General features: G+C 34.8%; 84 protein-coding genes and 1 tRNA gene (2 of these 85 cut by a window edge). 43 read left to right on the top strand and 42 right to left on the bottom strand.

What is annotated here, in order from left to right:
- Together ACM55K_RS00675 and ACM55K_RS00670 are read left to right on the top strand one after the other, a co-directional pair.
- Positions 1–2520, top strand: partial view of a T9SS sorting signal type C domain-containing protein gene (locus ACM55K_RS00675; protein ID WP_416848305.1) — the 3' portion only. The gene continues 870 nt to the left of window position 1, outside the view; 2520 of the gene's 3390 nt are visible here — the last part of the coding sequence; its start codon lies beyond the left edge, outside the window; its stop codon occupies positions 2518–2520.
- 394 nt (positions 2521–2914) lie between these two features.
- Positions 2915–6724 (top strand): T9SS sorting signal type C domain-containing protein, encoded by a 3810-nt coding sequence (locus ACM55K_RS00670; RefSeq protein ID WP_416848304.1) that lies wholly within the window; start codon positions 2915–2917, stop codon positions 6722–6724.
- Positions 6725–6780: 56 nt separating this feature from the next.
- On the opposite strand, the gene ACM55K_RS00665 is transcribed toward ACM55K_RS00670, so the two are convergent.
- From ACM55K_RS00665 to ACM55K_RS00645, 5 genes are all read right to left on the bottom strand, one after another.
- Complete coding sequence (locus ACM55K_RS00665; protein WP_416848303.1) at positions 6781–7674, bottom strand: cupin-like domain-containing protein; 894 nt, start codon at positions 7672–7674, stop codon at positions 6781–6783.
- 79 nt (positions 7675–7753) lie between these two features.
- Positions 7754–8839: a biotin synthase BioB gene (bioB, locus tag ACM55K_RS00660; RefSeq protein WP_416848302.1), complete on the bottom strand. Its 1086-nt coding sequence runs from the start codon at positions 8837–8839 to the stop codon at positions 7754–7756.
- A 99-nt stretch (positions 8840–8938) separates the two neighbouring features.
- Positions 8939–9376: a hypothetical protein gene (locus ACM55K_RS00655; RefSeq protein ID WP_416848301.1), complete on the bottom strand. Its 438-nt coding sequence runs from the start codon at positions 9374–9376 to the stop codon at positions 8939–8941.
- A 176-nt stretch (positions 9377–9552) separates the two neighbouring features.
- Positions 9553–9996, bottom strand: a complete 444-nt coding sequence (locus tag ACM55K_RS00650) for a hypothetical protein (protein WP_416848300.1) — start codon at positions 9994–9996, stop codon at positions 9553–9555.
- Between the two features lie 120 nt (positions 9997–10116).
- Entirely contained in the window at positions 10117–11046 is a 930-nt protein-coding gene (locus ACM55K_RS00645) for a bifunctional riboflavin kinase/FAD synthetase (RefSeq protein ID WP_416848968.1), read from the bottom strand.
- A gap of 206 nt (positions 11047–11252) precedes the next feature.
- On the opposite strand from ACM55K_RS00645, the gene ACM55K_RS00640 reads away from it, so the two are divergent.
- The gene (locus ACM55K_RS00640) at positions 11253–13934 is read left to right on the top strand and encodes a zinc-dependent metalloprotease (protein ID WP_416848299.1); all 2682 of its coding nucleotides are present in this window, start codon (positions 11253–11255) and stop codon (positions 13932–13934) included.
- Positions 13935–13988: 54 nt separating this feature from the next.
- Here ACM55K_RS00640 and pth read toward each other — a convergent pair whose 3' ends face one another.
- From pth to ACM55K_RS00625, 3 genes are all read right to left on the bottom strand, one after another.
- Complete coding sequence (gene pth / locus ACM55K_RS00635; RefSeq protein WP_416848298.1) at positions 13989–14663, bottom strand: aminoacyl-tRNA hydrolase; 675 nt, start codon at positions 14661–14663, stop codon at positions 13989–13991.
- A gap of 295 nt (positions 14664–14958) precedes the next feature.
- Positions 14959–15570 (bottom strand): 50S ribosomal protein L25/general stress protein Ctc, encoded by a 612-nt coding sequence (locus ACM55K_RS00630; RefSeq protein ID WP_066079356.1) that lies wholly within the window; start codon positions 15568–15570, stop codon positions 14959–14961.
- Between the two features lie 105 nt (positions 15571–15675).
- Positions 15676–16617 carry a ribose-phosphate pyrophosphokinase gene (locus tag ACM55K_RS00625; RefSeq protein ID WP_416848297.1) on the bottom strand — a complete coding sequence of 314 codons (942 nt, stop codon included), beginning with the start codon at positions 16615–16617 and terminating at the stop codon, positions 15676–15678.
- A gap of 221 nt (positions 16618–16838) precedes the next feature.
- Here ACM55K_RS00625 and ACM55K_RS00620 point away from each other — a divergent pair.
- Together ACM55K_RS00620 and ACM55K_RS00615 are read left to right on the top strand one after the other, a co-directional pair.
- Positions 16839–16918, top strand: a tRNA-Leu gene (locus ACM55K_RS00620).
- 146 nt (positions 16919–17064) lie between these two features.
- Entirely contained in the window at positions 17065–17460 is a 396-nt protein-coding gene (locus tag ACM55K_RS00615) for a hypothetical protein (protein WP_416848296.1), read from the top strand.
- Between the two features lie 508 nt (positions 17461–17968).
- On the opposite strand, the gene ACM55K_RS00610 is transcribed toward ACM55K_RS00615, so the two are convergent.
- From ACM55K_RS00610 to ACM55K_RS00555, 12 genes are all read right to left on the bottom strand, one after another.
- Positions 17969–18316: a hypothetical protein gene (locus ACM55K_RS00610; RefSeq protein WP_416848295.1), complete on the bottom strand. Its 348-nt coding sequence runs from the start codon at positions 18314–18316 to the stop codon at positions 17969–17971.
- A 511-nt stretch (positions 18317–18827) separates the two neighbouring features.
- On the bottom strand, positions 18828–20015 hold the full coding sequence (locus ACM55K_RS00605) for an aldose epimerase family protein (protein ID WP_416848294.1): 1188 nt from the start codon (positions 20013–20015) through the stop codon (positions 18828–18830).
- An 18-nt stretch (positions 20016–20033) separates the two neighbouring features.
- Positions 20034–21548, bottom strand: coding sequence for an L-arabinose isomerase (gene araA / locus ACM55K_RS00600; protein ID WP_416848293.1), 1515 nt, complete (start codon positions 21546–21548; stop codon positions 20034–20036).
- 57 nt (positions 21549–21605) lie between these two features.
- The gene (locus tag ACM55K_RS00595) at positions 21606–22298 is read right to left on the bottom strand and encodes an L-ribulose-5-phosphate 4-epimerase (RefSeq protein ID WP_416848292.1); all 693 of its coding nucleotides are present in this window, start codon (positions 22296–22298) and stop codon (positions 21606–21608) included.
- Positions 22291–23982, bottom strand: coding sequence for a ribulokinase (locus ACM55K_RS00590; RefSeq protein ID WP_416848291.1), 1692 nt, complete (start codon positions 23980–23982; stop codon positions 22291–22293). The genes ACM55K_RS00595 and ACM55K_RS00590 overlap by 8 nt, the downstream gene beginning before the upstream one ends.
- 168 nt (positions 23983–24150) lie before the next feature.
- A complete protein-coding gene (locus ACM55K_RS00585; RefSeq protein WP_416848290.1) occupies positions 24151–26136 on the bottom strand; it encodes an alpha-L-arabinofuranosidase C-terminal domain-containing protein in 1986 nt (661 codons plus the stop codon).
- 148 nt (positions 26137–26284) lie between these two features.
- Positions 26285–27268 carry an arabinan endo-1,5-alpha-L-arabinosidase gene (locus ACM55K_RS00580; protein WP_416848289.1) on the bottom strand — a complete coding sequence of 328 codons (984 nt, stop codon included), beginning with the start codon at positions 27266–27268 and terminating at the stop codon, positions 26285–26287.
- A 107-nt stretch (positions 27269–27375) separates the two neighbouring features.
- Positions 27376–28368 carry a glycoside hydrolase family 43 protein gene (locus ACM55K_RS00575; RefSeq protein WP_416848288.1) on the bottom strand — a complete coding sequence of 331 codons (993 nt, stop codon included), beginning with the start codon at positions 28366–28368 and terminating at the stop codon, positions 27376–27378.
- A gap of 113 nt (positions 28369–28481) precedes the next feature.
- Positions 28482–30101 carry an arabinan endo-1,5-alpha-L-arabinosidase gene (locus ACM55K_RS00570; protein ID WP_416848287.1) on the bottom strand — a complete coding sequence of 540 codons (1620 nt, stop codon included), beginning with the start codon at positions 30099–30101 and terminating at the stop codon, positions 28482–28484.
- Between the two features lie 11 nt (positions 30102–30112).
- Positions 30113–31660 (bottom strand): alpha-N-arabinofuranosidase, encoded by a 1548-nt coding sequence (locus tag ACM55K_RS00565; protein WP_416848286.1) that lies wholly within the window; start codon positions 31658–31660, stop codon positions 30113–30115.
- Between the two features lie 78 nt (positions 31661–31738).
- Positions 31739–33301: a RagB/SusD family nutrient uptake outer membrane protein gene (locus tag ACM55K_RS00560; protein WP_416848285.1), complete on the bottom strand. Its 1563-nt coding sequence runs from the start codon at positions 33299–33301 to the stop codon at positions 31739–31741.
- 30 nt (positions 33302–33331) lie between these two features.
- Entirely contained in the window at positions 33332–36376 is a 3045-nt protein-coding gene (locus ACM55K_RS00555; RefSeq protein WP_416848284.1) for a SusC/RagA family TonB-linked outer membrane protein, read from the bottom strand.
- 496 nt (positions 36377–36872) lie between these two features.
- Here ACM55K_RS00555 and ACM55K_RS00550 point away from each other — a divergent pair, with 496 nt between their 5' ends.
- Positions 36873–37562 carry an NUDIX hydrolase gene (locus tag ACM55K_RS00550; protein ID WP_416848283.1) on the top strand — a complete coding sequence of 230 codons (690 nt, stop codon included), beginning with the start codon at positions 36873–36875 and terminating at the stop codon, positions 37560–37562.
- A gap of 250 nt (positions 37563–37812) precedes the next feature.
- On the opposite strand, the gene fsa is transcribed toward ACM55K_RS00550, so the two are convergent.
- From fsa to ACM55K_RS00535, 3 genes are all read right to left on the bottom strand, one after another.
- A complete protein-coding gene (gene fsa / locus ACM55K_RS00545) occupies positions 37813–38469 on the bottom strand; it encodes a fructose-6-phosphate aldolase (RefSeq protein ID WP_143387200.1) in 657 nt (218 codons plus the stop codon).
- 33 nt (positions 38470–38502) lie between these two features.
- Positions 38503–40542, bottom strand: coding sequence for a transketolase family protein (locus tag ACM55K_RS00540; RefSeq protein ID WP_416848282.1), 2040 nt, complete (start codon positions 40540–40542; stop codon positions 38503–38505).
- A gap of 398 nt (positions 40543–40940) precedes the next feature.
- Entirely contained in the window at positions 40941–41939 is a 999-nt protein-coding gene (locus ACM55K_RS00535) for a GntR family transcriptional regulator (protein WP_416848281.1), read from the bottom strand.
- Positions 41940–42067: 128 nt separating this feature from the next.
- On the opposite strand from ACM55K_RS00535, the gene ACM55K_RS00530 reads away from it, so the two are divergent.
- The 6 genes from ACM55K_RS00530 to ACM55K_RS00505 all read left to right on the top strand — a co-directional run bounded on the left by ACM55K_RS00530 (position 42068) and on the right by ACM55K_RS00505 (position 49343).
- On the top strand, positions 42068–43093 hold the full coding sequence (locus ACM55K_RS00530) for an aldose epimerase family protein (RefSeq protein ID WP_416848280.1): 1026 nt from the start codon (positions 42068–42070) through the stop codon (positions 43091–43093).
- An 87-nt stretch (positions 43094–43180) separates the two neighbouring features.
- Complete coding sequence (galK, locus tag ACM55K_RS00525; RefSeq protein WP_416848279.1) at positions 43181–44350, top strand: galactokinase; 1170 nt, start codon at positions 43181–43183, stop codon at positions 44348–44350.
- A gap of 1 nt (position 44351) precedes the next feature.
- Positions 44352–45404, top strand: coding sequence for a UDP-glucose--hexose-1-phosphate uridylyltransferase (locus tag ACM55K_RS00520; protein WP_416848278.1), 1053 nt, complete (start codon positions 44352–44354; stop codon positions 45402–45404).
- Entirely contained in the window at positions 45401–46420 is a 1020-nt protein-coding gene (gene galE, locus ACM55K_RS00515) for a UDP-glucose 4-epimerase GalE (RefSeq protein ID WP_416848277.1), read from the top strand. The genes ACM55K_RS00520 and galE overlap by 4 nt, the downstream gene beginning before the upstream one ends.
- 383 nt (positions 46421–46803) lie before the next feature.
- Positions 46804–48489, top strand: a complete 1686-nt coding sequence (locus tag ACM55K_RS00510) for a sodium/sugar symporter (RefSeq protein ID WP_416848276.1) — start codon at positions 46804–46806, stop codon at positions 48487–48489.
- Between the two features lie 149 nt (positions 48490–48638).
- Positions 48639–49343, top strand: coding sequence for an NUDIX hydrolase (locus ACM55K_RS00505; protein WP_416848275.1), 705 nt, complete (start codon positions 48639–48641; stop codon positions 49341–49343).
- A 79-nt stretch (positions 49344–49422) separates the two neighbouring features.
- Here ACM55K_RS00505 and ACM55K_RS00500 read toward each other — a convergent pair whose 3' ends face one another.
- Entirely contained in the window at positions 49423–49788 is a 366-nt protein-coding gene (locus ACM55K_RS00500) for a toxin-antitoxin system YwqK family antitoxin (protein ID WP_416848274.1), read from the bottom strand.
- Positions 49789–50024: 236 nt separating this feature from the next.
- Here ACM55K_RS00500 and aspS point away from each other — a divergent pair, with 236 nt between their 5' ends.
- From aspS to ACM55K_RS00415, 17 genes are all read left to right on the top strand, one after another.
- The gene (gene aspS / locus ACM55K_RS00495; protein WP_416848273.1) at positions 50025–51776 is read left to right on the top strand and encodes an aspartate--tRNA ligase; all 1752 of its coding nucleotides are present in this window, start codon (positions 50025–50027) and stop codon (positions 51774–51776) included.
- Between the two features lie 126 nt (positions 51777–51902).
- Complete coding sequence (locus ACM55K_RS00490; RefSeq protein WP_007137066.1) at positions 51903–52097, top strand: cold-shock protein; 195 nt, start codon at positions 51903–51905, stop codon at positions 52095–52097.
- Between the two features lie 292 nt (positions 52098–52389).
- Entirely contained in the window at positions 52390–52755 is a 366-nt protein-coding gene (locus ACM55K_RS00485) for an NADH-quinone oxidoreductase subunit A (protein ID WP_416842472.1), read from the top strand.
- Positions 52756–52841: 86 nt separating this feature from the next.
- Entirely contained in the window at positions 52842–53390 is a 549-nt protein-coding gene (locus tag ACM55K_RS00480) for an NADH-quinone oxidoreductase subunit B (RefSeq protein WP_035668744.1), read from the top strand.
- 3 nt (positions 53391–53393) lie between these two features.
- Positions 53394–53915, top strand: a complete 522-nt coding sequence (locus ACM55K_RS00475) for an NADH-quinone oxidoreductase subunit C (protein WP_039110431.1) — start codon at positions 53394–53396, stop codon at positions 53913–53915.
- Positions 53916–53955: 40 nt separating this feature from the next.
- Positions 53956–55194, top strand: coding sequence for an NADH-quinone oxidoreductase subunit D (locus ACM55K_RS00470; protein WP_315211023.1), 1239 nt, complete (start codon positions 53956–53958; stop codon positions 55192–55194).
- An 82-nt stretch (positions 55195–55276) separates the two neighbouring features.
- Positions 55277–55807 carry a complex I 24 kDa subunit family protein gene (locus ACM55K_RS00465; protein WP_416848272.1) on the top strand — a complete coding sequence of 177 codons (531 nt, stop codon included), beginning with the start codon at positions 55277–55279 and terminating at the stop codon, positions 55805–55807.
- Between the two features lie 2 nt (positions 55808–55809).
- On the top strand, positions 55810–57177 hold the full coding sequence (nuoF, locus tag ACM55K_RS00460) for an NADH-quinone oxidoreductase subunit NuoF (RefSeq protein WP_416848271.1): 1368 nt from the start codon (positions 55810–55812) through the stop codon (positions 57175–57177).
- Between the two features lie 18 nt (positions 57178–57195).
- Positions 57196–58245, top strand: a complete 1050-nt coding sequence (locus ACM55K_RS00455) for an NADH-quinone oxidoreductase subunit G (protein WP_416848270.1) — start codon at positions 57196–57198, stop codon at positions 58243–58245.
- Entirely contained in the window at positions 58238–59290 is a 1053-nt protein-coding gene (gene nuoH / locus ACM55K_RS00450; protein ID WP_416848269.1) for an NADH-quinone oxidoreductase subunit NuoH, read from the top strand. Before ACM55K_RS00455 ends, nuoH begins: the two co-directional genes overlap by 8 nt.
- A gap of 132 nt (positions 59291–59422) precedes the next feature.
- Positions 59423–59968, top strand: coding sequence for a NuoI/complex I 23 kDa subunit family protein (locus ACM55K_RS00445; RefSeq protein WP_416848268.1), 546 nt, complete (start codon positions 59423–59425; stop codon positions 59966–59968).
- Positions 59968–60480, top strand: coding sequence for an NADH-quinone oxidoreductase subunit J family protein (locus ACM55K_RS00440; protein ID WP_416848267.1), 513 nt, complete (start codon positions 59968–59970; stop codon positions 60478–60480). Before ACM55K_RS00445 ends, ACM55K_RS00440 begins: the two co-directional genes overlap by 1 nt.
- A 1-nt stretch (position 60481) precedes the next feature.
- Positions 60482–60802, top strand: a complete 321-nt coding sequence (nuoK, locus tag ACM55K_RS00435; protein ID WP_035668725.1) for an NADH-quinone oxidoreductase subunit NuoK — start codon at positions 60482–60484, stop codon at positions 60800–60802.
- 6 nt (positions 60803–60808) lie between these two features.
- Positions 60809–62704 carry an NADH-quinone oxidoreductase subunit L gene (nuoL, locus tag ACM55K_RS00430; RefSeq protein ID WP_416848266.1) on the top strand — a complete coding sequence of 632 codons (1896 nt, stop codon included), beginning with the start codon at positions 60809–60811 and terminating at the stop codon, positions 62702–62704.
- 9 nt (positions 62705–62713) lie between these two features.
- On the top strand, positions 62714–64156 hold the full coding sequence (locus ACM55K_RS00425) for a complex I subunit 4 family protein (protein ID WP_416848265.1): 1443 nt from the start codon (positions 62714–62716) through the stop codon (positions 64154–64156).
- Between the two features lie 12 nt (positions 64157–64168).
- Positions 64169–65539: an NADH-quinone oxidoreductase subunit N gene (locus ACM55K_RS00420; RefSeq protein ID WP_416848264.1), complete on the top strand. Its 1371-nt coding sequence runs from the start codon at positions 64169–64171 to the stop codon at positions 65537–65539.
- Positions 65540–65742: 203 nt separating this feature from the next.
- Complete coding sequence (locus tag ACM55K_RS00415; protein WP_416848263.1) at positions 65743–66459, top strand: DsbA family oxidoreductase; 717 nt, start codon at positions 65743–65745, stop codon at positions 66457–66459.
- An 82-nt stretch (positions 66460–66541) separates the two neighbouring features.
- Here the strand turns inward: ACM55K_RS00415 and ACM55K_RS00410 are convergent, their stop codons facing one another.
- Both ACM55K_RS00410 and ACM55K_RS00405 read right to left on the bottom strand, forming a co-directional pair.
- A complete protein-coding gene (locus ACM55K_RS00410; RefSeq protein ID WP_416848262.1) occupies positions 66542–67249 on the bottom strand; it encodes a hypothetical protein in 708 nt (235 codons plus the stop codon).
- Between the two features lie 440 nt (positions 67250–67689).
- A complete protein-coding gene (locus ACM55K_RS00405) occupies positions 67690–68286 on the bottom strand; it encodes a hypothetical protein (protein WP_416848261.1) in 597 nt (198 codons plus the stop codon).
- Positions 68287–68477: 191 nt separating this feature from the next.
- Between ACM55K_RS00405 and ACM55K_RS00400 the strand changes: the two genes are divergently transcribed.
- The gene (locus ACM55K_RS00400) at positions 68478–69350 is read left to right on the top strand and encodes an AraC family transcriptional regulator (RefSeq protein ID WP_416848260.1); all 873 of its coding nucleotides are present in this window, start codon (positions 68478–68480) and stop codon (positions 69348–69350) included.
- Positions 69351–69501: 151 nt separating this feature from the next.
- Here ACM55K_RS00400 and ACM55K_RS00395 read toward each other — a convergent pair whose 3' ends face one another.
- The 8 genes from ACM55K_RS00395 to ACM55K_RS00360 form a co-directional block, all read right to left on the bottom strand.
- Positions 69502–71223, bottom strand: a complete 1722-nt coding sequence (locus tag ACM55K_RS00395; RefSeq protein WP_416848259.1) for a GH39 family glycosyl hydrolase — start codon at positions 71221–71223, stop codon at positions 69502–69504.
- 68 nt (positions 71224–71291) lie between these two features.
- Positions 71292–73664: a beta-L-arabinofuranosidase domain-containing protein gene (locus ACM55K_RS00390; RefSeq protein WP_416848258.1), complete on the bottom strand. Its 2373-nt coding sequence runs from the start codon at positions 73662–73664 to the stop codon at positions 71292–71294.
- A gap of 11 nt (positions 73665–73675) precedes the next feature.
- On the bottom strand, positions 73676–76297 hold the full coding sequence (locus ACM55K_RS00385) for an alpha-L-arabinofuranosidase C-terminal domain-containing protein (RefSeq protein ID WP_416848257.1): 2622 nt from the start codon (positions 76295–76297) through the stop codon (positions 73676–73678).
- Between the two features lie 4 nt (positions 76298–76301).
- Positions 76302–77333, bottom strand: a complete 1032-nt coding sequence (locus tag ACM55K_RS00380; protein ID WP_416848256.1) for a family 43 glycosylhydrolase — start codon at positions 77331–77333, stop codon at positions 76302–76304.
- A 10-nt stretch (positions 77334–77343) separates the two neighbouring features.
- Positions 77344–78405 (bottom strand): glycoside hydrolase family 43 protein, encoded by a 1062-nt coding sequence (locus ACM55K_RS00375; protein ID WP_416848255.1) that lies wholly within the window; start codon positions 78403–78405, stop codon positions 77344–77346.
- Between the two features lie 140 nt (positions 78406–78545).
- The gene (locus ACM55K_RS00370; RefSeq protein ID WP_416848254.1) at positions 78546–79535 is read right to left on the bottom strand and encodes a glycoside hydrolase family 43 protein; all 990 of its coding nucleotides are present in this window, start codon (positions 79533–79535) and stop codon (positions 78546–78548) included.
- A gap of 674 nt (positions 79536–80209) precedes the next feature.
- Positions 80210–82546 carry a beta-galactosidase gene (locus ACM55K_RS00365; RefSeq protein ID WP_416848253.1) on the bottom strand — a complete coding sequence of 779 codons (2337 nt, stop codon included), beginning with the start codon at positions 82544–82546 and terminating at the stop codon, positions 80210–80212.
- A gap of 285 nt (positions 82547–82831) precedes the next feature.
- Positions 82832–84676, bottom strand: a complete 1845-nt coding sequence (locus ACM55K_RS00360; RefSeq protein ID WP_416848252.1) for an NPCBM/NEW2 domain-containing protein — start codon at positions 84674–84676, stop codon at positions 82832–82834.
- 1407 nt (positions 84677–86083) lie between these two features.
- Here ACM55K_RS00360 and ACM55K_RS00355 point away from each other — a divergent pair.
- The 12 genes from ACM55K_RS00355 to ACM55K_RS00300 all read left to right on the top strand — a co-directional run bounded on the left by ACM55K_RS00355 (position 86084) and on the right by ACM55K_RS00300 (position 107418).
- Positions 86084–88237, top strand: a complete 2154-nt coding sequence (locus ACM55K_RS00355) for a fasciclin domain-containing protein (protein ID WP_416848251.1) — start codon at positions 86084–86086, stop codon at positions 88235–88237.
- A gap of 1 nt (position 88238) precedes the next feature.
- Entirely contained in the window at positions 88239–91517 is a 3279-nt protein-coding gene (locus ACM55K_RS00350; protein ID WP_416848250.1) for a SusC/RagA family TonB-linked outer membrane protein, read from the top strand.
- A gap of 18 nt (positions 91518–91535) precedes the next feature.
- Positions 91536–93047, top strand: a complete 1512-nt coding sequence (locus ACM55K_RS00345; RefSeq protein WP_416848249.1) for a RagB/SusD family nutrient uptake outer membrane protein — start codon at positions 91536–91538, stop codon at positions 93045–93047.
- 11 nt (positions 93048–93058) lie between these two features.
- Positions 93059–94855, top strand: a complete 1797-nt coding sequence (locus ACM55K_RS00340; RefSeq protein WP_416848248.1) for a fasciclin domain-containing protein — start codon at positions 93059–93061, stop codon at positions 94853–94855.
- 40 nt (positions 94856–94895) lie between these two features.
- Complete coding sequence (locus ACM55K_RS00335; RefSeq protein WP_416848247.1) at positions 94896–96368, top strand: fasciclin domain-containing protein; 1473 nt, start codon at positions 94896–94898, stop codon at positions 96366–96368.
- A 20-nt stretch (positions 96369–96388) separates the two neighbouring features.
- The gene (locus ACM55K_RS00330) at positions 96389–99580 is read left to right on the top strand and encodes a SusC/RagA family TonB-linked outer membrane protein (protein WP_416848246.1); all 3192 of its coding nucleotides are present in this window, start codon (positions 96389–96391) and stop codon (positions 99578–99580) included.
- Positions 99581–99609: 29 nt separating this feature from the next.
- Positions 99610–101367 carry a RagB/SusD family nutrient uptake outer membrane protein gene (locus ACM55K_RS00325; RefSeq protein WP_416848245.1) on the top strand — a complete coding sequence of 586 codons (1758 nt, stop codon included), beginning with the start codon at positions 99610–99612 and terminating at the stop codon, positions 101365–101367.
- Positions 101368–101678: 311 nt separating this feature from the next.
- Entirely contained in the window at positions 101679–102680 is a 1002-nt protein-coding gene (locus tag ACM55K_RS00320; protein ID WP_416848244.1) for a GntR family transcriptional regulator, read from the top strand.
- Positions 102681–102684: 4 nt separating this feature from the next.
- Entirely contained in the window at positions 102685–104172 is a 1488-nt protein-coding gene (locus ACM55K_RS00315; protein WP_416848243.1) for a xylulokinase, read from the top strand.
- A gap of 4 nt (positions 104173–104176) precedes the next feature.
- Positions 104177–105502, top strand: coding sequence for a xylose isomerase (xylA, locus tag ACM55K_RS00310; RefSeq protein WP_416848242.1), 1326 nt, complete (start codon positions 104177–104179; stop codon positions 105500–105502).
- A gap of 210 nt (positions 105503–105712) precedes the next feature.
- Positions 105713–106987: a Y-family DNA polymerase gene (locus ACM55K_RS00305; protein WP_416848241.1), complete on the top strand. Its 1275-nt coding sequence runs from the start codon at positions 105713–105715 to the stop codon at positions 106985–106987.
- Complete coding sequence (locus tag ACM55K_RS00300) at positions 106978–107418, top strand: LexA family protein (RefSeq protein WP_416848240.1); 441 nt, start codon at positions 106978–106980, stop codon at positions 107416–107418. Before ACM55K_RS00305 ends, ACM55K_RS00300 begins: the two co-directional genes overlap by 10 nt.
- 165 nt (positions 107419–107583) lie before the next feature.
- On the opposite strand, the gene frr is transcribed toward ACM55K_RS00300, so the two are convergent.
- The 3 genes from frr to ACM55K_RS00285 form a co-directional block, all read right to left on the bottom strand.
- A complete protein-coding gene (frr, locus tag ACM55K_RS00295; protein ID WP_416842508.1) occupies positions 107584–108147 on the bottom strand; it encodes a ribosome recycling factor in 564 nt (187 codons plus the stop codon).
- 81 nt (positions 108148–108228) lie between these two features.
- Entirely contained in the window at positions 108229–108936 is a 708-nt protein-coding gene (gene pyrH, locus ACM55K_RS00290) for a UMP kinase (RefSeq protein ID WP_416848239.1), read from the bottom strand.
- A gap of 68 nt (positions 108937–109004) precedes the next feature.
- Positions 109005–109784, bottom strand: a complete 780-nt coding sequence (locus ACM55K_RS00285) for a patatin-like phospholipase family protein (protein ID WP_416848238.1) — start codon at positions 109782–109784, stop codon at positions 109005–109007.
- 105 nt (positions 109785–109889) lie between these two features.
- On the opposite strand from ACM55K_RS00285, the gene ACM55K_RS00280 reads away from it, so the two are divergent.
- Complete coding sequence (locus tag ACM55K_RS00280; protein ID WP_416848237.1) at positions 109890–110492, top strand: thioredoxin family protein; 603 nt, start codon at positions 109890–109892, stop codon at positions 110490–110492.
- A 359-nt stretch (positions 110493–110851) separates the two neighbouring features.
- Here the strand turns inward: ACM55K_RS00280 and truB are convergent, their stop codons facing one another.
- The 5 genes from truB to ACM55K_RS00255 form a co-directional block, all read right to left on the bottom strand.
- Complete coding sequence (gene truB / locus ACM55K_RS00275) at positions 110852–111550, bottom strand: tRNA pseudouridine(55) synthase TruB (protein WP_416848236.1); 699 nt, start codon at positions 111548–111550, stop codon at positions 110852–110854.
- Positions 111550–112350 carry an undecaprenyl-diphosphate phosphatase gene (locus ACM55K_RS00270; RefSeq protein ID WP_416848235.1) on the bottom strand — a complete coding sequence of 267 codons (801 nt, stop codon included), beginning with the start codon at positions 112348–112350 and terminating at the stop codon, positions 111550–111552. The genes truB and ACM55K_RS00270 overlap by 1 nt, the downstream gene beginning before the upstream one ends.
- Entirely contained in the window at positions 112351–112593 is a 243-nt protein-coding gene (locus ACM55K_RS00265) for a DUF3098 domain-containing protein (protein ID WP_039108616.1), read from the bottom strand.
- A gap of 116 nt (positions 112594–112709) precedes the next feature.
- The gene (locus tag ACM55K_RS00260; protein WP_416848234.1) at positions 112710–113585 is read right to left on the bottom strand and encodes a cell division protein FtsX; all 876 of its coding nucleotides are present in this window, start codon (positions 113583–113585) and stop codon (positions 112710–112712) included.
- Positions 113586–113715: 130 nt separating this feature from the next.
- Positions 113716–115343 carry the 3' portion of a TonB-dependent receptor plug domain-containing protein gene (locus ACM55K_RS00255; protein ID WP_416848233.1) on the bottom strand. The gene runs 943 nt beyond the window's last position, so the window shows 1628 of its 2571 coding nt (coding positions 944–2571); its start codon lies beyond the right edge, outside the window; its stop codon occupies positions 113716–113718.

Here is a 115343-nt window from a genome sequence, read left to right as displayed (position 1 = left end):
TTGGTTTCGGGAACATATAATGTAACAGCCAGGAATTCATCTGGATGTATTTCTTCAGGAACTAGTGTAACTATAAACGTACAACCAGCAACACCAGTGCAGCCAATTTTAAGTATTGAAACACAGCCAACCTGCACCATCTCAACGGGAAGTTTTACAATAACTAATTATAATGCATCTTATACCTATGTTGTAAGTCCGTTAGCAGGAGTGACAATTTCTGGAAATACAGTAACTGCGCCAACTGGAAGTTATAGCTTAACGGCTACCTTAGGAACTTGTACCTCTATTGCATCATCTAGCAAAGTAATTAATGCACAACCTGTAACGCCAACTGCAGGGTTAACAAGCAATGATGCTGATAATACATTTTGTTTAGGGACATCGGTAACATTTACTGCTTCAGGCGGAACGAATTATAATTTTAGAGTAGCTGGAACAAGTGTTCAAAGTGGTGCAGCAGTTACATTTAACACAACTACATTAACTAATGGACAAGTAGTTGATGTGATAGTTACGAATGCATCAGGATGTACTGCAACAAGTTCAGGAATTACTAATACAGTAAACTCTTTGCCTACAGCTCCAACATTTACACCGGGAGATATTACACAGCCTAATTGTTCTACAGTAACTGGAAGTGTTGTTCTGAGCGGTTTGCCGGCAACAGGCGTTTGGAATTTATATCAAGATGGTAGTGTAACACCATTAATAACTGCAGGAGCAGGAATTAGTACAACTATTACTGGTCTTTCTACAGGAACTTACACTTATACGGTTTCAAATGGTACTTGTATGTCGGTTGTTTCTGCCAATGTAGTGATAGATCCAGTAATTACTGCAACTTGGAACGTTATTTCAGGTGTTGGATCTTGGACTAATGGACCTCCAACAAGTGCAAAATCCCTTATTTTTAATGGATTATACTCTTCAGTTTCTGACGTTGATGGTTGTTCTTGCCAAGTGAATTCAGGTAATTCGGTAACTATTTTATCAGGAGGAACTCTAAAAATAACTAACGGGGTTACTGTTTTAGGCACAGGGATATTAACATTCGAAAATACTGCCAGTTTGGTACAAATTAATGATAATGCAATAAATTCAGGAAACATAACTTATAGGAGAAGCAATTCCACAACTAGGGAGACAGATTACACCTATTGGTCTTCGCCAGTGGCAGGGCAAACATTGAAAAAGGTTTCTCCCAACACCCCATCGAATTTGTTTTATTCGTTTAATGCAGCTGTAAATAATTGGAACCAAGAGAATTCAGCTAATGTTATGACAATAGGTCTTGGCTACATCATTAGAGGACCGCATTATACATCAATACCACCTCCAGGGTTCTATGAAGCTCTTTTTCAAGGGGTACCAAACAATGGAAATATTTCTATTCCAATTCCATTTGCAGGAAAAGCAACTTCGAATCTTATAGGTAATCCTTATCCATCCGCTTTAAATGCAGATTTGTTTTTAACAACAAATAGTGCAGTATTGGACGGAACCCTTTATTTTTGGACACACAAAACAGAAATTGGCATTGGAGTTAGCAATCCAGGTACTGGAGTTTATGCCTACTCATCAGATGATTATGCGACTTATAATCTAACGGGAGGAACTGCAACAAGAACTGGTAACTTTGTAGGGCTTGTTGAGCAAATATCCAATAAACCTTCAGGTAAAATTGCTTCGGGACAAGGATTTTTTGCAACTGGTATAGCTGCTGGTAATGCGGTATTCAATAACAATATGCGTATTTCTGGCGGGGCTTCTGGTGTCAATAACTCTCAGTTTTTCAAGGTAACTAAAAATTCAAAAACAATAAATACTATTGAAAAACATCGCGTTTGGCTTAATTTAACCAACAATCAAGGCGCGTTTAAGCAAACCTTGGTTGGTTATATTACCAATGCCACTAATGGTTATGATGATGCTTTTGATGGGCAGAGTTTTGATGGGAATAAGTTTGTTGATTTTTATAGTGTTAACGAAAGTGAAAATTTAACAATACAAGGAAGAGCCTTACCTTTTGATGAAAATGATAAAGTTCCTTTGGGCTTTAGTTCTACTATTAAAGGTGTTTTTTCAATAGCTATTGATGAAGTAGATGGATTACTAGCGTCTAAGGATATTTTTATTGAAGATAAGAAAATTAATTGTGTCAAAAACCTAAAAGAGGGAGCATATAGCTTTTCAACAGAAGCAGGAGTTTTCAACGATCGTTTTATATTGCGATATACAAATACCAATACCAATAAAACTTTAGGAAAGGGTACTTTTAATACATTAGAAAATATAGTTTTGGTTTCTAAAGATAAAAATGAATTAAAAATAAAATCAGAACTTGAAAATATAAAACGAATTACCGTTTTCGATTTGCTTGGAAGAAAAGTGTTTGATAAAGGAGCAATAGAAAGCAATGAATTTAATATCTTAAATAGTACTTTAAATAAGCAAACTGTAATAGTAAAAATAACTTTAACTACTGGCCAGATAATTTCTAAAAAAGTTATTTATTAGAAACATTTGATCAATTTGACAACGATTAAAAAATCCCATTCTGAATATAAACAGAATGGGATTTTTTGATTTAATAAATAAAAATTAGGAACAGTTAATCTGTTTTCCGCTCATTCATGATAAGTCTATTGTGAATTTAAATTCCTTAAGACCTTCTATCGCTAACATGGCTTTCCCCAAAATCATATTTCTGTAAAAAACAAAATCAATCATTTTTGTAAGTAAATATCACTAAATGTGGGTATTGTGGAATAAAAACATAGTCTCTACTTTTATAGATGTTGTTGAGAGGAAAAACTGCGGATTATCTCACGATTCATATTGGAACCATAAATTCAATTTAAATTTGAAAGCAAAGCTATATTTTTTCGTTATTTTGTTTGGTCTTTTTTTTATGAGTCCAATTTATTCCCAACAAGGGAAAGTAGATTTAGCGTTTAATACCTTCGATGATGGACTTCAAGGGGATGGCTTTGATAATACAGTTAGAACTGTTTCTTTACAAACCGATGGAAAATTAATTGTAGGAGGGGATTTTTTGAATTTTAATGGTGCTGCAACCTCGTATTTATGTAGATTGTTTTCAGATGGATCTAAAGATATTTCCTTTGAATCAGGCTCCGGTTTTAACGGAAAAATATATTGTTCTCTACTGCTGCCAGATGGGAAAATAATTTTGGGTGGATCTTTTACCGCTTTTAATGGCTCAACTGTTGGACGATTAATACGATTGAATAGTGATGGTTCTTTTGATGTCACTTTTAATACTTCACTAGCCGCAAACACTGGTATAGTCCATAATGCTGCTTTGCAAACTGATGGGAGTATAATTATTGTAGGCAGTTTTACTAAATATAATGGGTTAAATGCGAATCATATAGCTCGTATATTGCCAAACGGAAATTTAGATGTTTCTTTTATTACGGGTTCTGGTGCTAGTGGTGCGGCAGAAGAAGTTCAGGTTCAAACTGACGGTAAAATAATTGTGGCAGGCTCTTTTATTTCATTTAGTGGCACTACTTGTAATAGAATAATCAGATTAAATGCTAACGGTAGTATTGATGCTACTTTTGGAATTGGAACAAGTTTTAATGGTGACATTGGGGCTCTTTTTTTACAGTCAGATGGTAAAATTTTAGTTGGAGGTGATTTTGGAATCTTTAATGGGACTTCAGCCAATAAGATAATTCGATTGAATACTAATGGTTCCATTGACGGAAGTTTTATTTCCGGATCAGGATTTGGCACTGGTGGAGTCGATATTATCAAAGTGAATTCTGTCGGTGCAATTATGGTTGCTGGTTCTTTTGCCAGTACTTATAATGGAACCGATGTGAACAGATTAGTTTTATTGGGACCTAATGGAGTTATTAGCTCAACTTTTGATATCGGATCTGGACCAGCAACAGCAACAGTATATGCCTTGGTAGGCGATTTAAATGGGTCGTGGTATGCAGGCGGTTCTTTTTCTATTTTCGATTCACAAAACCAGGGACGTCTTGCTAGAATTGATGCCATTGGAAGCTTAGATATTGGCTATCTTACCGCTGGTGTAGGTTTTGATAATTCGGTTTTAAAAGTCATTTCCTTACCGGATAATAAAACAATGGCTTTTGGAAGTTTTACTAAATTCAACGGAACGAGTGCTAATAGAATCGCTTGTTTGTTGGAAGATGGAGCTATCGATACCTCTTTTAATTCTTTAGGGGTTGGAGCAAATAATATAATTAAGAGCGCTGTTATACAAACAGATAATAAAATTATTTTAGTAGGTAGTTTTACAAATTATAATGGAGTTGCTGTTAACAGAATAACGAGAGTGTTATCCAATGGGGATTTAGATACTTCATTTACAATTGGTACAGGGGCTAACAATCAGGTCTATGCTGTAGCACTTCAGCCTGATGGGAAAATAATTATTACTGGAAATTTCACAATTTATAATGGTGTTTCTTCAAATAGAATCGCCAGATTATTACCTGATGGGACTCTTGATTTGGGCTTTAATATTGGTTTGGGTGCGGACGCCATAGTAGAAACTATTTTATTACAATTAGATGGGAAAATAGTTTTAGGTGGACGGTTTACAACTTTCAATGGGATTTCGTACAACCGAATGGTCCGCTTGAATAAGGATGGAAGTATCGATTCTAGTTTTTCTATTGGTGTTGGTTTTGATAAATACGTATATACAATTGCCCTGCAATCGGATAATAAACTAATTGTTGGAGGAACATTTTTAAATTATGGAAGTGCTTCTGCAAAAAGAATAGCCAGACTGAATAGTAATGGTAGTTTAGATACTTCTTTTCCTTCAGGAACAGGTTTTAGTAATGGAGAAATTAGAACAATTTTGATCCAACGTGACGACCGATTGCTGATAGGAGGAACTTTTTCTGGAACGTATAATGGAGTTTCTGTCAAACGTATGGTCCGATTGCTTGCGACCGGAGTTTATGACACTACTTTTTTAGTAAATTTAAACAGTACGTTGTATAGTATTTGCTTTACTCCAAATAACAAAGTGATGATTAGCGGAAATTTTAATTCTATTTCAGGAGTAACAAAACATCGTGTTGCTCGAATTAAATTATGTACCAATAGCTCTATTTGGGATGGTACTGCTTGGAGTAATGGTTTGCCTTCGGCTGAGAAAACAATTATATTCACTGGGAATTATCCTCTTTTTAATTCGATGAATGTCTGTTCTTGTTTAATAAGTGCGGGGAATACAGTTACAATTCCAAACGGAAATACTTTGGGATTAATTTTTGATTATTCAGGATTAGGGACATTAGTCTTTGAAAACAATGCTTCTCTTTATCAATCCGATGATCAAATCATTAACACAGGAAGTATTCGAATAAAAAGACAAACTACGCCAATTCTTAAAACGGATTATACTTATTGGTCTTCGCCAGTTTTAAATCAAAAGTTGATTGATGTATCTCCTAATACGCTTTCGGATAAGTTTTATTCTTTTGATGCTATCACAAATAAATGGCATAATGTAGTGCCAACAAGTGTAATGGGTCTAGGAACTGGTTATATCATTCGAGGTCCTGAAAGTTTTTCAACAATAAATCGGGCTACTTACGAAGCTGTTTTTACGGGAGTTCCTAACAATGGAATTGTTTCGGTTCCAATAACTTCAATTAGTACTTCAAATCTTATAGGAAATCCATATCCTTCAGCAATTGACGCAGATGTTTTTATAACAACAAATGCCGGAATCACAGATGGAACTATTTATTTATGGACACATAATACGGCTATTACAAATAATGTTTACACCTCTGATGATTATGCGGTTTATAACTTGTCAGGAGGAATTGGAACAAGCGCAGCATTAAAATTGGGAGTAAATAATACTAAACCGGATGGTAAAATAGCCTCTGGACAGGCTTTCTTCGTAACTAGTATAAATGGAAGTGGAGCTGCTGTATTTAATAATAGTATGCGTGTTATTGGGAATAATACGAATTTTTTCAAATCTAATTCAATAAAAAAATATAAAGGGTTGAATATAGAGAAAGACCGAATTTGGCTGAACCTTTCCAATAGTCGGGGAGCTTTCAAACAAACCTTAATCGGTTATATAGAAGGAGCTACTAACGATTATGATACCAGTTTTGATGGAGAAAGTTTCGATGGGAATGTATATATAGATTTTTATAGTATTAACCAGGATAAGAATTTAGTAATTCAGGGTAGAGCTTTGCCATTTAGGCAAACAGATATTGTTCCGTTAGGTTATAGTACCACTATTGAAGGTGTTTTTACAATAAATATAGATGCTGTCGATGGATTACTCTCCAGTCAGAGCATCTTTGTTGAAGACAAGTTAAATAATACAATCTTTGATTTAAAAAGCGGAAGTTATATGTTCAATACAAAAATAGGAACTTTTAATAATCGTTTTGTATTGCGCTATACGGATAAAACATTAGCTACAAATGAATTTGAAATAGTGAATAATTCAGTTTTAGTATCTAATAAAAATAAGCAGATACAGGTAAAATCTGCTTCGCAAATAATAGATAAAGTTATAATTTATGATTTGTCAGGAAGAAAAATATATCAAAAGAATAATGTGAATGATGTGGAGTTTTCTGTTTTTAATTTGGTTTCGAGTCAGCAAATTTTGTTGTTAAAAATTGTATTTAAAAATACTAAAACGGTAGTCAAGAAAATCATGAATTAAGATATGTGAATATTAAAAAATCAAAAAATGTATTTTATATAAAAAAACGACTTGCTTTAAGTGACTTTGGAGCTTATGTCTTGATTAATATTTAATTTTTTGTGAGTATGTATTATGGCTTCTTCATTTTTATAATCTATCCATTTCTGCCCTTTTAGTTTGCGCATAAAGTTGTCAAAATAACGCATAATCATTAGGTTGTAAGCAGCTTTTGATAGACTGGATATTTTTCGTGGGAAAGCTCGTAAACTCATTGAAAATCCAGGTTCGAGGTATTTCATATAATGCCAATATCCTTCAGGCATGTATAGCATTTCTCCATGATTTAGTTTGCAAATATATCCTTTTGCTTGTTTTAAAGCTGGCCATTTATCAAAATCAGGATTGTCAAAATCAATATCTTCTCTGCAGATTAATGAATGGGGAATTTTATATAAAAAAGGAGTCTGATGGGGATCAAATAAAACACATTGTTTTTGACCATCAAATTGAAAATGGAGTATATTCGAATAATCGATATCAAAGTGCATAAATACTTTGGAGTTTTTACCTCCAAAAAAAAGCATCGGTAATTGTTTTATTAAACGTAATCCAATATCAGGCCATTTAAAATCCTTGTGAAGAATGGGTAGTTCCTTCATTAAATCATAAAGAAATATTCTGTAATTAGTAGGTTTTGATTGTAATAAATCAATGTAGTTTGCCATCTTCATTTTGGCATGAGTCTCATTAAAACCATCTTTGTGTGAAACAGGTCGGTTATCATACAAAGAAACTACTTTTTCACCAGCTATAGATTTGATGTAGTTGAGGTTCCATTTTTTGTATGCGGGCCAATCTTGTGTCAATTTTTCAACAACTAAAGGCTTTTGTTTTTTGACATAATTAATATAAAAATCATCTTTTGAAATGGTATTAACGCGCTCTATTTCGGTAAGATCTATTTTCATGAATTAAAAATTAAAAAATGCTCTTAATTTTTAGGCTAAGAGCAAAATTAGAAAAGTTTAATTTATAGTAAAATCAATACTATTTTTCTTTCGTAGATGCTTCAAGATTTCTCTCTATTGTGTGTCCTGGTCTTGACCATTTTGGTTTTTCTCCAAGAGGTGCGAATTGTGAATCTGCCGCTTCAACCGTTTGAGGCTGAGAAACTTTTGTGAATGGTTTTTGAGGGTTCAAGCCTAGCATTTCAAACATTTTCATGTCTTCATTTACATCTGGATTCGGTGTAGTTAATAGTTTGTCTCCTGCAAAAATAGAATTAGCACCAGCAAAGAAACACATGGCTTGGCCTTCGCGGCTCATGTTCATTCTTCCAGCGGATAAACGCACTTGAGTTTCAGGCATAATAATTCGGGTAGTGGCTACCATTCTTATCATTTCCCAAATTTCTACTGGTTTTTCTTCTTCCATTGGCGTTCCTTCAACAGCAACCAAAGCGTTTATTGGCACGGATTCCGGTTGGGGATTTAGTGTAGAAAGTGCTACAAGCATTCCTGCTCTGTCTTCAATGCTTTCTCCCATTCCAATAATTCCACCACTACAAACAGTAACATTCGTTTTACGAACATTCTCTATAGTTTGCAAACGGTCTTCAAATCCGCGTGTTGAGATTACTTCTTTATAATATTCTTCTGAAGTGTCTAAATTGTGGTTATAGGCATATAAACCAGCTTCTGCCAAACGATGCGCTTGGTTTTCAGTAATCATTCCAAGTGTACAGCACACCTCCATGTCAAGTTTGTTTATGGTACGAACCATTTCCAGTACTTGATCAAATTCAGGACCATCTTTTACATTTCTCCAAGCTGCTCCCATGCATACACGGGAAGAACCGCTTGATTTTGCGCGCAAAGCTTGTGCTTTTACTTGACTAACCGACATTAAATCATTGCCTTCAACAGCGGTGTGATAACGGGCGGCCTGTGGACAGTATCCGCAATCTTCTGGGCAACCGCCTGTTTTTATGGATAATAAGGTCGAAACTTGAACGACGTTTGGATCATGATGTTCTCTATGAGTAGAAGCTGCTTCATAAAGCAAATCCATCATAGGTTTGTTATATATTGCGATAATTTCTTCTTTCGTCCAGTTATGTTTTGTAATGCTCATCGATACGATTTTTTGATGCACCAAAAGTAGTCAAATTGTTCTAAAGAAGCAATGGAATAGTATCTAAAAGCTGATTAGAGAATAATTTAACAGACAATGTTAATCTGTTGTAAGGCGGTTGTTCCAATATAGCATGAGCAACATAGTAACAATTACTGAAGATGCAATTCCTTCAAATAGCAAGCAAATAGAATAAGTGTTTACGGACGGGTTTCCGCCAAATAAAAATGTTTTTGATAAGGATTTCACATAGGAGTCTCCACCTTGCATGTAGCTGTAGACTACTAATCCGATGATACTTAAAAATACTCCTATGAGTGATGTGATCATTGCTGATATGGCATTGGTAATAAAGTTTTTTTTACCTTCAGCAACATTCATTTCGATGGTTTTATTAACGCCATAAAAAACAAAAAATACATTAATGATGCGTAAATAAAATAAATCAGCGTAGCCTAGTGCATTCATTAACAAAAAATAGATTGTAATTCCAGCAAAAATAATACCTCCGTTTACTAATTCTTTAGGTAGTTTCATTTGATTATTTTTTATAATTAAAAATAGAACACATATCTGAATTATCTAAAGAGTGTCTTTTTTGAACTAAATAAATTGAATAGAGCGAAAGAGAAAAACGTAATATAGTTATTGAAATTTGTTTTTTCTTAGCAATTGAACACAGAGGAAAACGTTCATTTCTAATTGATTTAATTTTAATGTTTGTCCGAAGAGTAACGGCTTTCCCAATATAGCAACAACATAAATGTTACAATTACGGCTGATACGATTCCTTCAAAAAGCAGAGAAATTGAATATGTCATCACGGATGGATTTCCGCCAAATAGAAAAGTTTTCGACAAAGATCCTACATAGGCATCGCCACCTTTTGAATAGCTGTAAATTATGAGTCCAATGATACTTAAAAAAACTCCTGTGAGCGATGTAATCAATGCTGAAACAGCATTGGAAACAAGAATAGTTTTTCCTTCTGTAAAATTTGTTTTTAAAGTTCGGTTGGTGCCGTAAAATACAAATAATACATTGAATAGGCGCAAGTAAAACAAATCAGCAAGGCCCAAAAGCTCCATTAACAAAAAGTAAAGTCCAATTCCCAGGAAAATTATAAATCCGTTGTAAAATTCTTTTGGCAGTTTCATAGGATTAATTTTTAGAAGAGTTAAAAATAATACGACGATGATAAATGATACATATATTCAAATTTACAGAAAATATGACAATATTGTACGAAATGTGTTAAAAAATAATCTTACAGAAAGCTAAATTTTATTAAGGTAGGTTAGTGCGGTTTCTTTGTCTTTTTCAAGTTGCTGTTTTAAAAGCGTAACAGACTCGAATTTTTGTTCTGAACGGATTCTGTGTAACATGGAAACCCTGATTTTTTGATTGTATAAATCTTCATTGAAATCAAAATAATGAATTTCTATAGATTGACTTTGCCCTTCAACGGTAGGATTGAATCCAATATTCATCATTCCAAAAACAGTTTTTTGATTGAGGGTACTTTTTACAATGTAAACCCCGTTTTGTGGAATAAGCTTGTAGTTTTCTTCAATTTTTAGGTTCGCGGTTGGGAAATTAATAGTTCTCCCTAATTGTTTTCCTTTGACAATAATTCCGGTCAGGAAATAATCATATCCTAAATATTCATTGGCCAAATCCATATCTCCATCTAGCAATGCTTTCCTAATTTTAGTAGAACTCACAGAAATATCATTTATTTCCTGAACTGATATTTGTTCTACTTCAAAATCGTATTGTTTTCCAAAATCAATAAGATCATCAATATTAGCAGTGCGATTTCTCCCAAATCGATGGTCGTAACCAATAATTATTTTTTGAATATGAAAACGATCTACAAGAACGGTTTTGACAAACTCTTCGGCAGTTAATCTCGAAAAAGTTTCGTCAAAAGGATGGATTACAAGATTTTCAATACCTATTTCTTCCAATAAATCTATTTTTTCGTCAATGGTATTAAGTAGTTTTATATCGGAATGCTCCTGTAAAACCATTCTGGGATGAGGAAAAAAAGTAAGAACTAAACTTTCATAATTCTCGTTTTTAGTTTTTTGTATTACTTTTTCCAGAATTTTTTTGTGACCAATATGAACTCCGTCAAAGGTGCCCAAAGTTAGGATTGTTTTTTTTGTGGAACTGAAATCGTTTATAGAATGAAAAATTTTCAAAGCAAATGTTTTATAATAGTGCAAATTTATACTATCTATTTTAAAAGTAACGGTATGAGGAATTGATTTTCGCATAGGTTTCTAAAAAAATGGCTTAAAAACAAAAAATAGACATTTAGAAACTAAGAATTCATTCAATATATTAGGGATTGCGCTGATACATTAATATAAATACTTTAATTTTGATGCTAAAATGTTTTCAAATCATGAAAAAAATTATACTATTTTTTATTGTTATTCTCTCGAGTTCAATAGCGCATGCGCAAAATGGTTCTCCTTGGAAAAGAATAGATCAAAATAAGGTTGCTTTTTCAGATAAGATTAGCCCTAAGCTGAGTGCTGATAATGAATTGTTGTTTAAATTAGACGAAGTTGCGATTAAACAATTTTTGGAGCCACTTCAGAATAATACAGCAAAGGAAAATAGAGTTGAAATTTCTATTCCGAATATGAATGGTATTTTAGAAAAGTTTTCAGTTTGGGAATCCTCTAATTTTGAGCATGAGTTGCAGGTAAAATATCCAGATATCAGAGCTTATAACGGTATTGGAATTACAGATCGAAATGCATCACTTTATTTCAGTTTTTCACCACAGGGAATTCAAACCATGATTCTAAGGGGAGATAGTGGGTCGGAATTTATTGAACAAGATTCTAATGACAAAACAGTATATGTTCTTTTTAATTCCAAAAACAGAACCAGAGGAAGTTTGCCTTTTTCCTGTAAAACTGAAGATGTAGCTTTAAACAAACAATTATTAAAACAAACCAGTAAAATTGCAGCGAGTAACAGAGTCTTTAAAACTTTAAGACTGGCTTTGTCTTGTACGGGAGAATATACTGCCTATTTTGGAGGAACTTCAGCAGGAGCATTGGCGGGTATGAATGCTACTATGACACGAGTGAATGGTATTTTTAATAAAGATTTAGCCGTAGAATTGAAGATTATCGCTAACAATACTGCTATTATTTATACTAATGCCACAACAGATCCTTATTCTGATGCCACTGCAGGAGCTGGAGGAGCTTGGAGTCAAGAGTTACAGAGTACTTTAACGAGTACTGTAACTGATGGAGGATATGATATAGGACATTTATTTGGAGCTACAGGTAATGGGGGTAATTCAGGTTGTATAGGTTGTGTGTGTGTAAGTCCTACAGGTGCTGCTCCATTAGCCAAAGGGAGTGCTTTTACGTCACCAGCTGATGCAAAACCGCAAGGCGATACATTTGACATTGATTTTGTAGCTCATGAGATGGGGCATCAACTAGGAGCAAACCATACCTTTTCTTATGCGCTTGAAGGGACTGGAGTGTGCGTTGAGCCGGGAAGCGGATCAACCATTATGGGATATGCTGGGATTACGGATTATGATGTTCAAGCTAATTCGGATGATTACTTTGCTTATGCAAGCATTAAGCAAATACAAGATAATCTACTAACAAAAAACTGTCCTGTCAGTACAGCAGTAAGTAATAGTCCACCAACAATTAGTGCTGGTTTAGATTATATAATACCTAATGGTACGGCTTTTAAGTTGACCGGTACTGGTTCTGATGTTAATGGCGATACTATTTCTTATTGCTGGGAACAAAATGACACGGCAACAACTACAAGTGGAGCAAACAGTATCGCTTTACCTACCAAAGCTGATGGTCCTCTTTTTCGATCGATGTATCCAACTAGTTCGCCTATACGATATATGCCAGCTTACAATACTGTATTGTCCAGTAAATTAACTACAGCTTGGGAGTCAGTTTCCACAATAGCCAGAACACTTCATTTTACTTTAACAGGCAGGGATAATGTTAATGCTACAATTGGAACCGCTCAAACGAGTACAGATGAAATGATTGTAAATGTAAGCGGAACAGTTGGTCCATTTGCTGTTACATCACAAAATACAGATAATTCAAGTTGGTTGCAAGGAACAACACAAACAGTAACCTGGAGTGTAAGTGGCTCAAATGCTTTAGCTGGATCTGCAAATGTAAATATCAAGCTTTCTACAGATGGTGGATTGACATTTTCCACAATTTTAGCTTCGGCTACTCCAAACGATGGTTCTCAAGTAATTACAGTTCCAAATGTTACTGCAAAAAAATGTAGGATTTTAATTGAGCCAACCGCAAATATTTATTATGCCATAAATAGTAAACCCTTTGCTATTGGATATACGGTTGCTTCATCTTGCAATACGTATGCTTTTGCAACCCCTTTTCCCATAACGGATTCACCTACTTATACTTCTAAAATAGTTAATGTGCCTAGTTCGACTGGAACTGTCTCAGATGTAAATTTTGCAGTAGGTTTTACTCATTCGTATTTGTCAGATGTACAAATAGAGGTGGTAAGCCCGCAAGGTACTACTGTGAAATTATTTGAAAGAAGCTGTGGGGATACTAATAATAGTTTAATATTGAATTATGATGATTTGGGAGGTATACTTGCTTGCGGAACTACTGCTGCTCAAATTGTAGCTCCATTTGAGCCATTGTCCGCTTTTAATGGGCAAAATCAACAGGGAGTTTGGACATTGAGAGTTCGGGATGCTTATCAGGCTAATGTGGGGACGTTAAATTCGGCATCGATAACCATTTGTGCGGAAACCTTTACTTTAGCAGCTCCTGATTTTCAGATAAATAATTTAGTCTTCTATCCAAATCCAAACAAAGGAAATTTTAACTTGAAATTTACCAGTGATTCAACTAGTACAATTAAAGTACTAGTACACGATTTGTTAGGTAGAAAAATTTTCGAAAAAGAATATGGAATTCAACAAAATTTCAATGAAAATATCCAATTAAAAAATGTTCAGTCGGGACTTTATTTATTGACGGTAATTGATGGAGATAAAAAAGAGGTAAGAAAAATAGTGATCGAATAATCAAAATAGAATTTACTAAAAAAGGGAAACGGTTTTAAAACGTTTCCCTTTTTTTTATTTTCCATTAAATGCCGTCATGGTAATTTCTAATCCAGCAGTTCCAAATGATTTTATAATCTCGGAAGCTAATTCTAATCGTTCAGGAAGCGCTGCTTTTTCAGCATCGTCCCAGTCTCCAAGGACATAATCAATTTGTTTCCCTTTTTTGAATTCATCGCTAATTCCAAAACGGAATCTCGTGTAATTCTGCGTGTTCAAAACAAGATTGATATTCTTTAATCCATTGTGTCCACCGTCGCTTCCTTTTGGTTTGATGCGAATCGCTCCAAAGGAAAGGTTCAAATCATCCGTAATGACTAAAATATTTTCCAAAGGAATGTTTGCTGCCGTCATCCAGTATTGTACCGCTTTCCCGCTCAAATTCATGTATGTGTTGGGTTTCAAAAGTAAAAAAGTTCTTCCCTTGAATTTATATTCGGCGAGGGAACCCAGTTTTACGGTTTCGAAGTTGACTCCTTCTTTTCTGGCAAAGAAATCGACTATTTTAAAACCGATGTTGTGTCTTGTGTTTACATATTCGGCACCAATGTTGCCGAGTCCAACTATTAAAAATTTATTACTCACGCTTTTTATATTGTTTTTTTTGTGTTCGTGAACCTCCGGTTTCATACAATCCGTATTGTCGTCTATTTTTGGTGATGTGAATAAATTTGAAATCCATTTTATCATGCTGCAAAAATAGACTTAATTAGAGTATTGGACTATTAGATTTTTAGAAAATCGTTATTGGAGACAAAATATTTCTAGATAGCCCTGATGGGAGTGGCATCCTTTTTTTTATTTATCTTGTTTGGGTTTTGAACCCTGATAGGGTAAATGAAAAAAAAGATAGAACGGACAGCAGGAGAAGTGTTGTTCTGAAAACGGATAGCTGTGCTCCTAAATAGAATCTGAAACAAGTTCAGATTAAATAAAAAAAGCACCAGTTTTACAACTGATGCTTTCTTGAATGATTGAAAAAATATTATTTTTTCTTTCCTTTTACAGGAGCTTTTGCTGCTTTTGCTGCTTCTTGAGCTGCTTTCATAGCCGCACGAGAGATTCTTACTTGAGCAACAACAGTGTTTTCAGGGTGAATCAATTTGTAGTTGTCGTTAGCTAATTTAGTAACGTACAATTTGTTTCCCATTTCAAGTGGAGTAATGTCAGCTTCAATAAAATCTGGAAGATTTTTTGGTAAAGCTTTTACTTTAAGTTTACGTGTATTCAAACGTAAAACACCACCAGCAAGAACTCCTTTAGAAGTTCCAACCACTTTTACAGGAACTTCCATAGTGATTTCTTTGTCATCAAATAATTGAAAGAAGTCAATATGTAAAATCTTGTCAGACACTGGGTGAACCTGAATGTCTTGTAAAATGGCGTTAAATGATTTTCCTTTTCCAAGATCGATCTCAACTGTGTGAGCGTTTGGAGTGTAAACCAAGTTTTTGAAAGCCATAACTTCTGCTGAGAAATGAACTGCCTGATTTCCTCCGTATAATACGCAAGGAACCAATCCAGCATTACGTAAGGCTTTAGTCGCAACTTTGCCCACGCTTTCTCTTTCTGATCCTTTAATTGTAATCGATTTCATTGTAAAAAAAATATAGTTATTAAATAATATTACTTGTTTGGCTTCTAGCTTTTGGCTATCAGCATGACTTTATAACTTTAAGACATTTGACTTTACGACTTATGTCTACATTATAAACTTTCCACTAATGGAATTGTTGTGGTGTACCATGTGCATAACTTCGGCAAAAAGTGGTGCACAACTCAACACTTTTATTTTGTTTGATTCTTTCTTTAATGGAATAGAATCGGTAACTATTAATTCGCTCAATTGCGAGTTTTCTATTTTTTCGTAAGCACCACCTGATAAAATGGCGTGTGTACAAATGGCTCTTACACTTAAGGCTCCTTTTTCGATCATTAAATCTGCGGCTTTCGCCAAAGTGCCTCCGGTGTCAATCATGTCATCTATTAAGATTACATTTCGGCCTTTTACCTCACCAATTAATTCCATGGTGTCGATAATGTTTGCTTCTTTTCTTTGTTTGTAGCAAATAACTACATCGGAGTTTAAAAATTTAGAATACGCATAGGCTCTTTTAGAGCCTCCCATATCTGGTGAAGCAATCGTCAAATTGTCTAAGCCTAAACTTTCTATATACGGTATGAAAATAGTCGATGCAAAAAGGTGATCTACTGGTTTTTCAAAGAATCCTTGAATTTGATCGGCATGCAAATCCATTGTCATTACTCTTGTTGCTCCCGCAGCATCTAATAAATTAGCTACTAATTTAGCCCCTATCGGAACTCTTGGCTTATCTTTTCTATCTTGTCTTGCCCAACCAAAGTAAGGAATTACTGCTGTAATGTGTCTTGCCGAAGCACGTTTTGCAGCGTCAATCATCAGTAACAATTCCATTAAATTATCGGCAGTAGGAAAAGTAGAACAAACAATAAAAACGCGTAAACCTCTGATAGACTCTTCGTAAGAAGGTTGAAATTCACCATCGCTGTACTTTGATACGGTGATTTTCCCTAACGGAATTCCGTATTGTTCTGCTATTTTTTCTGCAAGATAGACACTTTGTGAACAAGCAAAAATTTTAGCTTCTGGTTCTAGGTGTGACATTTAATTTGTTGTTTTGTAGTTAGTTGTGTGTTCCGTTTTTAGCGAGGTGCAAATTTATAAAATTTATTCAACTCTGAAAGAAAAATTTTAAGTATTTTTAGTTGAACATTTAATATTATTTTTTACATTTGCACCGTGTTAAAGGAATTGATGGTTGATTTAAATACAATCACATCTTTTATTGCGTTTGAAGTAACTGTCGTTATTTCATGTCTAGCTAAGCCCGGATGGCGGAATTGGTAGACGCGCTGGTCTCAAACACCTGTGGGAAACCGTGCCGGTTCGACTCCGGCTCCGGGTACAAAAACCGCTTCGAAAGAAGCGGTTTTTTTGGTTTTATACTTTACTTACTTTATCTCATTTCTCTAAGCGCTTCTGCTTGTGCTATTTTTCTTTATATTTGTTCTATATTAATGTTGGTATTTAATTTATTTAAAAGTTCAATAAATGATGAAATTAACCGAAGATAGAAAGACTATAATATTAAAATTAATTAATGAGTTTAAGAAAAATGAAAACTCATTGTTAAAAAGCGATTTTAATATTATTATCAACAATCCGAAAGAATTAAATGAAATAACGGCGATTTTAAAAGACCAATTAGAATTAATCTTTTCTCCGAATAAAGAAATGTTTAGATTAACTAAAAGAGGGAGACAATTTACTTCATTTAAATATATCGAAGATGAACATGAATCAAAAAGGAATAGTAAAGAAATAGAGCTATTAACTTTGCGAAAACTAAAATTTGAGCAATTTCCAGCTAAATTCTGGTGGTTAATCATAATAATAACATCGATAATTTCTATTTTGACAACTTTGTTAAATAATCAAATTAATTAAAAATTTTATTTACCACTATTCATTTTCTTTGAAGATAAATTATACCTCAATTTAAAATTTTGATTGAGGTTTTAAGCAATGTCTGCGTGATACTTGAGCCAAAAGTCAATAAACTTGACTCTGTTCTAAGTTCAATTTTAGACGTGCTGTCAAAAATTCAATCAGATGCAAATGACAACTTCAGTACATTAGAAAGTAAAATAGACGAACTACGTGGGCATACAGGAAAAGAGTTTAACCTGTGGAAATTGAATTAGAAAAGATTCAAAACGTTACAGGCTATGAAGCATTATACGCAAACATTCTTCCAAGATCTGCAAAGCCAGAAGCGTAAAAAAATAATAAATATACAAAGAAAGGCGTTCCGTTTTATGTTCGCCTTTTTATGTTAATTACCTGTCCAGTTTAAACCGGAACAGGTGTAACCGGAATAAGCATTAATTATTTTTTATCTCCCGTCCTTTAGATAGCGATATAGTTATAATATCGTTTTGGAAGAATACTCAAATTAATATTTTTTCAAATATGCTCTCACTACATCGTCAAAATACTTATTTAATTTATTGTTCTTTTGAGTGTTATTCCAAACCATATCGGGTCTAATGGATTTAATTTTCGACAATGTTAAGACACCATTTTTATAGGTATAAGAAGCAAATATTTTTACCATTATTTCCTCATCCTCATCATTACTCCCTAATTCAATGGTACTTTTTGTCTTATCTAGTGAATTAAAGATTTTAAGAGGTATTTTAATCTTATAAATTTGATTTCCTGTTTCTCCATAAAAGTTATTTTTTTGCCCTATTACCATAACCGAAGTTAAAAGAAGTAATACAAAGATTATTTTTTTCATTTTTTACGATTTAGATTAATAAAACTCAAATTTAACCTATTAAAAATTATCTTCTTTGAGGTTTTCCGTAAAACCAACAATATTTTGATGATTTATTATGTTTGAAGTATGCAGGCTAAAAATTAACTAGTACTCTGATACTATTTTAACTACATCGTTTTTTATATAAATTTATTTTCGTATTCCTGTAAGTGGAAATTAAAAACTTAATTATAAAAAAGTAGTTTTGTTAGCTTTATTTGCTTCATATGCGGGAAAATTTAATTTAACTTGAACAAGACACCACTCTACGAAGAGTTCTTTGAAAATGGGAATGGGCTGCGAATATTTCCGACTTTGTGGCTCATATGCTATGTGAGAAGTCTCGTATCTTCACAAGATAAAGCATAAAAAAGCCCGAAAGTATTACTTTCGGGCTTGCTAACTAATTCCATATGATAAACCAAACCATTCAACTTATTAATTATGGTATAGAAAAATAATCTATAATAGTTAGTGTCTTTTTTTAAATTTATTTTACTGAAAACTTAAATGTTGTTTTTGTTTTGTAATTCTCCCCTGGGCTTAAAACCGTAGATGGAAAATCTTTTTGATTTGGAGAATCCGGATAATGTTGCGTTTCTAAACATAAACCAGTTCTGTGCGCATACGTCCCACCATTTCTCATTGGTAAAGTTCCGTCTAAAAAGTTTCCGGTATATAATTGTATTCCTGGTTGATCAGTGTATACTTCAAGAAATCTTCCGCTTCCTGCATCATAAGCTGAAGCTGCAAAACGTTCGCCTTTACCTTGATTGTTCAATACCCAACAATGATCATAACCCAATCCTTTTTTCAACTGATCGTCTTTAGCTTCTATGTCTTTTCCAACCACTTTTGGTTTTCTAAAGTCGAAAGGGGTATTCGTTACATCGGTCAATTTACCTGTAGGTATTAAGGTCGCATCTACTGGAACTAATTTGTCAGCATCGATAGTTATTTCATCATTTAAAATAGGTTTTGTAAAATCAGCTGACAGGTTGAAATACGAATGTTGTGTCAAATTCACGATTGTTTTCTTGTCTGTAGTCGCTTCATAAAGCACATCTAGGGAATTGTCATTTTTTAACGTGTAGGTTACAAAAACAGTTAAGTTTCCTGGATATCCTTCTTCCATGTCTTTACTCACATACTTCAATTTTAAAGAAGCGCTGTCTCCACCTTTTGCTTCAGTGGCAGTCCAAACGACTCTGTGGAATCCTTCTGGCCCACCATGTAAGGCATTTGGTTCGTTATTGATGGCTAAAGAATATTCTTTTCCGTCCAAAGTAAATTTACCTTTTGCAATTCGGTTACCATATCTTCCAATAAGGGCTCCAAAATACGGATTGGGTTTCATGTATTGTTCCAAAGAATTAAAACCAATAACAACTTCTTCTGAAACTCCAGCTTTGTTAGGAACTTTCAGAGAAGAAATAATACCACCATAGGTAATAATATTTACTTCCATTCCTTTTTGGTTTTTCAGGGTGTAGCGATCGACTTGTTCTCCTTTATCCGTTTTACCATATGCCGCTTTTGCTATAGATACTGAATCTGTAGCTTTAGCGTCTAAAGTAGTTTCGTCGGCTCCAGCCTTTTTATCTCCTTTACATTGAATATTCATACTTGCTAAACTCATAATGGAAATTCCATAAATACAACGTTTTACTATATTCATAATTTTAAATTTTTGGTGTTACATGCCATGTTGAAAAAGATGGTAATACGCTTCGTTAGCATTGATTTTATCCTTGAAGTCTCTAATCGTTGTTTTCTCATCGATAACAAGCAATTCTATTCCTGCAATATCGGCAAAATCTTCCATATATTCCGTCGTTATCACTTGGCTGTAAACCGTATGATGCGCACCACCTGCTAATATCCATGATGTTGCTGCTATATCTAAGTTAGGTTTGCAATCCCATAAAACACGTGCGACAGGAAGTTTAGGCAAATCAGCCATAGGCGCTACTGCTTCTACTTCGTTTACAATCAATCTGAAACGGTTACCCATATCAACTAATGAAGCATTAATTGCATTTCCTGCAGCTACATTAAATACTAAACGAACTGGATCTTCTTTTCCTCCAATTCCTAATTGGTGCACTTCACAAGAAGGTTTTGCATCAGCAATAGAAGAACAGATTTCTAACATGTGAGAACCTAAAACATATGATTTTTCAGGTGTAAAATGATACGTATAATCTTCCATGAATGAAGTTCCGCCTTGGTTTTCAAGACCTACATTCATTACTTTCATCGCTCTAAGCATCGCTGCAGTTTTCCAGTCACCTTCACCACCAAAACCGTAACCATCAGCCATAAGGCGTTGTACTGCAATTCCAGGAAGTTGTTTTAACGAACCAAGATTTTCGAAAGTATCTGTAAATGCTTTAAAACCACCTTCTTCAAGGAAAGCTCTAAGTCCTATTTCTATTTTAGCAGCTTCTACTAATGAGTCTCTTTGAGCACCACCTTTTTGAAGCGCTGGAGCTAATGTATAAGATGCTTCATATACTTCAACTAGTTTGTTTATGTCGGCATCAGAAACCGTGTCAATATGTTTTGTAACATCCGAAGAGTCGAAACCATTTACCGAAAAACCAAAACGGATTTGGGCTTCGACTTTATCTCCTTCGGTTACTGCAACTTCACGCATATTGTCTCCAATTCTGGCAACTTTTAAGTTTTGGAATTCATCCCAACCTAAAACCACTCTGGACCAAATAGCTAATTTTTTTTGAACACGTTCGTCTTCCCAGTGTCCTACAACCACTTTGCGTTTTTTACGCATTCTGGACATGATGAAACCAAATTCTCTATCTCCGTGAGCCGATTGATTTAAGTTCATAAAGTCCATATCCATAGAAGCCCATGGAATTTCAGCGTTGAATTGTGTATGTAAGTGACACAATGGTTTTTTAAGAATACTTAAACCGCCAATCCACATTTTAGCAGGCGAAAAAGTATGCATCCAAGCCACAATACCAATACAGTTTTTGTTCGAATTAGCTTCTAAACATACATTAGTAATTTGAGATGGAGATTTTACTACATCTTTATACACAATTTTTACGGGTATGTGTGATGAAGCATCTAATCCTTTTGCAATGTGTTGTGAATGTTCCGCTACTTTTCTAAGTGTCTCTTCACCGTATAATTCTTGGCTTCCTACTACAAACCAAATTTCTTTTTGAGATATATCGATCATATTTTTTGTTTAATCGTTTATTTGTTTAATCGTTTAACTGTTCAATGTGTTGGATAATTACTGTCCGTAATAGGAATCTTTTCCGTGCTTACGTTCGTAATGTTTTTTTATTAAGGAATCTTTTAGTCTTGGTGCATTTGGGTTAATTAGTAATGTCAAGTGAGCCATTTCAGCGACTACTTCTAAAACTTTACTGTTATAAACCGCTTTCGCAGCGTTTTTTCCCCAAGCAAAAGGACCGTGATTTCCGATTAGAATCATTTCGACTTCTTCGTATGAAAGATTTTTTTCTTTGAAACAATCTAAAATTTGGATTCCGGTATTGTGTTCGTAATTTCCCTCGATAAGCGCGTCACTCATTGGAGCTGCACAAGGAATATCGGATGTTAAGTGATCGGCATGTGTTGTTCCAAAGATTGGAATGTCTCTTTGTGATTGCGCCCAAGCCACAGAATATGTAGCATGAGTGTGTGCCACACCACCAATGTTTGGCCAGTTTTTGTATAAATAGGCATGCGTTTTTGTATCCGATGAAGGACGCATGTTGCCTTCGACAATGTTGTTGTCAAAATCCACAATAACAATATCTTCCGGTTTTAAATCTTCGTAAGGAACGCCACTCGGTTTTATGGCAAAAACGCCATTTTTTCGATCTACGGCACTTACATTTCCAAAAGTATATACTACTAAATTCAATGCGTTCAATTGCATGTTTGCTTCGTAGCATTCTTGTTTTAAATCTTTATACATAGTGTTCCTGTTGTAATTTTTTAAGAGATGGATCTGCAAAAGAGCTTAATTGGTCATAGGCTAACAACAATTTGTTGTAGGCTGCAACTTTATCTAATTGAGGGAAATATTCTCCGTCAAAATCGCTTCCCATTTTTTGACTGGCTTCAATTACGTTAGGATAAATTCCTGCGGCAACTGCTGCATAAATGGCTGCGCCCAATGCTGGTGTTTGATCCGAAGCTGCAATTTTAATAGGCTTGTTCAAAACATTAGCCAAGGTTTGCATGATATAAGGTGATTTTCTCGCAACACCACCAATCCCGATGACACTGTTTATTTTTACACCTTCTTCTTCAAAACGGTCTACGATTTTCTTAGAACCAAAACAGATTGCGTTAACGAGTGATTTGAATAAATGAGGTGCTTTTGTACCTAACGATAAATTAGAAATAGCACTTTTTATTTCCTGATTGGCATCTGGAGTTCTTCTTCCGTTAATCCAATCTAAGGCGATTGGAACACTTTCCGATAATGGGATTTTTTCTGCCTCTGCCGTTAATTTTATAATTAAATTATCGCTCATTTCTTCTTTTAGTTGCTCTTTTTGAGTATCAGTCAAAAGGGTAGAAGTAGCTAATAAATGATCTGTTGGCCACAGTAGTAATTCTTTATACCAAGCCAATAAATCTCCAAAAGCGGATTGACCAGCTTCTAAACCAATGAAACCGGGAATTACTGATCCATCAACTTGTCCGCAGATTCCACGTACTGATTTAGTTCCTATGGCCTCTTCCGAAGCAACAATAATATCACAAGTTGAGGTTCCCATAACACGAACCAAGGTATGTTCTTCTATTTTTGCTCCAACAGCACCTGAGTGCGCATCAAATGTTCCAACAGCGATAACTGTACTTGTGGTAAGTCCCAATCGGGTAGCCCATTCTTGGCTTAAATTTCCTGCTACAAGATCTGATGTATAGGTTTCATCGTACAATCTTCCGCGAAGTGCTGCAAGATAAGGATGTAGTTTCCCCAGAAATTCTTCTGAAGGTAAACCGTTCCAGTCTTCGTGCCACATCGCTTTATGACCTGCCGCGCAGCGGCTTCTTTTAAACGATTTTAAATCTTTATTGTCAATTAATAAATACGTCATTAGATCACAATGTTCCATCCAAGTGTAAGCGGCATTTTTAACAGCTTCGTCTTGTTTTGCTATATGTAAAATTTTTGCCCAAAACCATTCTGAAGAATAAATTCCTCCCACGTATTTTGTGAAATTTACTCCGCCCCAATTAGCGGCAAGCTCATTGATTTCGTTTGCTTCATTTATGGAAGTATGATCTTTCCACAACACCATCATGGCATTAGGGTTGTTCTCGAAACCTTTTGTCAAAGCTAATGGTGTTCCGTCTTCAGTAACTGGTACAGGTGAAGAACCGGTTGTGTCAATGCAAATGCTTCGTATAAGGGAAGGATCTACATTACTGTTTTCAACAACATATTTTATGGTGGCTTCTAATCCTTCGATATGATCTAAAGGGTGTTGACGAAACTGATTTATAGAAGCGTCACAATATTCTTTATTTTTCCAACGCTTGTAGTGGCAAACATTCGATGCCAATTCTTGCCCGTTTTCTGTGTCTATTAAAATTGCTCGAACAGAATCTGTTCCATAGTCTAATCCTATAACGTAATTTTTCATTCTAAAATCTTTTTAAGAGAGATGCAAATATAAATATATTTATTTTATAAGTGTATAAAAAACACTTAATTTAATTTAATTAGATCATTTTTATCAAAACATCAATAAAATAGTTGTTTATGAGTGAAATGAAAAATAAATGTCAATAATACAATTATTATGTTGTGATTATTTCAACATTATCTTCAAAACGGTTACCGAATAGGCTGGAAGACTCATTTTTGCGGTCTCTCCTTTCAACTTTAATTCGCTTTGTGTCGGGCTTATTTTTTTGGGATTAGCAAAAGAGTTTTCATCTTGTAAATTTGGACTTGTAAGTGTTATAACAGTTCCCTTTGATGCTAATTTGCTTCCTTTTAAGTCTACATTTACTTCTTGTGCCGTTGCAGCCGTGTTTACTAATTTTACGATTACTTCTTTGGTATTTACATCTTTAACCGCTGAAGCAAAAAGGTTATTTTGTCCAGTTATTGGTTTTCCGTCTTTTGTGATGGCTATTAAATCAGTTCCTTTATTAGTTGAAAATAATTTTTGTACATAATAATTTGCTGAACCATAGGCTTCTAAATTGTTGAACCAAAGTAAATCCGGTGTCCATTGCCAAGCTTCTTCATGCGCCATCAATGGGGCATAGGAAGTTAGGTTCACTACCTCGGCGTTTCTTTCTAAACCAGTCATGAAAGCAGCTTCAGAGAACGCACATTCCCAGTTGTTTTTATTATCAGGGCTTGCAATAGCGACACTTTGAGCGGCATATTCTCCTGCAAAAACTTTAGGTCCTTTTCTGTCGTATTTGTCATAACGAGTTGCATTTTCTCTAAACCATAGTGGGTTTTTATAATAATGTTCATCAACGATTTCGGCATTTAATTTTTTAAGTTCCTGCATGCCATAATCAAAATAATCACCTTCTGGAAATGGACCTGCACCTGAAACGATAGTCATTTTTGGATATTTTGATTTTATTGCTTTTTCAAATACTTTAAATCTTTCGATGTATTGAGGCCCCCATTGCTCATTTCCAACACCAATAAGTTTTAAATTAAAAGGTTTTGGATGTCCCATTTCAGAACGGATTCTTCCCCAAGGAGTTTCAACGCCACCATTTGCAAATTCAATTAAATCCAAAGCATCTTGCACGTAAGGATCTAACTCATCCATTGGAACTAATTCTCCAGTATTGAATTGACATGCCATTCCGCAACTTAAAATTGGTAATGGCTGCGCACCAAGATCTTCGGAAAGCTGGAAATATTCAAAAAATCCTAGACCAAAAGTTTGAAAATAATCAGGAGCTGGTTTATGGTCAAACTCGGTATTCCATCGGTTGATTAATGTTTCTCTTTTATCTACATCGCCTACGGTTTTTTTCCATTGGTAACGCTGTGCCAAAGTTCTTCCTTCAACAATACAACCTCCGGGGAATCTCAAAAATCCGGGTTTCATATCATAAAGTAATTGTACGATATCTTTACGCAAACCATTTTTTCTATTTTTCCAAGTGTCTTCTGGGAATAGGGAAATCATATCTAGATCGATTGTTCCTGTTCCTTCGAAAGTGATTTTTAACTGCGCTTTTGCTTCTGTTTGAGTAGCTGTAAATTGTGCAGAATAGGATTGCCAATCAGAAGCTGTTGGGACAATGATGGTTTCGCCTAAAACCTTTTTATTTCTGTCGATAAATTGGATGATGATTTTTTTAATGGCTCCGTTGTGATTAGCCGCTTTTAGAGAAAGATTATAACGAGCATCTTTTTTTATTCCCATTCCTCTAAACCCTTCATTAATTATTTCAAATCCTTTGTCGTCATTTACAAGAACTCTGCAAAAATTTGGATTGGTTTTATTTTCCAATACTTTGATGGTTGTTGCAATACCCGATTGTTCATTGAAAGAATGTTTGTCACTATTCGGCTGTTTCCAACCCATTAGTGGCGTTTCAAATTCGAAAGAACGGTTTTTAATCATTTCAGCATATAATCCACCATCCGCGGCAAAATTGATGTCTTCAAAAAAGGCACCATACATCGTAGGTTGAATTTTAGTAATTGTATTGGCAATATTAACTTCGAGATTCGTTTTTTGGGCATTGACATATATACCATTCAGTAATAGGCCACAAAGGGTGATTTTAGTGATTAAATTCGGTTTCATTTTTTTAATTTTTTTTAAAGTTAAGGTTTGAAGTTTCTTGAATTGAACTCTAAACTTTAATTATTTTTACTATTTGGTCTTTATCTCTTTATAATCAATCCAATTTTTATTTTTTTGATGAAGGTCATTTCATCTGTTTTCAATTGCGTTATTGAACAATAGGCCATAAATTGGCATCCCATTTCAATTCTTTAATTTCTAATTTTGGTCTTCCATTGTTCTTGATTTCATAGGCATGGAAAACAATATAATCTTTCCCGTCGAAAGTGTAGGTGCTGTTGTGACCGGCTCCGTACCAGTTTTTATTTCCTTGAATAAGTAACGTTCCACCGCCTTCAGTTAATAATTTTCCGTCTTTGTCAACGTAAGGGCCAGTTATGTTTTTTGATCTTCCCACAACTACTTTATAGGTGCTTTTTTCGCCTCGGCAACACAAATCCCATGAAAGAAATTGATAATAATAACCGTTCTTTTTGAATATAAAAGGAGCTTCGAGTGCGCCATCTCCGGGATTGGTGTCGGCTAGTTCAAAGGTTCTTTTGCGTTTTGCAATCGTGTGCCATTCTTGGGGTTGCGCAATAGATTTTAAATCAGGATTTAATTTGACCATTTTCAAACCTTCCCAAAAAGAGCCGAAAGCCAGCCAAGGCATGTTGTTTTCGTCGAATGTCAAGTTGGGATCAATGGCATTCCAAAGGTCGCGATTGGGTATGGATTGAATGACGATTCCTTGATCGACCCATTTGTAAGCGGGGTCTTTCGGGTCTAAAGTAGAATTGGTTGTTACTCCAATCGCCGAAGTATTTTTGGCGAAAGCCGAAACCGAATAATACAAATAATAAGTATTGTTGTGGAAAGAAATGTCTGGTGCCCAAATGTGATTTTTGAAATCAGGCACGACTGAATCTACCCAAACCGGTTTCTCTTTAAATATAGCAGGTTCCGGATTCCAGTTTTTCATGTCTTTAGAACTAAAAACACTAATTCCTTGTCCCGTACAATACAAATAATACGTGTCTTTTTGTTTAATCATCACGGGATCATGAACGGTAATGTCTTGCGCCCATGACGAAGTCGTTATTACTAGTATAAATAGGAGGAGTAGAGGATGTATTTTTTTATATAATTTCATGTTTTACTTTTTTTAAACCATAAGTCATTTAAGAAAATGTAAGTTTAAATGGTTTTATTAATCGTTTATGTTTAAAGCAATTCCTGAAAACTGCGACTGAAAACTGCTTAATGTGTTATCCCTTCCGAAGTCATAATTACTCGTTTCATAGTTCCATCTTCATTGTAATACAAACGGTCTACACAAACGGATCTTCTAAAACTGCTACCGTTAGGCTGAGAACCCCCGTTGTGATAAATAAAATAAGAACCTCCTTTGAAATCAATTATAGCTTGATGATTTGTATTCGAGTTTCCGGCAAGTTCATTTAAAATTCCTTTGTATTCCCATGGTCCATTGATAGACTTGCTCATGGCATAGACAATTTTCTCAGGAAATTGATAGGCGTATGATAAATAATACCAATTCTTATGTTTGTGAATCCAAGGTGCCTCTGTATAATTTGGCAAACTGATGGTCTGTATTGGGCCGTCAAGTTCCATCATGTTAGCTTTCAATTTTGCATAATGGCAAACAGTATTTCCCCAAAAAAGATAGGCTTGGCCATCATCATCAATTAGAACAGTTGGGTCAATATCATCCCAATCGATCTTGGTTTGTGTGGTCATATCATTGGTAATAAGAGCCTTTCCTAAAGCATCTTTAAAAGGACCTGTTGGACTGTCGGAAACACCAACACCGATAGCTTTTCCATTGATAGTTCCGTGTGAAACGGTCACATACCAATAAAATTTTCCGTTGCGTTCAATAACTTGAGAAGCCCAAGCATCGGATTTTGCCCATTTAAAATCAGTCACTTTTAGCGGTACGGGATGTTCTTGCCAATGCACCATGTCGGATGAGGAATACACCAACCATTCATTCATTTTATAAAAATTGAAATCATTTGGCGCTTCATCATGACCGGCATAGAGATATACTTTGTCTTTGTATACCAAAGCTGCAGGATCTCCCGTGTATTTGTCTTTGATAATGGGATTATTCATTGTCAAAGTTTGATTTGCATTTCCATTGGCGGAAGCCGTAACCTCATCTGGCTTTATGGTTTTGCAAGATGCAATAAGTGCCAAAAGCGATAGGATGGAGAGTGTTTTTTTCATTTCTTTAAAGACTTTACAGCTCTTTACTGTGTTTGTTTTATCCAAATGCGCCCTCCTGTAAAGAAACAAGAGGCGCATTTTTTACTAACTAATCTAAATATTAAAAGAATCTATCAATCTATTTTTTTACCCCAAACCGGAATTCCCGCAGCGGTAAGTCCAGAATAAGAAATGGTTACTTTACGAGTGCTTTTTTCCCAGTCCCAAGCATCACTAACTTTACATTTTATGCCATTGACGGTTAGTGTTTTGTTAGTGCTGTCATACGACCAAGTTCCAGTAACTCCACCGCTTACTTTCTTGTCAGCGGTTAAATATATTGTAGTTGATTTTTGAATAACTCCATATTGATAATTCATTGTAATTTGCTCCCATGTTCCAATGAATGACGCGTCGCTAATGGTAGTTTCTGGTACTGCAGCATATCTTTCGGGATCAACTACAGGCCAGCCGTCTTCTGTCCATTTTATGGCGCGAACGTGTCCCATCATGAGGGCATTTGATGCATTGATACCTGGTACATCCTTTGGCAAGCGAGCCTGAGAAGCATAGAACCATTGTTTTGTATCTGGATTTTGAAAAACGGAACAATGTGCAAATCCAACCCATCCGGTATGGTTGTTAAATCCATAAGGATGCGTAAGCATTGGCCAAGCATCAGCTCCATTGGTTACATTGGCACCGTTGATTCCTAGATAAGGACCTGTAATACTTCTGGAACGGCAAACTCTGGTGTTGTAAGGAACATCTAAACCATCATAAGCCAAGAAAAGATAATAATATTGAGTGTCCGGATTGTAAATAATCTCTGGACCTTCGGAGCCTTGCCAGCGACTAGTGGCACTTCGGGAAGCAATACGTGTTCCATAATCACTTAACGTTTTTAATTGATCTGGTTTTCCTGTAGTTGGATTCAGTTTAAGTGCTGCAATACCGGAATGCCATGAACCGTAAATTAAATAATGTTCGCCCTCTGGAGTAACGGTAAAAGTAGGGTCGATGGCATTAAATTTGAAATAAGCATTTTCCCAATTTCTGGTGCCTGTAAAAGAATACGGTTTTAATCCGTCTGGTTCAGAGCATACTACCATTCCTTTGTCAACCCAAACATTAGTGGCTAAATCGTCCGATTCTGCCAATCCAATAAAGGCTCTTTCTGACCACGAAGTGTCAAAATTAGTACCTGTAATCGGTTCATCTACCACAATGCTGTAATACATTCGGTATTTGCTACCTACTTTTTTGATGTAAGGCGCCCAATAACCATATCTAGGATTTGCAATTGGTGGTAAAGCCGGAACCATACGAGCCCTTTTATTATTCAATGAATCTTTTACCCAAGCTGGAGCTGTTGTCATTGAAGGTCCCATATATTCCCAATTTACAAGATCTTTAGAACGTCTGTAATGAAAATGACCGTGTCCATCATGTGCGTTTCCATAAGAAGCATCTGTTTGGTACATATAATAATAATCGCCACATTTTTCGACAGAAGGGTCGTGTACGTTGGCTAAATTCCATTGCGAATTAGAACCCCATGCAGCAATGGAGGAATAATTATCTGCATAAATAGGTCCTGCAAATGTTGGTGTAGGAGTCGGTGTAGGCGTTGGTGTCGGTGTTGGAGCAGGGCTCGGACTGTCATCGCTACTGGAACAACTACTCACGGATAGTATCAATAAAAAAAGTACTAAATAGGGTACTAACTTTATAATGGAATTTGATTTTTTCATTTTCGTGTTTTTTATTTCCCTTCTAGAGTTACAACAGAAAAAGGAGGAATTGTTATTTCAAGTTTGCCTTTTTTAATTTCAAATCCTTTAAAAATTACGGGTTGAATTTTTGTTGGATTGTCAAATGTATTGTGGTTTTGCAATTTTGTTGAAGTGATTATAGTTCCTGTAACATTTTTAATTCCAAGTTCTTTTATGTCAATCTCTATTTTATTTTCTTTTTTGGCGTCAATATTTACCAATGAAACATGAGTTAAGCCTTTGGCGTCTTTTGAAGCCGAAATATTTATGGCTGGTAAATTTTTGTCATTGAGTGTGTATAGAGGCGACTCAAATGTTAGGGGTATTAAAGTAGCGTCTTGGTGTACGCTATACATTTTCATTACGTGATAGGTTGGCGTTAACAACATTTTTGTTTTATCGGTAAGAATTACCGCTTGTAGTACATTGACGCATTGAGCCAAATTAGCCATACGAACTCTGTCTGCATGATTGTTGAAAATATTCAGGGTAGTTCCCGCCAAAACGGCATCTCTCATGGTGTTTTGTTGGTATAAAAAGCCAGCATTGCTGCCTTTTTCAACCTCATACCAACCGCCCCATTCATCAACTACCAAGGCTATTTTTTTCTTTGGATCGTATTTGTCCATAATGGCGGAATGTTTAGTAACGAGTTCCTCCATTTTTAATGCTTCTGTCATAGTTCTGAAATAGATGTCTTCGGTAAAATCGACACCATCTCCTTTTTTGCTCCAATCAATTACGGAATAATGATGTAAAGCTACTCCGCCAAGCATATTACCTGGGATGTTTTTCATTAAGGTTTCAGTCCAGTTATAATCGGCACTGTTCGCCCCAGAAGCTACACGCATCAAGCCTCCTGTGTTGGACCAATCTGACATAAAGGTGGCATATTTGCGGTATTCACCTGCGTAATAATCGGGTGTCATGTTGCCGCCACAACCCCAAGCTTCGTTACCAACTCCCCATATTTTTACTTTCCAAGGTTCTTTTCTACCATTTTTAATACGCAAATCACTCATTGGGCTTTTTCCACTAAAATTCACGTATTGTACCCAGTCTGCTAATTCTTGAACCGTGCCACTGCCCATGTTTCCGGCCAAATAAGGCTCGGTACCCAGTAGTTCGCATAGGTTTAAGAAATCGTGGGTTCCAAAACTATTGTCTTCGGTAACGCCTCCCCACCATTGGTTTACAATTGTTGGTCGTTCTTCTTTTGGTCCAATACCATCTTTCCAGTGGTAGGTATCGGCAAAACAACCACCCGGCCAACGTAAATTTGGTATTTTTAAGTCTTTTAAAGCGGCTACAACATCATTTCGAACGCCAGCTGTATTGGGTATTTTTGATGTATCCCCAACAAAGAAGCCACCATAGATTGATCTTCCTAAATGTTCTGCAAAATGTCCGTAGATATTTTTATTGATAGTAGGTGCATTTGCAGTATTCTTTATAGAAAGTACTGTGGTTTCTTTTTGTGCAACCATAATTTGATTGCAAAAAGTAAAAACAAGTAATAGTAATGATGCTTTTTTCATGTTGTCTTTAAGTTATAATATCACATGGTAAATTTTACCATGTGATATTAAAGTTTTAACTAATTCAAATAAATAATATTAATATCCGGTATTTTGAATCGTACCTGGATTGTTATCCATTTCTAATTGTGGTATAGGGAAGTATTCTCTTCCTGTTGCATAAGAATTAAATTCAACATCTCTTGATTTTAACCATGCTAATTTTACTGGATCTTGCAACCAACCCCAACGACGAATGTCATCAAAACGGTGTCCTTCTAATGGGAATTCCAAGAATCTTTCGTGTCCAATTTGGTCTCTCATGGTTGCTTGTGTCAATCCTGGTTTTGCAGTAGCTAAATTAGGTAAACCTACACGAGTTCTAACCATTTGAATATATGTATAAGCTCCTGGAGTATCGCCAGTTTCGTTTAAGCATTCAGCGTACATTAACAATACATCAGCATAACGTAATAAACGCTCGTTTATACCAGAACGCCAGTCAAATTCATTCGCATAAGCCCCATCTGAATTTTCATATTTTCTGCAAAATAAATCATTTAAATCTGCTGAGTTTCCTGCATAAACAGTAGCGAAATTCTGTCCGTAAAGTTGCATTCCACCTGGTTTGTTATAGAACATAGTGGCATCTAAACGTGGATCCACTGTATTCGTCGTAGTTTTTTCTTGTTGGAACTCATTAAATAATGTTCTTGTTGGTTGTACGTCTGTCCATCCAAAAGCCCTAGGTCCATAAGTAATAGCTCTTGCTGATGTTTTTCCCCATCCTGTAGCTGGAGCACCACCCCAACCTAAATCAACACCACCTGCACTTCTACTAAATTGTACTTCGAATAGTGATTCTGAATTATTTTCGTTAGTGTCAGTAAAGTTATCACGGTAATTAGATACTAAAGAGTAAACCCCTAAATCTATGACTTGTTTGAATGCAACTTTCGCATTTGTGAAATCTTTGGTAAACAAGTACGCTTTTCCTAAATATCCTAAAGCTGCTCCTTTTGTGGCACGTCCTTTTTGACCTGCATCTAAACCAGTAACATTGCTGTACGAAGCAGGAAGCAAATCAGCTGCAGCTTTAAAATCTGCAATAACTTGTTTCCAACCTTCTGCTTCTGTTTTTTGAGGATAGAAAGCAGCAATTTCTGTCGGTAGAGGTACGTTTTTAAACATATTTACCGCATGAAATAAATACAATCCTCTCAAGAAATAGGCTTGACCCAAGATTCTGCTTTTAAGCGCTGTATCGGTCATATTGATGGTAGCTACATTGGTCAAAACTTGATTAGCACGGTAAATACCTTGATAATACGTTTCATAAGCCCACCCATAAATTGCTGCGTCCGATACATTTGAATTAAAACGGCCGACGTTTTGCATGGCTCCCCATGGACTGTTACTTCTGGTATCATCCCCTTTTAAGTCTAATAATAATGGAGTACTTCGCATGTAAGTACCATCAGTTAACAAACTACCATAAGCGGCATTTACACCTTCTATAGCGTCTTGGTCATTTTTCCAGAATGAATCTGCAGCATCATTATTAGGGTCAAGCTGAATTAAATCTTCATTGTTGACACAACTTGTTGTTATAACTGCCAGTGAAAAGAAACTAGCTAGATAATTAAATATTTTATATTTCATTTTGATTCGTTTTAATTGGTTTGGTTATTTTTAAAAATTCACTTCAAGTCCTAAAGAAACAGTTCTAGGATTTGGGAATGAACCACCATCATATCCTCTTGAGAATGATCCGTCGTTGCTATTAAAATCAGGGTCGCTTCCTTTATATTTACTAATAGTCAATAAGTTTTGCCCATTTACATACACTTTTGCTTTTTGAATAAAACTTTTAGAAGAAACCGGAATTTGATATCCAATTTCCATAGTCTGTAGTCTTAGGTAGTCTCCATTTTCTATAAATCGATTAGAGTCTCTACCGTTTGCATTAGGGTCACCAATAATTGGGCGAGGAACGTTTGTATTGGTATTTGTAGGAGTCCAATAATTAAGTTCATCTGTACTGTGGTTTCCATATTGTCCTGCCATTAAATTGCGGTATATACTATTGAAAACTTTGTTTCCACCAGCACCTTGCCAAAACATCGCGATGTCCCAGTTTTTGTAAGAACCACTAAAATTAAAACCATAGCTATATTTAGGAACCGTAACTCCTTGAAATGTTCTGTCTAGATCACTAATCATACCGTCGCCGTTGATATCTTTGAATTTAATGTCACCCACTCCAGCATTCGTCTGTGTTGGTGATGCAGCAAGATCGGCAGCGTTTTGAAAAATACCAGCGGTTTCATAAGCAAAAATTTCGCCTATAGACCTGCCTACTACTGTTTTTGAAGCAGCACCATAGATTGGATTCCCATTGATACCAATTTGCAATACTTCATTTTTCAACGTTCCTATATTGGCAGATATGCTGTATTTGAAAGCATTGTCGTTGTTGTTGTACGTTGTAGAAAATTCAAAGCCTTTGTTTCTCATTGCACCGGCATTTGTTCTAATAGATGCAGGGAAAGCACCTGTAGAAAACGGTAACGGAACATCAACCAATAAATTTGTAGAATTTTTCACAAAATACTCTGCCGTAAATTGCAAGTCATTGTTGAACAATCCAAGTTCAAGGGCTACATCGGTCGTTTTTACATCCTCCCATCGAACATTTGGATCTAAAGATGCTACAACTGTTGTACCGGGAGCCAATTGATTATTAAAATCATAGCCCGCAAAACTATTGATTGTTGTGGCGAAAAAATACGGAGGAATAGTATTATTTCCTAATTTACCATAACTACCTCTTAATTTGATAGTGTTTACCCATTCTGGTAAGTGAATAAATTTTTCGTTACTTAATTTCCAAGCTCCAGAGAAGGAGTAGTTATTAGCGGTATTGTTTTTTTCGCTAAAAAGAGATGTTTTGTCTTGTCTAAAGTTAGCTTGCAACAAATAGCGATCGTCATAAGAATAATTGATTCTGCTTATATATGATTTACCAGTTATGGTTACATTACTTTCTCCCGTACTAGTATCATCTGCATATTGTAGTTTACTTATTTCACCTGAATCATAGCCTACGCCTCTTGACCAGTGATTGTAAGAATCGTTGCGTTCTTGTACCCAACCAGCCAAAATATCAAATTTATGTTTTTCGATATCTAATGAGTAGGTTAATGTGTTGTTAAAAAATGTTTTGTCATTGCTACCTGTTGATACATCTAATGAAGCTTCTTCTTTGGTAGTAATATAATACCATCCTAAATCACTTTGTGGAATGTACCTTCTGTTTTCATAATCCAATCGGTCAAAACTGGCGTCAATTTTATATTTTAATCCTTTTACAATTTCATATTCTCCCCAAACATCCCCAATAAAGCGGTTTCTTTTCCCATTGTTTTCGATTAAGTTGTTGAATCCTATGACATTAAGTGATATGGCTCTTTGTGTTAAGTTGGTTGTACCTCCGTAACCACCTAATCGGTTTGCATCATAAACCGGCATTGTAGGAATTGCACCAACTAAAGCCCCAACTGCATTTTCTCCTACATAACTGTTGAAGTTTTCTTTGTCAGATTGTGTATATCCTATTTTTGTACCGTACTTGAATTTTCCTTTTTTTCCATTCAAATTCATATTCATAGACAATCTTTCATAGTCTTGAGGAGATTTGATATAACTGCTGTTTTTGAAATAATCCATATTCATATTATAGGCTAATTCTTCAGCACCGCCATTAAACGCTAACGAGTGGTTTTCTATAACTCCAGTTTCATATGCGGCATTTTGCCAATTAGTATCAACATTATTAATATAAAGTGGATTTGTTGGGTCATTTCCTGGAGCTACACTTAATCCTGCATTTTTTTCTGCAGCACTGGTAATCGTTTGATAACCTACTCTGTCAGTTACTGACCATTTTTTGGATACATTTTGAAAACCAACAAGAGATTTATATTTGATGTTTAGTTTCCCTGCTTTTCCTTTTTTGGTTGTAATAATTACAACACCATTAGCTCCACGAACTCCGTAAATAGCTGCCGATGAAGCGTCTTTAAGTACTTGCATCGATTCGATATCTCCTGGGGCGAAATCAAACGGAGAATCTACAATCATTCCATCAATTACAAAAAGAGGATTGTTGTTAGTAAACGAGTTAAGCCCTCTAATTTTAATATTTACAAATCCCCCTGGTTCACCAGAAGATTGTACCGTTACACCAGCTACTTGTCCCTGAAGCATTTTTGCGGCATCATAGGTTACTGTTTTTTTTGCAGATTCCATATTTACAATACCAACTGATCCAGAAAGGTCTGATTTCTTTTGTGTACCGTACCCAATAACAACTACTTCATCGAGTTTATTCAAATCATCATTTAATACTATGTTTATTTGAGATTTGTTTCCAACAGTAATTTCTTGATTTGAAAATCCTATGTAAGAAAAAACAAGAACATCTTTTGGGGTGGCTTTTATTGAATATTCTCCATTAAAGCCAGTAACTGTTACTGTATTAGTACCTTTTATTGAAACATTTACACCAGGTAAAGACATTGCATCTTTTGTAGACGTAACGGTTCCCTGAATGACCTTAGCTTCTTGAGCAGAAAGATTATAAGTAGAAAATAGCATAACTACTATTGCTAGCAGCCATTCTTTTCTTGGCAATAAAAAATTGCAATAAAAAAAGGATCGTTGGTTTGTTTTCATTCTGTTTTGTTTTGGTTAGTTTATAAGTGTGTATTTTACATTTGTAAATTTAATTAAAAAAATTCTATAAAAACAAATTAATCTGGTAAAAAAAGTAGCGAAAAAAAATACATATCGTAATTTAAGTGTAAAAAGAACACTTAAAAGTTGTGATTTTTTTAAAAAAAAGCAAATTTTCACAATTACTTTGTGTAAAATTTACGCTTTGTTTCAAAAAACCAACAATTATATAAAAAATCACCTTTCTTAATTATTTTAAAAAAAGGGGGAAATAGTCAACTTTTAGATTGTTTACGTCTTGTCTTTTTTAATAAAAGGGTCAAATTCTACAACAATAAATCGTTAATAATCATCTTAATCGATCGAAATTGGAAAAAGTCGGATTACAAATCTGGGTTTTCTGTTTTGATTTTTGGAATCACTAAGTGTAAAATCTACATTAATAAAATTATGAAACCTAAAAGGAAGTTTATATATTTACCCTAAAAAGCGTAGTATGTTAAATAGTTATAGTTCTGCTGACAAGGTTTTATTAGCAGTAGATTGTATCATTTTCGGATTTGATCATGAAGGATTAAAAATACTTTTGATTAAAAGAGATTTTGAACCTGAAAAAGGGAAGTGGTCTTTAATGGGGGGATTTCTTAGAAAAGATGAGGTATTGGATAGTGCAGCTATTAGAATACTTGATAACTATACTGGACTTCAAGATATATACATGGAACAATTGTATACGTATAGTGAAATAAATCGGGATCCGGTAGAAAGAACCATTTCTGTCGCCTATTATGCTTTGATTAATATTGAAAATCATAATGCTGAACTGACTCAAAATTATCATGCACAATGGTTTAGTGTTGCTCAAGCTCCTAAACTAATTTTTGACCATGATTCTATGGTAGAACACGCCATTAGAAGATTGCGTTATAGAACTTCTATTAAGCCTGTTGGATTTGAGCTTTTACCGGAGAAATTTACGATGCGTCAATTGTTGGAATTATACGAAGCTATTTTAAGCAAAGAACTGGATAAGAGAAATTTTATCAGTAAAATAAACTCGTTGGATATTCTTGTGAAATTAGAGGAGAAGGATATGATGTCTTCCAGAAAAGGGTCTTACCTATATACGTTTGACAAAGAGAAGTATGATGCAAAATTATTGAATGATTTTGTTTTGAACTTATAAATAGTTTTAAATTTTTAATTTGAAATCAACTTTTTGAAAGAAGAAGTTTCATTATTTCAGGAAATAAAAAAGGAAGTTTCATTATGAGACTTCCTTTTTTTGTGTAATTAAGTAAAAAATGGACGGAAATAATCTTATTTTCTTTGATTTACTACAATTTCAAGATTTTAGTTTATTTCTTATGAATTAAAACTACCATACTATATAAAATGGCTAAAATAGGGTAGTTCTAAAAGATTAAAGGTTAGTATTAACTATTCCCTTTGTTGTAATCTGCTAAAAAAGTAGCTAAGCCGCTGTCTGTAAGTGGGTGTTTTAATAGACCTTCAATGGCGCTCAAAGGACCTGTTATTACATCAGCTCCAATTTTTGCACAATTCAAAATATGCATGACGTGACGTACTGAAGCCGCCAAAATTTGTGTTTCATAACCGTAATTGTCGTAAATCAATTTGATTTCAGCAATTAAAGCCATTCCATCAGTAGAAATATCATCTAATCTACCAATGAAAGGGGATACATAAGTGGCCCCAGCTTTAGCAGCAAGTAAGGCTTGACCTGCTGAAAATACTAAAGTACAGTTGGTTCTGATTCCTTTGTCCGAAAAGTATTTTATCGCTTTTATACCTTCTTTAATCATTGGAATTTTCACCACGATTTGAGGGTGCAAAGCGGCTAATCTTTCTCCTTCGGCAATCATTCCTGCTAAATCAGTTGAAATCACTTCGGCACTAACATCACCATCAACTAATTCACATATTTTCACATAATGGGCAATAATATTTTCAGCTCCCGTAATTCCTTCCTTTGCCATCAGCGATGGGTTGGTGGTTACGCCGTCTAGGATTCCTAAATCATTGGCTTCTTTTATGTCTTTTAAATTTGCGGTATCGATAAAAAATTTCATGTCTTTTATTATTTAGTTTTTCTGGTTGTTGATTTATTTACTTTCTTCAATATATTTAAGGATTGCTGCGCAAGCGTGTTCACTTGTAAATCCGAATTTTTCATCTAATACACTGGCCGGAGCTGAATAGCCAAAATGATCCAATCCAATCACTTTTCCACTATCGCCAATCAAGCCTTCAAGATTTACCGGAAGTCCGGCTGTAAGTCCAAATACCAATTTTCCTTTTGGAATAATACTGTCTTGGTATGCTTTTGATTGTTGTTTGAATAAGCCTTCGGATATAATGGAAGCTACATTTATTTTTAAATTTTTATCTTTTTCTAATACAATGGCTGCTTCTAAAAGTGTGGCAACTTCTGATCCATTTGCGATTAAAGTAATGTCAGGATTTTGCGTGGATTTCACTAAATAACCTCCTTTTGTAGCTTCAGTTGCCTCTTCGTATCTTGACGTTCCTTGCGCAGGAATGTCTTTAATGTTTTGTCTGGAAAGAATTAGGCCTGTTGGTGTTTTGGTATTGTTTAATGCCATGTTCCAAGCTACCGAAGTTTCTATTGCATCGGCTGGACGCAGCGCCAATAAACTTTGTTCTCCAGAATGGTTTTTTATTTTTTCCATTAAACGGATTTGTGCTTCCTGTTCAATAGGTTGGTGCGTTGGTCCGTCTTCACCCACGCGGAAAGAATCGTGTGTCCAAACATATTTTACCGGTATTTCTTGAATGGCTGCTAATCTAATGGCAGGTTTCATATAATCGGAAAACACAAAAAACGTTGCCACTACAGGAATAACGCCTCCATGAAGTGCGATTCCATTGGCAATGGCTGTCATGGTCAGTTCTGCAACTCCTGCTTGCAAGAAGGCTCCACTGAAATCATTTTTTTGTAATATGGATGATTTTTTTAGAAATCCATCTGTTTTATCACTGTTAGACAAATCTGCCGAGGAAACAATTATGTTTTCCACGTTTTCTGCTAAATACGCAAGTACTGCTGAAGAAGCATCTCTTGTTGCCGCATTGGGTTTTTGGATAACACTGCTTAAATCTAATTCGGGGAGTTTTCCAGATAAAAACAAATCCATCTTTTGAGATAGTTCCTTATTTTCTTTTCTCCAAGTTGTAATTTGCAATTTTTTATAGGCTGATTTCTCCCCTTTTATTGCTAGTATTTTTGCATAATGCGTTTCAACTTCTTCAAAAATGGCAAATGGATTTTCAGGATTAGCATTTAGATTGACAAGTGTTTTTGTATAATCTGCTTTGGTTTCACCAATTGGTTTTCCGTGTAATTCACATTCACCTTCATACATGTCGCCCGTTGCAGTAACAGTACCTTTTCCCATAATTGTTTTTCCAATTATCAAAGTGGGTTTTTCTGATTCTTCATGAGCCTCGTGCAGCGCTTTCCTGATTTGCTCATGGTCATGTCCGTCAATAGTTATTACATTCCATCCCCAAGCTTCGTACTTCATTCCTGTATCTTCGGAGGTAACTTCATCCGTCATGGAAGAAAGCTGCACATCATTAGAATCATAAAACATAATAAAATTATTCAATCCTAAATGTCCTGCGATTCTTCCTGCTCCCTGAGAAATTTCTTCCTGTACGCCACCATCAGTAATGAAACCGTATATTTTATGATTGAAAAGTCCTTTAAATCTTGCGTCCAGAAATTTGGCTGCAATTGCCGCTCCCACACCCATCGCATGCCCTTGTCCAAGAGGACCTGAAGTATTCTCAATGCCTCTAAGTACATCTACTTCCGGGTGGCCAGGTGTAACAGAACCCCATTGTCTGAAATTTTGAAGGTCTTCTTTTTTATAATTACCCAATAAATGATATTGAGAATACATTAATGCCGATAAATGTCCGGCATCCATAAAGAAACGATCTCTAAAAGTCCAATCCATTTCTGTAGGATCAAAATTCAGATATTCAGTGTACAAAATATGCATGAAATCGGCACCGCCCATGGCACCTCCTGGATGTCCTGACTTTGCTTTTTCTACCATTGAAATGGCAAGTGCTCTTATATTATCGGCTGCTAATTGATCAATTTTTTTATTCATAATTTAATTATAATAGTTTTCTTGTAATTAGAAAAAAGACATGATTCGTTTTTATTGTAGTTATTCCAACATAGAGATTCTAAAGTTTCTAAATGGTTTGGCTCTGAAATGGTTGGTTTAATATTAAACATGCTAATAGCTTTAAAAGTATTGTTGTGTTTGATTATTTGTCACCAGTCATTTTTAAGTTGGTCAAATAAAATGCTGTTTTTTAGGGTTTAACGTAGGAATTAATAATAAGTGTAAAAAATACATTTGCAAATATATATAAATTTATTCTACAATAACAAATAAATTATTTTTCTTGCTTTTTTTAATGAGAACCATATTTTCTTTGCCAATAAAAAATAGTATTTGTATTTTTTTAAAATTATGAATGTAAATAAGGGAATTGTTTTTTATAAAGAATTCCTAATAATCAAGGCACTCTTGTTTTCTATTTGTTCTTTTTTTCCTTTCAGAATCATCTCAGCTAGAATTTTCCCCATAGCTACAAAATTTGTTGAAATTGTGGTTATACCATTTTCTACAATTTTTTTTAATGGGCTTTCATTATAGGAAATAATACCAAAATCACTACCTATTTTTAGGTTTTGAAGTTTTGCTTTTTCGATTACAAGGACTAAATCTCTATCACTTGGAATAATATAGACTTCGCCTTTTTTTATTTCCCGATTCTGGAATTCAGTGATAACTTCATAGTTAAAAACGTAGTCTTTGCAAAAATTTTCGAAGCCTATTTTCATGCCTAATGGTTCCCTGAATCCTGGAAAAATCAGAATCAGTTTTTCGTATTTACTTAATTTAGATTTTCCTTTTAGTAGTCCGTTATAAATATCTTTTTTATGATTTTGGTAAATGGCGGGATAGTCTTTTAATTCAGAATTGGTTTGGTCTAATATGATTACTTCATTTACTGGTAGGGTTTCTATAATTGAAGCTGCTTCAACTAGGTTTGTAGGCATTATAATATATTTTGTGTAGTTACCATTACTGTCATTTATTAGTTTTCGGAAAACTTGAATGTTAAAATGGTGAAAGAAAATATCTACTTGAACGTCTTTTCCAATGTTTTCTAAAAAGGAATTGTAAAGGTCTTCCTTGAAAATATTTAGTTCTTCAAAAAGTAAAAATATTCGTTGTTTTATTCTGACTTCCGTGCTTTTTATATAGTATCCTTTCCCAAGAATAGCGTAGATTATCCCTCTTTTTTTCAACTCGTCATAGGCTTGTAAAACAGTATCTCTGGATAATGAAAATTCGAGACATACTTTGTTTATTGAGGGCAATTTTTCATCCTTTTTTAAATAACCTTCTTCTATGGTCTTCTCAACAGAAGAAATGATTTGTTTGTATTTTGGTACACCCTGATTATTTTGAACGGTTATGATTTTCATAAAGAAATGGTTTTTGCAAATATATTAAAAACTGGTAGGTACTGGTATGTTTATGAGAGTAATTATTTTAATTTTGGTTTTTCATATTTCATAAAAAAATAATCAAAATAAAATAAATATCACATTTTATGACTGAATCTGTAATGGAATTGTTTGGCTTGATGGTTGATGGCGAAGCTGTTGATTCTTATGAATTAACTAATAAAAATGGAATGCAATTGAAGGTTGTCACATATGGTGCTACTATTACATCATTGAAAATGCCATTAAAAAACGGTGAAATTGTGGATGTAGTTTTAGGCTTTGATACTTTGGAGGCGTATATAAAATCATTTGATTTAGAAAGTGCTCCTTATCTTGGTGCAACAGTTGGTAGGTTTGCCGGAAGAATAAAGGATGGTGCTTTTAGTTTGAAAGGAAAAAAAATCCATTTAAATAGAAACAATAATAATCATTCGTTGCATGGTGGAAATACAGGGTTTAGCCAAAAAATTTGGAAGGCAGAAAATGTAAATGAAGGTAGAAACCCATCAATAACCTTATCGTATTTCAGTTCTAATAATGAAGAGAATTATCCGGGAGATTTATCAATTACTGTAACGTATACATTATCTGAGGAAAACGAATTGATTATAGCATACAAAGCAACTACTACTCAGGATACAATTGTGAATTTAACGCATCACAATTATTTTAATCTTGATGGTCACGAATCCGATATTTCAGAACAGGAATTGATTGTAAATTCCGAAAAAATGTTGGAGACAACAAATGAAAATATTCCAACTGGAGGGTTCATAAACACTGCTAATTCTTCTTTTGATTTTAGTAAACCAAAAAAATGTCCTTCGAAAATTGACACTACGTTTGTTCTGGAAAGAGAAAATGAATTTGCAGCTTCGCTTTTCAATAAGAAGAATAATCTAAAAATGGCGGTTTATACGAATCAACCAGGAGTTCACATTTACGTTGGCGGTAATTGTTTCAATACTATAAAAGGGAAAGAAAATGTGGATTATCATTCGTTAAGCGGGATTTGTTTTGAAACACAAAATTTTCCTGATGCACCAAATCACGAACATTTTCCCAGTTCAGTTTTGAAAAAAGAGGAGACCTATAATCACAAAACGATTTATAAGTTTCAATCCTTTTGATAAAAAAATAATTATAATAATTGCTTTTTTTATTTGTTTAAGAATTTTTTATCGCATCCCAACAATAACACTTACAATTTCTAAATAATGAATGATATTTTAATTAAAAAAACGACCGCTTTTTTTGAAGAGACATTTGGTGCTGAGCCACAAAAAATAGTGCTTTCTCCAGGGAGAATTAATATAATTGGGGAACATATAGATTACAACGACGGATATGTTTTGCCAGCAGCGATTGACAAAATTATTTGTTTTGCTTTCGAAAAAAGTAATTCAAATACATCGAGAATAATTGCGATGGATCTTGATGATGAATTTGAAATAGACGTCACTGCTCCAATGGAATTGACGGATAATGTTTGGACTAATTACATTCGTGGTGTAGTTAATCAATTGAAAAAAAATGATTTTGAGTTCGAAGGCTTTAACTGTGTTTTTAGCAGTAATATCCCTGTGGGTTCTGGTTTGTCATCTTCTGCAGCTTTAGAATGTGGTTTTCTGTTTGGAATTAATGAGCTTTTTAATTTGAATATAAAGCCAATTGATATCGCACTAATGGGGCAAAAAGCGGAGCATTGGGTTGGTATTAATTGTGGGATAATGGATCAGTTTTCGAGTGTCATGGGACAAGAAAATAAAGTGATAAAAATTGATTGCAGAACCTTGGAATATGAATACCATGATGCTAATTTCAGTGATTATTCTTTGATTTTATTCGATTCGAATGTAAAACATTCATTAATGACATCGGCTTATAATGAAAGAAGACAGCAATGTGAAGAAGGTATCGCTATTATAAAAAAGAATTATCCAAAAATCAATAGTTTTAGAGATTGCACCGAAAATAAAGTGAATAGTTTGAAAGACAAAATGAGTGCGGCGGTGTTCAAGCGAAGCCTTTTTGTTGTAAAAGAAATCAATCGTGTTGTCCAAGCATGTAAAGCCTTAGATAACGGTAATATCGAAACTTTAGGCCGATTAATGTTCGAAACTCACGAAGGATTATCAGTTGATTATGAAGTAAGTTGCGCCGAATTAGATATGATTGTTGATACGCTTAAAAAAGAAGAAGCTGTAGTCGGTTCCCGATTAATGGGTGGTGGTTTTGGTGGTTGTACAATCAACTTAATAAAAAAGGGGCATGAAGAGGGTGTTAAAAAGAAACTTTCGGCACTTTATTTTGATACTTTTGGAATAGAATTAAAAATTTATGATGTTAAAATCGGTAACGGAACATCACTTTATAACAATAACTAGAATGAAAAATTTTGACATCAACGAAGATCCGCACAGACGCTATAATCCGTTAATCAATGAATGGGTTTTGGTTTCTCCGCACCGTTCAAAAAGACCTTGGCAAGGTCAAAACGAAACCGTTACATCAGACGCACTTCCAGAATATGACCCGACTTGTTATTTATGTCCAGGAAATGTTCGAGCGAATGGTGAGGTAAATCCAACGTATGAAAACGCTTTTGTTTTTGAAAATGATTTTGCCGCTTTAAAGCAAGAAGAAATTGCATTTGAAGAAAATAAAAATGAAACTTTTTTCAAAGCACAACCAGAAAGAGGAATCTCCAGAGTGGTTTGTTTTTCTCCAAAACACAATTTGACCTTGCCGGAAATGCCAGTTGTTGCCATTGAAGATATCATTCGTACTTGGCAAAAAGAATATACAGATTTAGGTAATGTTGATTACATTAATCACGTTCAGATTTTTGAAAACAAAGGGAGTGTGATGGGTTGTAGTAATCCCCATCCTCATGGACAAATTTGGGCACAATCGTCCTTGCCAACCGAAGTGGAGAAAACACAAAATAATCTCAAAGCTTATTACGATAAACATCAAAGCAATCTTTTACAGGATTATTTGAAAGAAGAATTAAAACTGAACGAACGTATTGTAAGTGAAAATGATTATTTTGTGGCATTAGTTCCTTTTTGGGCAATCTGGCCTTATGAAACAATGGTAATCAGCAAGCGTCATTTTGGAAAAATAACTGATTTTACTGAAGCGGAAACAACTGCTTTTGCGACAATTCTAAAGCAATTGACAACCAAGTATGACAATCTTTTTGAAACATCATTTCCATATTCGTCAGGAATTCATCAATCACCAACCGATGGGGAATCTCATCCGGAATGGCAATTTCACATGCATTTTTATCCGCCATTGTTGCGTTCTGCAACCGTTAAGAAATTTATGGTAGGGTACGAAATGATGGGAGAGTCACAAAGAGATATTACTCCAGAAAAGAGTGCCTCAATATTAAAAGAACAGTCAGAAGTTCATTATAAAAACAAATCATGAAAATAGTAGTTACAGGTGGTTTAGGGTTTATTGGGTCTCATACTGTTGTTGAATTACAAAATGAAGGCTTTGAAGTTGTAATTATTGATAATCTTTCAAATTCGTCTGAAGAGGTTTTGAAAGGAATAGTTGCTATAACAGGCAAAACACCTGTTTTTGAAAAGCTAGATTTGAGAGAGAAAACATCAGTTCAGGATTTTTTTAAAAGACATTCTGATGTTGGTGGTGTAATTCATTTTGCTGCTTCTAAAGCAGTGGGTGAAAGTGTAGAAAATCCTTTATTGTATTATGAAAATAACATTAATACTTTAATCTATTTGCTTCAGGAATTGCAACAAAAACCGGAGGCTTATTTTATTTTTAGTTCGTCTTGTACTGTTTATGGTCAAGCCGAGACTATGCCTATTAACGAAAATGCATCAGTTAAACCAGCAATGTCTCCTTATGGAAATACGAAACAAATAGGCGAAGAAATCATTACTGATGTTACAAAAGTAAGTGGTGTAAATGCTATTTTATTACGTTATTTTAATCCTATTGGCTCACATCCATCAACAGAAATTGGGGAATTGCCTATTGGAACTCCGCAAAATTTGGTGCCATTTATTACCCAAACAGGAATTGGATTGCGAAAAGAATTATCCGTTTACGGAGATGATTACCCAACACCTGATGGAACTTGTGTACGGGATTATATTCATGTTGTTGATTTAGCAAAAGCGCATGTTATTGCTTTGCAAAGGTTAATTGACAAAAAGAATTTAGATAAAATAGAAACTTTTAATCTTGGAACCGGTACTGGAAGTTCTGTTTTGGAAGTGATTAATGCTTTCGAAAAAGTAAGCGGACAAAAATTGCCATACAAAATTGTTGCTAGAAGGGAAGGTGATGTGATTTCGGCTTACGCCAATACTGATAAAGCAAACAGTATTCTTGGTTGGAAAACACAATCAACTCTGGAAGAAGGGATGGCAAGTGCCTGGAAATGGGAACAAAAAGTTAGGAATAACAATTAGTTTATAATAAAAAGCTATTAGTAGCTGATAAAATCGATTGATAAATAAAAAATAGTTGCGAAAGAGCGCTATAAATTAGCGAGTTAATTACATTGTTTTTAGGATTTAACTTATTTAACAATAATAAATGTAAAAAACACATTTGTAAATGATGTAAATAAAATTTTTTATTTTACTTTTGACTTTCGTAATTCATAAAAAAATTATGAAATTAAAACATATATCATAATTTATAATCAATTATTTAATTTATAATAATTGTACGCATAGGATGTTGAACAGCGGTAAATATAAAAACTGTTCAATTATTCATTAAAAAAAAGAAATAACCCATAACAATAATCTTATTTATTTATATTAATTTTCTAAAAAACAAATTACTCATGAACCAGAACCTTGCTTTTGCGGATTACGCAGTTTTTATTATCTATTTTATTGTGGTATCCACTTATGGATATACCATTTATCGCAAACGTGAAAAAAATGAACACGATGCCAAAGCTTATTTTTTGGCAGAAGGAACGTTGACATGGTGGGCGATTGGAGCATCTTTGATTGCTTCTAATATTTCCGCAGAACAGTTTATTGGGATGAGTGGTGAAGGATTCTTTTTAGGAATTGCTGTTGCTGCTTACGAATGGGTTGCTGCTATTGCTTTGATTATTGTGGCCGTTTGGTTTATCCCTGTTTATTTAAAAAACAAGATTTACACGATGCCTCAATTTTTAAAAACAAGGTATAATGAATCAACTGCTTTAATTATGGCTGTTTTTTGGTTATTCCTATATGTATTTGTAAACTTGACTTCTATTTTATATCTAGGAGCTGTAGCCATTAACGGATTGGCCGGAGGTGAGTATTTACACGTTATTATGATTGGCCTTGCCGTTTTTGCCTTGTTGATCTCTTTAGGAGGAATGAAAGTTGTTGCTTATACTGATGTAATTCAGGTTGCAGTTTTAATAATAGGTGGACTGGTTACTTCTTATATCGCTTTGACTACGGTTGGACACTATTTTGGAGTGGGCGAAAATGCTATTGCAGGTTTCAAAGTATTGATGAGAGAAGCACCAGAGCATTTCAAAATGATTATTCCTAAACCAACTGCAACTTCATCTCAAAACGATATCAATAAATACCTTACTTTCCCTGGAATGTTATCTTATTTAGCGGGTATTTGGATTATCAATCTTAATTATTGGGGTTGTAACCAATACATTACTCAAAGAGCATTGGGGGCTGATTTACAAACTGCCCGTACAGGTATTTTGTTTGCAGGTATATTAAAATTATTAATGCCGCTTATAGTTATGTTGCCTGGTATTGCTGCTTACGTTTTATACGAAAATGGACATTTACCTCAGTTAGTAGGAGGGAAAGATGGTGCTTACTCAGCAGTGTTAACTTTCTTGCCAACTGGTCTAAAAGGGTTGTCTGTAGCAGCTTTAACTGCAGCTATTGTAGCTTCTTTGGCTGGTAAAGTAAACAGTATTTCAACTATTTATACGTTGGATGTCCATAAAAAATACATTCAAAAAGATGCGACTGATAGAGCTCAGGTAAACATAGGAAGATATGCTATTTTTGGAGCAATGGTTCTCGCAGTTCTATTTACTTGGAATGATTTATTAGGTATTGGTGGTGTGGGTGGTTTTACTTACATTCAAAAATATACAGGTTTTATTAGTCCAGGTGTATTTGCCATGTTTTTCCTTGGTATGTTCTGGAAAAGAACTACTGGTACTGCAGCAATAGTAGGCGTTATAGCCGGTTTCCTATTATCTGTTTTATTTAATGAATTTGCGCCAGCTTTATTTGGTAACGAAACATTGCTTTATACAGCTTACACTAATGGTAAAGGTGGATTTGAAATACCGTTTCACATCTGTATGGGATTGTCATTTATGTTTACAATGCTTCTTATGATTGGAATAAGTTTTGCTGGTCCGAAAGTAAATCCTAAAGCATTTGAATTAGATGCCGAAATGTTTAAGGTAAAGCCTCAAACAACAGTATTGATAGTAATCACATTATTGATTATTTTTGCTTTGTATGCTAAATTTTGGTAGCATCGTTTTTAAATAACTAGTTTTTTGATTACTATTGTAATCAGATTAAAATGCCGTTTAGTTAAGTTTTTCAGTTTGTGATTAATCAATTGAAATGTTTAACTAAAGGGCTTTTGATTTTAAAGGGGTTTATATAAAATTTAATTGGTATGAAGGGGCTTTTAAAAGAAAAAAATTTCTCATTTGCGGTTGATTGTATCATATTCGGATATGATGGTCAGGATTTAAAATTGTTAGTTATAAAGAGAAGTTTTGAACCATTTAAAGGGAAGTGGAGTTTAGTAGGAGGTTTTTTAGAAGATGATGAAAGTGCTGAAGAAGCAGCGGTTCGCGTACTTAAAGGACTTACCGGCTTAGATGGCTTGTATATGGAACAGTTGCATTGTTTTTCGGAACCCAAAAGAGGGGGTGCGGAGAGAATCATTTCTGTAGCCTTCTTTGCTTTAATTGATATTCAAAAATACAATCAACAAATCAATGAAGACTATCATCCTGCTTGGTTTTCTATTAATCAATTACCCGAATTAATTTTTGACCACTCTACTATTGTCGAGCTAGCCAAGGAAAAATTGCGTTATAAGGCTGCGCTACATCCACTATTGTTTGAATTGTTGCCGGATAAATTTACCATGCCACAATTACAGAGCCTTTATGAGGCTGTTTATAACATGGAATTTGATAAAGGAAATTTCAACAGGAAGTTGTTGTCTACAAAATTGTTGGAAAAGTTGGAAGATAAAGATATGCTCAATTCCAAAAAAGGAGCATTTTATTACACTGTAAATTTAAAAAAATATAGTGCTGGTTTTAAAACCTTTTTAAATTTTGTTTCCAGCCAATATATTAATAAATAATATTTTTCTGGAAACAGAATAAAGCTAAAAAAGCTTTCGTTTTAGGCGAAAGCTTTTTTATAAAGTAAAGAATTAGTCTTTAGTCTATGTTAACTATTGCTTCTTGTTTCCAGTTTTTAACAGAAGCTATTCTGTTGTTGGAATAATCAACTTCACTTAAATTGCTAAAGCCATTGTCCCCTTTTTCAGACCAAAAAAACCATTTGCCGGTTTTAATGCCATTTCTATATTCACCAGACGAAGTTTTGTTTCCTTTTTCATCAAAAGAAACCCAAACACCTTCTAATTTTCCATTTTCAAAAAAACCTTCTTGTTGCACTTGTCCATTTTCAAAAAAGTAAGTTGCTCTAACCTTTTTGCCAAAAGGTTCCAATACTGGTTTTGATTCTTGTGCAAAAATCATCCCTGAGAACAACATTGCAACTAAAATAATACAATTTTTCATATCTATAGTTTTTAATATTTTATATTTCTTTATCAAAATTAACGAATACTTTACATTAAAAAAACTTTTTGATAACAATTTAGTAACATTAGACAAAAGCTTAACATTGGAAAATAAATTGCAGTAAAAAACAATAGTGTAAAAAATCACTATTCTCAATTCATTATTCATAATTAGTCCTAAATTTGCACCCGAGCCGACAGGGCGAACAGATGAAATAATCTAAAATTTGGATCATGTATAGAAGTCATAATTGCGGCGAATTGAACGCCTCACATATTAATACAGAAGTTACGCTTGCCGGTTGGGTTCAGAAATCTCGTGATAAAGGATTTATGAATTGGGTTGATTTACGTGACCGTTATGGAATTACGCAATTAATTTTCGACGAAGGTCGTTCTGATAAAAAAGTATTTGAATTAGCAAAAACCTTAGGGCGTGAATTTGTGGTTCAGGTAAAAGGAACTGTTATTGAGCGTGAAGCAAAAAATAAAAATATTCCTACAGGTGAAATAGAAATTTTAGTTACTGAACTGAATATTCTTAATGCTTCGTTGACGCCTCCTTTTACTATTGAAGATGAAACGGATGGTGGAGAAGACATTAGAATGAAATATCGTTACCTTGACATTAGAAGGAATCCGGTGAAAAACAGTTTGCTTTTTCGTCATAAAGTAGCGATGGAAGTGCGCAAGTATCTTTCAGATCTGGATTTTTGTGAAGTAGAAACGCCTTATTTGATCAAGTCTACTCCGGAAGGAGCAAGAGATTTTGTTGTTCCTTCTCGAATGAATGAAGGACAGTTTTACGCTTTGCCACAATCGCCTCAAACCTTTAAACAGTTGCTGATGGTGGGTGGTATGGATAAATATTTCCAAATCGTAAAATGTTTTCGTGATGAAGATTTACGTGCTGACAGACAACCGGAATTTACGCAGATTGACTGTGAAATGGCTTTTGTGGAACAGGAAGATATTTTAAATATTTTCGAAGGACTGACAAGACATTTGTTGAAAGAAATTAAAGGTGTAGAAGTGGAGAAATTCCCTAGAATGACCTACGAACATGCCATGAAAACATACGGAAATGACAAACCGGACATTCGTTTCGGAATGGAATTTGGCGAGCTGAATGAAGTTGCAAAAAGCAAAGAATTTCCAGTTTTTAATGCTGCGGAATTAGTAGTAGGAATTGCTGTTCCTGGAGTTGGCAATTATACCCGTAAGGAAATAGATGGATTAATTGACTGGGTAAAACGTCCTCAAGTTGGTGCGTCAGGGATGGTATATGTAAAATGCAATGAAGATGGAACTTATAAATCATCAGTAGATAAATTCTACGATCAAAATGATTTAAGTAATTGGGCAAAAACAACAGGGGCACAATCTGGAGATATGATTTTTGTACTTTCCGGACCTGCTGATAAAACACGCGGACAGTTAAGTGCGTTGCGTATGGAATTAGCAACACGATTAGGTTTGAGAAAGCCAGCTGAATTTGCACCGCTTTGGGTTGTTGATTTTCCATTATTGGAATTTGATGAAGCAAGCGGTCGTTACCATGCTATGCACCATCCTTTTACTTCTCCTAAACCGGAAGACATGCATTTATTAGAAACTAACCCAGGAAAAGTTCGTGCCAATGCGTATGATATGGTTTTGAATGGAAATGAAATTGGAGGAGGGTCGATTCGTATTCACGATAAAGCGACACAACAATTGATGTTTAAATATTTAGGTTTCACTGAAGAGGAAGCGAAAGCGCAATTTGGATTCTTAATGGATGCGTTCCAGTTTGGTGCGCCACCACACGGAGGTTTAGCTTTTGGATTGGATAGATTAGTGGCGATTTTAGGTGGGCAAGAAACTATTAGGGACTTTATTGCTTTTCCAAAAAATAATTCAGGTAGAGATGTTATGATTGACGCACCGTCTACAATTGATGAATCACAATTAAAAGAGTTGCATATTAAAATTGACTTAGTGTAGTTTATCGTTTAAATTTGTTTGAAAACGTTGAATATCAATATTTTTACAAAATAAAAAGCGAAGAATGTCTTTCGTATTATATTAAATATTACATTTGCTCCATTATAAATTATTATTACTATTACAATGCGTACAGGTACAGTTAAATTTTTCAATGAATCTAAAGGTTACGGATTCATTACAGACGAAGAAACAGGAAAAGACATTTTTGTTCATGCATCAGGAATCAACGCGGAAGAATTACGCGAAGGTGACAGAGTTAGCTATGAAGAAGAAGAAGGAAGAAAAGGAAAAGTTGCTGCGAAAGTAGCAGTGATCTAAGCATAAAAAAATTAATTTTTTTTGCCTACGAATGTTTAAAACGTTCCGATTATTCGGAACGTTTTTTTTTGTCTTATACTTTTTTGACTATTGAAATAACACACCTTTGTTTAAGTTTGTTAAAATTTAAAACGTTAAACACTTCTTAATATAATTTTTTTGTTATTTATAATTAATAAAAACTGTAAATTTACAACGATATAGTGCAGATGTATTTTTAAATTTTCATTGTTATTTAATAATTTGAAAGTTATCTTTGTGCCTTATTTTTACTTAAAAAACAACTATAAATATGCAATCCGACCAATCAAGTTATATTCCAATTTTAATGCAGTTTATTTTAGCTGTAGGTTTTGTAGTAGGGACGATATTCATTTCGGGAAAATTAGGGCCTAAACGTAACTCTGAAATCAAAGATAAAAACTTCGAATGCGGTATCGAATCAGTAGGTAACGCAAGAATTCCGTTTTCAGTTAAATATTTTCTTGTTGCTATATTATTTGTTTTGTTTGACGTTGAGGTAATTTTTCTTTATCCGTGGGCAATCAATTTCAAAGAATTAGGAATGGAAGGAATGGTTAAAATGGTAATTTTTATGCTTTTACTTTTGGTAGGTTTTTTCTACATTATCAAAAAGAAAGCGTTAGAGTGGGAATAAAGATTTATTTTAAAAGCTGGATTCTAAATTTTAAATGGTGTCATTGTAATTTATAATCCAAATTTTATAATTCAAAATAATAAAAAATGAGCGATTCTAAAATAAATATGGTTGAACCACCTGAAGGTGTTGTTGGGGAAGGTTTCTTCGCTACAAAACTGAATGATGTTGTAGGAATGGCTCGCGCTAATTCATTATGGCCTTTGCCTTTTGCAACTTCTTGTTGTGGGATTGAATTTATGGCTACAATGGCTTCGCATTATGATTTAGCCCGTTTTGGTTCAGAGCGAGTGAGTTTTTCTCCTCGTCAAGCGGATATGCTTATGGTGATGGGAACAATTTCCAAAAAAATGGCGCCTATTTTACGTCAGGTTTATGAGCAAATGTCAGAACCTCGTTGGGTAATTGCTGTTGGTGCTTGTGCTTGTTCAGGCGGGATTTTTGATACCTATTCTGTTTTACAAGGGATTGATAAAGTGATTCCGGTTGATGTCTATGTTCCGGGTTGTCCGCCAAGACCAGAACAAATTGTTGATGGTGTTATGAAATTGCAGGAATTAGTAAGAAACGAATCTGTAAGAAGAAGAAGTTCTCCGGAATACCAAGAATTATTGGCTTCTTATAATATCAAATAAATAATGGCGCTAGAAACAATACAAATCCAAGAAAAATTAGTTGAAACATTTGATTCGGCTGTTTTTGAATTTAAACAGGAAAAAGATATATTTTCATTTGAAGTCGCTGCCGATAAAATTACGGCGGTGATTCTTTTTTTGAAAAATGACCCAACATTACGTTTTCATTTTTTAACTGACTTGTGTGGGATTCACTATCCTGATAATGATGTGGATCATCAATTTGCAGTTGTTTATCATTTGCATAATTGGTACGAAAACAAAAGAATTAAAATCAAGGCATTTATCAACGGTGAAAACCCAGAAATAAAAACAATATCAAATATTTTCTTAAGTTCAAATTGGATGGAAAGAGAAACGTTTGATTTTTATGGGATAAACTTCATTGGTCATCCACAATTAAAACGTATTTTGAATATGGATGAAATGATTTCCTTTCCAATGCGAAAAGAATTTCCAATGGAAGACAGCGGAAGAACGGATAAGGATGACCGTTTCTTTGGAAGAACAACCGACAATTATTAAAAAAAAAATACTCACTATTATAATTTTTCACATTAACTAAATGTCAGAACTATTATTACCACCCGAGCATCGCTATGCTAAAAGAATTGCAGCCCAACTAAATGAAGATGGAAGCGAGCTTTCTATCCTGAATTTAGGGCCTACTCACCCAGCAACACACGGTATTTTTCAAAATATCTTGTTGATGGATGGGGAACGAATTCTAGAAGCGGAACCAACTATTGGTTACATTCACAGAGCTTTTGAAAAAATTGCTGAAAACCGTCCTTTTTACCAAATCACCCCTCTAACTGATAGAATGAACTATTGTTCATCGCCTATAAATAATATGGGTTGGTGGATGACATTAGAAAAATTATTAGATATTGAAGTTCCTAAAAGAGCGCAATATTTAAGAGTAATTGTAATGGAATTGGCAAGAATCACGGATCATATCATCTGTAATTCGATTCTTGGTGTGGATACCGGAGCGTATACTGGATTTTTATATGTGTTCCAATTTAGAGAAAAAGTGTACGAAATCTACGAAGAAATTTGTGGAGCTCGTTTGACTACGAATATGGGAAGAATTGGTGGCTTCGAAAGAGATTGGTCGCCAGAAGCTTTTAGAAAATTAGATGTGTTTTTAGAAGAATTTCCAGCAGCTTGGAAAGAATTTGAAAACTTATTTGAAAGAAATAGAATTTTTATCGACAGAACTGTAAATGTTGGCGCTATAACGGCGGAACAAGCTATGGCTTATGGATTTACAGGTCCAAATTTACGTGCTGCGGGAGTTGATTATGATGTTCGTGTAGCGCAACCCTATTCTTCTTACGAAGATTTTGATTTTATTATTCCTGTTGGAAAATCAGGAGATACGTACGATCGTTTTTGTGTTCGTAATGCCGAAGTTTGGGAAAGTTTGAGTATTATTCGTCAGGCTTTAGCAAAAATGCCGGAAGGAAATGACTTCCATGCTGATGTTCCGGATTATTACCTTCCTCCAAAAGAAGATGTTTACACGAGTATGGAATCTTTGATTTACCATTTCAAAATTGTGATGGGTGAAGTTCCTGTTCCAGTTGCCGAAATATATCATCCAGTTGAAGGTGGAAATGGAGAACTAGGTTTCTATTTAGTTACTGACGGAAGTAGAACGCCTTATAGATTGCATTTCCGCAGACCTTGTTTTATTTACTATCAGGCGTATCCAGAAATGATTAAAGGTTCATTACTATCGGATGCAATTGTTATTTTATCAAGTTTAAATGTTATTGCCGGAGAATTAGACGCATAAATGAATTGTAAATTTTGAATTATAAATTATAAGTGTTTCAAAACATTTAAAATTTAAAATTTAAAATTCAAAATATTAAAAAATGGAACGTACGTATCACAAACAAGAAATAAATATGACGGAAGCATTGATGACTCGCATCAATGAATTGATAAGTCATTATCCTGAAGACAAAAGAAAATCGGCTTTATTACCAGTTTTACATGAAGTTCAAGATGCTCACGAGAATTGGTTGAGTATTGAATTAATGAATACCGTTGCTGAAATCCTTTTGATCAAACCAATCGAGGTTTACGAAGTAGTTTCGTTTTATACGATGTACAACCAAAGACCAATTGGAAAATACATGTTCGAATTTTGCCAAACTTCTCCATGTTGCTTGAATGGGGTAGAAGATTTAATGGATTATACCTGTGAGAAATTAGGTGTAAAAGTGGGTGAGCCAACTCCAGATGGTTTATTCGAAGTTAGAGGCGTAGAATGTTTGGGTGCTTGTGGTTACGCTCCAATGATGCAATTAGGCGATTTTTACAAAGAACATTTGAACGAAGAGAAAATCGACCAATTAATTGCTGATTGCAAAAACGATAAAATAATATTACACGATAAATAAATATGTCACAAAAAATATTATTAGATAAAATAAATATTCCAGGAATAAAAACGTACGAAGTATACCGTCAGAACGGGGGTTATGCTTCAGTAGAAAAAGCCCTAAAAACATTAACACCGGACGAAGTTGTTGAAGAAGTAAAAACTTCAGGATTGCGTGGTCGTGGTGGAGCAGGATTTCCGGCAGGAATGAAATGGAGTTTTATTGATAAAAAATCAGGAAAACCAAGACATTTAGTTTGTAATGCAGATGAATCGGAGCCAGGAACTTTCAAAGACCGTTATTTGATGGAATTTATTCCTCATTTATTGATTGAAGGAATGATTACTTCCAGTTATGCTTTGGGTGCCAACCTTTCTTATATCTACATTCGTGGAGAATATATGTGGGTTTATAAAATATTAGAGAGAGCCATTAACGAAGCAAAAGCTGCCGGATTTTTGGGTAAAAATATATTAGGTTCGGGATACGATTTAGAACTTTATGTTCATTGTGGTGCCGGAGCTTACATCTGTGGTGAAGAAACTGCATTGATTGAATCATTGGAAGGAAAAAGAGGAAATCCTCGCATCAAACCACCATTTCCTGCTATTTCAGGGCTTTGGGCAAATCCAACGGTTGTAAATAATGTAGAAACGATTGCCGCTGTGCCTTGGATTATCAACAATACAGGCGCGGAATATGCTAAAATTGGTATTGGACGTTCTACAGGAACCAAATTAATTTCGGCTTCAGGACATATTAAAAATCCTGGTGTTTATGAAATTGAATTGGGATTAAGTGTTTACGAATTCATGAATTCTGATGAATATTTAGGCGGAATGAGTTCTGACAGACCTTTAAAAGCTTTTGTACCGGGAGGAAGTTCTGTTCCCGTTTTACCTGCCCATTTAATTTATAAAACTGCCGCTGGCGAAGATCGTTTGATGTCATACGAATCGTTAAGTGACGGTGGATTTGCAACTGGTTCTATGTTAGGATCAGGTGGATTTATCGTTTACAATGATACGTCTTGCATCGTTCGTAATACTTGGAATTTCTCTCGTTTTTATCACCATGAAAGTTGTGGGCAATGTTCCCCTTGTCGTGAAGGAACAGGATGGATGGAAAAAGTATTGCACCGAATAGAAAATGGTCACGGTCGTGAAGAAGATATCGATTTGCTTTTGAGCATTCAAAGTAAAATTGAAGGAAATACCATTTGTCCATTAGGTGATGCGGCGGCTTGGCCAGTGGCAGCAGCAATTCGTCACTTTAGAGATGAGTTTGAATATCATATTCGTTTCCCGGAAAAAATAAAAAATAGAGATCATTTTGTTGCGGAACCTTTTGAAAAAGTAAAGCATTTAGTTTCTAAAGTAATCGTATAAAGTCAAGAATTTCAGAAAATGAAAGTAACCATAGACGGTCAAAGCATAGAAGTAGAACCAGGAACAACAATCCTGCAAGCGGCACGTATGATAGGTGGAGAAGTAGTTCCGCCGGCAATGTGCTATTATTCTAAACTAAAAGGAAGCGGTGGAAAATGCCGTTGTTGTTTAGTGGAAGTTGCAAAAGGAAGTGAAGCTGATCCAAGACCAATGCCTAAATTAATGGCATCTTGTGTAACAGGTTGTATGGACGGAATGGAAGTGAATAGTAAATCTTCACCGAGAGTTCAAGAAGCAAGAAAATCAGTAACAGAGTTTTTATTGATCAATCACCCATTAGATTGTCCGGTTTGTGACCAGGCAGGAGAATGTGATTTGCAAAATTTAAGCTTTGAGCACGGTAAATCAGAAAGTCGTTTTATCGAAGAAAAAAGAACATTTGAACCAGAAAATATTGGTCCAAATATTCAGTTACACATGAACCGTTGTATTCTATGTTACCGTTGTGTAATGGTTGCTGATCAATTGACTGACGATCGTGTTCACGGAGTAATGGATAGAGGAGATCATTCGAATATATCGACTTGTATCTCAAAAGCGGTTGATAATGAGTTCTCCGGAAATATGATTGATGTTTGTCCGGTAGGCGCATTGACGGATAAAACATTCAGATTTAAATCTAGAGTTTGGTTCAGTAAACCTTATGATGCACACAGAGATTGTCCTACCTGCTCCGGAAAAACTACGGTTTGGATGTTTGGTGACGAAATTCAAAGGGTTACCGGAAGAAAAGACGAGTACCATGAAGTAGACGAATTTATTTGTAATGGATGCCGTTTTGACCATAAAGACATAAAAGATTGGATTATCGAAGGGCCAAGAGCTTTCGAAAAAGATTCGGTTATCAATCAAAATAAATACAACAGAAAATTACAAAAAGTGGAAATCGCTACCGAAGATCATATCCTTTTAGGTAGAGAAGAAGACCGTAAGAAAATAAGCATGGTGGAAATTCCATTGACTGAAGAAGACATTATTAATCAAAAAAGTTTGGGAAATAATGAATAGTACACTGATCATAGATAAAAGCGTAATTATTGTTGTAGTTTTTGCTATTACAATGCTTATGGCGATGTATTCCACTTGGGCTGAACGTAAAGTTGCGGCTTGGCTTCAAGATAGAATTGGTCCGAACAGAGCAGGTCCAATGGGTTTGTTTCAACCGCTTGCCGATGGTTTAAAATTATTTTCGAAAGAAGAGTTTGAACCCAATACCCCAAACAGATTTTTATTTTTTGTAGGTCCTGCAATTGCAATGAGTACCGCATTAATGACCAGTGCCGTTATTCCTTGGGGAGATCGTTTTCATTTATTTGGAAGAGATATTTTACTTCAGGCAGCTGATATCGATGTGGCATTATTGTACTTTTTTGGAGTAGTATCTGTTGGAGTTTACGGAATTATGATTGGTGGTTGGGCATCTAATAATAAGTTCTCTTTGATGGGTGCGGTTCGTGCCGCTTCACAAATGGTTTCTTATGAAGTTGCGATGGGACTTTCAATGATTGCTTTGTTGATGATGACCGGAACGTTGAGTTTAAGAGAAATTTCAGCGCAGCAAGCAGGAATGAATTGGAATGTTTTTTATCAGCCATTGTCATTTTTAATCTTTTTGATTTGTGCTTTTGCAGAAACGAACAGAACTCCATTTGACTTAGCGGAATGCGAAAGTGAATTGATTGGAGGGTACCATACCGAATATTCATCAATGAAAATGGGATTTTATTTATTTGCAGAATATGCGAATATGTTTATCTCTTCTACTATTTTATCGGTTTTGTTCTTTGGAGGTTATAACTATCCTGGAATGAGTTGGGCTGTTGAAAATTGGGGTGTTAATATTGCCAATGTTATTGGGATTATTGCTCTTTTTATAAAGATATGTAGTTTCATTTTCTTCTACATGTGGGTGAGATGGACTATTCCAAGATTTAGATACGATCAATTGATGCATTTGGGTTGGAGAGTATTAATTCCATTGTCGATCATCAATATTATAATTACTGGTATTGTAATTTTGAGAAGTGAAATTGCAACTTATTTAGGATTTTAATTGTACCGAAAAGCCCTAGCCCTGATAGCAGTGGAAATCCTTTTATCCTGAACTTGTTTCAGGATCCTGAAACAAGTTCAGGATAAAAGATTGAAACGAATAGCAGGATTAAGCTTCAAATAAAAATAAAAAATGTCAATAGAAAATATATCCTTATCGGGAAGAAAAAAAATGGTCTCTAATAAAGAGATGACTTTTTGGGAAAATATGTATCTGATTGCGATAATCAAAGGTTTGATTATTACTATTAGACACTTGTTCACTCGAAAAGTTACGATTCAATATCCAGAGCAAGTACGTGAAATGAGTCCCGTTTATCGAGGTCAACACATGTTGAAACGCGATGAAGAAGGGCGCGAGAATTGTACAGCTTGTGGTTTGTGTGCGTTGTCTTGTCCTGCTGAAGCAATCACTATGAAAGCGGAAGAGCGCAGAGCTGATGAAAAACATTTGTATAGAGAAGAAAAATATGCTTCGATTTACGAGATTAATATGTTGCGTTGTATTTTTTGTGGGTTGTGTGAAGAGGCTTGTCCGAAAGATGCAATTTATCTAACGACTTCAAAAGTGCTGGTTCCTTCCAGTTATGAAAGAGAAGATTTTATCTTTGGAAAAGATAAATTGGTCATGCCTCTAGATGTGGCAATGAAAAACGCTCAACTTAAAAACGCTAACTAATGTCTACGATACTTATTATTTTTTGTGTTTTATCAGCGATAACTTTGTCAACAGCATTTTTGACAATTTTTAGTAGAAATCCAATACACAGTGCTATTTATTTAGTGATTTGTTTCTTTTCGGTTGCAGGTCATTATTTATTATTGAATGCGCAGTTTCTGGCAATTGTTCACATTATCGTTTATTCTGGAGCGATTATGATTTTATTTTTATTCACCATCATGTTGATGAATTTAAATGAGCAAAAAGAAGTTCATAGACCCAGGATTACTAGATTAGGTGCTATTGTTTCTTTTTGTTTGATATGCATCGTTCTTATTTTAATTTTTATAAACTCAAAACCTATTGTTGGAGAGTATGTTTCCACAGGAGAAGATTTTCAGTCTATAAAAGTATTAGGTAGAATACTACTAAATGAGTACATGGTTCCTTTTGAATTTGCATCGATATTACTTTTGGTTGCGATGATTGGGACTGTTTTATTGTCTAAAAAAGAAAAACTGAAAAAATAAGATGAACAATATTTTAAATCAAATAGGGATAGAAAATTATATATTCCTTTGCGTGATACTTTTTTGTATTGGCGTTTTTGGAGTGTTATACAGACGAAATGCCATTATCGTATTTATGTCAATTGAAATAATGCTGAATGCAGTAAATTTATTGTTTGTAGCATTTTCTACCTATCATCAAGATGCGCAAGGACAAGTTTTTGTGTTTTTCTCGATGGCTGTTGCAGCTGCAGAAGTTGCGGTAGGATTGGCAATTCTAGTTTCAATATTTAGAAACTTAGGCTCAATTACTATCGATAATTTAAAAAACTTAAAAGGATAAATGGAAATGAATACCAATATAGCTTTAGTTTTAGTTCTTGCTCCTTTTTTAGGATTTTTAATCAATGTTTTCTTTGGAAAAAGTCTGGGAAAACCGCTTTCTGGAATAATTGGAACCGGTTCTGTTGTGGTTTCTTTTATTGCGACCGCTTATTTTTTCAGTGGAATTTCAGCGCAATCGGAGGGAATTCATATTTCACTTTTTGACTGGATTCAAATCAGTAATTTCAAGGTTGATTTCGGATTTCAATTAGACCAATTATCAATTTTATGGTTGCTTTTCGTAACCGGGATTGGATCTTTGATTCATTTATATTCTATCAGTTACATGCACGATGATGAAAATATGCACAAGTTCTTTGCATATTTGAATCTGTTTATATTCTTCATGATCACTTTAGTAATAGGAAGTAACTTATTAGTAATGTTCATCGGATGGGAAGGCGTAGGTCTTTGTTCTTATTTGCTGATTGGATTTTGGCATAAAAACCAAGATTTTAATGATGCAGCTAAGAAAGCATTCATCATGAACCGAATTGGAGATTTAGGTTTGTTAGTTGGGATTTTCATTCTTGGAAGCTTATTCTCCACATTGGATTTTGCTACATTAAAAACGGCTATTGCTACGGCTACAAATTTAAATAGCTATTGGATTGGTGTTGCCGCTTTTGCTCTATTCATTGGAGCTTGTGGGAAATCAGCACAAATACCATTATACACTTGGTTGCCGGATGCGATGGCTGGACCAACACCGGTTTCGGCATTGATTCACGCTGCGACAATGGTTACTGCAGGTATTTTTATGATAACTAGATTAAATTTTTTATACAGTCTTGATTTGCCAAGTATGCATTTGGTAAATGATATTATTGCGATTGTTGGAGCAGTTACTGCTTTAGTGGCCGCAACAATTGGTTTGGTTCAAAATGATATTAAGAAAGTATTGGCCTATTCAACTGTTTCTCAATTGGGATTAATGTTCTTGGCTTTAGGTTTAGGGGCTTATGAAGTAGCTGTTTTCCACGTAATCACACATGCTTTTTTCAAAGCTTGTTTGTTCTTGGGTTCAGGTTCTGTAATTCACGCTTTACACGGAGAACAAGACATGCGTAAAATGGGTGGATTGAAAAAAGCGATGCCAATTACTTTTATCACCATGTTAATAGCTTCCTTAGCGATTTCCGGAGTTCCATTATTTTCAGGGTTTTTCTCTAAAGATGAAATATTATTAGTGGCATTCGAACATACAATTCCATTATGGGTTGTTGCTTCGGTTGCGTCTATAATGACTGCTTTTTATATGTTCAGGTTGATGTTTTTAACTTTCTTCCAAGAATTTAGAGGTACTGAGGAGCAAAAGCATCATTTACATGAAAGTCCTTCTTTGATTACTTTTCCTTTAATTGTTTTAGCAATATTGGCAACAATAGGTGGGTTAATCAGTTTGCCAGGAAATAGTTGGTTGAATGGGTATTTAACTCCTATTCTACCGGAATTATTGAATGCTGAGCACCATTTAGGAACTACCGAATACATGTTGATGGCTATTGCGGTTGTGGGCGGATTAGTTGGAATTGGTTTGGCTTATGCCAAATACATTAAACAAAATACAGTTCCGACAGTAGATACGGAAATCACAGGGTTTTCTAAAGTGCTTTACAATAAATATTATGTTGATGAATTTTATGATGCTATTTTTGTTAAACCAATTAATGTCTTGTCTCGTTTTTTCAGAGATAATGTTGAAACGGCTTTATCAGCTTTAGTTTTTGGATTCGGAAAAGTAACTAACGAAATAAGTTATCAAGGAAAAAAAATACAAAATGGAAGTATTGGACTTTATCTTTTCGTTTTCGTATTAGGGCTTTGTGCCATTGTTTCCTATTTATTTTTAGCTCAATAATCTTATACTATGAATGTATCTCTAATATTAATTATACTTTTAGTTGGTGCGTTTGCAACTTTCCTTGCAGGCGATAAACTAGCTTCAAAAGTAGCTTTGTTCTTTGGGTTAGCTGCTGCAGGCTGTTCTGTTGTATTACTAAATCACTATAATTTAGGTGAAAATATCAGTTTCATCAAACAGTGGATTACAAAACCTAATATTTATTTTGCCTTAAAAGCGGACGGACTTTCGTTAGCAATGCTTTTATTGACTACAGTTTTGACTCCAATTATTATTTTCTCTTCTTTTGGAAATGAATATAAAAATTCAAAATCATTTTATGCGTTAATCTTGTTTATGTCATTTGCAATGGCAGGAACATTCTTAGCATCAGACGGTCTTTTATATTATATATTCTGGGAGTTATCATTAATTCCTATTTACTTCATTGCATTAATATGGGGTAACGGAGACACAGAAGAACGTAAAAAAGCAGTAGTTAAATTCTTTATCTACACACTTGCAGGTTCATTATTTATGCTAGTGGCTTTTGTTTATATATATCAAAAAGCAGGTAGTCTTTTATTGGAAGATTTATACAAATTGAATTTGTCGGCAACCGAGCAATTGTGGATATTCCTGGCTTTCTTCTTGGCGTATGCCATTAAGATTCCATTGATTCCTTTCCACACTTGGCAGGCTAGCGTATATCAAAAGGCACCAACTGTTGGGACGATGCTTTTGTCGGGTATTATGCTAAAAATGGGATTGTACAGCGTTATCCGTTGGCAATTACCGCTAGCACCACTTGCTGCTAAAGAATACATGTTTATATTTATTGGACTTGGACTTGCAGGTGTAATTTACGGTTCAATTGTAGCCTTGAGACAAAAAGACTTGAAGAAATTATTAGCGTACTCTTCTTTGGCGCACGTAGGATTAATAGCAGCGGGAACCTACACGTTGACATTAGATGGACTGCGTGGGGCAGTTTTGCAAATGATAGCGCACGGTTTTGTGGTTGTTGGATTGTTTTTTGTAGCTGAGATTATTTTCAGAAGATATCAGACAAGAGCAATTACTGAAATGGGAGGGATTCGTGCTCAAACACCAAAATTCACCTCCATGTTTTTAATTTTGGTTTTGGCTTCTGTAGCATTGCCAACTACTTTTAACTTTGTTGGAGAATTCACTGTTTTATACAGTCTTTCACAAATAAATATTTGGTTTGCCATTTTAGGAGGATCAACTATAATTTTAGGAGCGTATTATATGTTGAAAATGTTTCAACACGCTATGTTAGGCGAAACCAATTCAAAACTTTTTGCTGATGTAACGATCAATGAAGGAATAACTTTGGTAATTGTAATTGCTGTCCTATTCTTTTTTGGAATGTATCCAAAACCAATCATTGATTTGATCACACCAAGTCTGGAAGAAATTTTAACTCAATTAAACCGAATTAACTAAGTCAAATAAAAAATGAATACATTAATAGCTATAATAGGATTAGGTGTTTTATGCCTTTTATTTGAAATTTTTAATTTAAGGAAAGCCATTGTTCCAATAACGATTATTGGATTATTGGCGGTTCTGGGTTTAACCATATCTGAATTTAATTCTACACAGAGTTACTATAACAATATGATTATTGTTAGTAAATTTTCAACTGTGTTTTCTTCTTTGTTTATTGTGCTTACTATTTTTTTAGTGGCTTTAGGACATAATTTTTATGAAAATCATCAATCTAAAATTTCTGATTTTATTGCCATAAAAGTGTTTTTATTGGCGGGAGCAGTGGCGATGGTTTCTTTTGGGAACTTAGCGATGTTCTTTTTGGGAATCGAAGTGTTATCCATATCACTTTATATTCTTGCGGCAAGTGACCGTATGAATTTAAAAAGTAACGAAGCGGGAATGAAGTATTTCTTAATGGGATCTTTTGCTTCGGGAATCATTCTTTTTGGTATCTGTTTAATTTACGGAGCGATGGGAAGTTTTGACGTTACTGAAATCAGTGAATTATCACAATCGGCTGAATTGCCAATTTGGTTTCCAATTGGAATTGTATTGTTAACGATTGGTATGTTATTCAAAGTTGCTGCAGTTCCTTTTCATTTTTGGGCACCGGATGTTTACGAAGGTTCTCCTGCATTGACAACTGCATTGATGAGCACTTTGGCAAAAGTAGTTGCTATGGCGACTTTATACAAATTGCTTTACGTTATGAATGCTGATATTTCAGAGTCATTCAAAATTATTGTGGTGGTGATTTCTATGGCTTCCATGACTGTTGGTAATATTATGGCATTAAGACAAACAAACGTGAAACGTATGTTGGCTTTTTCAGGGATTTCCCATGCTGGATTCATGTTGATGACTTTATTGAGTTTGTCCACTTCAGCAGGTAGTCTGTTGTATTATGCATCAGCGTATTCTTTATCAGGAATCGCAGCTTTTAGTGTGATTTTATATGTTTGTAAAAATAGAGATAACGAAGATGTCGTTAATTTTCACGGTTTAGGAAAAACAAATCCTTTGTTAGCTGCGATTCTTACAGCTGCTTTACTTTCAATGGCTGGTATTCCAATTTTCGCTGGATTTTTCGCAAAGTTGGTTTTATTTAATCAAACTATTCAAGCAGGTTATTTGGCTTTAGTAATCGTTGCAGTTGTGAATTCTATTATAAGCGTTGGGTACTACTTCAAATTGATTTTGGCGATGTATACCAAAGAGCCAAATGAAGAAAGAAAAGGAACTCCGATTATTATTTATGCCGTTGCCGTTATAGCGATTGTCTTGAATATAGCATTAGGTTTGTTTCCGTCTTTTGTTTTGGATTTATTGGGATAAGCCAAAGCTTTAAAAATATACAAAAACCATCAAGAGCAATTTTGATGGTTTTTTGGTTTCAAGAGTTTCCTGTTTCTTTGATTGTGATAAATATTTACTATTCGGGGATCTATAATAAAATCCTAAAATGCAAAAAGCTCAAAACCGAATTGATTAATTTTGCCTTATAGAATCAATTTTGAATTTCAATTAAATAGATGAAGATGGAAAATAAATTAAAAATACAAATCTGGTCGGATATCATGTGTCCGTTTTGTTATATAGGAAAAAGAAGGATTGAAGAAGCTTTACAGCTTTTTGAGTATAAAGATGCTGTTGCCATTGAATGGAAAAGCTTTCAACTAGACGCTGGTTTTATTGCTTCTCCGGATGATACTATGGTGGAACATTTAGCAGAAAAATACAGAAAAGATACGGATTGGGCTCAAAATATGCTCGATAACATGACTCAAAATGCAAAGACGGCAGGATTGGATTTCCATTTTGAAAAAGCAGTTCTGGCGAATTCATGGAATGCACATCGTCTGTTGCATTTGGCTAAAAAGTACAATCTGGCAAATGATTTAGAAGAATTACTATTCAAAGCGTATTTGACCGAAGGTAAGAACGTCAACGATTTAAATACATTAGCCGAATTGGGGCTTGAAGTTGGACTAGAAGCGGAAGAAATTAAACAAGTGTTATATTCTGATGCTTTTGCATATGAAGTACAGGAAGATATTGCATCGGCAAATTCAATTGGTGTGCAAGGTGTTCCCTTTTTTGTTTTCGATAGTAAATATGCAATTTCCGGAGCGCAACCCGCAGCAGCTTTTTTACAAACATTAGAAAAAGTATGGGAAGAAGGTAAATTTGAATCTAAAGTAACTTTGTTGAATACAACAACCGAGAATAGTTGCGACATCAATGGTTGTGACTAAAATGGAGAATAGCTTTAAACAAAAGTCCCGTTGATACGAATACCAACGGGACTTTTTTAACTAACCATTTTAAACAAACTAATTATCTTTTATCTACTCTAATATCTAAACTTCCCGTTACTCTAGTGTCTTTCTGGTTTTTTGCACCATCATTTTTATAGTAGTATTGATCCTGATCATTTGAATTTTGATTGTTTCCATAATCACGATTGTTATTATAATCGTTATTTTGATTATTTCTATAATCACGATCATTATTGTCATAGTTATTTTGGCTGTATTCATTCGCTCTACGTCCATTCACACTTCCAACAATATCAACAATTTGACCACGACGGTTGTAGATAATTTGCAATCCACCTACTTGTTCTAAGGCATAACGGTTGTACGTCATGTATACTGAACCAACTCGTTTAATTCTATTATTTGAATCATAGTTGATAAATACATTTCCAATACGTCTTACTTTACCAGAATTATCATGTTCCACTTTTACACCGTAATTTTGGTTTCTAAAATTTGTGGGCGTACCATACGTTTTATTTACAGCACTTGTTCTTTTTGATTTGTAATACATATCGCTACCATTTGATGGGCGTGTATTGAAATCAAATTGTCCGTCAGGAAATACAAAAAATTCGATTCCTCTTTCGGTGAACACAATTGGTTCCGCATTTCTAAAATCAACAGGTGATCTTCTCTCAATAGAGAAATTCGTTTTTTCTGTTGCATTCGCTACACCACCTCCAATAAGAAAGATACTAGCTACTAAAAGGGTAATTTTTTTCATAATCAATATAATTTGGGTTTTGCCTACTCTCGAGCTTTTCGGCTTACGCTTTTTTACTTATTTGATTAGGTATATCCAAGTAGCGTGCCAGAAATTATAATCTTGATTACGTGTTTTAGGCTATTGTTTGATTTTTTAATTTTAAACACATGAAAGTCAATACTTTAAAATTTAAAAATGAAGTGATAATAATTTATTCAAGAGCGGTGATTCAGTGTTTTTTTTATTGCAATTCCTTTGTTAGGATTTTTTTTATTGCCCTTTTCCGGAATAGAACAGTCAAAATTAGTTGCTACTTCAACGGTAATAACTAAAACTAGATGCTTTTTTTTCAAATAGTTGTCAAATTACCTTGATGAATATTTTAGCTTCATTAGTTTTGAAACAAAAAAAAGGCTATCCCAAAAGACAGCCTCCTCAATTAGACATTTATTTAATGATTATTTGGCATCAACTGTTTCGACAAAAGTTTTTCCATTAGAAGTTATTACAAACGTATATCTGTCTCCTAGCGTCTTACTTACGTCAAATATTTTACCCACATTCAATTCAGAAGGCAAGGTTTCATTATATAACTCGGTATCATTTGAGCTATAAATTTTAACGGTAACAGGAGTTTTGTCTAAGTTTAGTATATTAAGTGTTACTATTCCGTTTTTGTTTACCAAAACTGGTTTGTAAACTTCAGAAATGGCATCAGCAGATAATTTGGCTACTTTACCAACAACCTCAATTTTATACTTTGAGATTTTAAGGTCACTTTCCGCTTGTAAGTAATATACTCCGTCAGGGAAAGCTGTCAAATCGTATGTTCTGTTAATGTTATCGTCAGACGTAACATTCTCTTGGTAAATTAAATTGTCACTGGTGTCATAAATCGACAAGTCGATTTTCTTGGTCTCTCTTAAAGTAAAACTTACAGTCTTTCCTTCTTCTTTTTTTAAATCTAATGAGAAATTAGCGTTCCCTGCATGTGCTTCTACGGTAGTTAATGCTGCTGCGGCTAGCATTAAACTAAATTTTACAATCTTTTTCATAATAGTAAATGTTTTAGATTTATAATTGATTATTTATCTGATGCTAAATTATTCTAACAGATTCATTAAGAATAGTACAGGATTTTCTAATATATGTGCTATTTTATCTTTTACGAAATCGATAAAGGTTAAAAAAAGGTATAGTATTCGCATTTTAGGTATTTTTACATTAATTCTAAAATTCATGGAACATGAGACCTATACTGCCCAACTTGGAAATCATTACGCCTTCTTTTGGAAGTTCATTTTTTTTCTCTAATTATGAAGAAAATGCTAACAATAATGCGAATCACTGGCATTATCATCCTGAAATCGAATTGGTCTATATTAATGGAGGATCTGGAAAACGACAAGTAGGAAGTCATATCTCCTATTATAATGACGGGGATTTGATATTAATAGGAAGCAATTTACCGCATTGCGGATTTACGAATGAAGAAACGGGGAACAAAAAAGAAACGGTTATACAAATGAAGCCTGACTTTCTTGGAAATGACTTTTTTGATATTTCCGAAATGAAAAATATTAGAAATTTATTTAACCAAGCCAAATCAGGGATTTCATTTTTGGGAGAAACTAAGAAAGCAATAGGTACTAAAATTGAAGCAATGGAGGAACAGTCTCAATTAGAGCGGTTATTAAGTATGTTGTCAATTTTAAATGAACTCGAACAATCCAAAGAAAGTATTGTTTTAAATGCAAAAGGCTTCTCTATGGAAATGCAGATGCAAGATAATGACCGTATCAATGCTGTTTTTAATTATGTAAAAGATAATTTTCAGGAGCATATTGCTCTCGAAGAAGTGGCTGTATTGGTTAGTATGACTGTGCCTTCTTTTTGTCGGTATTTTAAAAAAATAGCCAATAAAACATTTACGAAGTTTGTAAATGATTACCGTTTGGTTCATGCATCTAAGTTATTAGCCGAAAAACCGATAAGTATTACTGAAATATGTTACGAAAGTGGATTCAATAATTTCAGTTATTTCAATAAATCGTTCAAAGAGTTTACAGGTAAAAGTGCTTCAGAATACCGTCAGGAACTTAGATCAGTGCTTAAGTAATGTGATTTTTTAGCGGTAATAGTTGTTGGGGTAGGATCTTTAAAAATTACAATACCCCAGATAATGTGGGGCATTGTAAATAAATAATCAAATAAGACCGATAGATGATCATGAATTACAGTTCAAACGACGCAAATGTCAACTGGATAGCTTACCAGTCTAGTTTCAAAAGCGATACCGCTTGTCTGGGCAAAACGATATCAACTACCAAACTGCCTGCTTTCACGTCTAGTTTTTGTGGATTTCCAACGGTTTCTAATTGGCCGGCTTTTTCGAGTGTTATTATTTGCGCAGTCGTAGGGTTTTGTGGTGAGCCCATTTTTTTCCAAACCTCGTATGAATTACTGTGTTGGCTATCGATGGTGTAGTGGGTGAGTGTTACTTTTCTGGCTTTAATACCACTGATGCTTACCCTAACTGGTTCTGCAGCTCCCAATTGGTCGAGGTCGTGGTAGTTCCACAACATGATGCCGGCTGTTTTTCTATCAACACTCGCAAGTGCACCTATTTCAGACTGCTCACCACGTACGCTGTTCTCGACAATGGATTCCAATGGCGTCATCCGGTCGCTTTGCACAGTTACGCGTTTACCGCTCATTTTTCCGAACATACGGAATACATTCAGTACCGGCTTGTCTACCCCATTTGTAGCTAAATCACGGAAGCCATAGAACCAGGGCTGGTTTTCGAATTCGAACGACCAAGAAACAGCACCCAGGAAATTGACATTATATTTATCGGCCAAAAGATATTTTCTGGCAAACGATGCAGCGGTATAACTACTGTACATAGTTCCGTTACGGTAAGCATTTTGCGGGTTAGTAGCCATGCCACATGCTGCACATCCTTCGGGATCGCTTTCCCCAATGATGATAGGTAGATTCTTAACTTCCGGATAAGATGATGCAATCCTAAATCCGGTAGAAATATCCTTTAATTGCGGCGACATATCCATACGTACTACGCCATCTATTAGTTTTGGGTTTCCTTTTGCATGAAAAAGAAAAGCATCCAGAGGTGCCCCTTTTTTGCCCGTTGCGTAATTAGTACCGCTGATGCAATGCTGCAAAAAAGCGTTCGTCCACTTTTGGGAGTTCTCGCTCCTTGTACCGGCGATATTAAGACCTCCTATCTTAGCTGTTGGAAGTGCTCTTTTCACGGCATCTGCTGAATAATCGTATAGTTTAAAGTATTCGTCCATAGTGCCTTTCCAGTAGCCGTTAGGTTCATTCCACACTTCCCAATACCAACTTTCTACCTCCTTTTTGCCATAACGTTCCACACTATGTTTTACCCATTGGTACACCAGTTCTCCCCATTTATTGTAGTCTTTTGGCGGATAAGCCCAGCCCGTCAGAATATCGCTGTAAGGATCGCCTGGTTTCCAGGAATGTTTATAGGGCTCCGGATGTGTACTCAGTGCCTGCGGCATAAATCCAATCTGGGCAAGTGGTTTCATACCGCGCTTGATATAGGTATCAAAAATGCTGTCGATAATACGCCAGTTGTATATTGGGTTGCCCTTGGCGTCCTCCGTATAAGCATTCGTGCTCCCCCATTTAAGAGCGGCAACGCCATCCCCGCTTACCAACAAACTGTGCGCCCGAACATATACCGGCGTAGGCGAAAGTGCTGCGAGTTCGGTTAGTAGCTTCTTGCCATCTTTCATGTATGTATAATTCGGTTCATCGTACCCGAACCATGCCCACATTGGATACATGTCACCGACTGGTTTGTCCAGCATTATTTTTACTTCGACGGGTTTCTCTGTAGTTTGCGAAAAAGCATTTATACAGTTAAATAGAAATGGGACTACAAAGGCAAGTACTGCCACTTTACTTTTTACGATCATTTTATTTTCTTTGTTAATCATTTGGTCTCAATTTGAATTACATTAATAGTATAGGTATCAAAACTTTATTATGGAGTTGGGCAGTTGTTCTATTTTAATATCCGAACCTCGTAAATACCGGTAATGGTCGAATTGGGTTTTGCTTTAAATTGTACTTGCAAAATTTTAGGTTTAGCATTCAGGATTGCAGCAGGAAGTTCAATTATCTTATCTATGAATTGATTTCCTTCTGTTCCATCCATATTCATCGATGCTACCAAAATAGCATTAACATAAACATCAAAATTTCTATTTTTGTCGGCTCCAAAATAGGTGATGCGCAATTTATGGGCTTGTAAAAGTGGATTTTTCAAATCATAACTGAACGAACCTTGCCCGTTTCGGTAATGACGTTCTTTAAAAATTCCGGTATCTGTTTTTTCTCCTTTGAAATTATGGTCGGATTCTGGTTGTTGTTCTCCTGCTGTAACTACATCAACGGTAATTGCCTCTAATTTCATTTGCGATTCCTCTCGTTCTTTCATCGCTCTTTGTATTTCTGGCAATTTTTCTTTGGTCGTATAAGGCCAATATAACATATATCTGGCATCGTGAATCTGGAAGAACGGAACGAGTTGCAGGTTCTTGTATTTTTCCTGATAAATAAGATCCGAAGCGCTGAAAGTAAACGGTTTGTTGGCTACGGCTTTCAATGAAGCGGCTAAATCAGTGCTGTTGGAAACAAGCAAAGGTGCATCTTCTATAGGGTAAATAGGTCCATTGGCAATATGTCCCATACGACTGTCATCTGCATGAAGGCCGACTAAATCTGTTGTGTCTGTTACTGCAGCAAGTACAATAGGACCGTGTACAAAAGAAACCCAGGCTGATTTATCCGGAAGTTGCTCGGTTTTATTTTGCATTGGCAGAATTATCGAAATCACGTCACCTGTTTTCCATTTTCGTGCAATCGAAATGTATGAATTTTGGTCTTTTGTAATGCTTATTTCTTGGTTGTTGACCGTAATTTTCATTTTGCCGTTTTCTACCCAGGATGGATAACGGAACTTAATCGCAAACTGCTGTGATTTTTTCAACGTTAGCGTGATGGACGATTGTTCTTCAAACGGGAATTTGGTGTTTTGCGTAAGCGTAATTCCTTTCTCTTTCCAATTTAGGGTAGAAGGAATAAAAAGGTTCACATAGAGATTTTGCTTGTCGTGCGCATAAATGAGTTCCCCATATTTTCCGTGATTTTCTAAACCAGAACCTACACAACACCAAAAAGATTGTTGGGATTCTGAATAAACTCGGTAATGACGAGGTCGGATAGGGGTGAAATACACAAAACCACCATCAGGATGCTGTGACGACAAGATATGGTTGTAGGTCGTGCGTTCGTAATAATCCATATATTTTGAAGAAGGATTGGCAAGAAATAAATGCTTACTCAATTTAAGCATATTATAGCTGTTGCATGTTTCAGGCCCTTCTCTGGATTCCAGCATAGAGGAAAAATCGGTGGCGAGATTAAAATGTTCTCTAACGCTGTTTCCTCCAATAGAAATGGTGCGGTTATTTACCACCGTATTCCAAAAAAAGTTAGCGGCATTTGTCCATTCTTTATCACCCGAAACTTCGGCAACACGCATAAAACCTATTACTTTAGGAATCTGGGTATTCGCATGAAGTCCGTTTAAGGCATCTGTATTGTTCAAAAGTGGATCAAGAATTGCTTTGTGGGAGAATTTTCGAGCCAAAACCAAATATTTTTTATCGCCCGTGATAGCTGCAACATCGGCAAAAATTTCATTCATTCCGCCGTGTTCGCTTTTTAATAGCAACTGTATTTGATTATCCGAAAGGTTTGCAACCAATTTTAAACACCAATCCGAAAGTTGGATGAGCATTTTTTTAGCTTTTTCATTTCCAGTCAAAGTGTAAGCATCCACCAATCCGGCATATACTTTATGGATGTTATACCACGGTACCCATTTATTATTCAACGAAAAACTTCCGGCGTCAATTTTTCCTTTGGCAATCTCCTCCCATAAGGCTTTGCTTCCGGGAACACCTCCAATGTATCCGTTTCCATTTTTCTGCTGACATTTTTCGAGACCGTTGATCATATAATCGAGTCTTTCCTTTATTTGCTGATTTCCAGTTGCGGCATACATCTCTGACAAAGCCGAAAGATAGTGTCCGCCAATATGACCATCAAGACCGGTATTTTCCCAATTAGGATAATTTATTGCCTTGGATTCCAATCCAGCCTCTTTGAAATAAGGAGCCAAAAGTCTATCTGCATCAAGGGCCAAAATATATTTCATGTCGGTTTCTTGAGCTGCTTTAAAAGGACTCTCCAGTAAACGAACCGAGAATAACGGAAAACTTTGAAGTTGAGACGACTGTCCGTAAACAAAAGCTGTTGAAACCAGTACAAGTCCGAGCCAAAATGATTTTTTAATACTATTTGGTATCATCTTTTTGAATTTTATTTATTTAAGCCAACAGTTTTAATGCGATATACGGTGAATGAGTATGCCGGTAATTCAGCATTCATCAACTCTGAAACAGGACGAGTGGAAACTATCGGTTTCGCTTTTTTGTCGCTTGGATCACCTTTCAATACGGTTTTTAGAGCCTCGTTGCTTCCTAGATTGCCATTTTTCAAGTCAACGGATGCAGTAACGGCAACAGGTAGGAGGTTGACCAGTTTTACGATTATGTCGTTACTTTTAGTGTCCTGAACGACAGATATGGCGATACGGGTTTTTACATTTTCCTGATTGTTGGAAAGGCTAATCTCGCTCGGGATATAGTGGTCACCAGCGTTTTCGCCATAGAGTTTCTGTACTTCATAGCCTACCGTTGGTCTCACTTCCGTATTGTTGAAATAAATCAGATTGGGATTCCATTGCGTATGTTTGTCTTTTGCCAATAAGGGCGCATAAGAAGTCATGCTGACTACATCTCCATTGCGTTCCAAAGAAGTTAAATATAAGGCTTCTGCCAAGGCTGTTTCGATATTATTGGGTTTTCCAGGCAAGTGAGCGGCATATTCGCCAAGATATACTTTGGGTTTTGTACGGTCATATTGATCATAATAATCCTGATTATAGATGAACCAGCCTGGAGATTGATAGTAGTGTTCGTCAACCATTGGCACACCCAATTTTGAAGCGATATCCCAGCCTTCTTGATAATCAGTGCCTTCAAAGGATGGACCTACGGTTCCAATGACCGTTATTTCAGGGTGCTTTTCCTTCATTGCTTTGAAGATCATCGTAAAACGTTCTTCAAAAATATCGGTGATAAGATCTTCATTGCCAATGCCAACATATTTCAGGTTAAAAGGTTTCGGATGTCCAGCTTCGGCACGTCTTTTACCCCATTTGGTCGTTATATCCCCATTAGCATATTCGACCAAATCCAAAATGTCTTGCACGTAATTTTCCATATCGCACATAGGAACTCCGCCTTGTTGCCCAGCACCTCCTGTTGACGAGTTTTGACAAGGGACACCGGCAGCTATGACCGGTAATGGTTCAGCTCCCGCATCTTCGCAAAATTGGAAATATTCGAAATACCCTAAACCAACTGTTTGATGGTATCCCCAAAGGTTGCGCATTGGTTTTCGTGTTTCGAGCGGGCCAATGGTGTTTTTCCAATTATAAATGTTTGCTATTCCGTCGCCGTGCGCAACACAGCCTCCGGGAAAACGCATAAATTTAGGTTTTAAGTCCGCCAATGTTTGGGCCAAGTCTCCACGTAATCCATTTTTATGTCCTTTAAACGTTTTTTGCGGGAAAAGCGAAATCAGGTCTAAGTCCAATGAGCCCGTCATTTGTGGAATGATTTCCAGACTGGCATCGGCTATGGTTATTTTTGCAGTAAGAGTTGCATTGTGTTTTTTCCAAACTGTGGCAATTGTTTGGGTTGATGTTTCTGCTACGATTTCACCATTTTTACTCACCAAGCGTATAAGAAGTTTTGCTGATTTGGCATCAGTAGCACGGGCAAATACTGAAAAATCATATTTTTCGCCCGCTTTTACTGCAATGCCATCAAAACCTTCATTTGCCAATGCCACTCCCGTTTTTTTAATTGCAAGTTTTGCGTAATGTTTGTTGTTGGGATGGATTGGGTTTATCGAATCAATAGTATAACTGGCGGTTTCGCCTTTCAAACTCCATGCTTTGGTGCTGTTCCAAGTGGCATCTCGGCCTTTCGTGTCGCTTATAGTATATTCAAAATCCCTATTTTGAACCAGTTCAGCGTATAGACCACCATCGGCAGCGTAATTGATGTCTTCAAAAAAGATTCCCAACAAGGTGTTACTGATTTTTTTGCTTTTTGTTACGTCCAAAGTGAACTTCGCTTCTACAGGTTTTAAGTCGGCAAAACGTTCTGTGTCGGTTTTTGTGGTTTCTGACCAAAGTTGGGTTTTATAAGCCGATAATTGTTGGGTTTTAATCAAGCCATCAACAACACTCCAAGCCACTTTATTGATGGACCCAGTTTCTTGTTTTCCAGCGATAAGGATAGTGCTGCGGGAGTTTTTGTATTCTGTTACCGGGATGTTTTTGGTTTCCGAATATTTTTTAAAATCTTTGGTTGTCGTGCACCAAGCTTTGGTTTCGGTTTGATCTTTACTTAACCATGAAATCGTGTATTCGCTTTTTTCTTTGGTGTAAGTAACTTCGGGTGTCCAGCAGTTTTTGTCGGTCATAACAACAGGATAAGACTGACGACCCCAATAAAGAAGGTCTTTTGACGAAGCGTGGGCAAAAGTTCCGTCCTTTTCATTCAAACTCCAAAGGCAATGCCACAGTCCATCAGCCCCAGGAAATAATAGAGGTGAAACCATTCTTTTTTCCGATCCCCATCTTCCATAATCGGAATGGATATAATGGTATTCCGGCCCTATGGGATGCCAATTGATTTTATCGATACTCCAAGCAAAATGGAGTCCGTCGAAACTTTTTCCTGAAGTGTAGGAGAATATATAGGCTGAATCTGGATTATTACCATAAGTAGACAAAGTAGAAAAACATACAAGCAGCAATCCTAAAAAGTGCTTTTTTTGCTTTTGAAATTTGAAAATATTTATCATGATTCTATTTTTTAAATTTGACTTTTTTAATTCCCCGATGGGTTGGTATCACCTGTTTTATACTGCCATCAGTGTTGAATTCCAGTTTGTCGATACATACTTCTCTATTATATCCTGCCGATCTTCCCATGGTGATTCCATTTGGATAATTGAAGCGATGGTAAACAATATACCATTCGTCTTTACCCGGAATTTGAATTACTGAATTATGACCCGTTGCATATATACCGGCTTGTGCGTCTTTTGCAATGACAAGATTATTTTGTGGGATATTTATTTTCCCCATTGGAGAATCCGAAGTTCCGTAACGCACTTTATAGTTTTCGCTTCGTGTATCATCTTCTGACCAAAGGAAATAATAGTTGCCATTTCTAAAAAAAACAGTAGCGCCTTCACGGAAGCTCTTGTCAGGAGTCATTATTTTGATGGTTTCTTGTTTGATGGAAACCATGTCGTCATTAAGTTCGGCGCAAGCCATATAAGAATTTCCCCAGTACAAATAGTTTTTCCCTGTTTTAGGATCTGTGAATACGTCCGGATCAATTTGTTGCCCTTTTGTAATGCCTTCAGGATATTTGTCGATTAAAGGTTTTCCTGAATCAACAAAGGGTCCCTTAGGATTGTCTGACACAGCAACACCAATCTTTTGCGCAGCACAGAAATAGAAAAAATAGTTGTATTTATTTCCGATTTTCTTTTCTGTAATGCAAGGAGCCCATGCGTTTTTCTTTGCCCAGCTCACATCTTTAGGGAGATCTAAGATTACGCCTTCCTCTTTCCAGTTGATAAGATCTGCCGAAGAGAAGGTTTTAAAATAGGTGCCTGACCAATTCTCAAATCCGTCACTGGTAGGGTAGATATAAAATTTTCCAGTTTTTTGGGCGTATATAATATCGGGATCAGCATATAATCCTTTTAGAGCAGGATTGTTGTTTTTTTTGGTTTTGTTGAATGTTGATTTTTGGCTAACAAGAGTATTACTAAAGGTTAATAATAAGATAAATGCAAAACCTTTAACTAAATTTTTTATAATCATTTTTTATGTTTTAGAATTTTAGTTCACAGTTCCAGTTTTTAGCCAGTTTTTGGGCTTCTTTTTTTGTGATTTGAATAACCGCCGGATGTTTGGGTGACGAAAAGTTGGTCGATTTCATAACCCCTTCGTTAAAGTGTCCCAAATTTTTAAAATTCACAAAATCAGAGGTTTCACTGAACCCAAAATTGTGTGGATTGATGCGGTAAATGTCATAAATAAGTACCCATTTATTCTCACCAATGCGTTTGTAAATAGTAGGAGCTTCGCATCCTACCGGTTCAGGGTCGTACCATTTATCGTCATATTGATAGCCTGAATTAATGGAATCAGAAACCATCTGCTTAACACCCGCTGTTCCATCATGCGGCACATAGAACAAGTGGTATTTATTGCCTACTTTGGTAATGCCGGCGTCGATGTAGGCAACATCTTTTGGATACTCAAGCAAAAGTTTTGGAGCGGTTTCTAATTTTGTAAAATCGGAATTCATATACGAATAATACACTTTGTCTTTTTGGTTGCCAAAGCGCATAGTAAAGTAGATCATGGTTTTTTGTTTTTTATCGTCATAGATGAGTTCAGGTGCCCATGCACAACCAATGTCTGCCAATTCAGGAAAAGCTTGATCTATACGAAGTACGGTATGCGTCCAATGGATCAGATCGGGAGATTTCATTAAAACCAATCCTCTATTGTTTCCCCAACCGTATTGTTTCCCATCACGTTCCCATTCGGTAGTGCGATATCCAGCTTTTTGAGCATAAATATGTAGATCGGTCAATGCCAAATAAAACATTCCGTCGGGTGCTCGGTAAATGTAAGGGTCACGAATTCCTTTTTGCTCTGCAATCGTATCACCAGCTATAATTGGTTTGGCATTATTTACATCTGTAAAACTGTAACCATCTTTACTCAATGCCATGTATAAACCGTGTGTGTCATCTTTAAAGTATACCATCAGATACCCTCCCATATCTTTTTCTTTGGGTACTTTGTTTTTTTTCTGAGCCAACACAGCATTACTGACAAAAAACAAGATGCTAAAAAGAACTAGAAATTTAATTTTGTTCATAGATGTAAAAGTTATTCTTTACTATTTTGTACACTTCATTTATTGGTGTTTGCTTCACTGAGTTAATATTTTTCATAGATGTTCAGCGAATTTCATTTGCTTGCGCTAAAGTTTTGTTAATGGCTATTTCAGAATTATTTTTATTTTGAATTTGGAGAACCGGTACCATTTTTTTCGTTGCCCCATTTACTTTCTAATTTTTTAGCCTCTTTTGCAGTGATTGGCATAACGGTTCCGTGTCTTGGATGAAAGTTCATAGTAACTTCTTCGTCTATTAGAGTGAAATGTTCGAGGTCTTTCGTTTTGGTAAATTGATACTTTCCACTACTATAAAGATCATACATTAGTATCCAGGTGTCAGAATTATTCAATTTATACATTCCAGAACCTTCTACTTCTTTATCCGTCTGTTCTAAACGTTTATCCTGCAGTACATACCCTTCTGTAAGTTTATTGGATACCGCTTGTTTTATACCAGGGTGCTGTCCTGTTGCTTTAAAGAATAGATGATAGTTGCCATCTTTAAAAATGATATCACCATCAAGACAAGTGCTGTTGTCTGGACTAAAAAAAAGCTGTTTGGGATTGGTCTCTAGTCTGCTGAAATCGCTATTTGCATACGAATAATATAATTTAATGGGGCCATCGCCGAAGCTCATTGACCAATAAATCATGTATTTTCCTTTCTCTTTATCATATATGGTTTGTGGAGCCCAGACCTTGCTAACTGCCGATAATTCAGGGAAACTTTGTGGAATATTTACAACATGGGAAGTCCAGTTTACCAAATCTTTTGACTTTAATAATACCATCGCATAAGTTGGTCCCCAGCCATTTTTTGATGTATTCATATCGGTGGCCACCATATAAAACGTTTTTCCATCGGCCCCACGGAGAATATGCGGATCTCGTACTCCTCCTGTAGCGCTAATCTGGGCTGAACTAATAACGGGCATATTATTATTTAAAGCACTGAAATTATAACCATCCTTGCTGATGGCAAACCGGATGGCTTCTTTATCTTTTCCATTACCCGAAAAGTAGGTGAATAAGTAGGCACTTGTTTTTTTATTGAAAGTCTCCATTTCGGATTTTGAAACTTTATTTTTAGAAAGTTGTTGTGCTGACATCGATCCTAGAGTATTTAGGGCTAAAAATAAACCGAGCCATTTATAAGTGTTCCTTTTTTTTGTGGGTATTATTGAATTGTAATTCATGTTGTATTTTATACAATTTAGTTATTTAGGCATACGTATCAGGACTGGCTTTTACTTCAGGAACTCTAGATTCAAAGCAAACCTAGCTGATGCAGCCCACAGGGGCAATTACCGGCTAGTTATGAAATTCTTATCAGTCTGAGATTGGGAAAAAAATAAGACAAGAGTGTTATTTTGCTAAATTTAAATCGAATCGTTTATCGTGATTTTTTGTAATTGCTTGAAACGCATTGTTGTGTTTTTAAGGAATCGGTTAATATTATGTTGAATTTTTATTTTTTTGGGTATTATAAGTGTGTTTTTTACATTTGTAAATATAATTAAAAAAAGCAAGTAAACAAATCAACCTGATAAAAAAATGGACTATAAATTAAGAGTCTTGTAATTTAAATTTGATGTTTTTAGAAGAAGTCGTTTCTAAATTTATGAGTTTATTTAAAATATTTTATTCTGAAACTTCTGTGTAAAAACTAAGAATTTGTTATTATTATAAAGAGAAATAAAATCAAACTAAAAAAAAATGGTTAAATCGGAGACTGCATTAATACAGTTTCCGATTTAACCATTTTCAGGATAATTCAATTTGACTATAGATTGAATGGGTCCAATTTAATAAAAACTTTATAATCTTTAATCATACCCGCTGTTTTGTTGTCAAAACGATGTAGGTATCTGAACCCTTTTATGGATTCCACCTGTCCCAAATCAATTACAATTTGATGCGGGTGTGATGGTTTTGCACCTACAGATTGGCTTTGCCAAAATGTGGATTCCTGTTGATCAAAAATTTTATCTGCCGTATAGTTTCCTGCAGTCACTTCTTCACTGCTGGCGTAAACAATTTTCCATTTCAAGACCGGTATTATTTTTCCGTCGACTCCGATTAATTCCAATTCTGTAAGTGTAGTAAGCGGATCATTATTTTTTTGTGAATTCAATGCTTCCAGACAAAAATATCTTCCGTTATATTGTTTGGGAAAGTTTATCTCTTTCCAGCCATTTTCGTTTGTAAATGTCCCTGTATGTGCAGGATTTTCTGCTGATAGATCCAGTTTTTGTCCTGGCGTTTTATGCAATAAGGATTCGTCAATATTAATTTTATCTAAAATAGATTTAGACAATCCTGCCACTTTTCTGTTAACTGGTTTGTCAACATCCAAAACAATGATTTCATTTTTTCCTTTTTTAAGCCATACGCCCGGTACAAATAAAGTTTGTTGTGGTCCAATTTTCCAAAAACGACCCAAGTTATACCCATTAACCCAAACCATCCCTTTGCCCCAAGTACTCATATCTAAAAAAGTATCGCCCGTTTTAGTCAGGTTGAAGGAACTTTTATACCATGCGGGACCTTTTGCAGCGGCAGTTGAATAGGTAACGTTTTTTTGAAATGCATAATCAACTGGAAAATTATACACTTGCCAGTTTTTTAATTCTTTTGTTGTTTTACCATCGGTTAATGCTACTTTTTCTGTTATCCCTTTGCTGTCAAGAATCGCTTTTCCGTAATTGACACGGCCAGTAGCTTCAACCAAAATGTCTAGTTGTGCATTTTCAGAAAGCGACGGAATTTCAATGGTGTTTTCTCCTTTTCTGCGGTCTAACTTTCCAATGGATTTTCCATTTATAAATACCGTTGCCCAATCGTGAAGCTCGGTTATAATTATTTTTTGTTTTACAGCCGAAGCATTCAATTTCGTTCTGTAAAGAATGCGTCCCCAGCCCTGATCAAAATTTTCCATTGGTTGGATGTTTTCTGAATTATAGGCAAGAGGCAAATTAGCAAATAAAGAAGCGCTTTCTTTTAACTCGAAAGTTGGGATTTCGATTATAGGCATCGCTTGAGGAATCTCTCCCAAAGTTTCGCCTTCTTGTAAATAATTCTTTAACAGATTACGAATAGCAAAAAATTTCTCGGTGGTATTGCCTTGTTCGCCAATTGGCGCATTGTAGTCGTAAGAAGATACCATGGCCGAGTAGGGAGCTGCATTTGCGCCACCCCATTGACCAAAAGAAGTTCCTCCGTGAGCCATATAAAGGCTGAACGAAATTTTCCTGTCCATCATGTCCTTTAAACTTCCAATAAAACTGTCAACAGAACGGGTTTCGTGTGGTTTTCCCCAATGATCAAACCAGCCTGTCCAATATTCGCTACACATTAAAGGGGCAGTTGGATTAATTTCTTGAAAGGTTTTAAATTCCTTGTCAATATTAGCTCCAGCCCCAAAATTTAAAGTCGTGGCAACACCGTCTAATTTGTATTTATTAAAATTAGAAGACCAGTCACAACGGAAAAGTTGCACTTTATCGAAAGCTTCTCTCACATTATCACGCATCGCTTCCATATAGGCGCCGTCGGATCCGTAAGAAGCATATTCATTCTCTACCTGAACCATGATGATGTTTCCGCCATTTTGGATTTGTAAAGGAGCAAGCTGTTTTCCAGCTTCTCTAAAAAATTTTCGGGTTCGTTCCATAAAAAATGAATCCGAAAGAGTACGCAAGCTAATGTCTTTTTTCTTTAGCAACCACCATGGTAAACCTCCCATATCCCATTCAGCACAAACATAAGGTCCAGGACGGACAACGCAATACATTCCGTTTTTTTGTACTAAACGTACAAATTCAGCGACATCATTTTGTCCTGTAAAATCAAAGTGATCTTGTTTTTGTTCGTGTAGGTTCCAGAATAGATAAATACAAATGGTGTTCATTCCCATGGCTTTACAAAGTTGTATTCTTTGTTCCCAGTATTGTTTAGGAATACGAGGATAATGCAACTCTGCCGCGCGAATTATAAAAGGTTTCCCGTTTAATAAGAATTCTTTGTTTCCAAGAGAGAATGAATTATTTTGCTGTTGAGCAATGCCATCATTCATATATAAACCGGATATTAAAATGGTAATTAATAGAATTTTTTTCATTTTTTCATTTTAAAAAAGAACCTTTGATAAAATTTAACATGTGGGTGTTCTTTTATATTTAGTTCTTTATAGTTTTACGGATTTTGCTTTTTCCGTTGTAGATTATTGTTTTATTGAAATTGATAGTGCTAGTTACTCCAGTTCATTTTTCCACAAGTACCCAATTAAAATATACTGACCAAAATCTCTGTTCATAAATTCTAAATTCCAAGTGTCGCTTTATGCTTCAAAATGAATAATTAAATCTATTACCCTGACAGTTAGTTACGAACTACAAAAAAATAGCTATTTCGACACTTTAACAATTTTATACAAGCCGGCACCGTGCGAATTGATTTCAGGCGTAAATTCTCCGGAATAGTTCCCAAGTACTTTTCCGGACCATAAATCGGTGATTATATAGTTTTCCGAAAGTCCTATATTTTTCAAATTTATTGGGATTTTTACGCTCGGTGGAGGAGGAGGCCCTGAAGGGTTTTGGGTAAACACAAAAAATTTAACGGTAGCTCCCGTATTTTGAGAGATACAAGCTGCATCCAATCCAACAAGTGCTTTAAAACGAGTATAGCCTTCGGGTATGTCAAATTCTATAATTGAATTGGAATGCGTACCGATACCATTTTCATATTTAACTTTATTTACTGTAAGAGCATTGCCGGAAACACTTTGGTTGAGCTTAGGTTTTTGCCATCCAGATGTCGCTTTTGTCCATTTTAAACTAGTAAGTTTAATAGCGTTTTTACCGTTATATAGTGTTGGTTCTATCCAGTTCGCATGATCCCAATCGGTTTTGTCACCACCATCATTTACCACTAAATACAGTTTTTTAGCACCCGAAATATCAATGTCTATTGTGGCACTTTGACCCGAAGTTGCTTTTGAGATCAATCCGCTGTTCCAAACCGCTTTTTCTTCGGATACCAATTTTTGATCGGTTGTGTTGAAAACCGCCAAGTATTTTGCTCCAGTTCCTCGTTCGTCTGCTATCCAAGCGGCTTTGTCTTTATCCGTGAAAAGCGGCTTATTGTTGGTACTTTCGTTCAAAACCTTCAGTACATTTTTATTAGTCAGCAGAGAGAGAGTGAAAGGATCGTTATCCGGAAGATTGCCACCAAACATCAACGGGGATTTAAAAATACACCATAAGCTCATTAAAGTGTATTGTTCATCCTTGGTAAAAGCAGTCATCCTAGGATCTCCTCTTTCTGCCCTGATTCCAATACGACCAAGCGGTAACATGTCACCATCTGGATATGCGCCATAGGAACGCCATTTGTTCCAACGCTCAAAGACTTCAAAATGGTCTTTTAATTGTTGCCAGCTATCCCAAAAATCACCAACGGTACGCCACATATTCGCATTTTTTTGAACATGGTCTGCATGTGCAATTGGTGTTTCGCCAGGTGAGGTGCTCAATACAATTTTACGCCCGGTGCGATCAATGGCTTTACGGATCATGTTGATTTCTTCTTCAAAATAAATAGGGGAAGAAAGATCATCTATCTTAACAAAATCAAGACCCCATGAAGCGTACAATTCAAAAAGAGAATTATAGTATTCTTGTGCTCCTGGCTTGCCCGGAACTACAGTATACATATCGTGCAACCAACTACACTGATCTTTCTCAGAATAAATATCTCTGGCTGTTACATTCGTGCCTTTTATTGGTAAGTTTTGTTTTACAGCTATTACTGGAATGCCCCGCATGATATGGATGCCAAATTTTAATCCTTTTTTATGTAGGTAATCAGCCAAAGGTTTAAAGCCTTTTCCTCCCGCTGCAGAAGGGAAACGGTTTACTGCTGGTAAAAATCTACCGTATTGGTCCAGAACATAATCGGGATCTTTTTCATTGTATCCATGTGATTTATCGTTCCCAACATACCACCTAATATCTACTACAATATAATCCCAACCATAAGGTTTTAAATATTTGGACATATAATCAGCATTAGCTTTTACTTCGGCTTCTGTAACTGTAGGTCCAAAGCAGTCCCAACTGTTCCAACCCATGGGGGGAGTTGGTGCCCAACTATGAAATTCTTTTTCAGCCTGGGATTGGACAGTATAGTTGAATATGGAAAAGAATAAGATAGAGAGTGCTATTTTGTTAAATTTAGATTGAATCATAAATGTGATTTTTTGAAATGAAAATTGTTTGAAGCAATCAATTTTAGTATGATAAACCTCTGTTTTTTAAAAAGAATTTATCACTCCATTGATATTAGACGTTGATGTAGAATCTCTTGTGTGAAATCTATCTGTCAAGATACTACGCAAAATAATCGTAGATTTTTATTTATTTTAGCTACGTTTTTTAGGGTTTCAATCTTGAATGTGGTTTGAGAGAAAGCTAGATTTATTGATTTTAGTAAATTTATTCACAAGTGTGTTTTTAACATTTGTAAATCTAATTAAAAAAAAGCCAGATAAACAAATTAATATGATAAAAAAACAGGTTGTAAATAGGAATATTGTAATTTAAGTTTGAGCGGATATTTAGAATAAGTTATTTCTTGAATTTATGAGCTTGTAAACAATCAAAATGGTTTATTAAAAACTAAGGATTTACTAATATTAAAAAAAGATAAAATAGGAAGCAAATTAATTTCCTGATTTATTTCAAGAAATTTAATTTTATTTATTGGTCTATCAAAAATTATGAAAAATGTATTGATCCAGTATAGTTGTATTCGTATAAATCGATGCTGTCAAAAAAATTGTTTTGAAAATAATTAAAAACTACTTCTAGAGAATAGTCATGAGTAGAATATTTTCCTAGCGGATATACTAAGATGATGTCCTTGATGTATTAGATCCTCATTTAAATGTCGGATTATTTTCCATTCATTATTCTCATATATTCCTTCTTCTCAATTAATACACCTTATTATTCCTTTTGCCCTTGATTTTTTGTTGTCAATAAAATACGAGTTATTAAAAAGAAATTTTATCATTAAAAAATTGCTAATTGAGAGTTGTAACAGTTTGATGTTTCATTGAAGGTTTTTAGCAAAACTAAGAGTAATTCGATTATACTATTTTAGACAACAAGTTGGTAAAGCCTCTGTATTTTTAATAGTCATTTTGACAAATACAATCATTAATGGAATAAAAATCTTATTAAATTAATTTTTTTTATTTTTTAGAAAAAAATCATATTATATAATTACTCCTTTTATATGTTAAATTTCCGAATTACAAAATATATGTTAAAATGCGTAAGTGTTGTTTTTACGCTTAAAGGTTAAAAGGAGTTATGAGGCCAGACACTAATAAATAGAAGGGTTTCATATTGTGAAAATAATAGTTAATAGATTATTAAATTAATATTTAATTAGCCATTTTTTTATATAACACAAAAAAACAGGATAGAACAGGATAGATGTGGTAAGCTGAACTCATAAATTTGAAAATGTTAAATATTCATAAAAAAAGTTAAAAAAAGTATAAATATTTGTTCACCATTTTATAAGTTAATCTATAATGAAGAAAAAAATCCACTATTATTTACTTGTCCTTCCGTTTCTGGCTTTTTTGTCCAGTTGTAGTCAAGATGTATTTGATGACTACTATGCGCGTCCAGAAGGACTTGAAGCTCCTATTTACCAACAACTGGAGGCGCGTGGCAATTTTAGTAACCTGACGGCTTTAATAGGAAAAGCGGGTTACAAAGATATCTTAAGCAAAGCAGGATATTGGACTATGCTGGCTCCTAATGATGAAGCGTTCACAAAATTCTTTCAGGAAAAAGGAATTTCAAACTTGGCAGCCATTGATTCAGCTACAGCTGCTAAGATTGTAAGATATGCTCTTATATACAATGCGTTTCGAGAAGAGCAACTTTCGGACTATCAGTCATCAAGAGGATGGGTAGTAGATAATGCCTTTCGAAGAAGAACAGCGTTTTATGATGGTTATCAAACTAAAATAGTAAATGGAGTTCCAACAGTAACTGTTGGAGCTAATCGTAATGGAGCTTGGTTTGCTGGAGATAATAATAATAAGTATGTTACTTATTTTACAAAGGAATATTTTACAGCTAAAGGTTTAAGTTCTTATGATTTTAATTATTTCTATCCTAGTAAAGAATATACAGGATTTAATGTTTTAGATTCAAAAGTAACTGAGGCAGATATTGTTGCCGAAAATGGATTTATTCATGAGTTAGATAAAGTAAATCTTCCATTAGAGAATATAGATCAGTATTTAGAACAAAATAGTAATTACAGTGTTTTTCGCAAAATTATAGAGGATAATTTAATTACTTATGTTTTTAGTCAAACTGCAACAACTAATTACAAAAATTTCACTGGTAAATCTGACAATGTTTATGTAAGATTTTATGATCCTACTTTAGTATTTGCCCCTAATAATGAAAATTATCTAAAAGTAGAGGATAATGATGGTCAAGCTGATGCTTATACTATGATTGTTCCTGAAAATGCTGTTTTACAGAATTTTATAAATACTGTTTTGCTTAAGCATTATACTATTGATAAACTACCTAGATATGTTTTTCAAGATTTGGTAAATGCGCACATGGTACAAGGTGCGGTGTGGCCAAGTATGAAAGGAAATTTTATTAATGGTTTAAAAGAGGATTTAAGATTTGATTTCAATAGTAATATTACGGATAAAAAAGTTTTAAGTAACGGATTTTTTTATGGTTCTAACATAGTTCAAAAATCAAATTTATTTTATAGTGTATATACTTCGGCTTATTTAGACCCTAAGTATAGTTTTGCAACTAGAATATATAATGACGGTTCAGGTTACAAAGAAATGATTAGTAATATAAATAAAAAATTTACGATTTTCTTGCCATCTGATGCTATATTGAGAAGTCTTGGTTATGAATACGATACTAGCCATTTATATTGGGTTTATGTTTCTCCAACAAATGGAGCAACTATAACAGGAACTAATGCTAGAAATAGATTATTAAGACTTTTCTACAATTGTATCGTTTATACACCCAATGGAGAGTTAAATAATATTGCCACTACTTCAGGAATTATTCGTACGGGAGATAGTGATCTTCCGGGTGAATACATAAAATGGAGCAATAACAAAATTTACGCAGCAGGTAATGTTATTCCAGGTGCTACTGCTGTTAATGTTACAGGAAAAGAAGTACAACAAAATGGAATAGCTTATTATGTAGATAATCTACCTCAATATTCGGAGGAATTACAAGGTTTAGCAATTAAGCGTTTAGCAGCAAGTAATACACAATTTAATAACTTTTATCAATACCTATTAAATTCTTCAATATATAACGCAACTACTGGTAAAATTGAGGGAGTTGATTTAGGTACATCTTATACTTTTATAGTGCCCAATACTGCGGCTATTGCAAGAGCAGTAACGGCTAAAGTGCTTCCTGCTAATCCTGCTACAATAATACAGGGAGAAAGAGATTTGATTGCCGATTTTATCCGTTACCATATCATATCTAATAAGACAGCTTCAAGTGACGGACTTATTACCGGGCAGTATGAAACATTAAGAAAAAATACTCAAGGGGATAAAACTTATGTTGAAATAATTAGCACACCTGGGACATTATCATTTAAAGATAATTCAGGAAGCAATCCAGCTGCTAATTTTATTTCAGCCAGCAGTAATAACTTAGCAGATAGATCCTTAATCCACTTAGTAGACAACTATCTTAAATTTACGGAATAAAATGAAACAAAAAATTACAAATATATTTTACAGTTTTACAATTGCCCTTGTTTTGCTGACAGCTATACCGGCATTAGCGCAACAGCCCACTACAGCTATTTTGGTTCGTGGTCAGGTATTAGATGCAGGGGATAATTTAAGTATTCCTGGAGCAACTGTTGTAGAACAGGATGGCGAAAATCGTACAGTAGGGGGAGTGATAACTGATTCTGATGGAAATTTTGCATTACGTGTAAATCCAAAGAATAAATTATTTATATCAACTATTGGTTATAAATCTCAAAGTGTGCCTCTTAATGGCAGACAATCTATTAAGATTAAATTGGTTTCCAGTATTGAGTCATTAAAAGAGATTGTTGTTACTTCTCAAAAAGTGTCTAACAATGGTTTGATGAATATTGCTGATCGTGATCGAACTACCAGTGCTGTTAGTATCAATGCTGCGGATTTAGAAAACACTCAAGCAGCATCTATTGATGAAGCTTTACAAGGACGTTTATCTGGTGTGGATATTGTTGCTAATAGTGGAGATCCTGGTGCTGGTATGCAGATACGTATTCGTGGTACCTCTTCTATTACAGGTTCTTCAGATCCATTGATAGTTGTAGATGGGATGCCTTATGAAACTTCAGTACCTGATGATTTTAATTTTGGATCTGCTGATGAAAATGGTTATGCGGCTTTGTTAAATATTGCACCTTCAGATATAGAAACTATAACTATTCTAAAAGATGCTGCTGCTACTGCTATTTGGGGGTCTCGTGCTGCCAGTGGAGTTTTATTGATTACCACTAAACGTGGAGGAGTTAGTGCACCAAAAATCACCTATACTTATAAAGGAACTTATTCTGAGTTACCTCCAACTATTCCAATGTTAAATGGAGATCAATACTCACAATTGATTCCTGAAGAATTTATGAATAGAAACGGAGTGCCTTTGAATACTTTGTTTGTTAAAGAATTTCAATACGATCCACAAGATGTGTATTTTTATAAAAACTACAGTCAAAATACCAATTGGGTAGATGCTATCACACAAGCAGGTATTACAGGAGATCACAACCTTTCTTTACAAGGAGGAGGGCAAAAAGCAAGGTACTTTACCTCGGTAGGTTATTATAAACAGAAAGGAGTTACTATAGGTACTGGTGTAGAAAGAGTAAATGCAAGGTTAAACTTAGATTATGTGGTGTCTGATCGTATTAAGTTCAAGACCGATATATCTTATACCCATACAGATACACAACGTAATTATGTTAATTCAAAGGATAGTGAAGACAAATTAAGGGGAGTTGCTTATACTAAAATGCCAAATATGAGTATTTATGAGTATGACGAACTAGGAAATCTTACGCCAAATTATTTCTCACCAGCTGCAAACGTTCAAGGTGCTTATGGAGGTACTTACAATCCACTTGCTATGGCTGAGTTAGCCACTAATGATATATCAGAAGATCGTATTGTTCCTCACTTTAATTTGAGTGTAGATATTATTCCTAAGATATTCATGTCGACTTTTGATCTACAGTTTGATTATGCGTCCAGAAAAAATAAATCTTTTTTACCTCAAAATGCAACAGGTCGTCCTTTTACAGAAACAGTGGTAAACAGAGCTGCTGATGCTGATTCTGACCAGTCTAGCATTATTACAAAGACGAATTTTATTTATACACCCAACATAGGTGAAAAACAAACTTTTCAAGGGTTAGTATCGTTACAATCGAATGATTTTCGTTATACCGCACATCAAGTAATGACCTCAAATACAGCTTCGTCTTTATTGACAGATCCGTCAAATCCTTCTCGAACACAAAATTCGGATTTGGTATTATCTACTAGAAATACTCAGGCAAGAAATGTAGGAGCTGTGTTTAGCGCTCAATATGGTTTGTTAGACCGATATTTGATAAATGTAGGTATAAGAGCTGATGGTAATTCAAAGTTTGGTGCTAATAATAGATACGGTTATTTTCCTTCTGTATCAACTCGTTGGAGAATTTCTGGAGAGCCGTTTATGAAAAATGTAAAAAATGTAGATGACTTAAGTATGAGATTGAGTTATGGACATTCAGGTGGAGCACCTAAAGAGGATTATCGTTTTTTTAATGTTTATAACAATTATCAAACGCAGTATCTAGGTCTTAATGGTGTTGTTTCTGGAAATATGGAGTTGACTAATTTGCGTTGGGAGACAAAAATTGGTAAAAACTTAGGATTCAATCTTCAAATGTTCAATAAGCGTTTGAGTATAGATGCCGAAATATATCAAACGACAACTAAAGATCTTCGTTTCGAAGATATTGATGTAAGTTCAGTTTCTGGATATAGTAGTATATCAGACCAAAACGCAGGAACTTTGAAAAATCAAGGATGGGAAATAGGAATTAATGCTACTCCTTATAGATCAGGAAAATGGAAAGTAGATTTCAATTTCAATATTTCTAGTAATAAAAACATGATTACTGAAATATCGGAGTTTTATAAAAGTGAAGAAGGTAATACAGATAGGAATGGAGAATTCAAACGTTTCCTTCAGGTTGATAATCCTTTTGGTTCGTTCTATGGATATAAATTTAAAGGAGTTTATACTGATCTTGAAGCAACAAAAGCTAGAGATGCTAGCGGGAATGTGATTGTAGGACCTAATGGTCAAGAAGTATTAATGCGTTTCAATTATCCTAACACGGATTATGTGTTTCAACCAGGAGACGCTATTTATGAAGATATCAACAAAGATGGAAACATTGATAGCCGTGATGTAGTGTATTTAGGAAACAGCAATCCTAAATTATCAGGAGGTTTTGGTCCAAATATTACTTTTAATACCCAATGGAAATTAAATCTTTTCTTTACGTATCGTTTGGATTATGATATTATTAATGGAACAGATATGAAAACTACCAACATGTATGGGTGGAGTAATCAAAGTACAGCAGTTTTGGCTAGATGGCGTAATCCAGGAGATGTGACTAATATGCCAAGAGCTGTTTATGGTGCAGGATATAACTGGTTAGGTTCAGATCGTTATGTAGAAGATGCTTCATTCGTTCGTCTTCGTTCGGTTAGCCTTAGTTATAGTTTAGGAAAGAATCTATTAAAAAAATTAAATTTAGAAGATTTAAGGGTGAATGTAATTGCAGATAACTTATACACTTTAACAAAATATAGAGGTCAAGATCCCGAGGTAAGTATGGGAAAAGGTGCTTTTGGGATTTCAATTGACAATGCCGCTACACCACCTACTAAACGTTTCACATTTGGTCTTACAACTCGTTTTTAAATAAAAAATATTTGATTTATGCAAACTAAAATAAAAATAATATTAGCAATCTTTATCCTTTTCGTTTCGGCAAGTTCGTGCGATGATTATTTAGATTTACGTCCTCAGGATGGAATTGTTCGTGATGAATTCTGGAAAACCAAAGAGGATATACAGGCTGCTGTGATAGGGATCTACTCGTCAATGCTAAGCTCTCCTCCAGGAGTGGACGATTTAACTTTGACTAAATATTTATTTATGTATGGGGAATTGAGAGGCGGTATGGTGGTTGAAGATATATTTGTAACTGAGGATGAGAGAGATATTCTTAATACTAATATACTTCCATCTAATGAGTTAACTAGTTGGGCTGCATTTTACAGAACTATCAATTATTGTAATGCGGTAATTGATTTAGCGCCTGCGGTTAAAAATGAAGATCCAACCTTAACTGATATACAATTAAAACATTTTCTTTCGGAAGCATTGGCAATTAGAGGGTATTTGTACTTTACATTGGCTCGTACTTTTAAAGATGTGCCATTAAAATTAACGGCTACTTTAAGTGATCAAGATAATTTTCAAATAGCGACTAGTACCCAAAGTGAAGTTTTTGCGCAGGTAATTAAAGATTTGAAACAAGCGGATGAATATGCTGTTGAAGATTACGGAGATATTGCTTCAAGCAAAGGGCGTATAACAACTTACGCTATTAATGCAATGTTAGCAGATGTTTATTTATGGACAGAAGATTATCCATCAGCGCTAGCAGCTACAAAAAAGGTGACTGGTTCAGGAAAATTTAAATTGATAGAAGCTTCGGCTAGCACTTGGTTTAATACCGTATTTGCTAAAGGAAATTCTACTGAAAGTATTTTTGAATTTCAATACACCACATCTAATAGAGGACCATTTTATAGTCTCTTTTATCTAAGACCAGAATTTAAGGCTGATGGACTTTTGATGGATAATGTTTTTGGAATCGATTTTGATGATCCTGTTAATAAAAAAGATATTCGTGGGGATAGAGCATCATTGGTTGGCGCAACAGGCGAAATTTATAAATTCACTGGTTTAAATAGTGATGATCGAAAAGCCTTGCAAGATTCAGATACGCATTGGTTTGTGTATCGTTATGCTGATGTGTTGTTGATGCAATCTGAAGCTTTAGCAAGAATAGGAGGGGATGAGAATGGGAAAGCTGCAATTAAGAATATTACTGATATTCGAGCTAACCGTAAAGCCCTTGCACAAACATCACAAACTGTTGGTTCAATTGATACTAATGGTATTATTGATTATATATTAGCGGAACGTGCCCGTGAATTTGCTTTTGAAGGAAAACGTTGGTATGATTTATTGCGTGTTGCCCGAGCTAATAAATACGAACGTAAACAATTGTTAATTGATTTAGCTGTCGCAACTGCACCAGCAAATCTACAACAATCAATTATTGCAAAATTAAGGGATCCAAACAGTCACTATTTACCTATTAATACGTATGAACTTTATACTAATAAAGCACTTGTACAAAATCCATTTTATAAATAAAAAAATAAGTCATGAAAAGATTTTTAAGATTGCCTAGCCTATTGAGACTTACTTTAGTGTTTTTTATAACTATAGTGTTTCTGAACTGTACACCTGAAAAAATAAAACAAAGTACTGATGAAACTCTTAATATAACCGAATATTTAAGAGCTAATCCAGATTATTCTATGTTTTTAGAGATTCTGGAGATTACTAATTACGCATCATTTATGAATACTTATGGTACGTATACCTTATTTCTTCCTACTAATGATGCTGTAAAGCAATATTTAACAGCTGTTGGTGCTGCTTCATTAAAGGATGTGCCATTAGTAGATTTACAAAATATAGCTAAACTGCATATTTTAGATAAAAAAATTAGTACTACTGATTTTACTGACGGAAAAATTGTAACGCCTACTTTACAGGGTCAATATTTAATAACTGGAGCAGCTAATAGCAATGACGTTTCTAGTATAACTATCAATAAAACATCAAAAATTATAGCTTCTAACGTAGAAGCAGGGAATGGTGTGATCCATGTTATTGATAAAGTATTACGTGTTGCCGATAAAACTTTGGCACAGACTATAGAAGCTGATCCAAATCTATCTTTGTTTACGGAAGTTTTAAAAGCTACTGGATGGTATGAGAAACTAAACCAACCGATTACTTATGATGCTAATAAAGTTGGTAGTTTTTTAACAGTTTTAGCACAATCTAATGCAGTATTTGAAAACACTACATGGAAAAATCCTAAAAATAATGTTACAATTAAATTAAATACTTTAGAGAATTTAAAACTAAGATATAGCCAAGGAGATCCTACGAAAGCTGCAGATAGTCTGAATTTGTATGTACAATATCGTATAATACCTAGTTTAAGTTATTTAGCTGATTTTGCAACAACTCCAGTGTTTGTTACAAAGGCTCCGTTGGAAGTAATAAGTTCAAAATTAATTAAACAAGATATTTTATTAAATGAGGATGTTTTTAATGGAGTACTTGAAAAAGGGATTGGTATTATAAGAAACAGTAGTGACGAGACTTCTTCTAATGGAGTATTGCATTATGTGGATGGAAATTTCTCAATCAAAAAGCGCGTTGCATCACCAGTTTATTTTGATTTATGTAATCAACCAGAAATGGCTGCAAATGTTGCTAATTACAGAAAAGTTGGAGGAGCATCTTTCAATTTTATATTAGGAGGACTTAGTAATGTTACCTGGACAGGAAATGCAACATATAATATGTCTTGGCAACCTTATAGTGGGGCAGTTAATGGGGATCTTTTTAATATTTTTCGTTTTCGTACTGGTACAGGAGGTTTGAATGATATTGAATTTAATACCCCCGTAATTATTAAAGGCCGTTATAAAATATGGGTATCTTACCGTGCAGCAACTTCTAAAGCTTCTACTAATACAAAGGTATTTTTTGATGGTGTGCAAACTTCTAGGATTATCAACCATTTAGAATTTGCAAATGATCCTTCTTCTACTACAACGGGAATAGCCGATAGAGTGCTAGAGTCGCAAGGTTACAAACGTTATATATATCCATTTGTTAAAGCAGATAATGTTAATTGTAGACTTGTAGGTATTGTAGAAGTACCAACAACAGGAAGACATAAAATTAAATTTACTACAGATGCTTGTTCCGGTTGTAGTGCAGCTGATGCAGACAGATTCGATATGGTCGAGTTTCGTCCAGTAGAGATGGATCAAATATGGCCAAAATTTAAAAAAGGTTTTCCAGTTTCAGGGACTAGTAATTTAGTTCAAAGAGCAGAAGCCACAAACGGCGATAATAGTAATAGTGGTTATTAAAATTATAAAAGTGTACAAGTACAAACTTAATCAAGTAAAAATGATCGTATTAAATTTAAATTATAAAAGACTATTGGCTAGCTTGTTAACTATAGCCTTAGTCTCTTGTTCTAATCCTTGGGATGATCGTGAAAATAATGGCGATGCAAATCTAGGTGTTAATCTGAGCGAGGCAATTGCAAATACAAATGAAGTATCCATGTTTGGAGCGTTACTCGTTCAAACGGGATATGACAAAATCCTGTCTGAATCTAAGACCTATACCGTTTTTGCTCCTACTAATGAGGCTATCTATCAGTTGGATAAATCCATTCTTAATGATGCTAAGGCACTTAAACTATTTGTTGCAAATCATATTGCTTTAACCGCTTATTCTTCGGTAAGAAGTGGGGGGAAAACACAAATAAAAATGTTCAGTGATAAATACTTAACATTCACAGGAAGTACTATGATTGATGATGCTACTATTGTAACAGCGGATCACTATGCGGCTAATGGAGTTTTTCACATCATTAATAAAGCACTTACGCCTAAATTGAACATTTGGCAGTATATAAATTCTAAAGCAGGTGTTTCGGCAACAAGCGATTACTTATTGAGCTTAAAAGATTTTAGTATTTATAAAGCTGATATTGATGCTAAAGCAGGTGCCATTCCTGGATTTCTTGCGGATTCATTATCTAATTCGTATTTGAGAAATGTGTATAATTTGAATAACGAGAAAAATTCATATACTTTATTCTTGATGCAAGACGCTGGGTATAATGCTGAAGTGGATAAGTTGAAGCCTTATTTAATTAAGACATCAAATGTTCCTACAATTGATTCAACGGCAATTTATTCCAAGTTTTTTACTTTGAGAGACATGGCTTATCCTAAAGCCTATAAATTGAATGAATTGCCGGCAACTTTAATTTCAAGATTTGGTGTTGAGGTTCCTGTTGACAAAACACAAATTGTAGGTGAACCAATACAGTTAAGCAATGGTATAGTTTACATCATGAAAAAAGTTGATGTTCCTCTAGCAAAACGTTTGGTTACCACAAAAATTGAAGGAGAAAAGAATGATAATTTTTTCAATGCTACTCGTAGTTCGATTTATTATCGTGAAAGAAGAGATCCATTATTAGGTACCCTATATAGTGATCTCAATGTACTTAATCCTGGGGCTTCGCTACCTTGGATTACTTATAGTGCGAAAGATTTTTACAGTACTAAATATAAAGTATATTGGAGGGCTATAAATGAGCAAACAAATGTTTTTCAACAACGTGTAAGTCTTTATGGAAAAACTCAAGTGGTTAATAATTTTACAAATTTTACTGATTTAATTGTTACATTTCCTTATATAAATGTAGAACTTAATTTCTATGAAGAAGTTCTTATTGGTGAATTTACACTTGATAAAGCTCGTGATATTAATTTTATTTCACTAATCGGTGCCAATACTACCACAAACGGGAACAACTCCCTCACTCTTGATTATTTGAAATTTGTTCCTGTCCTTAAATAATATTCTATAAAAAATTAGTTATGCTAAAAATTATAAAACTAACCTGCCTAGTAAGCATGTTTTTTGCCGGGGAACTCTATGTGCCATTGTATGCACAAGAGGCTCAGGATTCAACTACTACTGCAATCACAACTACAAATAAAAAAGTAAAAGGAATTTTAGTTAAAGGCGTTGTCAAAAATGCAAAAACCAAAGTTGCTTTATCAGGAATTAACATTGCTGTCGAGGGATTTTCGGCAGCCATAACGAATGATGATGGTAGCTTTGAAATTAGAGTACCAAATTTAGAAGCAATACTTAAAATTAGTAGTGAAGATTTTCAAGCTAAAGTATACGCTTTAAAGAAACAAGAATCAGGAATAGAAATATTCCTAAGTGAGCCTTATTATGCCCCTGCTTATCAAATCGCTAATCTTCCTTCTGGAGAAAAAATGCAATATGATAATACGGGTGCAAATAGCGTTGTTAGTTTTAAAAAAAATCAATGGTCTAGTCCTGTAAATGAATCTGTTGGAGGTTTTCTTCAAGGAAAAGTAGCAGGGTTAAACACGGTTAGAAACTCTGGAACTCCAGGAGCAGGTACCTATTTATCACTACGAGGTTTTAACTCATTGTATGCTACTAACAAACCTTTGATTATTGTAGATGGAATGATTTATGATGATGAAGATTATGGCTCAGGAATTGTACAAAATAATGTTTCTTCTCCTTTAACTAATATAGATGTTAAAGATATTGAGGATGTAACTGTTATTAAAGATGGATCATCCTTATACGGTACTAAAGGAGCTAATGGAGTAATTAATATTACTACTACTCGTGCTACAGAACTATCAACTAAAATTGATTTTACTATGTATGGAGGGATAAATCAAGCTCCTGATCAGTTGCCTTTGCTTGATGCAGATGGCTACCGTACGCATCTATCTCAATTAGAAGCCTCTCGTGGTCTATCACAACAGCAGGTTGCCGCTTTGCCTTATATGAACGATAATGTAGGTTCTGTAGGGTATTATAAATATCACAATAATACGAATTGGCAAGATCAAGTTTTTAAGGCAAGTACAAATCAAAATTATTTCTTAAAAGTTCGTGGAGGAGATGATATAGCAAAGTTTGGTTTGTCTGTAGGTTATCTTGATAGTAAGGGGATTGTTCAACAAACCAATACAACAAAATACAGTACTCGTTTAAATGCAGCATTAAGATTAACAGAGAAACTTACTGTAGATGCTAACCTGTCTTTTATCAATAATACTCAGAATCAATGGGATCAAGGATTTGCTTACAAAACAAGTCCTATTTATTTAGCACTTACTAAGTCACCATTTTTAAATCAGCAGAATATTGATGACGCTGGTGAAGTGTCGCCGAATTTGGCTGATGTAGATTATTTTAATGTAAGTAACCCAAATGCGATTTTAAAGAATGGTTTTGGAACTAACAATAATTACCGCTTCTTTGGTAATTTTAAATTCAACTATGCTTTAAATAAGGCTTGGAATATTAGTTCTATCTTAGGATTAACATTTAATAAAGAAAGAGAAACCTTCTTTATTCCAGATTATGGAGTAGCTAATATTGTTCTTCCCACCGCTATAGGAACGAATCGTTCAGGAAGTGAAGTTCAAAGTTACAAAAGTCTTTATACGGATACTTATGCTAACTACTTTAAAAATTTCAATAATGACAACAACTTAGAGGTACGTTTTGGAGTTAGAACTCAAAGTAATAAATCAGAAAGTGATTTAGGTTTAGGTTTCAATTCTTCTACGGATGATTTTAAAAGTGTAAGTGCTGGATCTAGCTTGCTTCGTCAAGTAGGAGGAGCCTTAGGAGAATGGAATTGGTTAAATGTTTATGCCAGCGCAAATTACAACTACCGTCACAAGTATTTCTTGACAACAAGTTATGCAGTCGATGGATCAAGTAGATTTGGAGATAAAAAGTCAGATGAGGCTGATAAATTTGCACTTATGACTTCCATAACGGGAGCTTGGTTAGTGTCATCTGAAGGCTTTATGAAAAATTTAAAGGCTATTGATTATTTAAAGCTTAGAGCTAGTTATGGTCATAGCGGTAATGATGATATAGGAAACTTTACTGCACAACAATACTATGTTTCTCAAAATTTATTGGGTATGCAAGGTCTGGTAAGAGGAAATATTGGAAATCCAAACTTAGAATGGGAAACGATAAAAAAACTCAATTTAGGTGCTGATTTAGGTATATTGAATGAGCGTATTAATGCTTCATTTGATGTGTTTTCCAATAAAACGGAGAACATGATTATTTATGAAACAGTTAGTAATGCAAGTGGATTTGATTATGCTGTTTCCAATAGTGGGGCAATGCGTACTTTAGGAGCCGAATTGGCATTGAAAGCACGTGTTGTTAATTCAGCTGATTTTACTTTTGATTTTGATTTGAATTTAAGTCGTTACAAAAACGAAATTCAAAGCTTACCAAGTGGTGATATACTTACTCAATTTGCTGGAGCTACTTATTTGACATCAGTAGGTAAAGATGCTAATTTATTCTATGGTTTAAATAGTAACGGAGTATATAGTACTGCTGCCGAAGCTGCTACAGCTGGTTTGAATAAACGTTTGTCAAATGGGGAATTAGTTCCTTTTACAGCTGGTGATATGCGATTTACAGATGCTAATAATGATAAGGTAATAGATAACAAGGACCGTATGGTCATTGGGAATCCTAATCCAGATGTAGTAGGTAGTTTCTCAGCTGATATTACTTACAAGCGTTTTAGTCTTCAAGGTTTGTTTAATTTCTCGATTGGGAATGACATTTATAATGGATTGCGTTACAATCTGGAAAAAATGAGTGGATACGAAAACCAAAGTACTGCTGTTGCTAATCGTTGGAGAGTAGAAGGACAACCAACTGATATTCCAAAAGCAACTTGGGGAGATCCAATGGGGAATGCAGAATTTTCAAACAGATGGATTGAAGACGGTTCTTATTTAAGACTTAAAACGGTAGTGTTAGGATATGATTTTGCTGTAAAGGACATGAAGCACGTTAAATATATCAAGCTTTATGCCAGTGCTAATAACTTGTTTACGTTTACTAAATATCTTGGGTATGATCCTGAATTCAGTGCTACTTCATCTATATTTGGCCAAGGAACAGATATAGGTTTAGCTCCTCAATTCAGAACATTGCAACTAGGACTACGTCTAGGACTTTAAATTATTTACACTACAGAAATAACATACAGATGATAACAACAATTAAAACAAAAACAACAAAAAGCATCACATCCATACTATCGGTTATGGTGCTGCTACTTAGCCTAGGCTCTTGTCAAGACTATCTGGATGTGCAACCCGAGGATAAGCTTACGGGAGTTCAAGTATATCGAGATGTATTTGATGCTGATGCTGCTGTAATAGGGATTTATGGTAAATTCATGGCTCTTGCAGAAAAGCACGTAATTCTTAACGAAATGCGCGCGGATTTAATGACTACAACAAGAAATTCAAGTCCTTATTTAAAGGAATTGTCTGAGCATAATGAAACGGCAGAAAATCCATATATTAATCCGAAACAATTTTATGAAGTAATTCAGAATTGTAATGATGCGCTTAAAAATTTCGACATCATGCTCGCTAATAAAAAATTTACACAGGCGCAGTACGAGCAACGTTACGCCGATGTGGGATGCATTCGTTCTTGGGTTTACTTGCAATTAGGGATACACTTTGGAAGTGTACCTTATATCACAGAACCTATTGAAACCTTAGATGACGTTAAAAATGTAAGTAAATATCCAAGAATTCCTCTTAGTCAACTTGTGGATAAGCTGGTTACTTTTACAGAGGGACTTACTTATAAAAAACAATATGAAGCAGGAAGTAGTTTAGTAATTACTGTTGATGGGTATTATACAGCAAAATTCTTTATTAATAAGGAGTGTCTATTAGGAGATTTAGAACTTTGGAAAGGCGACTATTTAAAAGCAGCTTCACATTATAAAACCGTTTTGGAGACTGCATCTACTAGTGGAAGTGATACTGAGCGTTATGAGGTGTATCGTATAAGTAATTTTGCTGGTAGTGGTAATAATGATTTACTTGTTAATTATACAAGAAGTCCAGATGTGACTACTTTGCTTAATACTGATACACAAGGTTGGAGGTCTATTTTTGCTAGAAGCAAAGATGCTGTATGGAATACCGAATGGATTTGGTCATTGCCTTTTGATAGTAGGTTTGCACCTGCAAATCCTTTTATCGCTATTTTTTCAAAAACGTCTGGTAATTATTTAGCCAAACCATCGCAACGAGCAATAGAGCTTTGGAATAGTCAAACGCAACGAAATGGCATTCCTTATGATGCACGTGGTCCAAAATTTACGTATAAGATTGTAGGTGGTGATCCTGTTATCATGAAATACCTTTACAAATCTGAAACTGCTGCCGATCCGTTTAAAACGGAAGGAGATTGGTTTTTATATCGTGCAGAAAAATTGCATTTGCGTTATGCTGAAGCTGCAAATAGAGATAATCAACATCGAATTGCTGATGCTATTTTAAATGATGGTATAAAAAGTGCTTATAATCGGGGGGCACTTAATAGTTCTACAGCTGATGTGACTAATGCTATGAAGACTAAGCCAGGTTTTCCTTATGATTTTGATGCTCGCCAAGGAGAATTTCCTTACTATAGAGCTAATTGGTATCGTGGTGGAGGTATTAGAAACGGACGTGCTAATCTAATAAAAGCTGCAGTAGTGACAGTAGACAGTTTAATTTCAATTGAAAATAACATCATTGATGAAGCTGCTTTGGATTTGGCTTACGAAGGAAACCGTTGGGAAGATTTAGTGCGTGTTGCTAGACGTAGAAACGATCCAGCTTTCTTAGCTGATAAAATCTACGATAAATTGAATAAAGAAGGTAATGGTGAAGCTGCTACAGTAAGAGCTAAATTAATGAATCCAAGCAACTGGTACTTGCCATTTACTTGGAAATAAAATGAATATGCTCATCTGAAGTAATATGGGTTATAGTCCTTCTAATGCAAATTAAGGATTTCCATCAACTCTTTTGAGTTAAAAATTAATATTAAAAACTCGTTGGAGGTAAATCTATGTATTTACTTCCAGCGAGTTTTTTTATTGTAAAAATGTGTTGTTTTATAATTTTCATACAAGAAAGCAAAATCTACAATTTTCACACTTTATCAAGTCAAAGCAGATTGGTTTTTAATAATATTTAAGAGAATTATTTGTGTTTTAAAAATAATAATTACTTTTGCATACCGGAACAGAACAGTACGGTTATTATGAGCGAGAAAAACTTTAAGTTATTAATTAGTCACGATAGTGATATTCCTAAATATCAACAAATAGTAAATGCTATAAATAATGCTGTAGCTGAAAACATTTTGGGTGTTGGGGATTTATTGCCTTCGGTAAACAGTATTTGTAAAAACAATCAATTGTCCCGAGATACAGTTTTTAAAGCCTATTCAGTATTAAAAGAGCAAAAGGTTATTGAGTCCGTTCCCAATAAAGGGTATTATGTTGCTGGAGAAACCAGAAAAGTGCTGTTAGTACTGGATACGTTTAAGGCATATAAAGAAGTTTTGTATCATTCATTTGTAGATAATTTACCAGATAACATTATTACGGATGTTCAGTTTCATCATTATAACATAGAGAATTTTAAAACCATCATTAACAACAGTGTTGGGAAGTATTATAAATATGTAGTGATGAATTTTGATGATAAAGAAGTAGCTACTGTCTTGACCAATATTCCTAATGAGAAACTATTGCTCATTGATTGGAATATACATTCAAAACCTAAAAATAATTATGTTTTTCAAGATTTTGGAAAAGCCTTTTTCGAATCTTTGAAAGGGGCTGTTGATCTATTTAGAAAATATGAAGGGATTGATTTTGTCTATCCAGCTTTTACAAATCATCCAATAGAGACCGTTACTTTTTTTAAAATTTTTTGTAAAGAATTTAATTTTAAATACAAGATTATTACAAATCCCAACGATTTTATTATAGAAAAAAATAAGGCGTATATAAGTGTAAGTGACAGAATTCTTGGAATATTCTTAGAACAATGTAGAGAAAAAGACTTTGAACCAGGAAAAGATGTGGGCTTCTTATCTTACAATGAAACCCCTATGAAAAAATTCATTTACAAAGGCATCTCGGTGATAACTACAGATTTTAAAGAATTAGGAACTAAAGGAGCTGAGTTTATTGCAAAAGACGAACCGATGCAATATTATGTATCAACAAATTTAATAATAAGAGAATCATTATAAATTTATGTATTATATAGGATATGATATAGGAAGTTCTTCCATCAAGGTAGCCTTGGTAGAAGCAAAAACGGGAAAAAAAATAGTTGTTCTACACGAACCTCAAAATGAAATGGAGATTGTGTCATTACACCCAAATTGGGCCGAACAAGATCCTGAAATGTGGTGGCAACATATATGCGTGGCAACAAAAAGAGCCATTAAGGAATCCAATGTTGATGCTGCTATGATAACAGGTATTGGTATCTCGTATCAAATGCATGGATTGGTTATTGTTGACGAAAAACACAGCCCATTGCGAAATGCTATAATATGGTGTGATAGCAGGGCGGTAGAAATTGGCAACAAGGCTTTCGCAGCATTAGGAGAACAAAAATGTGCCACTCATTTATTGAATTCACCGGGTAATTTTACAGCCTCAAAATTAAAATGGGTGAAAGATAATGAACCCACAATTTATGATAAGATTTATAAGTATATGTTACCGGGAGATTTTATTGCCTGTAAACTGACTGGAGAAATAGCAACCACCAAAAACGGATTGTCCGAAGGGATGCTTTGGGACTATAAAGAAAATAAGGTTGCCGATTGGTTGTTGGATTATTATGGTATTGATCCATCGTTGACACCAACCATTGTAGATAATTTTACCAATCAGGGACTTTTAAATGAACAAGCGTCAAAAGAAGTAGGGCTTCCTATTGGTATTCCTGTGGTGTATAGAGCTGGAGACCAGCCCAACAATGCATTATCATTAAATGTATTTAATCCGGGTGAAGTCGCAGCAACAGGCGGAACTTCAGGAGTATTCTATGCAGTAACCGACAGTTTATTGGAACAAAAAGGTACTAGAGTTAATAATTTTGTACATGTAAATTATGAAAAATCGAAACCAAGAATCGGGAAGTTGCTCAATATCAATGGGGCAGGAATTCAATATAGATGGTTGAGAAATAATATGGGTACTGAAACCTATGAATCGATGAATAGAAAGGCCTCGGAAATTGCCGTAGGTTCAGACGGAGTTGTTGTTATTCCATTTGGGAACGGAGCAGAGCGAATGTTTAACAATAAAAATATAGGAACCCATTTCTTAAATCTAAATTTAAATACCCATAGTAATGCGCATTTGTTTAGAGCCTCTTTAGAAGGGATTGCTTTTTCATTTGTTTATGGAATGGAAGTTTTAAAAGAGGATAATGCCACAATTGATGTTATACGAGCAGGAAATGATAATTTATTTAGGTCTGAAATTTTTTCAAATACTGTTGGAACTTTGATTGGTCACGAAATAGAAATTTATGATACAACAGGAGCGATAGGAGCGGCAAGAGCAGTAGGCTTGACAGATGGCGACTTTGAAAAATTTGGCTCAAGCATTACTAAAAATGATCATGTAATGACCTTTATGCCTTTAAAAAATAAGGAACCTTATGAAGCGGCTTATAAACAGTGGAAAAAAGAATTAGAATTAATACTAACTCATAAAAAATAACAAAATGATAGTTTTAGGGAATAAAGAATATTACAAAGGAATTGGTAAAATTCAGTTTGAAGGAAAAGAATCAGATAATCCTCTGGCTTTTAAATACTATAACCCAGAGCAAGTAGTAGCGGGTAAAACAATGCGCGAACATTTTAGATTTGCAATAGCCTATTGGCATTCATTCTGCGGTCAAGGTTCAGATCCATTTGGACCGGGAACACAAAATTTTGCTTGGGATCAATCATCAGATCCGCTTCAAGCCGCAAAAGATAAAGCGGATGCTGCATTTGAATTTATCAGTAAAATGGGCTTTGATTATTTTTGTTTTCATGATTATGATTTGATTCAAGAAGGACCAACTTTTGCAGAATCTGAAAGACGTTTGGCTACCATTACAGAATATTTGAAAGAGAAAAAAGCAGCATCAGGAATTAAATTACTTTGGGGAACTGCAAACTGCTTTTCTAATCCACGTTATATGAATGGTGCAGCTACCAATCCAGACTTTAATGTATTGGCAAGGGCAGGAGGACAAGTAAAATTGGCTCTAGATGCTACTATTGCATTAGGTGGTGAAAACTATGTGTTTTGGGGAGGCCGTGAAGGATATATGACTTTGCTAAATACAAATATGGGAAGAGAATTGGAGCATATGGGACAATTTTTGGCACAAGCAAGAGATTATGCGAGAGCACAAGGATTTAAAGGGAATTTCTTTATTGAGCCAAAACCAATGGAGCCTATGAAACATCAATATGATTTTGATTGTGCCACTGCTATTGGGTTTTTGCGTGAATATGGTTTAGAGAAAGATTTCAAAATGAATATTGAGGTAAATCACGCAACATTGGCACAACACACATTTCAACACGAAATTGAAACTGCTGCAAAAGCAGGTATGTTGGGAAGTTTAGACGCGAATAGAGGGGATTACCAAAACGGATGGGATACCGATCAATTTCCTAATAACATTCAGGAAACAACTGAGGCCATGTTGGTATTCTTGAAAGCAGGTGGTTTGCAAGGTGGTGGAATTAATTTTGATGCTAAAATCAGAAGAAATTCTACAGATATGGAAGATGTTTTTCTTGCGCATATTGGTGGAGCTGATACATTTGCAAGAGCGTTATTAACTGCAGATAAAATTATTACGTCATCTCCTTACGAAAAATTGAGAACTGAAAGATACCGTTCTTTTGATTCTGGGAACGGGAAAGCTTTTGAAGAAGGAAAGTTAGACTTACAAGCTTTATACAAAATTGCTCAAGAGAATGGAGAGCTTAATTTGCAAAGTGGAAAACAAGAACTTTTTGAAAACATTATAAATCAATACATATAAAACTTAGTTTAGACTGTTTTTATATGTCTTGGATAAAAATGGAACCAATAATTAGTTATTTAAATTTTAAAAAACTAATTGTTGGTTTCATTTTTTTATGACCTTATTTTAAGAATAAAAATAAGCTTTCTGATTTTTTTACTTATCAACAATCCCAAAATTAACTTTTATTACTAACTCGCATAAAGGCATATTGAGTAATTTTGCATTATGTATGCTTTAGTCGATTGTAACAATTTTTACGCTTCCTGCGAAAGGGTTTTTCAACCTCAATTCGTTGGGAAACCTGTTGCAATATTGTCAAATAATGATGGTTGCGTGATTTCCAGAAGTAATGAAGCTAAGGCTGTTGGGATTCCAATGGGCGCGCCAGCCTTTCAAATCAAGGAATTGGTAAAAGAGAAAAATGTAAAGTTATTTTCTTCCAATTATGCCCTTTATGGCGATTTGAGCAATCGAGTGATGTCGATTTTAGGTCAATTTACGCCTAATGTCGAAATTTACAGCATTGATGAAGCCTTTCTGAATTTTGATGGACTAAATGTTTTCGATTATCATGATTATGGAATCCAAATGAAAAACCGTGTGCAAAAATGGGTGGGAATTCCTGTTTGTATTGGTTTTGCACCAACTAAAGCATTATCAAAAGTAGCCAATAAAATTGCCAAAAAATTCCAGGATAGAACGAATGGTGTTTATGTGATCGATAATGATGAAAAACGCATCAAAGCTTTGAAATGGACAAAAATTGAAGACGTTTGGGGGATTGGTTATCGCATGAATAAAAAGATGAAAGCCAGAAATATTACCACTGCATTAGATTTTATCGCTCCACAACACGAAGCTTGGATTAAGAAAGAAATGGGAGTTGTTGGTCTTCGGTTAAAATACGAATTAGAGGGAAAATCAGTTTTAGATTTAGAACCTATAGCTGACCAAAAGAAAAGTATTGCCATTACCCGAAGCTTTCCAAAACAGATTTCTGATTTTGATTTGTTGCGGGAACGCATTGCCACTTTTGCATCGGTTTGTGCCGAGAAATTACGAAAACAAAACTCCTGCTGTCATACGATTATTTTAATGCTAATGATTGATAAGCATACCGTGCAAACGTCAAAATACTATTTTAACATGGCGGTTACGTTGCCTTATGCGACCAATTCTACTTTGACAATTTCAAATACGGCGATTGCTATTCTGAAAAAAATATACAAAGGAAATGAAAATATAAAATTCAAGAAAGCCGGCGTTATTGTTACGGAACTTATTGATGAAAATAGAAAACAATTGCAGTTGTTTGATGAAGAAAACCCAAAACATTTGGAGTTAATGAAAGTGATGGATCGTCTCAATAATAAAATTGGAGACAAAAAAGTAAAGTTGGCTACTCAAAATTTAAGCCTGACTTGGAATATGAACCAGAAGCATTTGTCGCCTAAATACACCACTAATTTTAAAGAGATTCTCGAAATAAAATGCCATTAAACAAAGAACAAAAACTAACATTCTTTCTGCCTGATTTTGAAAGCGACTTAAAAATTCCTTTCATGTCCGAGGGTGTTTCGGCGGGATTTCCCTCTCCGGCTGCCGATTTTATGGAGGCAAATATCGATTTGAATAAAGAACTAAGTGAAAATCCTATGGCTACTTTTTATATCAAAGTCAAAGGGAATTCGATGATTGATGCCGGTATAAATGACAAAGATGTTCTTGTTGTGGATCGAAGTTTAGAACCTCAAAACAACAAAATTGCGATTTGTTTTATTGATGGAGAATTTACTGTAAAACGCATTCAGCTGGAGAAAGATTGTTTGTATCTGATGCCTGAAAATCCCAATTATTCGCCTATAAAAGTCACCGAAGAAAACCAATTAATCATTTGGGGAATCGTGACTTATGTGATAAAAAAGATTTAAAACAATTCTGTTTTATGCTAAATGAAAACTCTAAATTAAATGTTCAACAAAAAGGCTTTGGATTAAAACAAAAAAAAACAGTTTTAAGAATATTCTTGAAACTGTTTAATTAATTATTTTTTGTCTAATAAAACTAGCTTGTATTTAGCTCAAGACTTTTAAAAGTTAAACCTTCATGATTTCAGCTTCTTTCGAAACTAAAAGCTCATCTATTTTACGGATGTAACTATTGGTTAAGTTTTGAACTTCCTCTTCAGCACTTTTACAAATGTCTTCTGATGTTCCTTCTTTTTCTAATTTTTTAATATCAGTATTAGCATCTTTTCTTGCGTTACGAATACCAACTTTAGCATCTTCGGCTTCTACTTTTGCTTGTTTAGCAAGATCACGTCTTCTTTCCTCAGTTAAGGCTGGAACGCTTATGATGATCACATCCCCGTTATTCATTGGATTGAAACCAATATTAGCCACCATAATTGCTTTTTCGATTACATGTAGCATGTTTTTTTCAAAAGGCTGTAAAGTAATCGTTCTGGCATCTGGAACACTGATTTTAGATACTTGTGAAAGCGGTGTTGCGGATCCGTAATAATCTACAAAAACACTTCCTAGCATTGCTGGAGATGCTTTTCCGGCGCGAATATTTAAAAATTCTTTTTCTAAATGCGCAATAGAACCGGTCATAGATTCTTTAGTACTATCTAATATAAATTCAATTTCTTCGGTCATTTCTTTAGGTTTTTAGATTTCTTAGACTGTTGGATTTTTAGACTTTCAAGCATCTAATAATCTAACGATCTAATAATCTATTTATATATTTACTACTGTTCCTATGTTTTCTCCGTCGCAAATTTTCAAGAGATTCCCTATTTTATTCATGTCGAAAACTACAATAGGTAATTTATTTTCTTGGCTTAACGTGAATGCTGTGGTATCCATTACATTTAATCCTTTTTTAAGAACATCTTCAAATGTAATGAAGTCAAATTTCACGGCAGATGCATTTTTCTCTGGATCACAATCATATACACCATCAACACGAGTTCCTTTTAGGATTACATCAGCATCAATTTCTACACCACGTAAAACGGCTGCCGTATCTGTTGTAAAATAAGGATTTCCTGTTCCTGCACCAAAAATCACAATTCTCCCTTTTTCAAGATGACGAACGGCTCTTCTTTTAATATAAGGTTCAGCGATTGATTCCATTTTTAAAGCGGTTTGTAAACGAGTTTTCATCCCTTTATCTTCCAATGCACCTTGCAAAGCCATTCCGTTAATAACGGTAGCCAGCATTCCCATATAATCACCTTGCACTCTATCCATTCCTGCACTTGCTCCGGCAACTCCTCTAAAAATATTTCCACCACCTATTACAATGGCTATTTCTACTCCTTTTTCATGAATTTGTTTGATTTCGTCAGCATATTCAGCTAATCTTTTTGGGTCAATTCCGTATTGCAAGTCGCCCATTAAAGCTTCGCCACTTAGTTTTAGAAGAATTCTTTTGTATTTCATTTTTGTGTTGAGTTGATTGGTGCAAATATAGACATATTCTGTTTTTTAAAAAAAGCGTTACTTAAAATTTATAAATTAAGTTTTCCGTAAGATTTTTTTGCGGCTTCATAGCCAATGTTGAAGATGGCATCCATTTTAATCTTATTCGTTTCAAAAGTACTATAGAGACACAAATCCTTTGGTTCAATAACCCAATCGCAAACGTTGAATTTGTGCATATTTGAATTTGCCGAAAGGATATCAAAAGCGCGGGTAGTTACAGCTTTTATAGAGCTTAAATCTTTAGCTTCAATTTTTTGAAGAGGACTTACGTAAACTCCAATGACGGTATCACATTGTCCTTGTAAAATATCTGAGGGAAAATGATTTAATATGCCACCATCACTATATAATTTTCCTTTAATTTCGTACGGAGACAAAATCCCGGGAAATGCTGATGAAGCTAAAATAGCATCAATAATGGTTGTTTCGGGGCCAAATATTTTTAGTCTTCCTCTAACCATATCGGTCGCCGTAATATGAATTGGAATCTTCAGTTCCTCTAATAAGGCATCCTTGAAAATAGCATGAAAATAACTTTTGAAAGATTCAGAATCAATTAGACCTGCTTTTGTGAAGGTAAAATGTTTCCAATGAAAAAGGTAGATAGACTTAAAAAACTCCAGGATTTCGTCGGGTGTTTTCCCCCACGCATACAAGGCACCAACAATCGAGCCAGCGCTTGTTCCGGCAATACGGGAAGGAAAGATATTTTTCTCTTCCAAAAATTTTATAGCACCAGCATGTGCGATACCTTTAGAGCCTCCGCCAGAAAGTACCAGTCCTATCGATTTTGTTTTTAAATCCATTCTAAATATTTGTTATAAAATTACTCTTTTTGTGTAACTGTAACTGATATAAGTCATATTTAAGACCCAATTTTATGGTAACTTTGTATGTATAAAGATTTTATCATGAAAACAACAGTAGCTAAAGCGTTATTTCACAGTCATTCGTATTCAGAATATAGAAAATTAGTTTCTGATTTATTATTGGAAGGAAAATCAACAGGTAATGAACAATCCGAAAATTTGACACAATACAGTTTTTTGAATGAAACGCGTATGGATCGTTTGGATAAAACGATGAAAATTCCAGATGAAAATAGTCTTAAATTAAAAAATTTAGAAAGAGAATACCTCTGGCTGGTTATTTCTGAGGGTTGGTGTGGAGATGCAGCACAAATACTGCCTGTTTTAAATCAAATGACTATTGCTTCCGATGGTAAAATAGAAATGAAAATTGTTTTGCGTGATGAAAACGAGGAATTGATGAAATTGTTTCTAACCAATAAAAAAAGAGCAATTCCCAAATTAATTATAATTGATAGAGAAACTGGAAGTCTACTAGACAGCTGGGGACCCAGACCAAAAGACGCAACGGATTTGATAAATGATTATAAAAAGAAATTTGGAGTCATTGATGAAAAAATCAAAACAGAATTACAATTATGGTATTTAAAGGATAAAGGATTAAGTACGCAACAGGAAATAATTAATCTGATGCAGAGTCTTTAAAGGCAAGAAGAGGGACGGGTATGCGTTTCTTTATGTAAAAAAAATAAGTTTATTTTTTTTGTTTTACCAAAAAAAATTTGTAATTTAGTAACTGCCAACCATGTCTACTGTTTAATTTACTTTTTTATTGGTGTTTAAATATTGTTTCAATTTAAAAACATCGCTATGAAAAAGCTATTTGAAAGGTTTTATGATTATTTATCGTGCTTACTATTTGGGGGTAAAAACGTAACACATTATTAAAACCAGTGGCGCAGCCAAGTAAACAAAAAAAGTATGGATTAAAACTACTTTAATTTTTAGAAAAAACACATCGCAAGTTCATTTTTTGAATTTGTCATGTGTTTTTGCTTTTTTGATTACAATTGAGGAGCTAGACTTTGTTCAAATGCTTCAGCATCTATTCCATCAGTTACATTATAATCACCAATTTTTGTTCGGCGTAAAGCAGTTAAATGCGAACCTGAATGCATGGCTTTTCCAAAATCAAAAGCCAGCGAACGAATATAAGTTCCTTTGCTGCAAACTACTCTGAAATCGACTTCAGGAAGTGCGATTCTGGTAATTTCAAATTCGTGGACAGTTGTTTTTCTCGTTGCAATTTCTACAGTTTCTCCTGCTCTGGCATGCTCATACAAGCGAACACCATCTTTTTTTATAGCGGAGTAAATGGGTGGTTTTTGGTCTATTTCACCCAGAAATTGTTTTACGGTTTCCTGAATTAAAGCCTCGTCAATATGTTCAGTTGGAAATGTTTGGTCAATTTCGGTTTCTAAATCATACGAAGGTGTAGTAGCACCAATATAAAAAGTTCCAGTATATTCTTTGGCTTGACCTTGAAGTTCTGTAATTCTTTTGGTGAATTTTCCGGTACAAACTAAAAGCAATCCGGTTGCCAAAGGATCTAAAGTACCGGCATGGCCAATCTTAAATTTTTTTGGAAGCCCTAGTTTAGTAATCAAAGCCCATTTTAATTTGTTCACTGCCTGAAAGGAAGTCCAATGCAAAGGTTTGTCAATGAGTATTATTTGTCCGGTTTGAAAGTCTTCGGTAGTCATTAAATAATGGTCAAGGGATGAATAAAAAAGTGGATTATCAATAATACGATTCCAGCTATAATTCTGTAATAACCAAATAGTTTAAATCCTTTTCGGCTTAAAAAACCAATGAATGATTTTATGGCTAAAAGAGCCACTACAAAAGCGACAATATTACCAATGATAAGAAAGTTAATTTGATCGTGAGTCAATACATATCCGTCTTTGTAATAATCATAACATTTTTTTGCAGTTGCGCCTAACATGGTGGGAACGGCAAGAAAAAAGGAGAATTCTGCTGCGGTAGTTCGGGATAATTTCTGGGACATTCCGCCTACAATACTGGCACCACTTCGTGAAACACCAGGAATCATGGCAAGGCATTGGAACAATCCAATTTTAAATGCTTGAAGATAGGTGATTTCTTTACTGACTGGAAAACCAACTTCTGGAACAGCAAACCAATCATCTACTTTTAGTAAAATGATTCCTCCTATCAAAAGAGAAACGGCAACAGTAACCGGACTTTCTAGTAAAGCATCTATTTTTTTGCTGAAAAGCAATCCAAAAACTACTGCAGGAATAAAAGCAACAAGCAGTTTGAAATAAAAATCAAAGGATTGAAAAAATCGTTTAAAATATAAGACTACTACCGAGAAAATAGCTCCCAATTGAATGACAATCGTAAACAGTTTAGTGAAATCATCATGTGCAATTCCAAAAAAAGAAGATGCGATAATCATATGTCCAGTTGAAGAAACAGGTAAAAATTCAGTAATTCCTTCAATAATGGCAAGAACAATAGCTTGTAAAGTATTCATCTATGCTTTTTTTGGATTTTTAAGAATAGCATAAACAGTGATTCCAAAACCGATTAAAACAGTTGTTGGAGCCAAACGAATTCTTCTGAAATCAAAGATTGCTTCACTAAATACTTTTGGATCATTACTTCCGCCACCCGACATTAGAATAAAACCTAAAGCAATTACTCCAATCCCAATTAATAGAATTTTATAATTTATTTTGTCAAAAAGAAATTCTTGTTTTTGTTCTTCGTTTTTCATTTATGCTGAATTTATTTCAGCATCTAAAAATGCTGAATTATAGGTTTTTTTTTAAAATCCTAAAAATGATATTGTTTTAATCTTCTATCTGTAATCTGAAACCTGCAGTCTGAAATCTAGTAAAGATCGTCTGTTCTTAAGTTTAAAAAGCGTTGTGTTGCGAAGTAAGTGCTTAGCCAAGTAATCAAAATACCAATACCCAGAACAGTTAATAAAACCAATCCAACCAGTAATTTGTCGTCAAGAATACCAAGGTCAGGGAAATTAGTTTGAACGTAAATCAAAACGCCAATCAACGCCAAAATGGCTAAACCCGCACCAATCATTCCCAATTTTATGCTTCGCATCACAAATGGTTTTCTGATAAAGGCTTTGGTAGCGCCTACCATTTGCATGGTTTTGATGATAAATCGATTCGAATGTATGGATAAACGTAAAGAGCTGTTGATCAATAAAACAGCTATAACGGTAAAAAATCCGCTGATTATTAAAATCCACATGCTGACTTTTTTGATATTGTCATTTACCAGATTCACTAATTGTTTGTCATAAACAATATCCGAAATCATGGCATTTTTGCGTAAGCGAGTTTCGATTTTAGCAATACTGTCCTTGATTACATAATCTGCTTTTAAGTGAATATCATAAGAGTTTTGCAACGGATTTTCACCTAGAAATTCCATAAAATCCTCACCTATAATATCAGTATGTTGTTTAGCTGCAGCTTCTTTAGTGACATAAACATATGATTTTGCAAAAGGAGCTGTTTTTAATTCGGTTCCAAAAGCTTTCAGGATACTATCATTAGCATCGTTTTTGAAAAACACCGTCATGGCAATTTTTTCCTTGAAATCATCGGCCAGTTTTTTAGAATTTATAATGAAAAATCCTAACATTCCCAATAGGAATAACACCAAGAATACACTTAGTACAACCGAAAAATAAGAGGAAATTAACCTGCGTTTTTGAAATTTATCAAAGGAAGAACTCATAGTTTACTTAAATTATGGGGTAAAAATAATAAAGAATTTCTTTATTTAAAGTTAATAACGCTCAAAGTTTTAACTTTCGTACAATAAACGTAAATTTCAAAAGCAAACCAATCTTTTAAAGACTCTTTTTTTAGATTTTACCAATATTCCAAGTCAATGATAAATAATACAATGCCCCAATTGATGGTCCGCCTAGCATAGAATAATAGGTTTTGTTGAGAAAATTAGTTCCTCCCAGTTTAGCAGTTACATATGGTTTTTTTAAATTATAATTTATTTGCGCATCCATCGACCAATAGGCAGGTACTTCGCCACTAACAAGGAAAGAAACATAATCATATTTATTTTGATAGCGATAGGTAACGCTTGCGCCAAGGTTTTTCCATAAGTTTTCTGTTATTACTGTTCCATTCACAATGAATTTAGGCGTGTTAAAGCCATCTTCCAGCCCATCTTTATCATCTGTTCGGTCTAATTTTGTATAAGTTACGTTTCCTAAAAATGAAAACACATCACTGTATTTGTATTTTAATCCTAAACTACCGCCATAATTGTAAATCTTACTTTTAGAATTGGTCCATAAACGATACCGACTTTGTGTAGCTTTAGAATAAAGGGCTGTCGGTATTTGTGCTGCATCCGCTGTGTTAGGAATACTTGCTTCAACTTGTGCGATAAAATTCTCATAGGAGTTGTAATAAAAATCGGCGTCAATGAATAAACTCTTTTTTAGGGTAACTCCTCTAAATCCAAATTCAAAAGAACGAACAAATTCAGGTTGTAAATAAGTATATGGGTTTTTCTGGATAATGCCCTTGTTTTTATCAATGGCTTGTGCCTGAGTTAGACCTAGTGTATTGATGTCGCTAGTTACCAGTGCTTGGAATTTATCGATAGATGCTTTTGTGTACGAATTTTCGAAAATCCCGTTAGACATGATGCGTAATCCACCCACACGTTTTACACCACCGCTGTTAACGTTAGAAAATCCTTCAAAAATACTCGGGAATCTATAACCGCTTTGGTAAGAAGCTCTAAAGTTGATTTCCTCTTTTGGAGAAAATACAGCAGTAAATCGAGGAGTAAATTTCAAATCGAAATAATCCGCTTTGTCTACGCGAACGGTTGCACTCAGACGTAATTTTTTGTCAAATAAATCGGTGCTCAACTGGGTAAATCCACCTGTTTTTCCATAGGTTAGTTTTTTGCCATCATCAACTGGATTTATAAAGTAATTTCCGTCGGGAACAATGATGTACGTTCTATAATCAAAACCACTTAGGAGTTGTGTGTCGATTTTTTTGAAAAAGTCAGCAAAAGCTTTATCCCAATTAAACAAACCTTCCGCATGCACTAAAGAAGATTTTACGCGCAAAGCGGCACCAAAATCCCAATTGTTGATGTTGGTTAATTCGTCTTTCTTATTGTTGAAAGCATCGGTTCCGGGAATAAATCTTCCTTGATCGGATGTTGTTCTAGCCATTCTATGGGCGTCTGCAATGGTAGCCCCAGTGGTTACCGCATTGTTATAGGCTGTAGTATAATTGGCAAACCATTGATCGTCTGATTTAAAAGCCCGATCCATGTTTTCTGCCAGAGAACGCATATTGTATGATTTTCCGGTGTTCTCTTGAGTTAAATACGTTCGTATCTGAAAAATATCGGTATGGTAATCAATGCTATATTGATGTAAGGTATAATCTTCTAATCTAAAACGATTCGAACGTTGGTAGACTGTATTAATTAAAGCGCCTTTAT

Origin of the sequence: Flavobacterium arabinosi, assembly GCF_048158725.1 — a bacterium.
In the GTDB taxonomy this organism is placed as follows: Bacteria; Bacteroidota; Bacteroidia; order Flavobacteriales; family Flavobacteriaceae; genus Flavobacterium; species Flavobacterium arabinosi.
The sequence above is the reverse complement of the archived record's forward strand: the minus strand, read 5'-3'. Positions and strand labels throughout refer to the sequence as shown.

Excerpts from the sequence above, each read along its gene's own strand:
- ACM55K_RS00360 (WP_416848252.1), bottom strand. The coding sequence starts at position 84,676 with ATGATTCAATCTAAATTTAACAAAATAGCACTCTCTATCTTATTCTTT.
- fsa (WP_143387200.1), bottom strand. The coding sequence starts at position 38,469 with ATGAAATTTTTTATCGATACCGCAAATTTAAAAGACATAAAAGAAGCC.
- xylA (WP_416848242.1), top strand. The coding sequence starts at position 104,177 with ATGATAGTTTTAGGGAATAAAGAATATTACAAAGGAATTGGTAAAATT.
- ACM55K_RS00445 (WP_416848268.1), top strand. The coding sequence starts at position 59,423 with ATGTCAATAGAAAATATATCCTTATCGGGAAGAAAAAAAATGGTCTCT.
- pyrH (WP_416848239.1), bottom strand. The coding sequence starts at position 108,936 with ATGAAATACAAAAGAATTCTTCTAAAACTAAGTGGCGAAGCTTTAATG.
- ACM55K_RS00380 (WP_416848256.1), bottom strand. The coding sequence starts at position 77,333 with ATGATTATAAAAAATTTAGTTAAAGGTTTTGCATTTATCTTATTATTA.
- galK (WP_416848279.1), top strand. The coding sequence starts at position 43,181 with ATGAATGATATTTTAATTAAAAAAACGACCGCTTTTTTTGAAGAGACA.
- nuoH (WP_416848269.1), top strand. The coding sequence starts at position 58,238 with ATGAATAGTACACTGATCATAGATAAAAGCGTAATTATTGTTGTAGTT.
- nuoF (WP_416848271.1), top strand. The coding sequence starts at position 55,810 with ATGTCACAAAAAATATTATTAGATAAAATAAATATTCCAGGAATAAAA.
- bioB (WP_416848302.1), bottom strand. The coding sequence starts at position 8,839 with ATGAGCATTACAAAACATAACTGGACGAAAGAAGAAATTATCGCAATA.
- nuoL (WP_416848266.1), top strand. The coding sequence starts at position 60,809 with ATGAATACCAATATAGCTTTAGTTTTAGTTCTTGCTCCTTTTTTAGGA.
- ACM55K_RS00485 (WP_416842472.1), top strand. The coding sequence starts at position 52,390 with ATGCAATCCGACCAATCAAGTTATATTCCAATTTTAATGCAGTTTATT.
- truB (WP_416848236.1), bottom strand. The coding sequence starts at position 111,550 with ATGACTACCGAAGACTTTCAAACCGGACAAATAATACTCATTGACAAA.
- ACM55K_RS00325 (WP_416848245.1), top strand. The coding sequence starts at position 99,610 with ATGATAACAACAATTAAAACAAAAACAACAAAAAGCATCACATCCATA.
- ACM55K_RS00280 (WP_416848237.1), top strand. The coding sequence starts at position 109,890 with ATGAAAACAACAGTAGCTAAAGCGTTATTTCACAGTCATTCGTATTCA.
- ACM55K_RS00470 (WP_315211023.1), top strand. The coding sequence starts at position 53,956 with ATGTCAGAACTATTATTACCACCCGAGCATCGCTATGCTAAAAGAATT.
- galE (WP_416848277.1), top strand. The coding sequence starts at position 45,401 with ATGAAAATAGTAGTTACAGGTGGTTTAGGGTTTATTGGGTCTCATACT.
- ACM55K_RS00550 (WP_416848283.1), top strand. The coding sequence starts at position 36,873 with ATGTTAAATAGTTATAGTTCTGCTGACAAGGTTTTATTAGCAGTAGAT.
- ACM55K_RS00405 (WP_416848261.1), bottom strand. The coding sequence starts at position 68,286 with ATGAAAAAGATTGTAAAATTTAGTTTAATGCTAGCCGCAGCAGCATTA.
- ACM55K_RS00510 (WP_416848276.1), top strand. The coding sequence starts at position 46,804 with ATGAACCAGAACCTTGCTTTTGCGGATTACGCAGTTTTTATTATCTAT.
- ACM55K_RS00440 (WP_416848267.1), top strand. The coding sequence starts at position 59,968 with ATGTCTACGATACTTATTATTTTTTGTGTTTTATCAGCGATAACTTTG.
- ACM55K_RS00500 (WP_416848274.1), bottom strand. The coding sequence starts at position 49,788 with ATGAAAAATTGTATTATTTTAGTTGCAATGTTGTTCTCAGGGATGATT.
- ACM55K_RS00410 (WP_416848262.1), bottom strand. The coding sequence starts at position 67,249 with ATGAAAAAAATTACCCTTTTAGTAGCTAGTATCTTTCTTATTGGAGGT.
- ACM55K_RS00365 (WP_416848253.1), bottom strand. The coding sequence starts at position 82,546 with ATGAAAAAAATTCTATTAATTACCATTTTAATATCCGGTTTATATATG.
- ACM55K_RS00260 (WP_416848234.1), bottom strand. The coding sequence starts at position 113,585 with ATGAGTTCTTCCTTTGATAAATTTCAAAAACGCAGGTTAATTTCCTCT.
- ACM55K_RS00640 (WP_416848299.1), top strand. The coding sequence starts at position 11,253 with ATGAAAAAAATTATACTATTTTTTATTGTTATTCTCTCGAGTTCAATA.
- ACM55K_RS00625 (WP_416848297.1), bottom strand. The coding sequence starts at position 16,617 with ATGTCACACCTAGAACCAGAAGCTAAAATTTTTGCTTGTTCACAAAGT.
- ACM55K_RS00395 (WP_416848259.1), bottom strand. The coding sequence starts at position 71,223 with ATGATTAACAAAGAAAATAAAATGATCGTAAAAAGTAAAGTGGCAGTA.
- ACM55K_RS00345 (WP_416848249.1), top strand. The coding sequence starts at position 91,536 with ATGCAAACTAAAATAAAAATAATATTAGCAATCTTTATCCTTTTCGTT.
- ACM55K_RS00265 (WP_039108616.1), bottom strand. The coding sequence starts at position 112,593 with ATGAAAAACGAAGAACAAAAACAAGAATTTCTTTTTGACAAAATAAAT.
- nuoK (WP_035668725.1), top strand. The coding sequence starts at position 60,482 with ATGAACAATATTTTAAATCAAATAGGGATAGAAAATTATATATTCCTT.
- ACM55K_RS00330 (WP_416848246.1), top strand. The coding sequence starts at position 96,389 with ATGCTAAAAATTATAAAACTAACCTGCCTAGTAAGCATGTTTTTTGCC.
- ACM55K_RS00595 (WP_416848292.1), bottom strand. The coding sequence starts at position 22,298 with ATGTATAAAGATTTAAAACAAGAATGCTACGAAGCAAACATGCAATTG.
- ACM55K_RS00420 (WP_416848264.1), top strand. The coding sequence starts at position 64,169 with ATGAATACATTAATAGCTATAATAGGATTAGGTGTTTTATGCCTTTTA.
- ACM55K_RS00540 (WP_416848282.1), bottom strand. The coding sequence starts at position 40,542 with ATGAATAAAAAAATTGATCAATTAGCAGCCGATAATATAAGAGCACTT.
- ACM55K_RS00555 (WP_416848284.1), bottom strand. The coding sequence starts at position 36,376 with ATGAAAACAAACCAACGATCCTTTTTTTATTGCAATTTTTTATTGCCA.
- ACM55K_RS00385 (WP_416848257.1), bottom strand. The coding sequence starts at position 76,297 with ATGATAAATATTTTCAAATTTCAAAAGCAAAAAAAGCACTTTTTAGGA.
- ACM55K_RS00350 (WP_416848250.1), top strand. The coding sequence starts at position 88,239 with ATGAAACAAAAAATTACAAATATATTTTACAGTTTTACAATTGCCCTT.
- ACM55K_RS00335 (WP_416848247.1), top strand. The coding sequence starts at position 94,896 with ATGATCGTATTAAATTTAAATTATAAAAGACTATTGGCTAGCTTGTTA.
- ACM55K_RS00575 (WP_416848288.1), bottom strand. The coding sequence starts at position 28,368 with ATGAAAAAAACACTCTCCATCCTATCGCTTTTGGCACTTATTGCATCT.
- ACM55K_RS00490 (WP_007137066.1), top strand. The coding sequence starts at position 51,903 with ATGCGTACAGGTACAGTTAAATTTTTCAATGAATCTAAAGGTTACGGA.
- ACM55K_RS00580 (WP_416848289.1), bottom strand. The coding sequence starts at position 27,268 with ATGAAATTATATAAAAAAATACATCCTCTACTCCTCCTATTTATACTA.
- ACM55K_RS00560 (WP_416848285.1), bottom strand. The coding sequence starts at position 33,301 with ATGAAATATAAAATATTTAATTATCTAGCTAGTTTCTTTTCACTGGCA.
- ACM55K_RS00630 (WP_066079356.1), bottom strand. The coding sequence starts at position 15,570 with ATGAAATCGATTACAATTAAAGGATCAGAAAGAGAAAGCGTGGGCAAA.
- ACM55K_RS00285 (WP_416848238.1), bottom strand. The coding sequence starts at position 109,784 with ATGGATTTAAAAACAAAATCGATAGGACTGGTACTTTCTGGCGGAGGC.
- ACM55K_RS00305 (WP_416848241.1), top strand. The coding sequence starts at position 105,713 with ATGTATGCTTTAGTCGATTGTAACAATTTTTACGCTTCCTGCGAAAGG.
- ACM55K_RS00320 (WP_416848244.1), top strand. The coding sequence starts at position 101,679 with ATGAGCGAGAAAAACTTTAAGTTATTAATTAGTCACGATAGTGATATT.
- ACM55K_RS00475 (WP_039110431.1), top strand. The coding sequence starts at position 53,394 with ATGGCGCTAGAAACAATACAAATCCAAGAAAAATTAGTTGAAACATTT.
- ACM55K_RS00535 (WP_416848281.1), bottom strand. The coding sequence starts at position 41,939 with ATGAAAATCATAACCGTTCAAAATAATCAGGGTGTACCAAAATACAAA.
- ACM55K_RS00665 (WP_416848303.1), bottom strand. The coding sequence starts at position 7,674 with ATGAAAATAGATCTTACCGAAATAGAGCGCGTTAATACCATTTCAAAA.
- araA (WP_416848293.1), bottom strand. The coding sequence starts at position 21,548 with ATGATCGATATATCTCAAAAAGAAATTTGGTTTGTAGTAGGAAGCCAA.
- ACM55K_RS00270 (WP_416848235.1), bottom strand. The coding sequence starts at position 112,350 with ATGAATACTTTACAAGCTATTGTTCTTGCCATTATTGAAGGAATTACT.
- aspS (WP_416848273.1), top strand. The coding sequence starts at position 50,025 with ATGTATAGAAGTCATAATTGCGGCGAATTGAACGCCTCACATATTAAT.
- ACM55K_RS00465 (WP_416848272.1), top strand. The coding sequence starts at position 55,277 with ATGGAACGTACGTATCACAAACAAGAAATAAATATGACGGAAGCATTG.
- ACM55K_RS00300 (WP_416848240.1), top strand. The coding sequence starts at position 106,978 with ATGCCATTAAACAAAGAACAAAAACTAACATTCTTTCTGCCTGATTTT.
- frr (WP_416842508.1), bottom strand. The coding sequence starts at position 108,147 with ATGACCGAAGAAATTGAATTTATATTAGATAGTACTAAAGAATCTATG.
- ACM55K_RS00315 (WP_416848243.1), top strand. The coding sequence starts at position 102,685 with ATGTATTATATAGGATATGATATAGGAAGTTCTTCCATCAAGGTAGCC.
- ACM55K_RS00390 (WP_416848258.1), bottom strand. The coding sequence starts at position 73,664 with ATGATACCAAATAGTATTAAAAAATCATTTTGGCTCGGACTTGTACTG.
- ACM55K_RS00590 (WP_416848291.1), bottom strand. The coding sequence starts at position 23,982 with ATGAAAAATTACGTTATAGGATTAGACTATGGAACAGATTCTGTTCGA.
- ACM55K_RS00340 (WP_416848248.1), top strand. The coding sequence starts at position 93,059 with ATGAAAAGATTTTTAAGATTGCCTAGCCTATTGAGACTTACTTTAGTG.
- ACM55K_RS00455 (WP_416848270.1), top strand. The coding sequence starts at position 57,196 with ATGAAAGTAACCATAGACGGTCAAAGCATAGAAGTAGAACCAGGAACA.
- ACM55K_RS00375 (WP_416848255.1), bottom strand. The coding sequence starts at position 78,405 with ATGAACAAAATTAAATTTCTAGTTCTTTTTAGCATCTTGTTTTTTGTC.
- ACM55K_RS00650 (WP_416848300.1), bottom strand. The coding sequence starts at position 9,996 with ATGAAACTGCCAAAAGAATTTTACAACGGATTTATAATTTTCCTGGGA.
- ACM55K_RS00425 (WP_416848265.1), top strand. The coding sequence starts at position 62,714 with ATGAATGTATCTCTAATATTAATTATACTTTTAGTTGGTGCGTTTGCA.
- ACM55K_RS00670 (WP_416848304.1), top strand. The coding sequence starts at position 2,915 with ATGAGTCCAATTTATTCCCAACAAGGGAAAGTAGATTTAGCGTTTAAT.
- ACM55K_RS00400 (WP_416848260.1), top strand. The coding sequence starts at position 68,478 with ATGAGACCTATACTGCCCAACTTGGAAATCATTACGCCTTCTTTTGGA.
- ACM55K_RS00505 (WP_416848275.1), top strand. The coding sequence starts at position 48,639 with ATGAAGGGGCTTTTAAAAGAAAAAAATTTCTCATTTGCGGTTGATTGT.
- ACM55K_RS00610 (WP_416848295.1), bottom strand. The coding sequence starts at position 18,316 with ATGAAAAAAATAATCTTTGTATTACTTCTTTTAACTTCGGTTATGGTA.
- ACM55K_RS00370 (WP_416848254.1), bottom strand. The coding sequence starts at position 79,535 with ATGTCAGCACAACAACTTTCTAAAAATAAAGTTTCAAAATCCGAAATG.
- ACM55K_RS00570 (WP_416848287.1), bottom strand. The coding sequence starts at position 30,101 with ATGAAAAAATCAAATTCCATTATAAAGTTAGTACCCTATTTAGTACTT.
- ACM55K_RS00605 (WP_416848294.1), bottom strand. The coding sequence starts at position 20,015 with ATGAATATAGTAAAACGTTGTATTTATGGAATTTCCATTATGAGTTTA.
- ACM55K_RS00585 (WP_416848290.1), bottom strand. The coding sequence starts at position 26,136 with ATGAAACCGAATTTAATCACTAAAATCACCCTTTGTGGCCTATTACTG.
- ACM55K_RS00415 (WP_416848263.1), top strand. The coding sequence starts at position 65,743 with ATGGAAAATAAATTAAAAATACAAATCTGGTCGGATATCATGTGTCCG.
- ACM55K_RS00480 (WP_035668744.1), top strand. The coding sequence starts at position 52,842 with ATGAGCGATTCTAAAATAAATATGGTTGAACCACCTGAAGGTGTTGTT.
- ACM55K_RS00615 (WP_416848296.1), top strand. The coding sequence starts at position 17,065 with ATGATGAAATTAACCGAAGATAGAAAGACTATAATATTAAAATTAATT.
- pth (WP_416848298.1), bottom strand. The coding sequence starts at position 14,663 with ATGATAAAATGGATTTCAAATTTATTCACATCACCAAAAATAGACGAC.
- ACM55K_RS00565 (WP_416848286.1), bottom strand. The coding sequence starts at position 31,660 with ATGAAAAAAGCATCATTACTATTACTTGTTTTTACTTTTTGCAATCAA.
- ACM55K_RS00655 (WP_416848301.1), bottom strand. The coding sequence starts at position 9,376 with ATGAAACTACCTAAAGAATTAGTAAACGGAGGTATTATTTTTGCTGGA.
- ACM55K_RS00530 (WP_416848280.1), top strand. The coding sequence starts at position 42,068 with ATGACTGAATCTGTAATGGAATTGTTTGGCTTGATGGTTGATGGCGAA.
- ACM55K_RS00520 (WP_416848278.1), top strand. The coding sequence starts at position 44,352 with ATGAAAAATTTTGACATCAACGAAGATCCGCACAGACGCTATAATCCG.